General features: G+C 33.1%; 107 protein-coding genes, 2 tRNA genes, 5 pseudogenes, 1 CRISPR repeat array and 2 other annotated features (2 of these 117 running past the window's edge). Of the genes and pseudogenes, 104 read left to right on the top strand and 10 right to left on the bottom strand.

Translation table 11 applies throughout. The annotated features are described in order from the left end of the window. The 30 genes and pseudogenes from EB239_RS10690 to EB239_RS10550 form a co-directional block, all read left to right on the top strand. Positions 1-659: the 3' portion of an IS1182 family transposase gene (locus EB239_RS10690; RefSeq protein ID WP_129545141.1), read on the top strand. 835 nt of this gene lie to the left of the window's left edge; the window shows 659 of its 1494 coding nt (coding positions 836-1494); the start codon falls outside the window, past its left edge; the stop codon is at positions 657-659. Positions 660-713: 54 nt separating this feature from the next. Beyond that, positions 714-959: a YlmC/YmxH family sporulation protein gene (locus tag EB239_RS10685; RefSeq protein ID WP_003867938.1), complete on the top strand. Its 246-nt coding sequence runs from the start codon at positions 714-716 to the stop codon at positions 957-959. 67 nt (positions 960-1026) lie between these two features. Next, positions 1027-1503, top strand: coding sequence for a transcriptional regulator NrdR (gene nrdR / locus EB239_RS10680; protein WP_003867939.1), 477 nt, complete (start codon positions 1027-1029; stop codon positions 1501-1503). Positions 1504-1555: 52 nt separating this feature from the next. Beyond that, entirely contained in the window at positions 1556-2260 is a 705-nt protein-coding gene (locus EB239_RS10675; protein WP_003871120.1) for a winged helix-turn-helix domain-containing protein, read from the top strand. Then, on the top strand, positions 2260-3630 hold the full coding sequence (gene pnpS, locus EB239_RS10670; RefSeq protein WP_003871119.1) for a two-component system histidine kinase PnpS: 1371 nt from the start codon (positions 2260-2262) through the stop codon (positions 3628-3630). The genes EB239_RS10675 and pnpS overlap by 1 nt, the downstream gene beginning before the upstream one ends. Positions 3631-3710: 80 nt before the next feature. Then, a complete protein-coding gene (locus EB239_RS10665) occupies positions 3711-4583 on the top strand; it encodes a phosphate ABC transporter substrate-binding protein (protein ID WP_003871118.1) in 873 nt (290 codons plus the stop codon). A 195-nt stretch (positions 4584-4778) separates the two neighbouring features. Continuing rightward, entirely contained in the window at positions 4779-5678 is a 900-nt protein-coding gene (gene pstC / locus EB239_RS10660) for a phosphate ABC transporter permease subunit PstC (protein ID WP_003871117.1), read from the top strand. Further along, positions 5675-6562 carry a phosphate ABC transporter permease PstA gene (gene pstA, locus EB239_RS10655; RefSeq protein ID WP_003871116.1) on the top strand — a complete coding sequence of 296 codons (888 nt, stop codon included), beginning with the start codon at positions 5675-5677 and terminating at the stop codon, positions 6560-6562. Before pstC ends, pstA begins: the two co-directional genes overlap by 4 nt. Positions 6563-6603: 41 nt before the next feature. Further along, positions 6604-7353 carry a phosphate ABC transporter ATP-binding protein PstB gene (gene pstB / locus EB239_RS10650; protein WP_003871115.1) on the top strand — a complete coding sequence of 250 codons (750 nt, stop codon included), beginning with the start codon at positions 6604-6606 and terminating at the stop codon, positions 7351-7353. A gap of 13 nt (positions 7354-7366) precedes the next feature. After that, positions 7367-8020: a phosphate signaling complex protein PhoU gene (gene phoU / locus EB239_RS10645; protein ID WP_003871114.1), complete on the top strand. Its 654-nt coding sequence runs from the start codon at positions 7367-7369 to the stop codon at positions 8018-8020. A 101-nt stretch (positions 8021-8121) separates the two neighbouring features. Next, on the top strand, positions 8122-8826 hold the full coding sequence (locus EB239_RS10640) for a DUF1614 domain-containing protein (RefSeq protein WP_003871113.1): 705 nt from the start codon (positions 8122-8124) through the stop codon (positions 8824-8826). Then, on the top strand, positions 8804-9949 hold the full coding sequence (gene spoIIP / locus EB239_RS10635) for a stage II sporulation protein P (protein WP_003871112.1): 1146 nt from the start codon (positions 8804-8806) through the stop codon (positions 9947-9949). The genes EB239_RS10640 and spoIIP overlap by 23 nt, the downstream gene beginning before the upstream one ends. Beyond that, positions 9946-10851: a YIEGIA family protein gene (locus tag EB239_RS10630; RefSeq protein WP_003871111.1), complete on the top strand. Its 906-nt coding sequence runs from the start codon at positions 9946-9948 to the stop codon at positions 10849-10851. Before spoIIP ends, EB239_RS10630 begins: the two co-directional genes overlap by 4 nt. A 9-nt stretch (positions 10852-10860) precedes the next feature. After that, positions 10861-11064: a capping complex subunit for YIEGIA gene (locus EB239_RS10625; RefSeq protein ID WP_003871110.1), complete on the top strand. Its 204-nt coding sequence runs from the start codon at positions 10861-10863 to the stop codon at positions 11062-11064. Between the two features lie 9 nt (positions 11065-11073). After that, positions 11074-11505 carry a DUF3189 family protein gene (locus tag EB239_RS10620; protein WP_003871109.1) on the top strand — a complete coding sequence of 144 codons (432 nt, stop codon included), beginning with the start codon at positions 11074-11076 and terminating at the stop codon, positions 11503-11505. 12 nt (positions 11506-11517) lie between these two features. After that, positions 11518-11982: a DUF3189 family protein gene (locus tag EB239_RS10615; protein WP_003867953.1), complete on the top strand. Its 465-nt coding sequence runs from the start codon at positions 11518-11520 to the stop codon at positions 11980-11982. A gap of 58 nt (positions 11983-12040) precedes the next feature. Next, the gene (locus EB239_RS10610) at positions 12041-13357 is read left to right on the top strand and encodes a DUF512 domain-containing protein (RefSeq protein WP_003871108.1); all 1317 of its coding nucleotides are present in this window, start codon (positions 12041-12043) and stop codon (positions 13355-13357) included. Between the two features lie 5 nt (positions 13358-13362). Further along, complete coding sequence (gene der, locus EB239_RS10605) at positions 13363-14682, top strand: ribosome biogenesis GTPase Der (RefSeq protein ID WP_003871107.1); 1320 nt, start codon at positions 13363-13365, stop codon at positions 14680-14682. A gap of 19 nt (positions 14683-14701) precedes the next feature. Beyond that, on the top strand, positions 14702-15298 hold the full coding sequence (plsY, locus tag EB239_RS10600; protein ID WP_003867956.1) for a glycerol-3-phosphate 1-O-acyltransferase PlsY: 597 nt from the start codon (positions 14702-14704) through the stop codon (positions 15296-15298). A 15-nt stretch (positions 15299-15313) separates the two neighbouring features. After that, a complete protein-coding gene (locus EB239_RS10595; protein WP_003871106.1) occupies positions 15314-16306 on the top strand; it encodes an NAD(P)H-dependent glycerol-3-phosphate dehydrogenase in 993 nt (330 codons plus the stop codon). A gap of 121 nt (positions 16307-16427) precedes the next feature. Then, entirely contained in the window at positions 16428-17906 is a 1479-nt protein-coding gene (gene spoIVA / locus EB239_RS10590) for a stage IV sporulation protein A (protein ID WP_003871105.1), read from the top strand. A 54-nt stretch (positions 17907-17960) separates the two neighbouring features. Continuing rightward, a tRNA-Pro gene (locus EB239_RS10585) sits at positions 17961-18036 on the top strand. Between the two features lie 682 nt (positions 18037-18718). Continuing rightward, positions 18719-19087, top strand: coding sequence for a PAS domain-containing protein (locus tag EB239_RS10580; RefSeq protein WP_003871104.1), 369 nt, complete (start codon positions 18719-18721; stop codon positions 19085-19087). After that, positions 19069-19218: a diguanylate cyclase domain-containing protein gene (locus tag EB239_RS15280; protein WP_404815195.1), complete on the top strand. Its 150-nt coding sequence runs from the start codon at positions 19069-19071 to the stop codon at positions 19216-19218. The genes EB239_RS10580 and EB239_RS15280 overlap by 19 nt, the downstream gene beginning before the upstream one ends. A 74-nt stretch (positions 19219-19292) precedes the next feature. Further along, entirely contained in the window at positions 19293-20093 is an 801-nt protein-coding gene (locus tag EB239_RS10575) for a response regulator (protein WP_003870114.1), read from the top strand. Between the two features lie 262 nt (positions 20094-20355). Beyond that, on the top strand, positions 20356-21000 hold the full coding sequence (locus tag EB239_RS10570) for a lysophospholipid acyltransferase family protein (protein ID WP_003870115.1): 645 nt from the start codon (positions 20356-20358) through the stop codon (positions 20998-21000). Positions 21001-21029: 29 nt separating this feature from the next. Beyond that, a complete protein-coding gene (locus EB239_RS10565) occupies positions 21030-21410 on the top strand; it encodes a hypothetical protein (RefSeq protein ID WP_050984244.1) in 381 nt (126 codons plus the stop codon). After that, the gene (locus tag EB239_RS15275) at positions 21395-21592 is read left to right on the top strand and encodes an IS30 family transposase (RefSeq protein ID WP_129545179.1); all 198 of its coding nucleotides are present in this window, start codon (positions 21395-21397) and stop codon (positions 21590-21592) included. The genes EB239_RS10565 and EB239_RS15275 overlap by 16 nt, the downstream gene beginning before the upstream one ends. 399 nt (positions 21593-21991) lie before the next feature. After that, the gene (locus EB239_RS10555) at positions 21992-23881 is read left to right on the top strand and encodes an APC family permease (RefSeq protein WP_003870118.1); all 1890 of its coding nucleotides are present in this window, start codon (positions 21992-21994) and stop codon (positions 23879-23881) included. Positions 23882-24255: 374 nt separating this feature from the next. Next, positions 24256-25499: pseudogene (locus EB239_RS10550) on the top strand (IS110 family transposase). Positions 25500-25835: 336 nt separating this feature from the next. Here the strand turns inward: EB239_RS10550 and EB239_RS10545 are convergent. Continuing rightward, a complete protein-coding gene (locus EB239_RS10545) occupies positions 25836-27185 on the bottom strand; it encodes an SEC-C domain-containing protein (RefSeq protein WP_003870119.1) in 1350 nt (449 codons plus the stop codon). A gap of 214 nt (positions 27186-27399) precedes the next feature. Here EB239_RS10545 and EB239_RS10540 point away from each other — a divergent pair, with 214 nt between their 5' ends. From EB239_RS10540 to EB239_RS10520, 5 genes and pseudogenes are all read left to right on the top strand, one after another. Continuing rightward, entirely contained in the window at positions 27400-27840 is a 441-nt protein-coding gene (locus EB239_RS10540; protein ID WP_003867965.1) for a MarR family winged helix-turn-helix transcriptional regulator, read from the top strand. Between the two features lie 26 nt (positions 27841-27866). Continuing rightward, a complete protein-coding gene (locus tag EB239_RS10535) occupies positions 27867-28667 on the top strand; it encodes an ABC transporter ATP-binding protein (RefSeq protein WP_129545140.1) in 801 nt (266 codons plus the stop codon). Then, on the top strand, positions 28624-29466 hold the full coding sequence (locus tag EB239_RS10530; protein ID WP_003871566.1) for an ABC transporter permease: 843 nt from the start codon (positions 28624-28626) through the stop codon (positions 29464-29466). The genes EB239_RS10535 and EB239_RS10530 overlap by 44 nt, the downstream gene beginning before the upstream one ends. Before the next feature lie 18 nt (positions 29467-29484). After that, on the top strand, positions 29485-30924 hold the full coding sequence (locus EB239_RS10525; RefSeq protein WP_003871565.1) for an MFS transporter: 1440 nt from the start codon (positions 29485-29487) through the stop codon (positions 30922-30924). Between the two features lie 308 nt (positions 30925-31232). Beyond that, a pseudogene (locus EB239_RS10520) lies at positions 31233-31839 on the top strand (UPF0236 family transposase-like protein); the annotation flags it as partial. 117 nt (positions 31840-31956) lie between these two features. Here EB239_RS10520 and EB239_RS15270 read toward each other — a convergent pair. Further along, a complete protein-coding gene (locus tag EB239_RS15270) occupies positions 31957-32145 on the bottom strand; it encodes a transposase (RefSeq protein ID WP_404815215.1) in 189 nt (62 codons plus the stop codon). Between EB239_RS15270 and EB239_RS15030 the strand changes: the two genes are divergently transcribed. The 8 genes from EB239_RS15030 (at position 32137) to EB239_RS10475 (ending at position 42862) form a co-directional block, all read left to right on the top strand. Continuing rightward, entirely contained in the window at positions 32137-32370 is a 234-nt protein-coding gene (locus tag EB239_RS15030) for a hypothetical protein (RefSeq protein ID WP_042835426.1), read from the top strand. The genes EB239_RS15270 and EB239_RS15030 overlap by 9 nt on opposite strands. 487 nt (positions 32371-32857) lie before the next feature. Next, positions 32858-34108: a 2-hydroxyacyl-CoA dehydratase subunit D gene (locus tag EB239_RS10505; protein ID WP_042835425.1), complete on the top strand. Its 1251-nt coding sequence runs from the start codon at positions 32858-32860 to the stop codon at positions 34106-34108. A gap of 22 nt (positions 34109-34130) precedes the next feature. Further along, positions 34131-35753 carry an acyl-CoA dehydratase activase gene (locus EB239_RS10500; protein WP_003869640.1) on the top strand — a complete coding sequence of 541 codons (1623 nt, stop codon included), beginning with the start codon at positions 34131-34133 and terminating at the stop codon, positions 35751-35753. Positions 35754-35792: 39 nt separating this feature from the next. Continuing rightward, on the top strand, positions 35793-36926 hold the full coding sequence (locus EB239_RS10495; RefSeq protein ID WP_003869639.1) for a glycerate kinase: 1134 nt from the start codon (positions 35793-35795) through the stop codon (positions 36924-36926). A 20-nt stretch (positions 36927-36946) separates the two neighbouring features. Next, positions 36947-38290 (top strand): GntP family permease, encoded by a 1344-nt coding sequence (locus tag EB239_RS10490; protein WP_003869638.1) that lies wholly within the window; start codon positions 36947-36949, stop codon positions 38288-38290. A gap of 918 nt (positions 38291-39208) precedes the next feature. Beyond that, positions 39209-40078, top strand: a complete 870-nt coding sequence (locus tag EB239_RS10485) for an HD domain-containing protein (RefSeq protein WP_003869637.1) — start codon at positions 39209-39211, stop codon at positions 40076-40078. A gap of 415 nt (positions 40079-40493) precedes the next feature. Further along, on the top strand, positions 40494-41822 hold the full coding sequence (locus EB239_RS10480; RefSeq protein WP_003869636.1) for a transglutaminase domain-containing protein: 1329 nt from the start codon (positions 40494-40496) through the stop codon (positions 41820-41822). 5 nt (positions 41823-41827) lie between these two features. Beyond that, complete coding sequence (locus tag EB239_RS10475; RefSeq protein ID WP_003869635.1) at positions 41828-42862, top strand: L-Ala-D/L-Glu epimerase; 1035 nt, start codon at positions 41828-41830, stop codon at positions 42860-42862. A 527-nt stretch (positions 42863-43389) separates the two neighbouring features. On the opposite strand, the gene EB239_RS15265 is transcribed toward EB239_RS10475, so the two are convergent. Further along, positions 43390-43476: a transposase gene (locus EB239_RS15265; RefSeq protein WP_129545180.1), complete on the bottom strand. Its 87-nt coding sequence runs from the start codon at positions 43474-43476 to the stop codon at positions 43390-43392. 617 nt (positions 43477-44093) lie between these two features. Between EB239_RS15265 and EB239_RS10460 the strand changes: the two genes are divergently transcribed. The 25 genes from EB239_RS10460 (at position 44094) to bcp (ending at position 65841) form a co-directional block, all read left to right on the top strand. Next, positions 44094-44471, top strand: coding sequence for a RidA family protein (locus tag EB239_RS10460; protein WP_003869634.1), 378 nt, complete (start codon positions 44094-44096; stop codon positions 44469-44471). Between the two features lie 125 nt (positions 44472-44596). Continuing rightward, on the top strand, positions 44597-44764 hold the full coding sequence (locus EB239_RS10455) for a tryptophanase (protein ID WP_228378986.1): 168 nt from the start codon (positions 44597-44599) through the stop codon (positions 44762-44764). Positions 44765-44901: 137 nt separating this feature from the next. Beyond that, the gene (locus EB239_RS10450; RefSeq protein WP_003869633.1) at positions 44902-46098 is read left to right on the top strand and encodes an HlyD family efflux transporter periplasmic adaptor subunit; all 1197 of its coding nucleotides are present in this window, start codon (positions 44902-44904) and stop codon (positions 46096-46098) included. A 6-nt stretch (positions 46099-46104) separates the two neighbouring features. After that, a complete protein-coding gene (locus EB239_RS10445; protein ID WP_208638276.1) occupies positions 46105-46809 on the top strand; it encodes a YggS family pyridoxal phosphate-dependent enzyme in 705 nt (234 codons plus the stop codon). A gap of 3 nt (positions 46810-46812) precedes the next feature. Next, complete coding sequence (locus EB239_RS10440) at positions 46813-47226, top strand: cell division protein SepF (RefSeq protein ID WP_003869631.1); 414 nt, start codon at positions 46813-46815, stop codon at positions 47224-47226. 16 nt (positions 47227-47242) lie between these two features. After that, entirely contained in the window at positions 47243-47545 is a 303-nt protein-coding gene (locus EB239_RS10435) for a YggT family protein (protein ID WP_003869630.1), read from the top strand. Beyond that, entirely contained in the window at positions 47542-48288 is a 747-nt protein-coding gene (locus EB239_RS10430) for a YlmH family RNA-binding protein (RefSeq protein ID WP_003867668.1), read from the top strand. The genes EB239_RS10435 and EB239_RS10430 overlap by 4 nt, the downstream gene beginning before the upstream one ends. A gap of 28 nt (positions 48289-48316) precedes the next feature. Beyond that, on the top strand, positions 48317-48802 hold the full coding sequence (locus EB239_RS10425; protein WP_003869629.1) for a DivIVA domain-containing protein: 486 nt from the start codon (positions 48317-48319) through the stop codon (positions 48800-48802). Beyond that, on the top strand, positions 48792-49037 hold the full coding sequence (locus EB239_RS10420) for a TM1266 family iron-only hydrogenase system putative regulator (protein ID WP_003869628.1): 246 nt from the start codon (positions 48792-48794) through the stop codon (positions 49035-49037). The genes EB239_RS10425 and EB239_RS10420 overlap by 11 nt, the downstream gene beginning before the upstream one ends. A gap of 58 nt (positions 49038-49095) precedes the next feature. Further along, positions 49096-49314, top strand: a binding site (T-box leader). Positions 49315-49368: 54 nt separating this feature from the next. Next, positions 49369-52167, top strand: coding sequence for an isoleucine--tRNA ligase (gene ileS / locus EB239_RS10415; RefSeq protein WP_003869627.1), 2799 nt, complete (start codon positions 49369-49371; stop codon positions 52165-52167). 46 nt (positions 52168-52213) lie between these two features. After that, positions 52214-53512, top strand: coding sequence for an amidohydrolase (locus EB239_RS10410; RefSeq protein ID WP_003869626.1), 1299 nt, complete (start codon positions 52214-52216; stop codon positions 53510-53512). Between the two features lie 139 nt (positions 53513-53651). Further along, a complete protein-coding gene (locus EB239_RS10405; RefSeq protein WP_003869625.1) occupies positions 53652-54299 on the top strand; it encodes an L-fuculose-phosphate aldolase in 648 nt (215 codons plus the stop codon). Between the two features lie 17 nt (positions 54300-54316). Then, positions 54317-55354, top strand: a complete 1038-nt coding sequence (gene mtnA, locus EB239_RS10400) for an S-methyl-5-thioribose-1-phosphate isomerase (RefSeq protein ID WP_003869624.1) — start codon at positions 54317-54319, stop codon at positions 55352-55354. 65 nt (positions 55355-55419) lie between these two features. Then, positions 55420-56190, top strand: a complete 771-nt coding sequence (locus EB239_RS10395; RefSeq protein ID WP_003869623.1) for an S-methyl-5'-thioinosine phosphorylase — start codon at positions 55420-55422, stop codon at positions 56188-56190. 33 nt (positions 56191-56223) lie between these two features. After that, on the top strand, positions 56224-57414 hold the full coding sequence (locus EB239_RS10390; protein ID WP_003869622.1) for a trans-sulfuration enzyme family protein: 1191 nt from the start codon (positions 56224-56226) through the stop codon (positions 57412-57414). A gap of 20 nt (positions 57415-57434) precedes the next feature. Continuing rightward, positions 57435-57725: a thiamine-binding protein gene (locus EB239_RS10385; RefSeq protein WP_003869621.1), complete on the top strand. Its 291-nt coding sequence runs from the start codon at positions 57435-57437 to the stop codon at positions 57723-57725. A gap of 80 nt (positions 57726-57805) precedes the next feature. After that, positions 57806-58104: a binding site (T-box leader), on the top strand. Between the two features lie 37 nt (positions 58105-58141). Beyond that, positions 58142-59569 (top strand): anthranilate synthase component I, encoded by a 1428-nt coding sequence (trpE, locus tag EB239_RS10380; RefSeq protein ID WP_003869620.1) that lies wholly within the window; start codon positions 58142-58144, stop codon positions 59567-59569. Continuing rightward, entirely contained in the window at positions 59569-60156 is a 588-nt protein-coding gene (locus EB239_RS10375) for an anthranilate synthase component II (RefSeq protein ID WP_003869619.1), read from the top strand. Before trpE ends, EB239_RS10375 begins: the two co-directional genes overlap by 1 nt. Next, positions 60137-61153: an anthranilate phosphoribosyltransferase gene (trpD, locus tag EB239_RS10370; RefSeq protein ID WP_003869618.1), complete on the top strand. Its 1017-nt coding sequence runs from the start codon at positions 60137-60139 to the stop codon at positions 61151-61153. Before EB239_RS10375 ends, trpD begins: the two co-directional genes overlap by 20 nt. Beyond that, positions 61153-61935: an indole-3-glycerol phosphate synthase TrpC gene (gene trpC / locus EB239_RS10365; RefSeq protein ID WP_003869617.1), complete on the top strand. Its 783-nt coding sequence runs from the start codon at positions 61153-61155 to the stop codon at positions 61933-61935. The genes trpD and trpC overlap by 1 nt, the downstream gene beginning before the upstream one ends. Position 61936: 1 nt before the next feature. Then, a complete protein-coding gene (locus EB239_RS10360) occupies positions 61937-62548 on the top strand; it encodes a phosphoribosylanthranilate isomerase (protein ID WP_003869616.1) in 612 nt (203 codons plus the stop codon). Next, a complete protein-coding gene (gene trpB / locus EB239_RS10355; RefSeq protein ID WP_003869615.1) occupies positions 62545-63720 on the top strand; it encodes a tryptophan synthase subunit beta in 1176 nt (391 codons plus the stop codon). Before EB239_RS10360 ends, trpB begins: the two co-directional genes overlap by 4 nt. Next, the gene (gene trpA, locus EB239_RS10350; protein WP_003869614.1) at positions 63717-64505 is read left to right on the top strand and encodes a tryptophan synthase subunit alpha; all 789 of its coding nucleotides are present in this window, start codon (positions 63717-63719) and stop codon (positions 64503-64505) included. The genes trpB and trpA overlap by 4 nt, the downstream gene beginning before the upstream one ends. Positions 64506-64516: 11 nt before the next feature. Next, positions 64517-65299 carry a 3-deoxy-7-phosphoheptulonate synthase gene (aroF, locus tag EB239_RS10345; RefSeq protein ID WP_003869613.1) on the top strand — a complete coding sequence of 261 codons (783 nt, stop codon included), beginning with the start codon at positions 64517-64519 and terminating at the stop codon, positions 65297-65299. Between the two features lie 80 nt (positions 65300-65379). After that, the gene (gene bcp, locus EB239_RS10340; protein WP_003869612.1) at positions 65380-65841 is read left to right on the top strand and encodes a thioredoxin-dependent thiol peroxidase; all 462 of its coding nucleotides are present in this window, start codon (positions 65380-65382) and stop codon (positions 65839-65841) included. Between the two features lie 35 nt (positions 65842-65876). On the opposite strand, the gene EB239_RS10335 is transcribed toward bcp, so the two are convergent. Then, a complete protein-coding gene (locus tag EB239_RS10335) occupies positions 65877-67058 on the bottom strand; it encodes a trans-sulfuration enzyme family protein (protein ID WP_003869611.1) in 1182 nt (393 codons plus the stop codon). Positions 67059-67278: 220 nt separating this feature from the next. Here EB239_RS10335 and EB239_RS10330 point away from each other — a divergent pair, with 220 nt between their 5' ends. After that, positions 67279-67590, top strand: a complete 312-nt coding sequence (locus tag EB239_RS10330; protein WP_003869610.1) for a DUF5665 domain-containing protein — start codon at positions 67279-67281, stop codon at positions 67588-67590. A gap of 15 nt (positions 67591-67605) precedes the next feature. After that, the gene (locus EB239_RS10325; protein WP_003869609.1) at positions 67606-68226 is read left to right on the top strand and encodes a TraR/DksA C4-type zinc finger protein; all 621 of its coding nucleotides are present in this window, start codon (positions 67606-67608) and stop codon (positions 68224-68226) included. Between the two features lie 23 nt (positions 68227-68249). Here EB239_RS10325 and EB239_RS10320 read toward each other — a convergent pair whose 3' ends face one another. Next, positions 68250-68666, bottom strand: coding sequence for a secondary thiamine-phosphate synthase enzyme YjbQ (locus EB239_RS10320; protein ID WP_003869608.1), 417 nt, complete (start codon positions 68664-68666; stop codon positions 68250-68252). Positions 68667-68846: 180 nt separating this feature from the next. Between EB239_RS10320 and EB239_RS10315 the strand changes: the two are divergent. After that, positions 68847-69029: pseudogene (locus EB239_RS10315) on the top strand (PspC domain-containing protein); the annotation flags it as partial. A 134-nt stretch (positions 69030-69163) separates the two neighbouring features. Here EB239_RS10315 and EB239_RS10310 read toward each other — a convergent pair. Continuing rightward, a tRNA-Trp gene (locus EB239_RS10310) sits at positions 69164-69239 on the bottom strand. A 171-nt stretch (positions 69240-69410) separates the two neighbouring features. Here EB239_RS10310 and EB239_RS10305 point away from each other — a divergent pair. After that, positions 69411-70682, top strand: a complete 1272-nt coding sequence (locus tag EB239_RS10305; protein ID WP_003869606.1) for a stalk domain-containing protein — start codon at positions 69411-69413, stop codon at positions 70680-70682. Positions 70683-70726: 44 nt separating this feature from the next. On the opposite strand, the gene EB239_RS10300 is transcribed toward EB239_RS10305, so the two are convergent. Next, positions 70727-72001, bottom strand: a complete 1275-nt coding sequence (locus EB239_RS10300) for a serpin family protein (protein ID WP_003869605.1) — start codon at positions 71999-72001, stop codon at positions 70727-70729. A 318-nt stretch (positions 72002-72319) separates the two neighbouring features. Between EB239_RS10300 and EB239_RS10295 the strand changes: the two genes are divergently transcribed. From EB239_RS10295 to mscL, 3 genes are all read left to right on the top strand, one after another. Further along, the gene (locus tag EB239_RS10295) at positions 72320-72940 is read left to right on the top strand and encodes a nitroreductase family protein (RefSeq protein WP_003869604.1); all 621 of its coding nucleotides are present in this window, start codon (positions 72320-72322) and stop codon (positions 72938-72940) included. After that, the gene (locus tag EB239_RS10290) at positions 72940-73695 is read left to right on the top strand and encodes a sulfite exporter TauE/SafE family protein (RefSeq protein WP_003869603.1); all 756 of its coding nucleotides are present in this window, start codon (positions 72940-72942) and stop codon (positions 73693-73695) included. The genes EB239_RS10295 and EB239_RS10290 overlap by 1 nt, the downstream gene beginning before the upstream one ends. A 137-nt stretch (positions 73696-73832) precedes the next feature. Further along, positions 73833-74201 carry a large conductance mechanosensitive channel protein MscL gene (gene mscL, locus EB239_RS10285; protein ID WP_003869602.1) on the top strand — a complete coding sequence of 123 codons (369 nt, stop codon included), beginning with the start codon at positions 73833-73835 and terminating at the stop codon, positions 74199-74201. A 199-nt stretch (positions 74202-74400) separates the two neighbouring features. Beyond that, a CRISPR array of direct repeats spans positions 74401-77231; the repeat unit is 30 nt; unit sequence GTTTTTAGCCTACCTATAAGGAATTGAAAC. A 154-nt stretch (positions 77232-77385) separates the two neighbouring features. Here the strand turns inward: mscL and EB239_RS10280 are convergent. After that, entirely contained in the window at positions 77386-78606 is a 1221-nt protein-coding gene (locus EB239_RS10280) for an IS110 family RNA-guided transposase (RefSeq protein WP_003869601.1), read from the bottom strand. Positions 78607-79076: 470 nt separating this feature from the next. Between EB239_RS10280 and cmr1 the strand changes: the two genes are divergently transcribed. From cmr1 to EB239_RS10240, 9 genes are all read left to right on the top strand, one after another. Beyond that, positions 79077-80093, top strand: a complete 1017-nt coding sequence (cmr1, locus tag EB239_RS10275; RefSeq protein ID WP_003869600.1) for a type III-B CRISPR module RAMP protein Cmr1 — start codon at positions 79077-79079, stop codon at positions 80091-80093. Further along, positions 80086-81381, top strand: coding sequence for an RAMP superfamily CRISPR-associated protein (locus tag EB239_RS10270; RefSeq protein WP_003869599.1), 1296 nt, complete (start codon positions 80086-80088; stop codon positions 81379-81381). The genes cmr1 and EB239_RS10270 overlap by 8 nt, the downstream gene beginning before the upstream one ends. Next, positions 81369-82679, top strand: a complete 1311-nt coding sequence (locus EB239_RS15025) for a CRISPR-associated protein Csx11 (protein ID WP_003869598.1) — start codon at positions 81369-81371, stop codon at positions 82677-82679. Before EB239_RS10270 ends, EB239_RS15025 begins: the two co-directional genes overlap by 13 nt. Next, positions 82667-84610: a hypothetical protein gene (locus EB239_RS15020; RefSeq protein ID WP_003869597.1), complete on the top strand. Its 1944-nt coding sequence runs from the start codon at positions 82667-82669 to the stop codon at positions 84608-84610. The genes EB239_RS15025 and EB239_RS15020 overlap by 13 nt, the downstream gene beginning before the upstream one ends. 4 nt (positions 84611-84614) lie before the next feature. Next, positions 84615-85820, top strand: a complete 1206-nt coding sequence (locus EB239_RS10260; protein ID WP_003869596.1) for an RAMP superfamily CRISPR-associated protein — start codon at positions 84615-84617, stop codon at positions 85818-85820. Continuing rightward, positions 85817-86191, top strand: coding sequence for a hypothetical protein (locus EB239_RS10255; RefSeq protein ID WP_003869595.1), 375 nt, complete (start codon positions 85817-85819; stop codon positions 86189-86191). The genes EB239_RS10260 and EB239_RS10255 overlap by 4 nt, the downstream gene beginning before the upstream one ends. Before the next feature lie 2 nt (positions 86192-86193). Further along, positions 86194-87141 (top strand): RAMP superfamily CRISPR-associated protein, encoded by a 948-nt coding sequence (locus EB239_RS10250; RefSeq protein WP_003869594.1) that lies wholly within the window; start codon positions 86194-86196, stop codon positions 87139-87141. A gap of 162 nt (positions 87142-87303) precedes the next feature. Next, complete coding sequence (gene brxF, locus EB239_RS10245; protein WP_003869593.1) at positions 87304-87780, top strand: BREX-3 system P-loop-containing protein BrxF; 477 nt, start codon at positions 87304-87306, stop codon at positions 87778-87780. Between the two features lies 1 nt (position 87781). Then, the gene (locus EB239_RS10240) at positions 87782-91543 is read left to right on the top strand and encodes a DUF6079 family protein (RefSeq protein WP_003869592.1); all 3762 of its coding nucleotides are present in this window, start codon (positions 87782-87784) and stop codon (positions 91541-91543) included. Positions 91544-91664: 121 nt separating this feature from the next. Here EB239_RS10240 and EB239_RS10235 read toward each other — a convergent pair whose 3' ends face one another. Then, complete coding sequence (locus EB239_RS10235) at positions 91665-92942, bottom strand: transposase (protein ID WP_129545138.1); 1278 nt, start codon at positions 92940-92942, stop codon at positions 91665-91667. A 193-nt stretch (positions 92943-93135) separates the two neighbouring features. Between EB239_RS10235 and EB239_RS10230 the strand changes: the two genes are divergently transcribed. The 13 genes and pseudogenes from EB239_RS10230 (at position 93136) to EB239_RS10185 (ending at position 108149) form a co-directional block, all read left to right on the top strand. Continuing rightward, on the top strand, positions 93136-95697 hold the full coding sequence (locus EB239_RS10230) for a DNA methyltransferase (protein ID WP_003869590.1): 2562 nt from the start codon (positions 93136-93138) through the stop codon (positions 95695-95697). Between the two features lies 1 nt (position 95698). Then, positions 95699-98383 carry a DEAD/DEAH box helicase gene (locus EB239_RS10225; protein WP_003869589.1) on the top strand — a complete coding sequence of 895 codons (2685 nt, stop codon included), beginning with the start codon at positions 95699-95701 and terminating at the stop codon, positions 98381-98383. 6 nt (positions 98384-98389) lie between these two features. Next, entirely contained in the window at positions 98390-100312 is a 1923-nt protein-coding gene (pglZ, locus tag EB239_RS10220) for a BREX-3 system phosphatase PglZ (protein ID WP_003869588.1), read from the top strand. Positions 100313-100330: 18 nt separating this feature from the next. Next, entirely contained in the window at positions 100331-101038 is a 708-nt protein-coding gene (locus EB239_RS10215; protein WP_003869587.1) for a hypothetical protein, read from the top strand. A 259-nt stretch (positions 101039-101297) separates the two neighbouring features. Beyond that, positions 101298-101681 carry a hypothetical protein gene (locus tag EB239_RS15015; protein ID WP_003869585.1) on the top strand — a complete coding sequence of 128 codons (384 nt, stop codon included), beginning with the start codon at positions 101298-101300 and terminating at the stop codon, positions 101679-101681. 37 nt (positions 101682-101718) lie between these two features. Further along, positions 101719-102399, top strand: coding sequence for an McrB family protein (locus EB239_RS15010; RefSeq protein ID WP_003869584.1), 681 nt, complete (start codon positions 101719-101721; stop codon positions 102397-102399). Positions 102400-102410: 11 nt separating this feature from the next. Then, a complete protein-coding gene (locus tag EB239_RS15005) occupies positions 102411-102749 on the top strand; it encodes a hypothetical protein (RefSeq protein ID WP_003869583.1) in 339 nt (112 codons plus the stop codon). After that, positions 102715-103745: pseudogene (locus tag EB239_RS15000) on the top strand (DUF2357 domain-containing protein); the annotation flags it as partial. The gene EB239_RS15005 and the pseudogene EB239_RS15000, both read left to right, overlap by 35 nt. After that, positions 103743-105197, top strand: coding sequence for a nuclease domain-containing protein (locus EB239_RS10205; protein WP_404815214.1), 1455 nt, complete (start codon positions 103743-103745; stop codon positions 105195-105197). The pseudogene EB239_RS15000 and the gene EB239_RS10205, both read left to right, overlap by 3 nt. Positions 105198-105248: 51 nt before the next feature. Beyond that, positions 105249-105922, top strand: a pseudogene (locus tag EB239_RS10200) (M48 family metallopeptidase). Positions 105923-105966: 44 nt separating this feature from the next. Then, positions 105967-106524 carry a GNAT family N-acetyltransferase gene (locus EB239_RS10195; protein ID WP_003869578.1) on the top strand — a complete coding sequence of 186 codons (558 nt, stop codon included), beginning with the start codon at positions 105967-105969 and terminating at the stop codon, positions 106522-106524. Between the two features lie 268 nt (positions 106525-106792). Then, on the top strand, positions 106793-107227 hold the full coding sequence (lspA, locus tag EB239_RS10190) for a signal peptidase II (protein ID WP_003869577.1): 435 nt from the start codon (positions 106793-106795) through the stop codon (positions 107225-107227). A 4-nt stretch (positions 107228-107231) separates the two neighbouring features. Then, positions 107232-108149, top strand: a complete 918-nt coding sequence (locus EB239_RS10185; RefSeq protein ID WP_003869576.1) for an RluA family pseudouridine synthase — start codon at positions 107232-107234, stop codon at positions 108147-108149. 8 nt (positions 108150-108157) lie between these two features. Here the strand turns inward: EB239_RS10185 and EB239_RS10180 are convergent, their stop codons facing one another. Next, on the bottom strand, positions 108158-109153 hold the full coding sequence (locus EB239_RS10180; protein ID WP_003869575.1) for an AIR synthase family protein: 996 nt from the start codon (positions 109151-109153) through the stop codon (positions 108158-108160). A 216-nt stretch (positions 109154-109369) separates the two neighbouring features. Between EB239_RS10180 and pyrR the strand changes: the two genes are divergently transcribed. The 7 genes from pyrR to pyrE form a co-directional block, all read left to right on the top strand. Next, a complete protein-coding gene (pyrR, locus tag EB239_RS10175) occupies positions 109370-109906 on the top strand; it encodes a bifunctional pyr operon transcriptional regulator/uracil phosphoribosyltransferase PyrR (protein ID WP_003869574.1) in 537 nt (178 codons plus the stop codon). A 205-nt stretch (positions 109907-110111) separates the two neighbouring features. Beyond that, a complete protein-coding gene (locus tag EB239_RS10170; protein ID WP_003869573.1) occupies positions 110112-111026 on the top strand; it encodes an aspartate carbamoyltransferase catalytic subunit in 915 nt (304 codons plus the stop codon). Position 111027: 1 nt separating this feature from the next. Next, positions 111028-112323 (top strand): dihydroorotase, encoded by a 1296-nt coding sequence (locus EB239_RS10165; protein ID WP_003869572.1) that lies wholly within the window; start codon positions 111028-111030, stop codon positions 112321-112323. A gap of 59 nt (positions 112324-112382) precedes the next feature. Next, on the top strand, positions 112383-113306 hold the full coding sequence (gene pyrF / locus EB239_RS10160) for an orotidine-5'-phosphate decarboxylase (protein WP_003869571.1): 924 nt from the start codon (positions 112383-112385) through the stop codon (positions 113304-113306). Positions 113307-113314: 8 nt separating this feature from the next. Continuing rightward, positions 113315-114046, top strand: a complete 732-nt coding sequence (locus EB239_RS10155) for a dihydroorotate dehydrogenase electron transfer subunit (RefSeq protein WP_003869570.1) — start codon at positions 113315-113317, stop codon at positions 114044-114046. Next, on the top strand, positions 114043-114951 hold the full coding sequence (locus tag EB239_RS10150; RefSeq protein ID WP_003869569.1) for a dihydroorotate dehydrogenase: 909 nt from the start codon (positions 114043-114045) through the stop codon (positions 114949-114951). The genes EB239_RS10155 and EB239_RS10150 overlap by 4 nt, the downstream gene beginning before the upstream one ends. A 13-nt stretch (positions 114952-114964) precedes the next feature. Continuing rightward, positions 114965-115343: the 5' portion of an orotate phosphoribosyltransferase gene (gene pyrE / locus EB239_RS10145; RefSeq protein WP_042835423.1), read on the top strand. Its footprint extends 194 nt past the window's final position; only the first 379 of its 573 coding nucleotides appear in the window; it begins with the start codon at positions 114965-114967; the stop codon falls past the right edge of the window.

Here is a 115343-nt window from a genome sequence, read left to right as displayed (position 1 = left end):
CGTACATATTAAAGACAATATTTGATAGAGAAATAATACCAGCAGTGCCATACACAAGACCAAAAACAAAAGACGGTTTTATGAAGAAACATGAGTTTGTGTATGATGAATATTATGACTGTTACATATGCCCGCAGAATGAAATACTAACATATGTTACAACCAATAGAGAAGGATATAGAGAATACAAATCAAACCCAGAAAAATGTAAAAACTGTCCTTTAAGAGAAAAGTGTACCCAAAGTAAAGACTACACAAAGAGGATATTCAGGCACATATGGGAAGGATATGTAGAAGAAGCAGAACACCTAAGGCATACACCTTACTGTAAAGAAGTATATGAGAGAAGGAAAGAGACAATAGAGAGAGTGTTTGCAGATTTAAAGGAGAAGCATGGTTTGCGATGGACAACATTAAGAGGGAAAGAAAAATTGTCCATGCAAGCGATGCTTGTTTTTGCTGCCATGAATTTAAAGAAAATGGCCTTATGGTTATGGAGGAAGGGCAAAGGGCCCTTTGACATTTCAAAACTTTATCCATTATTTGGAGTTTTAAAGAAAATTTTATCCAGATATATACAGCCCCTGTTTTCGGTACTAAGAAAACAGGGGCTAAAATTTTACTTTGTCAACAAACTGCATCTAGCTTATCAGGAATGATAAGCTAGATTTTTTCATATAATTTTATGAAAAGGACAAAAGGGGGAAATGAGGATGATTAAAGCTTCAGAATTAAGAGATAAAGATGTTATAGATATAAATACAGGAGAAAAATTAGGGAATATAATTGACATTGAAGTAAACCTTGAAGAAGGAAGAGTAGAGGGAATTGTTATACCGAAAGAAACAAGTTTTTTTAGGTTTTTTAATAAAGATATAGAAATATACTTGCCGTGGGAATCTATAAAAAAGATTGGAACGGATGTAATATTAGTAGATTTCAAAGACAGAGAAGCTTAAGTTTGACTAATGAAAACAAGTTTATTATAATTTTATTAAACAATTAAGAATTGTTGGAGGTAATAAGATGAAATGCCCTTATTGTGGGTATCCAGATTCAAAAGTTATTGATTCTCGACCTACAGATGATAACACTTCTATAAGGAGAAGAAGGGAATGTTTAAAATGTGGAAAGAGATTTACTACTTATGAGAAAGTAGAACAATTGCCTATACTTGTAATAAAAAAAGACAATCGCCGAGAAGTCTATGACAGAGATAAAATATTAAAAGGCATGATAAAAGCTTGCGAAAAAAGGCCCGTGCCTATAAAGGTCTTAGAAGAAATTACAGATGAAATTGACAAAAGAATAATAAATTCAATGGAAAGGGAAATAACCTCCACCGAAATCGGAGAAATGGTAATGGAAAAACTTAAAAATGTAGATGAAGTAGCTTATGTCAGATTTGCTTCTGTTTATAGGCAGTTTAAAGACATAAATACTTTTATGGATGAACTTAAGAAACTTCTTAAAGAGAATGAGACAAAAAAAGAAAAGACATAATTTTATTTTTTGTTTCAAATGTGTACAAGCCATATTATCTGGAGGTGTCAAAATGGCCCATACGGTTTTGGTTATAGAAGATGAAATTCATATATTGGAACTTTTAAGATACAACTTGGAAGCAGCAGGATACAAAGTTATTACTTCGGAAAATGGAAAAGAAGGCTTGGATAAAGCACTTGAAGGAAAACCTGATTTGGTTATATTAGATTTGATGTTGCCAGATGTGGATGGACTGGAAATATGTAAAATTTTAAAAAAGAATGATGAAACGAAAAATATACCGATAATAATGTTAACAGCAAAAAGCGAAGAATTTGATAAAGTATTGGGATTGGAGTTGGGAGCAGATGATTATATAACAAAGCCTTTCAGCGTAAGAGAATTGTTAGCTCGAATTAAAGCCGTTCTTCGGCGAACCCAACAACCAGAAGAAGAAAAAGAAGGAATAATAAAATTTGGTGATATAGTTATAGATACTGGAAAGCATTTGGTTTATAAAAAAGGGAAAGTCTTAGAATTGACTTTAAAAGAGTTTGAGCTTTTAAAACTTTTGTCTCAAAATATGGGTAAAGTATTAACTAGAGACTATCTTTTAGACAAAGTATGGGGATATGAATATGCTGGAGAAACTCGAACTGTTGATGTCCATATCAGGCATTTAAGAAAAAAGATAGAAGACGATGATAAATCTCCTGTGTATATTGAAACTGTAAGAGGAATTGGATATAAGCTAAAAGATAAAGGTGAAGTGTGATGCTAAAGAAATCCTATTATAAATTGTTTTTTATAAACCTACTTGGAATTTTAATAGTCGCCATATTTTTTTTAGGCTATGTTCCAACGGCCAAATTTATTTTTACTATTTTATTAGGAATTTTTGTAACAGGTTTTTTAAGTTATAGATTTATACGAAATATAGTAGAGCCCATAAAAGAAATAACTGAAATTACAAAGGATATTGCAAATGGTATATACAGTCATGAACTTGAAAGCAATTCTATTGATGAAATAAAAGAACTTTCTCTTGCAGTAAATTCTATGTCTTATAAATTAAAAGAAACGATAGAGGAATTAAATGACAGAAATGCAAAATTAGAAGCCATTTTAAAAAGTATAGTAAATGGGGTTATCGCTTTTGATGATAATGAGAAAATATTACTTATAAATGATGCTGCGAGGAAAATTCTAAATATAAAAGAGAAAGATTTAATTGGAAGACATATCTTAGAAGTTGTAAGAAATAGTAAATTACATGACCTTTTTGAAGATGTTAAGAAAAATAAAAATTCTTCTTCCAGAAGTTTAGAACTAAATGTTTTCAACAAACACCTCAAAGTGTATACCAGTCCAATTCTTCATCCAATTTCCCATCAAAATTTAGGCTTTGTGTTAATAATAGATGATATTACAGAAATGAGAAGATTGGAAAAAATAAGAAGCGAATTTGTTGCAAATGTGTCCCATGAGCTAAGAACTCCTTTGACTTCTATTAGAGGCTTTATTGAAACTTTAAGAAATGGTGCTATTGACAATCCGCAGACAAGAGATAAATTTTTAGATATAATTGATTTTGAGTCTGAAAGACTTACAAGACTTATAAACGATATACTCACTCTTTCCGAAATAGAAAATGTTAAAGAAGGTTATCCGACAGAAGAAATAGAATTAGATAATGAGATAGAGGATATATTATATATAATGGACAAGGTCGCGAGAAATAAAAATATAACGTTGAAAAAAGATTTAAATTGTACTGATTTGGTGATAAATACTAATAAAGATAGATTTCATCAGATGATGATCAATTTAATAGATAACGGTATAAAATACACTCCAGAGGGAGGATTTGTAAAAGTATCTACCAGAGAAGAGGGGGATAAAATAATTATTGAAGTAGAAGACAACGGTATTGGTATTTCAAAAGAAAATATTCCTCGGCTTTTTGAGAGATTTTATCGAGTTGACAAAAGTCGCTCAAGAAAATTAGGTGGTACAGGATTGGGACTTGCTATAGTTAAACATATCGTGGAATCTATGAAAGGGGAAATTTTTGTAGAAAGTGAAGTGGGGAGAGGTACAAAATTTATTATAAAATTCAACAAAGCTGATTTAACAAAGACTTAACAATATCTTAATATTGACTTTACAATAGACTGTTACAATGTAGTTGTACAAAAAATTTAAGGAATTTTGGAGGTGCTTCAATGTTAAATAGTCGATTTGCGAAAGTTGCTATTGCAGTACTGTTAATTGCAAGTTTTTTTACTTTTGCTGCGTGTGGCTCAAAACAACCTCAAAGTGCAGATTCTGGTAACCTTTCAGGTAATATAACAATTGCTGGTTCTACAGCGTTACAGCCATTGGCTGAACAAGCTGCTAGAATGTTTATGGAAAAATATCCTAATGTAGCGATAACAGTGCAAGGCGGTGGCAGTGGTACAGGATTGACACAAGTAGTTCAAGGGGCAATTGATATTGGAAATTCTGATATTTTTGCTGAAGAAAAATTAGATGCCAACACAGCTAAATCTTTAGTAGATCATAAAGTTGCGGTTGCAGGTTTTGCTGTAGTTGTTAATAAAGATGTTACAGTTGATAATTTAACTCAACAACAATTAATAGACATTTTTACAGGGAAAATAACAAATTGGAAAGACGTTGGCGGACCAGATATGAAAATAGTTATTATTAATAGACCTGCAAGTTCAGGAACTCGTGCTACATTCAAGAAAGTGGTATTAAAGGGACAAGAAGAAGCTCAAGGTTTTGCTTTGACAGAGGATTCATCAGGTGCAGTTAAAAAAGCAGTTGCTGACACAAAAGGAGCTATAAGTTATCTTGCTTTATCCTACGTGGATGATACTGTTAAAGCTCTAAAATACGAGGGAGTAGAACCAACGGCCCAAAACATAATAGATGGCAAGTATCCTATTTGGTCATACGAGCATATGTATACAAAAGGAGAACCAACAGGAGCAGCCAAAGCTTTCTTAGATTTCATGATGTCAGATGAAGTGCAGAAAGGACCTCTTACTAAGTTAGGATTTATCCCTGTTACTGAAATGAAAACAAAATAAAGTAAAAAAGGGGAGCTGGTTTATTTTCCAGCTCCTTTTTAAGGCGAGAAATAATGGGAATTTGTAAAAAAACGAATAAATTTAACATAGATTTAACATAAATTTAACATAGATTTAATGAATGTTTTTTTTTAAGTTGTTATCATGAAATGAGTGTGATTATTGTCATTAGATTTTCTCAAACGGGGGATGGGTATGACAGTTGATAAAAAATATGAAAGCAAGCGAAAAGTGGCTGACATGTTTGGAAGAGTTATCGTTTTCATCTCTGCTTTATTGTTAATAATTATTACTGTTTCACTATTTTTATTTGTGACATCTAAAGGCCTTTCTACTTTCATAAAAGATGGCATCTCGATAAAAGAGTTTTTGTTTTCTACCACTTGGAATCCGGATAGAGAGGTACCTGCTGTCGGGTCTTTGCAATTTATAATAGGGTCTATTCTTGTTTCTGCTTTTGCAATTATGATAAGTGCACCTCTGGGAGTTTCCTCTGCAATTTTTATGGTAGAGATTGAAAAAAAATTAGGACAAAAAATATTGCAACCAGCTATTGAGATTTTTGTTGGTATTCCCTCTGTCGTATACGGATGGGTTGGTCTTACTGTATTAGTTCCTTTTATAAGTAAACATTTTGGAGGATTGGGCTTTAGTTTATTGGCAGGTATATTAGTCCTTACCATTATGACGCTTCCAACAATTACTAGTGTTAGTACCGATGCTATAAGGTCATTACCTGTGGAAATAAGAGAAGCCAGTTATGCTCTTGGGGCGACAAGATGGCAGACAATACGACATGTTGTCATTCCTGCTGCGAAATCTGGAATTTTAACAGCAATTATTTTGGGTTTGGCAAGGGCTTTTGGAGAAGCTTTGGCAGTTCAAATGGTTATAGGTAATCGTCCAGTTATTCCCAAATCTTTTTTAGAGCCTATGAGCACTATAACCTCTATTATTACAATGGACATGGCAAATACAGTAATGGGTTCTGTGTGGAATGATGCACTTTGGTCTTTAGCATTACTGCTTCTCATAATATCTTTTACTTTTATCATTATTATCAAATTAGTTGGCAGGAGGGGAATGTATAAATGAAATCCAAGCTGTATGACAAAATAGCGACTATATATTTCTATGCTGTTGCTGTGTTTTTAATCTTGTTTTTGGTTTCATTAATAAGTTATATATTATATCAAGGGAGAACTAAACTCAATATAGATTTTTTAACTTCCCCTCCAAAATTTATGGAAGCAGGAGGAGGCATAGGGCCACAGCTTTTTAATTCGTTAGAATTATTAATAATAACTTTGATAATTTCTGTTCCTATAGGCTTAGGTGCAGGAATCTATATGGCAGAGTATGCAAAGCCAGGTCTATTAACAGAACTTATAAGATTGTCAGTAGAAACTTTATCTTCAATGCCTTCTATTGTAGTAGGTCTTTTTGGACTTTTAGTGTTTGTAACTATGACTGGATGGGGTTATTCCCTCATTGCAGGAGCTCTTGCTCTTACGGTGTTAAATCTTCCTGTAATGACAAGAGTAAGTGAAGATTCAATTAGAAGTGTGCCTAATAGTTTGCGAGAGGCAAGTTACGCTTTAGGTTCCACAAAATGGCAAACAATTGTAAAAGTTGTAGTGCCTGCTGCAATGCCTGGAATTATAACCGGGATAATTTTAACTGCTGGAAGAATTTTTGGAGAAGCTGCTGCTTTATTGTATACTGCAGGTATGAGCAGCCCTGCCTTGAATTTTTCAAACTTAAATCCTTCAAGTCCTACCTCGCCTTTAAATATCTTTAGACCTGCAGAGACTTTATCTGTTTATATTTGGAAGGTAAATAGTGAGGGGTTAGCACCTGATGCAAGACAGATTGCAGACGGTGCAGCAGCAGTTTTATTGCTAATGGTATTGATTTTCAACATCCTTGCTAGATGGTTAGGAAGTACATTATATAAAAGAATGACAGGCGAAAAATAAAATGGTATAATATAGCTAATAGGAAGGGGAATGACTGACAAATGAAAAAAATAGAGGTCAGAGAGTTGGACTTATTTTATGGTGAGGTCCAGGCCCTTAAAAAAATAAATTTGGATGTAGAAGCAAATAGCGTTTTGGCACTTATAGGTCCGTCTGGTTGTGGGAAATCTACCTTTATTCGTACTTTAAACAGGATGAACGATCTTATAGAAGGGGTCAAAATAAATGGAACAGTTTTGCTAGATGGACAAGACTTATACAAAGAGGTAGATGTTATTGAACTTAGAAAAAAAGTAGGAATGGTTTTCCAAAAACCAAATCCTTTTCCTATGACTGTTTACGACAATGTAGCATATGGACCTAGAATCCATGGTATAAAAGACAAAAAAAAGTTAAATGAAATTGTTGAAAAAAGTTTAAAAGCTGCAGCTTTATGGGATGAAGTAAAAGATAGGCTTCATAAGTCGGCTCTTAGTTTATCTGGAGGTCAACAACAAAGGCTTTGCATTGCTAGGACATTGGCAGTAGAGCCAGAAGTAATTTTGATGGATGAGCCTACATCTGCGTTAGACCCTATTTCTACTATGAAAATAGAGGAATTAATTGAGGAACTTAAAAATAAATATACAATAATAATAGTAACTCACAATATGCAACAGGCAGGAAGAGTGTCTGATTATACTGCGTTTTTCCTAAATGGTGAATTAATTGAAAGTGGACCAACAGATCAAGTATTTTATAATCCTAAAGATAAAAGAACAGAAGATTACATTACTGGTAGATTCGGTTAAAGGAGGTGACACAGTGAATCGCACCCATTTTGAAAAAGAATTAGAGGAACTCCATTATGACGTATTGAAAATGGGTAGCCTTGTAGAAGAGGCCATAGCAAATGCCATTGCTTCTTTAGTAAACCATGATACAGAATTAGCTCAGAAAGTTATAGATGACGATGACAGGATAGACAAAATAGAAGTAGAAATTGATAATAAGTGTGCAAAAATCATGGTCACACAGCAGCCGATTGCAAGGGATTTGAGAATAGTTTTGACGGGCCTTAAAATTGTTACAGATTTAGAAAGAATGGCAGATCATGCAGTAGATATAGCAAAGACTACGTTGCGGATTGCTCATCAAAAGTATATAAAACCTTTAATCGATATTCCTAGAATGGCAGAAATTGTAAGAGAAATGGTCAAAATGTCTTTGGATTCCTACGTACGACAAGATTTAGAGCTGGCAAGAGCTATTGGCGAAAAAGACGATATAGTAGATGCTCTTTACAAACAGATTTTTAGAGAACTTTTGACATATATGATGGAAGACCCTAGAAACATTGACCAGGCAACTCAATTTTTGTTTGTTGCTCGTTATCTTGAAAGAATTGCTGACCATGCAACTAATATATGTGAATGGGTAATCTACCTAGATACCGGTGAACATATAGATTTAAATTGAAATGCAAAAAGCGCTCACTCGAAGAAGTGAGCGCTTTTTGCATATTTTTTTTACATTGTGTAAAACATATTTTTAAGAAAAAAAGTTAAGGAGTGATTTTGATGCCATTAAGTTATATTTTGCTTTCTATTACAGGATTGGTCATTTTGTTCGGATTTGCCCATAGAGTATTAGATAGAATGAAAATGACAGATACTTGGGCTTTTTTAGTGATAATTGGGATGATTATAGGGACTTTGATACCTAATATTCCTATAACCAAAACTGTGTCTATAAACATAGGTGGAGCTGCTATTCCTATAGCAGTATGTGTGTATCTTTTTTTGAGAGCAGAAAGTACCAGAGAAAGAGTAAATGCAGTTGTAGTATCAATTGTTACAGGAATAGCTGTTTTTATTGCAGGGCGAATACTTCCTGCAGAACCTGAAGCCATGATTATTGAGCCTAAGTATATTTATGGTATTGTTGGAGGTTTAATCGCGTATCTTTTTTCACGTTCGAGAAGAAGTGCTTTTATTGCAGGAGTGATGGGAATAATGCTGGCAAATGTGATGCAGGCAGTTTCAAACTACTTGACAGGGACAAGAGGAGCAGTACCCATAGGAGGAGCTGGATTTTTCGATTCGGTAGTTATATCTATGATAATTGCCGTGTTTTTGTCTGAAATAATTGGGGAAACAAGAGAAAAAATACAAGGAGGTACTTCTAAAAAGCATCTTGAACCCAGGGAGGGTATGGCTAGCAGCCTGATAGATACTAACAAAAAAGAAGAGGGTGATAAAAATGAACAAAAAGAAGATGAATAAAGTTACAATATTAATCTTATTGATTATTGTGTTTTTATCTTTTGCTTTTAGCAGTTATGCAGAGAAGCAGGCTGAATTACAACCTGATTATTACACAGTGTATGATGCAAAGACAAATAAAGTGCTTTTCAGGACTGCAATGGAGGTTTATAAAGGGGATAGATATTTATCAGGGGATAATAAATTGTATGAAGTGTTCAAAGTGGATAAAAATGAAAATATAGCTTATGCAAAGTATTTGCGAACAGAAAAACTTCCAGATGTTAACATAGAAGAAATTTCACAAGCAATGGCAGTAGCAGAAAATACTGGTGAAAAGAGAGTGGCGATATATTCTACCCACAGTGATGAATCATATCTTCCTTCAGATGGCGCTGCAAGTATCAATGGACATGGCGGGATATATAAAGTAGATGCCGCCTTACAAAAAGCTTTAGAGGCAAAAGGAGTCACAGTCAAAGTGGACAGGACTTTGTATTTACCACATGATGCTATGGCATACAGCCGGTCAAGAACTGGAGCAGTCAAACTTTTAAAGGATTTTAAACCGGACTTACTTTTGGATGTCCATAGAGATGCAGTCCCTTTCAAAGAATATATACGAAAAATTGCAGGGAAGAATGCTACAGGCGTAAGAATTGTCTTAGGACGGAACAACCCTAATTTAAAAGCAAATCAGCAATTAGCCTATAGGATAAAAGCTATTGCGGATAAGACATATCCAAACATGATCAAGGATGTATTTTTTGGACAAGGAGATTTCAATCAAGATTTGACTCCAAACTCTTTGTTGTTAGAATTTGGCACTTATTCTCACACAAGAGAAAGAGCAGAAGTTTCAGCTTCTTTAATAGCAGACATATTGACAAAAGCTTTATATGGTTCCGATGAACAAAAACAAGTAGGTACAGTTACAAAAACTCAAAAGCCGTTGCCAGGACAAAATAAAGCTGCAGGTACCGGAATATGGGTTTTGATTGGAGTTGTTGTAGTATCAGCAGTAGCTTTCATGTTTTTGAGTACTGGTGGGCGAGAGATGTATCACAAGTTTTCTAAAGCTACGCGCAAAGAATTTGCAAGTTATTTGGGTAAGTTTAGGAGAAAAAAAGGAGATGAGCCATGAGCATAAATCATGAATTGTATATCAATATTGTGGTTTGTGGAATTGCTTTGGGGACACTTGCCCGCTTTATATATTTAAGAGTGGACTATAGGCAGTATCCTACTTATCCTCAAGGTTATATGACTCATTTAACCTTAGGGATAATTTCAGCAGCTTTAGGAGCTTTTTCTGTGCCTGCATTAATTGAAAAACAGTACACTGCTGTCACCTTTTTAGCTTTGGCAGCACAACAATTTAAAGAAGTAAGAGAAATAGAGAGAGCCAGTTTAGAAAAAATGGAAGCAACAGAATTAGTTCCAAGAGGAGCAGCTTATATAGAAAATATAGCTAAAATTTTTGAAGCAAGAAACTATATTGCTATGGCAGTAGCTACTCTTACTTCTTTGGCAGTTTATCTTTCTAAAAGTGTTATAATAGGGACAATTGTGGGAGGACTAGCAATTTATTTGTCTCGTTATGTAATGAAAATTGCTTATATTAGAGATATTGCCGAAGTTCTTCCTTCAAAGATTGTTTTTAAAGGACCTTTATTGTGCGTTGAGGATGTGGTTTTAGCAGATATAGGTCTAAAAGAAGGAAGAGAAATAATAGAGAAATTTGGAATGGCTGTTATAATACGTCCGAAAGGATTGGATAGTTTAATTTCCATAAACAATTTGGGAATAAGACAGGCTATTCTCCATGAAGCTGCTAATCAATTGGGATTAAAAATGAATATTGATACTCCCGAATTAGCTCCTCTTACTATGAACAACAATGAAAATGGAGATATTATTGTAGTTATGGTAGCGATGAAGCCTGATATTGATGCTTTTGTGGAAATTATAAAGAATGTGCCAGCAATTGAAACTGTAAGAAAGTATCCTTCAAAGTCAAGGGGCGCGAGAAAAGCTGTTAATTGAGGTGATAGAATGGAAGTACATGTAACAGGATATATAATAGCAATAGTAGCTTTAAGAAAAGCAAAAGATAATGTCTTAAGTGGTACTGCACCCATCATTTATGTAGAAAATGAAGAAGAGCAGCAAAAGATTTCTATGTATTTGAGCAGAATTTTTAAGGCAGCCGTTCACGATCTTGAAAATGGAGTATTTATTTTAGTTAAACAATATTAGGTGGTATCTATGAAAGTAGTGTATTATAGCTATTATGGGTGCTATTCTTCTCCTATATGTGCATATCTTCATTTAAATGATAAATCCAAAATTGAAAAAGAGGAATTTTTTAAAATCCCTTTTTTGTTTCAAGTTGATTATGGACAAATGAGATTTATTGGGAAAGATAATAATCAAAATGAAGTGTTCATAATAGGAATGAAAAATTTTAGTGAAAATATCAAGAAAACTTTGTGTGATTTGATGGAAGTTTTTAAAATAAAAGAAGATATAATTTTTATAGATACTTCCCACTATGATGTAATTTTTTTTAAAGTGCTGATGAATCTAAGAGGTAAGAAAATACTAACACAAACTATAGACAATTTTTTGTATAATTACTATTTGATGAGACACAAGAATATAAAAAGATTTGTAGAGAGATATAAAAAAATACTATGAGGTGGTAGGTTTGTGATTATTGTATATATGTGTTATGGAAGTGCTCACTCTTCTGTTGTAGCTGCTTCTATACACATAGGACTTTTACCTATTGACAGAGTGCCTACTTATGAAGAAATTGTTTCTCTTCCTCATTATGATAAAACTTCCAACGATGAAATTGGCACTCTTTTTTATATGGGTAAGGATGAATTTGGAAACTATGTGTACATTGTCGGTGCGAGAAATGGGCGAGAAATAGTGACAAAAGCTATTTACAGTTTTTTGTCTTTATATGGAATTTCTGAAAAAGATATATTAGTCGTAGATGCACTTCCTACCATAGGACTTACTACAAAGATTGGAGGTATTACGTCAAGGCGCTTAGGAATTATCTTTTTAGGTAGGCCTATAACGGTATATGGCATATTGAAAAAATACAACAATTTCGTAAAATTAGTAACAGATATTAAAACAAAGTTGCAAATAAGGTCTTGACGTATTGATAGGATTAATTCATAATTGAAAAGAGAGGAGTTAATTTAGGAGGAAAAATATGCATAAAATAAATATAAAAGATGTAATAAAAGGAAGTATAGCATGGGATTTAGATATACAAAAAGGAGACAAACTCATTACATTAAACGGAAAAGAAATAATTGATATAATAGATTATCGATATGAAGTGTCAAATGAGTTTATACAATTAGAAATTGAAAAGGCTACAGGAGAAAGATATATTTTTGAAGTGGAAAAAGACTATGATGAGGATTTAGGGTTAGTCTTTGAAGAAGAAATAATTGACAGGCCAAAACATTGTAGAAATAAGTGTATTTTTTGCTTTATTGACCAGTTACCTAAAGGAGTCCGCAAATCTCTTTTATTTAAGGATGACGATTATAGGTTTTCCTTTTTACAAGGTAATTTTATTACTATGACTAATATGAGTGAAGAGGAAATTGCCAGGGTAATAAAATATAAGCTCTCTCCCTTATATGTTTCAATTCATGCCACTGATGATGATGTAAGAGTGAAAATGATAAATAACCCGAATGCAAAAGGTATAATGGATAAATTAAAAAAACTTGTTGAGAACGGAATTGAGGTACATGGTCAAATCGTATTATGTCCAGAAATAAATGATGGTAAAATTCTTGACAGAACTATCAAGGATTTGTCAAGTCTATATCCTGGTGTAAAATCAATAGCAGTTGTTCCAGTAGGACTTACAGACCACAGAGAGAAACTTTATAAACTTAGAACTTTTACTAAAGAGGAAGCTAAAAATGTGGTCGAACAAGTATTTTCATGGCAAAAGAAATTAAAGAAAGAATTAGGTTCTTCTTTTGTTTTTTTGTCAGATGAGTTTTATGTGATGGCAGGTGTTACTATACCTTCTTATTATCATTACGAGGGATTTCCTCAAATAGAAAATGGCGTAGGACTTATGGCATTGTTTAAACATCAATTTCAAAGGAGTCTAAAAAGATTAAAAGTGAAGAAAGGGAAAAATATAAACACCACCCCTTACATTATTGTTACAGGAATAGCTGCCTATAATTTTATGGAAGAAGTAGCGAAAGAATTAAGAAAAACAGGGTTTAATGTAAAAGTGGAGAAGATACACAATGAGTTTTTTGGTCACAATATCACAGTAGCTGGACTTGTGGTGGGGAAAGATATAATAAACCAATTAAAAGGTAAAATAAATGAGGAAGTTTTAGTTATTCCCGATGTCATGTTAAAGGAAAGTTCAAATGTTTTTCTTGATGATACTACTGTTGAAGAAATAGAAAGAGAACTGGGGACAAAAGTTATAGTTTCTGAAGTCGATGGGAGAAAATTTTTACAAAGGATACAGAGCGGAAGGTGATAGATATGGCAGGAGCAATTGTAAGTATTGTAGGTAGACCAAACGTGGGTAAATCTACTCTTTTTAATAAAATTATGGGAAAAAGAATTTCTATTGTGGAAGACAAACCAGGAGTTACAAGGGATAGAATATACGGCAATGCAGAATGGCTGGACAAAAAATTTATATTAGTAGACACAGGAGGATTAGACCCAAATGCTGAAGATATCCTCTTTTCAAAAGTCCGTTTACAAGTGGAAGCAGCAATTGATGCTTCCGACGTAATATTATTTTTAGTTGATGCAAAAGAAGGTTTAATGCCAGAAGATGAAGAAATAGCAAACATTTTAAGAAGAGCAAAAAAAGAAGTTATTTTGGTTTGCAACAAGGTGGACAGTTTTAAAGAAATGCCTCCTACTTATTATGACTTTTTTAGCCTTGGTTTAGGCAATCCCATTCCAATTTCAGCGTCAAATGGGTTGGGCATCGGAGAACTTTTAGACGAAGTAGTAAAAAAATTGCCACAGGAAGAGTTAGAATACACTGAAGAGACAATTAAAATTGCTGTTATTGGCAAACCTAATGTGGGGAAATCCTCACTAGTTAACAAAATATTAGGGGAAGAAAGGGTAATAGTCAGTAACATACCTGGCACTACACGGGATGCAATAGATACTCCTTTTTCAAAAGATGGGAAGAACTATGTTCTTATTGATACAGCAGGGATACGTAGAAAAAGTAGAATTAGCGAATCTATAGAAAGGTACAGCGTACTAAGAGCTTTAGCTGCAATTGAAAGGTCTGATATATGCCTTTTGATGATAGATGCTACAGAAGGTCCAACAGAACAGGACACTAAAATAGCAGGATATGCGTTTGAAAATGGAAAAGGAATCATCATAGTTGTTAATAAATGGGATGCAATAAAAAAAGATAATAATACTGTTAATGAGTATACTAAGATGGTAAGAGAAAAACTATCTTTTATATCTTTTGCTCCTATACTATTTATTTCAGCAAAAACAGGGCAAAGAGTACACAGAGTTTTAGAGACTGTAGATAAAGTATGGGAGGAATATAATAAAAGAATTACTACTGGTCTTTTAAATAATGTGCTAAATGAAGCTATGCTTATGTTTCCGCCACCTGCTGATAAGGGCAAACCATTAAAAGTATATTATACTTCACAAGTAGGAATTAAGCCGCCTTCTTTTATAGTATTTGTCAATGAACCTGAGCTGATGCATTTTTCCTATTTAAGATTTATTGAGAATACATTAAGACAAAATTTTGGCTTTGAAGGAGTACCTGTTGTGATTTCTACGAGAAAAAGAGGGGAAAATTAAAAGGGAAAGGGGGGAAAATATGTACGCTGTTTTGACGGCCATCATTGCTTATTTGATTGGTTGCATAAACAATGCATATATTTTAACAAAATATACGCGAAAAATAGACATTCGCAATTATGGGAGTGGAAATGCGGGGGCTACTAATGTTTTAAGAGTATTAGGGTATAAAGCTGCGGCTCCTGTTTTTGCATTGGATGTGTTAAAAGGAGTAATAGCCGTATTAATCGGTAAGTATTTAATGGGTAATACTGGTGCTATGATTGCAGGAATAGCAGTGGTATGCGGTCATAACTGGCCTGTGTTTTTAAAATTTAGAGGTGGAAAAGGAATTGCTACAAGCGTTGGAGTTGTAATGACTGTAAGTCCTCTTTTAGGGCTCATAGCCTTAGCAATTGGGGTTACAGTAATTGTTTTGACAAAATACGTATCTTTAGGGTCCATAACAGGGTCGGTTACTTTTGTGCTTTTAAATGCAATCTTTTGGAATTCAACACAAATATTCATATTTTCGCTTATTCTGGCATCTTTAGCAATTTTCCAACACCGTTCTAATATAAAACGTTTGCTGGCGGGAACAGAATCCAAGCTGGGACAAAAGACGGAAATAAAATGAGAAAGGAAAGTGGTCATGAAAATATCAGTATTAGGTGCGGGAAGTTGGGGAACAGCTATAGCGATACACTTAAACCGACTTGGGCATCAAATTACATTGTGGATGAGAGATAAAAATCAGTTTGAGGAAATTGTGTCTACTCGTCACAATAAAAAATATCTTGATGTTGATATTCCTCAAGAAATTTCCATTACTACTGATTTAAAAGAGGCAGTAACTAACTCTGAAATAGTAGTAATCGCAGTACCTTCTCATGCTGTGAGAGAGATATCGGAAAAATTAAAAGAGGTAGTTGATAAAAACTTTATTGTGGTAAATCTTGCAAAGGGAATAGAGACTTCCACTTTAAAAAGAATGTCTGAAGTCATAAAAGAATATCTTTCAAATGATGTAGTTGTTTTGTCAGGTCCTAGTCATGCTGAGGAAGTAGTCAGGCAAATTCCTACAGCCTGTGTTTTAGCCTCTTTGAATGTTAAAGCCTGTGAAATAGTGCAAGATGCCTTTATGGATGAAAACTTTAGGTTGTATATAAACAAGGACGTTGTGGGAGTGGAATTAGGAGGATCATTAAAGAATATTATAGCCTTGGGAGCTGGAATTTCAGACGGGCTTGGATTTGGCGATAATACCAAAGCTGCTCTTATGACAAGAGGTCTTGCGGAAATTACTCGTTTGGGTGTCGCGTTAGGTTCTGATCCATTGACGTTTTTAGGTTTGGCAGGTGTAGGAGACCTCATTGTCACTTGTACCAGCATGCTTTCACGAAATAGAAGAGCAGGGATACTTATAGGTAAAGGTAAAAGTTTAGAAGAAGCATTAAAAGAGATAGGAATGGTAGTAGAAGGAATTAATACTACAAAATCCGCCTACAGACTTTCTCAAATTCATAAAATAGAAATGCCAATAACTAAAGAAATTTATTCCATACTTTTTGAGGGTAAAAATCCCTATGAGGCTGTTTATAGCCTTATGACGAGAGATAAAAAACATGAATTGCACGGTATTTGATCTCCGGTTTTCCGGAGATTTTATTATATTTCAATATTTTTTACATATAAATGTACTGTTAAAGCATATATATATGAGTGAGAAGAAAAGGATATGGGGATATAAAAAGGAGGGAAATGGGTTGGAAAACTACGATATCTATAAAAATATTGCAGAAAGAACACAAGGGGATATCTACATAGGAGTAGTAGGCCCAGTGAGAACAGGTAAATCGACTTTTATTAAGCGATTTATGGACATATTAGTACTGCCATACATAGAAAATCTTCCCCAAAAAGAGAGAATAAAAGATGAATTGCCACAAAGTGCAGCAGGCAAAACCATAATGACTACTGAGCCTAAATTTGTTCCTGAAAAAGCGGTAGAGATAACAATTAATGAAAACACGAGGTTTAAAGTGAGATTAGTAGATTGTGTAGGATATATGGTCAAAGGTGCACTGGGATACATGGAAGGGGATAAGCCCCGTATGGTGTCTACTCCTTGGTATGATTATGAAATACCTTTTGAGGAAGCGGCAGAAATAGGAACAAAAAAAGTCATAAATGACCATTCTACAATAGGATTAGTGATGACCACTGATGGAAGCATAACCGACATACCGCGAGAAAATTATGTAGCAGCAGAAGAAAGGGTAGTAAAAGAATTAAAAGAATTGAATAAACCTTTTATAATAGTGCTAAATACAACTGATCCTCAAAGTCCCGAAACAATTAATTTAGCAAAAGAATTAGAGAAAAAATACGATGTACCTGTTGTTGTTTTAAATGTACTTAAAATGGAAATACCAGACATTCATGCAATTTTGGAAAAAGTCTTATTTGAATTTCCCATACGGGAGATTGCAATTGATTTGCCTAAATGGATAGATGCTCTTGATAAAAGTCATTGGCTTAAGCAAAATATAATGGAAACAGTAAAAGAAAACATAAAAGATTTGTTTAGATTAAGAGATATACCTAAGTTAGTTGGTGGTCTTAAAGCAAATGAAAACTTTTCTGAGGTGTTTATAAAGAAGATAACTCCAGGTGAAGGCTGTGCAAATGTTGAAATAAAAACCCAGGAAGGCTTATTCTTTAAGATATTAAGTGATGAAAGCGGACTTGAAATTCAGGGTAATAAAGAATTAATGACAATGATGAGAGAATTGGCTTATGCAAAAAGACAGTATGATAGAGTTAAAGATGCTTTTTTACAAGCTGAAAAAACAGGTGTAGGAGTGGTACCTGCAAGCCTTGATGACATGAAGTTTGAAAAACCCGAAATAGTAAGGCAAGGTGGGAGATTTGCGGTAAGGCTTAGAGCTTCTGCTCCTTCATATCACATATTTAGAACTGATATTACGGCAGAAGTATCGCCAGTTGTAGGAACAGAAAAGCAAAGTGAAGATTTTGTAAAATATTTGACAGAACAGTTTGAGAGCGATCCAGAAAAAATTTGGGAATCTAACATTTTTGGCAAAACCTTGAGTGACCTTGTAAAAGAGGGAATGCAAAACAAGATTGGCACCATTCCCGAAAACTTAAGTCATAAACTGAGAGATACATTAGAAAGAGTAGTGAATGACAGCGGAGGCGGAATAATCTTTATAATCATTTAACTATTGATTTTTTCTTTTATCTCGTTTATAATAAAAGCTGAACATAGTTTCTTTCTGGGTGTGGCGCAGCTGGTAGCGCGCCAGAATGGGGTTCTGGAGGCCGGGGGTTCAAGTCCCCCCACTCAGACCAGTGAAGATCAGTAACCGCAAGGCTTTGCGGTTTTCTTTTTTTTGGAAATACAATTAGAAATCGAAATTTGCAAACATTTTGCAAACATATTTTTTATTTTGTTTCTTTATCAAGAATTGGGGTGGGTATTTTCTGAATGCCTGCCCTTAGTTTTTAGATTGGAACGTAATACTATTATTAGCAATTTTATATATTGAATGCAAATAACTTTATTTTACTCTAATCTTATTTTAACCTCAATTCGACAAGTAGCAACTAGATTAAAAATTCAATTTCTATGAATGTAAAATATTGATACTTCATTATCAGATCTTCAACTATTGTATATTTGTTGGATAAAGATGTTCTTTTTGATTAACATAATTTATAAAACATCTAATCCATGCCTGATTTTTGGCTTTCATTTCATGCTCATAATCTTATTCTAAGCAAAAATGAAATTTTACCCCAAAAATTTGGACTTGGCTTAATGTAGCTATCTATAAGTTTTTTGACAGAAGAATATCATAGGGATAATATTATGACAGGAAAATTTTTATTGTGTTTTTAAGTAAAAAGAGTATAATAATATTTCGGAAATAGAAGTCTTGAGTGATTTTCAGAAAATATAGCAAAACGTTTTTATAAGTTACATTTGGCTATATTTGCTGAAATCTAGTTAATTGGAGGCATTAACTGATGAATGCTGTTTAAAGGAGAACAGAAGCAAATTATCTTTAACACAGTACACCGCAGGAAAGATGGTTCTCTTTATCCAGTAGAAGTTCACTTGGAACTTATAGAATTTGGGAAAGAAAAAGTATATGCAGCACTTGTGATTGATATAACGGAGCGTAGAACAATGGAAAAAGAACTGAAGGAAAGGAATGAGATTTTAAGCACTATAATGGAGTCTGCAGGAAATGCCATTATTATGATTGACGACAAAGGGAACGTAACTTTTTGGAACCCTGCAGCGGAGCGTATACTTGGATATTCAAGAGAAGAAATAATAGGAAAAGAATTACACGCACTTATGATTCAAGATGAAGGATGGAACTGCAAGGAATAGGGGATGTAACAGCAAGCTTTGGAGTAACTGAATACAGTGACACCGATACTATTGACACAGTTCTTATTCGGGTAGACAACATGCTTTATGAAGCAAAGGGTGAAGGAAGAAATTGTGTAAAGAGCGAATAAAAAAATGGAAATAAAATATAAAGTGGGAGGAGGATAAAAAGAGAGGCTTGTAATAGAGCCTCACTAAAAGAACTATGGAGGAAAGGGAAAATAAAAAGAATATTCTAGTAGTAGATGATTCTGTATTAATACGGCTTATGGCTAAAAATATATTAGAGGCAGAAGGATATGACGTTGAAACTGCAGCTACTGCTGAAGAAGCAATATTTAAAGTAAAAAATAGAGAGAAATTATTTGATTTAGTAATTGTAGACATTAATCTGCCGAATCAGAATGGTTTTGAATTTATACAGAAACTAAAATCGCAGGCGGAATACAAAAACATTCCGGTGATGATATTAAGTGGAGATGCTACACCAGTTTCAATTAAAGAGGCAGTAGAAGTTGGTGCAGTAGAATATCTCATTAAGCCCTTTAAAGCAGCTGAGCTTGTAAAACGTGTAGTAAAACTAATAGGATACATTAAAGAAGAAGATCACTATCCGGAACTTAAAGAGCTGCTAAAAAAAGAAATAAACCGGGCCAAGAGAAGCAATGTAAATCTTTCTTTAGTTCTGGCACAATGCGAAGGAAAAATCAGAGTAGAAATTTCAAAAATAGCAAAACAGGTAAAGAACAGACTTCGAGACATAGATACAGTATTTGAGATTGATAAAAATACTTTGGCTTTAGTTCTTCCTGTTACAGGAGCTAATGGCGCAGTGGTTGTAATAAAAAAAGTTAAAGGTAAACTGCCGGGTAAATGGTATTTTGGTATAAGTACATATCCCGATAACGGCAAAGATGAAGAGGAGCTAATTAATTTTGCAAAAGAAAGCTTAATGAAAGAAATATCGAATTTAAAACAAGAGACGGCAGAAAGAAAAGAAATATAGGAGTTATACAGACAGTAATTTTTTGGTATTATATTTTTAGACAAAAAAATAATAAAATTGCTATTGCAAAGGAAATGTAAAAAAAAGCTGCTAAATTAAATACTCTGAAGATAGGCGGGCCAAGGCTTTTCTTGACCTATTTTATTTACCCCTTTATTTACAAAACATTTTTATTGGGAAAATTTAAAAAGTATTATAATATAAAGTGAAATTCAAAAGATGGACTTATATAACAACACATAAGTTTATCGGGTGAAGATCTATGAAGATTATAGGAAAATTTTTTTACTTTTTAGGAAAGTGGATATTTTATTTTTTATTTAAAATATTTATCAAAATTGAAGTTGAAGGAAAGAAAAACCTTCCTGAAAAAGGGCCTCTTATAATCGCATCAAATCATAAAAGCATATTGGATCCATTAATACTAATGGTTATATTACCTTATTATATAACTTTTCTTGCTGCTTCATACCTATTTAAAATACCCTTTTTAAATATAATTTTAAAGCTTGTGGGTGTGCTTCCTGTAAAAGAAAAAAAGCAAGATTTAAGGACATTAAAACGAGCAATAGATTTGCTAAAAAACGGCAATATAGTCGGCGTTTTTCCGGAAGGCGGGGTGAGCGTAAATGGAAATGTTAAAGAATTTAAACCTGGTTTTGGTTTCCTTTCGGTTAAAACAAATGCACCTATCCTTCCTATAGCGATAATAGGGACGGAAAGAGTGCTTCCTCCAGGAAAATGGATTCCAAAAAGGGCAAAAGTTAAAATTTGCATTGGGGAACCCATATTTTTAGAAAAAGTAAATATAAAGGATAAAAAAGAAATTTACAGTTATTTAGTAAATTATACAAGGGCAATGATTTTAAAGTTCATATCAAAATTTAGCACTCCTGTAATAAATTAAAAGGTTGTAATATTTTCCAAAAATTGGGTATGAAGTATATAAGAAGAATAAAAAAATTGCGAAGCAAAGTTCAAAATAGCCAAAGTAGAAAAATTTCTAAGATTTATAGAGGAAAAAATATTAAAAGACAAATGGTCGCCAGATGCAGTAGTAGGTTATTTGCAATGGGAGAAAGTATACCACAGAGGCCAGAGGAAATAAACAGAAGAGAAGTTTTTAGGCATTGGAAGATAGACACTGTAATGGGGAAACGAACAAATGATAAAGTTTTATTAACAATAACGGAGCGCCTTACAAGGTATGAATATATGTTTGTGATAGATAAAAAGGACTGTTTATCAATTAAAAGGTATTTGATAGACTTAAAGAACAATATAAAGAGAACTTTCCAAAGATATTCAAGAGCATAACGGCAGATAATGGCTCAGAATTTGCAGAGCTAGATGAGATGCTAAAAGAATATGGCAGTAAAGCATACTTTACTCATCCATATTCTGCATTTGAGAGAGGCACAAATGAACGTCACAATGGATTAGTGAGGAGATTTATACCTAGAGGTTGCATAATAGCTGACTTACTGGAAGGACCGTAGAGCGAGTACAAGATTGGTGTAATAGACTTCTAAGAAGAATTTTAAGATATAAGACACCAGAAGAATTCTTTTTGCAAGAGATAGCTCAAGCTATTAACTAGAATAACAAATGGGAGCAAAAAATTTAAAACAGAAGTTATTGCAGATTTAGTTAATATGTAAAATTATGGAACTGTACTTCCCCTATAGGGGAAGTACATATAAGTATCATACATGGTTATGAAATAATAGCATTTAATGTAAATAAATGTTGCGTTTAATATTGCAATTTACACTACAAAATCTTGACACGGATGAACTACGTTAGTAATTGAATTTGTTGCAATAAGGTAATATAATAATATAGTTGACTGTAAAACCATTTAATACTTCAAATTATCGGCAAAGGAGAGGATTTCCTTGCTCGAAAAAATTAAAAGGGTTTTAATTGGACAACCATTGCCAAATGAAGTTGAAAAATCAGAAAAATACGGTGTTTTATGGGGTTTGCCGATTTTGTCAAGCGATGCTATATCATCCGTTGGATATGCAGGGCAAGAAATGCTATATGCATTACTTCCTGCTGTAGGAATTTTAGCGTTTGAAAAAATCCCTATTCTTTCACTAGCTATAATTGTATTACTTTTTATTCTTATGATTTCATACAGTCAAACCATCGATAACTATCCAAACGGTGGTGGAGCCTTTATTGTTGCCAAGGACAATCTTGGAGTTTTAGCAGGAATCATTGCTGGTGCTGCTTTATCAGTTGATTATATACTTACTGTTGCTGTTTCTATATCATCTGGTGTTGATCAAATTGTAACTGCTATCAGTGTGTTAAGACCATATAAATTGGAGATATGCTTGCTTTTAGTCTTATTATTGATGATAGGAAACTTAAGGGGAATAAGAGAATCTTCACGTATATTTGGTATTCCGGCTTATGCTTTTATGTTGGCGATAGTTTCACTAATAATCGCGGGATTTTTCAAGCTCAAAACTGGTTATATACCGCCTGAACCAAAAATAAATTATCCAATACACCCTGTTACAATGATTTTGCTTTTGAAAGCATTTGGAAGTGGATGTACTGCCTTAACAGGTGTTGAGGCAGTTGCTAATGCTGTTCCCAACTTTAAAGAGCCTGCTACAAAACATGCAAAAATGGTTCTTATGCTTTTATCTTTGATAATTTTTATATTATTTGGTGGGACATCTTTACTGGCGACTTACTATCGAGTAAATCCTGAAAAAGGTGCAATGCTTGTTTTAATGGCTCAAGAAGTTTTTGGCAAAACTTTTATGTATTATTTCGTTGCTGCAACAACATTTATAATTCTTATATTTGCTGCAAATACAGCTTTTGCAGGTTTTCCAATGCTTGTAGCTGTCATGGCAAAGGAAGAATTTGTTCCAAGACAACTAAGTATGAAAGGAGACAGATTGAGCTATTCAAATGGAATAATAATTCTTTCATTAATATCTGCTTTATTAATTGTCATTTTTAAAGGCAATGTTTCGGCCTTAATTGGTCTTTATGCTATTGGTGTATTTATATCATTTACATTGTCTCAAAGTGGCATGTTTGTAAGATGGCTCAAACATAAAGGTAATAGCTGGCACATAAAAGCTTTTATAAACGGGTTTGGAGCTCTTACTACCTTTGTTGTTGTCATTATAATTGCAATAACCAAATTCAAAGAAGGCGCTTGGATTGTTGTTCTTTTAATACCTGTACTTGTTCTTGCAATGGTAAAAGTAAAACTTCATTATATTGCTGTTGCTGACCAGCTCAGAATAACACCTGCTGATAAAGAATTGTTAGATATTGAACACAATATCTATAGAAATAGAGTAATTGTTCCAATAGAAAGTTTAAACAAAGCAAGTGTAAGAGCATTAAGGTTTGCAAGGACTATATCTGATAATGTAATTGCATTCAATGTTTCTATAAGCGAGGAGCAAGCAAAGAAATTGCAAGAAAGATATAAAATGTTAAATTGTTCTATTCCTTTAGTTATCAGATACTCACCTTACAGAAAAATCATCGAACCACTTTTAGAATATATAAAGTCAGAAGAGTATAACTATCAAAAGGGAGATATAATAACTGTAATTATACCAAAATTTACTGCACCAAAGTGGTGGCAAAAGCTATTGCACAATCATACATGGTTGTTTATTGAAAAAGAGCTGTTAAAAGAAAAGCACATTGTTGTGTCTGTTATGCCCCTTCAACTAAAAGATGATGAAATTGTTTTGAAGAATAAAAAGCAATCTTTGTGGAATGTGTTAGAGAAAGATTAGATTTTTGTGATTATCAAGTATTTACAGATTTTAATATAAGAAAAATTAATGTGTTATCTTGGAAAGAGCAATGCCAGGGCAGTGGTTAATTGCTCTTTTTTAATTAACCCTCCATGCTTAACAAAGCACAACCATAGATGAAAATAAATTTTCAAGTTGCAAGAAACTAGTTTTTTGGTAAACTAAAATTAACAGGGTCAAAGGTTGATTTAATGCTGATGGATTAATACCTCGTGAATTAACCTAACTTGATTACCTTTGAGCACAACCAATTGTCGCCCCATATTAAGGCAATATGGGAACAGCACGGGTGTTAAGTTTCTTATTTTTCTCAGGTAATCAACCCTGTAATAAATTTAACAGGAGTGAAGAAAATGCAGGATTTACTAGAAGTTTGCTGTGGACTAGATGTTCACAAAGAAACAATAGTGGCTTGTTTGCTTAAAGGTTCTGTCAATGATGAAAAGCCGGAAAAAACGATAAGAACATTTTCCACTTTATTAAAAGACCTTGAAGAATTAAAAACATGGCTTGAAACAGAAAACTGTCATCATGTTGCCATGGAGAGTACAGGGATATACTGGCAACCCGTATATAACGTACTCGAAAGTGCTTTTGATGGTAACATATCAATCATAGTAGCTAATGCAAAACATATGAAGAATGTACCCGGTAAAAAAACTGATATGAAAGATGCAGAATGGATTGCTACTTTATTAAGAGCTGGTCTTTTAAGTGGAAGCTTTATTCCTCCGCAAGAAATTCGAGAATTACGCAACCTTACGAGATATCGCAAAAGCATAATTGAAGAGATATCTTCTCAAAAAAATCGTATAGAGAAGCATTTACAAAGCTGTGGATTTAAGCTTTCAAATTTTTTGACAGATATATTTGGCGTATCAGGTAGAGCGATAATAGACCATATAGCAGAGCATGGAAGTATAACAGCTAAAGAAGTTGAAAATTATGTAAGAGGGAGAGCACGCAGTAAAATAGAAGACATAAAGCTATCAATTAATGGTAGAATGAATAAGCATCAAAGAGAATTTTTAAAGCTTTTACTCAATCATTTAGATGAAACGTATAAACATCTTTATGAGATAGAAGAGAGTATTAATGCTGAGATTGAAAAATACAAGAGACAGATTGAACAGCTAGATGGAATACCTGGCATAGATGTAACGGCAGCTGCTGCAATAATTGCTGAAATAGGTACAGATATGGATAAATTCAAGACTGCAGAGCACATTTGCTCATGGGCAGGATTAAGTCCCGGTAATAATGAAAGTGCGGGAAAAAAAAGTCCACTCGAGTAACAAAAGGAAACACTTATATAAAGAGGATACTGTGTGAAGTAGCATGGAGTATAACCCGCATAAGGGATTCATATCTTGCCACATGGTATTGGAAAGTAAAGCAGCGCCGTGGTACAAAAAAAGCGGTAGTAGCACTTGCCAGGAAAATATTAGTTATCATTTATACTATGCTTAAAAATAACACTGACTATGATGAAAGAATTTTCGATGAAGTGCGAAAGAAACAGGAAATAATTCGCGTTAAACGGATTATTAACGAAGCTCGCAAGTTGGGTTTAGAAGTAACAGTGTCCCAAATTTAAGTAGTATAATTAGATAACTTTACAAAAATTCCCAGCTGATGCTTTTAAAGCATTGGTTTAATATTTATTACCTTTTTTCTGGCTGGATGTTTAAGCCTATGCAGTTGTCAATGTTCAAAATTCTCCTTTTAGATAGTCTATTTTCGTGTTAACTTTTTAATTAAAAAGAAAAAGCTTAAAAGTTTTGCCACAGTCAGCCATTATCTCATCGAATAATAAAATTTAAAATGTTAACAAAAATAAGCTACCTTAAAACTTTAAAAAGCCTTTAAAGTAGCTTTATATTGATTCTTTTTGATTTATTTATAAATTCATAACATTTCTACACAACAAAAATCAAAAACCTTTTAATGCATTTACAATCGCATTCATATTATCATATATAATTGCTTTTTGTTCTTCAATTTTATTGTAAAGCTGTTTTAAGTATTGCACTTCTTCAAAATCCTTTGACTCTAAATAGGCTATATATTCATTAAAAAATTTTCTTGATAATAGCTGTTCTAGATTTTCTAAAATCATATTGCTATCATCTATTCTTTGAGGTAAAGTATTAACATAGTTAGATAGGGATATAACAAATCTTATCTTTATTAAACTAATCTGGAATGTTGTTGGTATAGTTAAAAATTCTAATATGTTTTGAAGCTTTTCTTTGAGGTCATTATCTTTTGTAGTTTTTTCTATTTTTACTATTTTGTCTAATATAGAAAAATACACTTTTTCTGCAACTATATCTTCATCAAAAATTTCATCTATCACTTCATCAAATATAGAATCAAAAAGTTCTTGTTGTTCTGTGTTTTTCTTTTTAAAGAATTCAGCAGCTTTTGTAAGGAACTTTAAATAAAATATATAAAATACATAAAATGGTATTTCAATTTCCATTTCAGGGTCTAAAATATAATTTAATTCATCTTCCATTTCCATAAGCATATTGGCACTTAAATATTCGGCAAATATAGGATATTTATAGAATATTTCCATCACTTTCTCCTTCACTAAGTCATGAGGTAATTTTTCTGCATCATTTATAACTTTTTCTAATTCATCTTCTCCATCCACAAGGTCAAATTCCGTTGCTTCTAAGATAGGTGTTGTAAATATCTTATAAGTTTTATCTATAACTGCTATTGAAAGCCAGATAAAGATATTTTTCATTTCTTCTTCGGTAAATTTTTCTGTACGTAGAGAATAGGCTAAATTCAATAAATAGTTTTCTAAAAAAGATGTATTAGATATTTCATCTAAAACTCTTTCCATTTCTTCCTCATTATCAAGATCTACATTCATTATAAAAGTAACCGGGATCCTTAAGTCTTTCAACCCTTCATTTTTTCTGAATATATTTACAATTTTTCTAAATAATTCTTCGGTTATTTCATCTTCATTTTCTTCATTAAGTTCTTCTAGTTGTTGTTTTCTTTCTCTCAATGATTCTATTAGTAATACTTTTAATTTTTCCACATTTACAGCTTCATTTTTACTATCCAGCTTAATTCCATACATTACACTTAATATTCGTATAAATTCATAATCATAAGGTAAAAATACGTCATCTTTTTCTATTTCTTTTAAGAGGGTTTTCTCAATTTTTTCTATGTTAGGAAGACAGCATTTTTTATATTTTTTTCCACTTCCACAAATGCATTCATCATTTCTATCAATATCAAAAATTTTACTCATTTAACGCCCTCCAAATTGATTTTTACTTTCTTTTTATAGATTACCACACTGTTTTCTTCTTGTCTATTATTTTTAAGGATACTTATCTCATTGTTCACGCATTTATTTATGTCTTTATCTATCATTTTTATAATAAAATGTTTACACCCTATTGACTTTGTAAAAATAATGTTATAATATAATTTGGAAACCAAAATATTAGGGAGGCAAATTGATGAAACTAGGGTATATAGACAATTTAGAAATGTTTTTACGAGAGATAAACCACATATTAAATTTATATACTCGAAGCTATCTCAACGAAAAAAATATAACAATGGCGAGGTTTTGGGTTATGAATAAGTTGTCGGCTGACAACCCAATAACCATGAAAGAATTGCAAAGAAGGTTGCTGCTGGCTCCTGGCACTCTGACAGGGCTTGTTGACAATCTTGTAAGTGATGGGCTCGTTGAAAGATGGCGAGATGAAACTGACAGAAGGCTTGTTTATCTTAAATTAACCCAAGCAGGTGATAAACTATTAAAAGAGATCTTACAATATCGTACATCAATACTCGCAAATATTTTGAAAAAAATTGATGGACTTGACGTAGAACGTCTAAACAGGGATTTGAGGTTAATTTGGAATCAATTGAAAGAATGTGAGACTTGCTAAATTTTAATTTGGAAGCAGGTGTTTATATGCCTTTTTCTGTTGAAGTTAAAAATCTAAGGAAGCTTTTTGGAAAGTATGAAGCAGTTGCAGGTATAAGTTTTACCATAAACGAAGGAGAAGTTTTTGGTTTATTGGGACCTAATGGAGCAGGAAAAACAACTACAATTCGTATGATAACTACGCTTTTGCCTCCGACATCAGGCGAAATCAAAATAGAGGGAATAAATGTTATAAAAAATGGAGGTTATATTCGAAATTTAATAGGATATGTACCGCAAGCCTTATCAGCCGATTCAACTTTAACAGGGTATGAAAATCTTCTAATTGTTGCAAAATTATTGCGCTTACCTAAAAAAGAGAGAGAAGAAAGGATTAATCATATTCTTGACATATTAAATTTAAGTGAAGCAGCAAACAGGATTGTCAAAGAGTACTCTGGTGGTATGGTTAGGAAACTGGAAATCGGCCAGGCATTAATACACAGGCCCAAATTATTAATACTTGATGAACCGACAGTTGGTCTTGATCCTGTAGCACGACGTAACGTTTGGGAAGTTCTTGAAGCACTTAAAAAAGAAACGGGACTTACAATTTTAATAACAACCCATTATATGGAAGAAGCAGAAGCCATGTGTGACAGGGTAGCTATTATGAATAAAGGCAGGATAGCTGCACTTGGAACCCCTGAAGAATTAAAGGTGATGACTGGAAATAAAGAAGCTACTTTAGAAGATGTTTTTACATTTTTTACAGGCAATCGACTGGAAAGCGGGGGAAACTTCAATGAATTGCGACAAGTCAGAAGGCGCATTCAGCGCTTTGACTAATGAAAGACGACACAGTTTTTCTATACTATCAAAATTTATAGCCTATATGGCTAATTCCTTTACTATTGCTGAGATGGAAATAAGAAAATTACGCCATGACCCCACTGAACTTTTTACTCGCGCAGTTCAACCAGCTTTATGGTTGTTGGTTTTTGGCCAGGCTTTTTCCAAAGTACGTGCTATTCCGACAGGAAATGTTAATTACCAGACATTTATGACTCCAGGGATTCTGGCACAGTCTATGATGTTTATATCAATTTTTTATGGACTTAGTATTATTTGGGACAAAGACCAGGGAATTCTTCAAAAATTAATTGCACTGCCAGTACCTCGCTTTGCATTTGTTACGGGAAAAGCTTTGGGAGCCGGTGTAAGGGCAATAAGTCAAGTAATGATTATACTGTTTCTTTCCTTGTTAATAGGGATAAAATTACATTGGAGCATTGTTAACATATTAATGAGTGTAATTACTATAATTTTTGGGGCTATTATCTTTTCTTCTTTATCCATGGCTATTGCTGCTATAGTCAAAACCAGAGAAAGATTTATGGGCATAGGACAGGTAATAACAATGCCTCTTTTCTTTGCCAGTAATGCAATTTATCCTATTGAGATTATGCCTCATTGGCTGCAAATAGTAGCACAAATAAATCCTCTGAGTTATATTGTAGAACTTTTAAGAGGATATTTATTAAATAGTCCTATACAAAATGCAGGCTTGGATTGGCTAATAATAATATTCATAACTGTTATTTTGCAATTGTGCGCTGCATTATTATATCCAAGAATCGTCACATGAAAGGAGATGCATATTGCTATGGAATACAAATGGATTGCGCTTTTATGCACTACAATAGGTGCTCTTTTTTCTGTTCTTAATGGGAGTATGCTTTTAATTGCTTTGCCAGATATTATGAAAGCTTTACATGCTGATATGACTATAATCATGTGGGTTGTCATGAGTTACATGCTTTCTATTACAATACTTGTACCGACAATAGGGAGAATTGCAGATATGATTGGAAGAAAGAAATTATATGTTACAGGTTTTGCGATATTTACTCTCAGTTCTTTACTATCTGGAATGTCAAATTCGGGTATTCAATTGCTTTTGTTTAGAATTATCCAATCTATTGGTGGCGCCTTAATGATGGCTAATAGCACAGTGATTGTAACAGACGCTTTTCCTAAAAACGAATTAGGGAAAGCTTTAGGTATAAACAGCATGGTTATAAGCATTGCAAATGTCATAGGACCTATTTTAGGAGGATTTTTGCTTAAATTTGGCTGGAGAAGCATCTTCTACATCAATGTGCCATTTGGGATTATTGGCACGCTGTGGGCAGCACTACAACTTAGGGAAGTAGAGGCTCTTCCTGAGCATCAAAAATTTGATTATGCTGGTACTTTAGTATTTACCGTTGCTATGATAATACTTTTAATTGCCCTGTCTTTTGGAGGATTTGCAGGATGGGGAAATCCACACATTATTACTCTCTTTGTTGTCGCAATAGCCTTGTTTGTTTTATTCGTTTATATTGAAAATACCGTAGACCAGCCAATGCTTGATTTGAATCTTTTTAAAACGAGAATATTAGCTTTTGCCTATACGAGTAATCTTCTAAACGGAATAGCAAGAGGAGCCGTTACTTTTCTTTTGATTTTTTATTTGCAGGGTATTAAGGCAATGGATCCGTTGACTGCAGGTATTTTATTGACGCCATTTGCTCTTGCAATGATGGTGGTTTCTCCAATTAGCGGTTGGTTATCTGATAGGTATGGGTCACGAGAGTTAAGCAGTATAGGGCTATTTATATCTGCAGTAGGACTTGTAGGTTTTATGGGAATAAATACTACAACGTCAATTACAAAGTTAATACTGTGGATGGCTATAATGGGTTTTGGCTCCGGACTATTTATATCTCCTAATACCAATGCTATAATGAGTAATGTTCCGGTTGACAAAAGAGGAATAGCGGCAGGAGTAAGGACAATGATGAACAATGCCGGAACAGTAATAAGTATAGCTTTGGCTATGGGAATAATTTCTTCAAGCATAGATCCACAAGCAATGCAAGCACTTTTTGTAGGAACCCAAGTTGGGGCAAAAGGGATAGCAGTTGCTCAATTTATTAAGGGCTTAAGGTCTACTTTTGGGGTATCTTTTGCAATAAGCTTGGTTGCAGCTTTTATATCCTATCTAAGAGGACCACAGCCCAAATGGGAATCAGAATATAGTGCTAATAAAAGAATGTAAGTAAGTTAAGATAATAAAAAACACCAGTAGCAGAAAGATGGATTGCAACGCAGAGAGAAAATATTGCTTTTGATAAAATCTAAGGAACCCTTTACAGCAGAAGGGTTCCTTAGATTTTATAGCATAACAACTTAAACAAAAAAAGTAGATAAATGTAATTTCTCAAATTAATTTATCCTAAGACTAAAAAGGCAGTGTAAAATTTAAGTAGGTGAAATGAAGCAGGAAAAAGGGGGATAGGTGTAGTTAAAAGACCTCACCCCCAAAAACGAAATAAAACAAAAATCAAAAGGAAGGTGAGGTCTGATATGTTAGATATTCGACACATAGTGGGCGCAATCCTTCTTTTTGCAAATGGATTAATAAAAATAATTAAAGAAAGTAAAGATTTTTATGAACTTGAAGAAGGAATCCACAACTTCATGCAGAAGGTATCCACTCAAATTTTTGCATGGGCTTTAGAAGAAATAGACACACAACTCATGAAGGAAAGAGAAAAGGGAGTATGGGAAGTAGTAGGATTTAGAGCGAAACAGGTTGTTAGTACCTTTGGAGAATTTATATACAGGAGGCGTCTATACAGAAACAAAAAGACAGGAGAGACAAAGCTTTTACTGAATGAATTATTAGGTTTAAGATCCCGCTCACAAATAACACCGAAGTTAAGAGAAATAGCTGTAAAATTAGATACAGAAATGCCTTTTAGGCGTGCAGCAGAAATATTAAGCTATCTTTTTCCTGGAATTAGTCCGATGACGATCTGGAAAGGAGTGCAGGAAGTAGGAAAAGATTTAAAACAAGTACAGTGAAGAAAAGAGGAAAGAAGTTTTTGAAGATGGGAAGTTACCGAAAGGAGAGAAGGTTACAAAGAAGCTATACATAGAAAGCGATGGTATAATAATAAGGCTACAAAGAGCAGAGAGACTTGTCAAGAATTTTGTGTCTGAGCATAGTAACGTAACTGGAAAAGCTGCATGATCTCGTAAATGTAAGCTTTTATCACTGGAACAGGCTTTTCCCATTTTGTTTGCTTCAAATGCTCTCTGCAAATAAACCATTGAGTTCCAAAATATCAGCTGATTGAAAATATCCACCAGATTTTATTCTCACTTTTTCAACCAAGCTATTAACACTTTCAACTGCACTTGTGGTATAAATGCGCTTTCGTGCCTCCTCCGGGTATCTTGTAAAAGCAAAGTAGTGGTCAGCTTTTTGAAGAATGGTATTTATAAACCGTGGATACTTGCTTACATAAGTGCAAGAAAAGATTACAAAGCTGAAGAAATAGATGAATGGCTAAAAGTTTCACTGCCGATTTTAGAAGGGCCATTTGCAGGAAGACCCTGGATAAAATATGTTTTTAAAAGAGATAACGCGAGCCAATGGTCTAGCGATAAGTGTTTGAAGCAGGAAGTTAATAACCAGTATTTTACATTTAAAGGCTAATAAAAGAAGCGAGATGTTTAGTGTTTGCTTCTGAAGTAATAATTTAACATAAATAGAACATATTTTATATTCAGTAAAGTGAATTACGTATTGGTGGTGAGGTAAGTTAGGCAAAAAATTTTTAAAAAAATTTACCTACGAAAACTTGACACGGACTCTCATAAAACGGGTTTGGCTAAACTTAAAAACTGTGATAATATTAAATTAAAGGATTTTGCATTCTTTTGCCAATGAATAGAATTAATTTAAAGGAGGCTAAAATGATGAACGAAATAAGTATTGCGCATCTTAGGCTTTGCTACTTTTATTCATGTAGATGAGAATGGAAGACCAGCGCCGCATAATGTTACCTTACCTGAGCCTGAAAATGAAGAAGAAAGAATGCTTAGGGAAAGGGCAAAACAAATTATCTAGGAGATGAGAAATAAATATCAACTGGATAAAAACCACTTCTGTGAGGAAGGTTAGTTTATGGGGTAGTGATAAAATGGATACAGTAAAGATTTATACCAATATTATAAAAGATAATATGGATAGACCGGAAAAAGTAAATAAGCTAATAAATTTTGGTCTTACCTCTGCTTACTATTATGTGAGCTTTTTCAAAGACAAAAGGATTCCCAAATCTCTTCATTACCTAAATAAATACTCTATAAAAAGCATAAAAGATTCTTTAGCAAATCCTCAAAATTCTGCTTGGGTAAACCTCTTTGCACCCTCTGAATTTTTGATTGCTATGGACATAAAACCCTTATTTATTGAAGCATATTCTTCTTTCATGTCAGGCTTCTTCATCGAAGATTATCTTGTTGATACTGCCGAATCGAGAGGCATGTCAAATACTTTATGCAGTTATCATAAAACTTTCATAGGAGCCAGTGAACTTAATATCCTCAAAAAACCTAAATTTATGATGACTACTTCCATGATATGCGATGCGAATATACCTACTTTCAAGTATCTTTCAAAAAAACACGGGGTTCCACTGTACATTATTGATATTCCCTACAAATATTCTAAAGACTCCGTAGTGTATGTAAAAAAACAGCTTTTAGAAGTGGCGGAAAAGCTTGAGGAAGTTTTTAATAGAAAGCTTGATATTGATAAATTGAGGGAAGTTGTAAAAACGGAAAATAAAACAAGAGTACTTATGAAAGAGTATTTAAATTATGCAGGGAAAAAAAGATTTATACCTACCATGACTTTTGAAATGTATATGCTTTTCACATCCCATGTATTCATTGGAAGCAAGGAAGTATTACATTTTTATGAGATGTTAGTGGAGGATATAAAAAGAGCTCCTGAAAGAAGTGGAAAAAGCATATTTTTTATACACCTTCTTCCTATATTTGAGAAAAATTTTAAAGATTACTTTAACTTCAGCGATAAATTTTACATTGCTGGTAGTGACTTAAATTATGATTTTCTTGATGAAATTGATGAAAACGACCCCTTCAAGGGAATCGCTGAAAAGCTTATCTTAAACTCTTTTAATGGTGAAATAAATAGGAAAGTTGCAAGAATCAAAGAACTGATAGAAAAAATAAAACCGGACGGCATTATACAGTTTTGTCATTTGGGCTGTAAACAGTCCATGGGTGGAACGTTTATAATTAAAAATCTTGCTTCAGAAGTGGGTATTCCATTTCTTTATTTAGATGGGGATTGTGTAGACAAAAGAAATAATCAAGAGGGGCAGAATAGGACGAGGCTCGAAGCTTTTCTTGAAATGCTTTAGCAATCTTTCTGGAGGTGAAAAATTGATAGGGTACATTTGCAAATACACGCCTGTAGAAATAATCGAAGCCTTTGGAGAAGAACCGGTAAGACTTGAGTCAGGATATAAATCTCATGAACATGCTGAGGCCCTGATTCACTCAAATATGTGCAGTTTTGCAAAAGGGGTTTTGGAAAATATAATTGAAAATAATATTGAAGAGGTTGTATTAACTGCCTGTTGTGATAGTATAAAAAGACTTTATGATGTATTAAAAGGTAAAGTAAAATTTATCTATCTTCTAGACCTGCCCAGAAAAAAAGATCCTCTCGTAATAGATCTTTTTTACAATGAAATAATTGAATTTATAGAAGCGTATCAGGCCTTTAAAAACAAGAATTTTGCTGAAGAGAATTTGCTAAAAATTCTAGAAAGCAAGTCTTTTAATAAAGAAAAGGAATCCACTGAAAGCATTGCTATATTAGGTGCGAGGCTTAAAGATGATGTTATAGAAAAAATCATAAATTCTTGTACAGCAAATATAATAAATTTTACCTGCACAGGTGAAGAAAGAGTATTCAATATTGAAGCAAAAGATAATTTATTAAAAAGCTATGCGGAATCGCTTCTCAATTTAACACCCTGTATGAGAATGGCAGAAGATCGAAGCAAGTTAATCAATAAAGAATTCAAGGGGATAATATACAACACCATAAAGTTCTGTGATTTTTATTCCTATGAGTATGCTGAACTCAAAAGCAAAGCAGACGTCCCACTTTTAAAAATTGAAACTGACTATAACGATTCAAATAGCGGCCAGATTTTAACAAGAATAGATGCCTTTTTGGAATCAACCGGTATAAAAAAGATGGAAAAACAGAGAGCCAAGAAGGGATATTTTGTAGGAGTGGATAGTGGCTCTACTTCTACAAATGTAGTCATAATCGACGAAAACAAAAACATAATATCATATTCTATTATTCCAACAGGTCCTAAAGCTCTAGAAAGTGCTTTTAAAGCTTTTGAAATTGCTTTAAACAGTGCAGGACTTCAAAAAAAGGATATTACATCAATAGTAGCAACAGGGTATGGAAGAGTAAGCATTCCCTTTGCAGATAGAATTGTAACTGAAATTACCTGTCACGGAAAGGGCGCGTTTTTTGTAGACAATGCTATTAGAACTGTTATAGATATAGGTGGACAGGATAGCAAAGTGATAAGGTTAGATGACAGCGGCAATGTCATTGATTTTGTAATGAATGACAAATGTTCAGCAGGGACAGGCCGGTTTCTTGAAGTAATGGCGAGAACGTTAGGGATTTCAATAGAAGAAATGGCAAAAGTCCATAAGGAAGTAAAAGAAAATATCACGATTACCAGTATGTGCACTGTATTTGCAGAATCGGAAGTAATATCTCTTATTGCCCAAAATAAGGACCAGAGGGATATAATACATGCCCTCAATAAAGCCGTTGCTTCAAAAGCAGTTTCCCTGGTCGACAGAATAGGAAGAAAAGGAAAATACATGATGACAGGGGGCGTTGCCAAAAATCAGGGAGTAGTTTATGCCATCGAAAGCAGGCTCGGTGAAAAACTTGTAATCCCATTTGAACCACAGATTATTGGAGCGCTTGGAGCAGCGCTAATTTCACTTGAAGGTAAATGAAGTTACTTTTTATGATAAAAATAAAATGGTGGTGATGTTATGAAAATTCTTATAGCTCCCGATAAGTTTAGAGGAAGTTTATCTGCATTTGAGGTTGCAGATAGCATAGAAAAAGGAATTTTAAAGGTTTTCCCAAAAGCCGTTATCGAGAAAGTCCCTATGGCAGATGGTGGCGAAGGAACTGTTGAATCATTAGTTGATGCAACTGGAGGGAAAATAATAAAAACAAATGTAAAAGATCCTTTATTTAGAGATATTGAAAGTTTTTATGGAATATTAGGTGATGGCAAAACAGCAGTTATAGAAATGGCTGCTGCCTCAGGACTTTATCTTTTGAAGGATTATGAGAGAAACCCCATGATTACAACAACGTATGGAACCGGTCAGCTTATAAAAGATGCTTTAGATAGAGGTTGCAGAAAATTCATTATAGCAATAGGTGGAAGTGCAACAAACGATGGTGGTGCTGGCATGGCATCAGCGTTAGGAGTTAAATTTTATGATAAAGATGGCATAGAAATAGGTCTTGGAGGTGGGGAACTTTCAAAAATTTACTCAATAGATACTTCAAACCTTGATGATAGACTAAAGGAATGTGAGTTTATCGTAGCCTGCGACGTAGCAAATCCTTTAATTGGAGAAAATGGCGCATCAAGAGTTTACGGTCCCCAAAAGGGTGCTACAAAGGAGATGGTAGAAGTTTTAGATAAAAACCTTGAACATTATGGTAAACTTTTAGAAAAGTATTTTAATAAAAAAATAATAGATGTTCCAGGCTCAGGAGCTGCAGGTGGCTTAGGCGCAGGACTTATGGCATTTTTAAATGCGCAGTTAAAAAGTGGTATAGAAATAATAACTGAAACATTAAAACTTGAAGAAAAAATAAAAGAAGCTGATATAGTAATTTCCGGTGAAGGGAAAATAGATTTTCAAACAGCATTTGGGAAAACAATTTCAGGAATAGCTAAATTGTGCAAAAAGCATAATAAACCGCTTATTGTAATAGCAGGAACGGTTGAAGATATAGAAAAACTTTATGAGATTGGAGTTAGCAGCGTTTTTTCAACTATGGAAAAGCCAATGTCCCTTGAAGATGCCGTAAAAAACGCACCAACATTGTTAGAAAAATCTGCTGAGAGAATTTTTAGGTTAATCAAAGCCATAAAGGCTTAAAAAATAAAGGAGGGGTTTTAATGTCAGGTCCATATTTAGTTTTTATTCTATTCTTGACTATACTTTTTATCGTAATTGCAACAGCAAAATTTAAACTTCATCCATTCTTAGCCCTTATTTTCGCATCATATTTTTTAGCTTTTGCAGCATTTATGCCATCCGATAAAATTGCAGGGATAATTACTCAAGGCTTTGGCAACACCCTCACAAGCATAGGAATAGTAATAATAGCTGGTGTTATCATAGGAACCATTCTTGAAAAATCAGGTGCTGCAATCAAAATGGCTGAGGCAATTATTAAGTTTGTAGGAGAAAAGCGACCTACAATAGCAATGAGTATCATAGGTTACATTGTCTCTATACCTGTTTTCTGTGATAGTGGATTTATAATTCTTTCTTCATTGAACAAAGCTTTAGCAAAGAAAACTAAAACATCTCTTGTTGCAATGTCTATAGCACTTTCAACAGGACTTTATGCAACACACGTTTTAGTTCCGCCGACTCCAGGTCCAATTGCGGCTGCTTCTAATCTTCAACTTAATAATCTTTTACTGGTTATCTTAATAGGACTTCTGGTAGCGATACCAGCAATGATAGCAGGTAATATATTTGCTAATAAAGTTGCTTCAAAATATCAAGCTAATATTGATGAAAGCATAAGCTATGAGGAAGTTTTAAAAAAGTACGGCAAACTTCCAGATGCTTGGAAATCATTTGCCCCAATTGTTGTTCCCATAATTTTAATGGCACTTGGCTCAATCGCAAAGTTCCCAGGTGAACCATTTGGAGAGGGCTTTTTTGATAAACTATTTGTATTTTTAGGAACACCTGTAAATGCACTTTTAATAGGTATGTTCTTTGCATTTTTGCTTTTACCAAATTTAAGTTCTGAAACATTAAATTCCTGGATTGTCGAAGCAATAAAGGATTCTGCAACAATATTAATTATAACTGGAGCAGGTGGTTCATTAGGTAATGTCATTAAAGAAATAGGAGTAGGTGATTATCTCGGACAAACTTTGTCGGGATTAAATCTTGGTATGTTTTTGCCATTCATTATTGCAGCAGCAATTAAAACTGCACAAGGTTCTTCGACCGTTTCCCTTATAACGACATCAGCATTAATGCTTCCGCTACTACCATCTTTAGGATTTACTTCAGATATTGCAAAGGCCCTTGTGGTTGCGGCAATAGGTGCAGGTGCTATGACCGTTAGCCATGCAAACGATAGTTATTTTTGGGTTGTTTCTCAGTTTGGTGGGATAGATGTTAAAACTGCATACAAGACTCAAACTGTTGCAACCCTAATAATGGGAATAGTAACAATAATCACAGTTTTCATTTTGTCGTTATTCTTAATTTAATATGTCACAATAAAGCACCCAAAATCTTTGGTGTTGAAGTTTTTATAGGTTTTTTGTCAAGAGTTGGGGTAGGTATTTTCTGAATGCCTGCCCTTACTTTTTAGATCAGAACATAATGTCATTATTAGCAACTTTATACATTAAATGTAAATAACTTCATTATACTCTAGCCCTCATTTGATACAGAGGCTATCCAGTATTTGCTTTTATATTGCCTTGCTACTCTTATTTACACATGTGGGTATATTTTTTTATTGCTATATTGCAAAACATTCTGATATGGTATAATAAAGGCGAATGTAAGAATAAGAAGCTTAATAATATCAAAAAAGCAAAAAAGTTTAGAAAGCGGGTATTATAAACAAAAATACAAGGTTAGATCTATATACATTGTATGAATTTAACAGATAAAAAGGTTGAGTCATCTACAATAAAAATTATCATACATACAAGCTAAAAACTAACCTAAGATGAATACTTGTCTGGTGATAGGGCTATGTGGACATAAATATTATTTCCTTTTTACTTTTTTTACTTTTTTATATAATTTTTTTGCACGAAAAGCACATTAAGCATTGAAAAGCATGTTTTTCAAATTATCAACGTGCTCAATAACTGTACATTTAGTGTATATAATGATAAAAATTATCATATACTTAATGAACATTTTTTGTGCGCTTGAAACACGCCTGGTTAAGCTTTTTTCGCTTTTTATGCTTTTAGTGCAATAAGTAAATAGGTTTTATCTGAGGGACCATATTTTTTGTATATTTTACAAACAATTTTGTTTTTGGGAGATAGTTTTTGCGAGATATGGAGGTAAGGGATTTCTCATATTACTGCCGGAAGCAGTAGGCACGAACAGGCTTGTTTTCTATAGAATCTGAACAAACAAAAAGATTAGAGGGGTGTAATTTGATGGAAAATATGACTATAGGCCGATATATTAATTTACCTGTAGTTTCACAGGATGCCGATTTAAGAGAAGTTGCAAGAGTAATGCTTGAAAGTAAAGAAGGTGTGGTTATCGTAGAAAAAGAAAACGGCGCAAAGGGCTACATTGACTATAACGTAGTACTAAAATGGTTTCTCATGGGAGATGAAGCAGCGGAATACAATATGATGCAAAAATTGAGAAGTAGTCAAAATGAAGTGGAAACGGCATTTTCGATCATGCTTCCTGACCAGCGTATAGAGGCACGGCTGAAATCTGTTCCAGAGTATATGGATGAGTACGACGAAAGTACAGGCATGGTGAAGATAACCGGTGTAATCAGAAATGGTGGTTTCAGGCACGTCGTAAACATGCTTAAATTAATTGCAGATGCTTTTAGACAAGGTCTGATGGAATTGCCGGGGATGGATAAGAATGCACTTGTAGAGGCAGCTATTCTGCATGATATTGGGAAAGTACAGCCGGAGTTGAAGATAGGAGATATAGTAAATCCGAAAGAAGTGTTTGAAAAGGGTTATTTTCATGCATTTCGAAGCGCTGATTTAAGCAAGGCGTTATATAATATAGACGATAAGGTGTATTATTTGATAAAGTATCATCATCATCTTGAAAACGAACTGCCGTCCGACTTCCCTGAGGTTCTATTGCCAATGTACAGATTTTTCAGATTAATTGATGGCCTTTCAGCTGGAATTACTCGCAGAGGTTCTAAAGTATTGATGAAGATAAACGGCACCAGAATTTATGTGAAGGAAGAAAGCAGTTTTCCCTCTTACAATCAGGAAATTGAAATGGACATTTACACTGGATTTTTCAATAGCAGGAAGTTGTAAAGTGTAGAAGAATGCTGATGAGAGAAGCTCTGCCATTTTTCCATGTTATAACGTCGTAAACCATCTTAAGGGAAGGGTCACGGGGGCAAGTAGAGATACCATTAGAGTCAATGCCAGGCTGAGGGGGGCTTTATATTCAGCAGCAGAATTAGCATTTTCAATATCAAAAGAATCATTATCATAAAAGCTGGTAGGCTTTAAACACCCAAGCCATTAGTAACAATATCAAGAGATAATTGTTTAGCTTTGTTTTTCATAGGATTTCCTCCGTTTCGTTTTTGTGTTTGTCATATATAGGAATTCTACAAAAGCGTGGGAATTCCTTTGAAAATATATAGCAGAACTCCTGAATTTATGAGGGTTTTGGGGTTCTGCAAAAACCGAAATGTTAAAATAAAAAAGGGGGAAAAAGAACGTGGAATTTATGAATGTTAAGCTTCCAGAGGAAATTGTTCGTGAAGAATATTTAGGAAATTTTGACCAAGCAAATCATCTCATTGAAAGATGGCTTGAAAGAAGACTTCCAAATGAGCTTAGAATGAGATTAATTTTTGAAAAGGAGCGAGTAAAAAGACTTTTAAAGAATTATCCTTATAATGAGGAGACAGCTATTAACAAAGCAAGAGAGCTTATAAATAATTTTACAAATGAAGAATTTTATACTTTACTTGATAAAGGATTTTTGGATTACATTATGGTTGATGGAAAAAGAATGTATGAGGAAAGATTTGTTCAGAATATTACTTATGCGATTCCGGATTACCAGAAAAGGATGAAAAAAGACAAAAGTAGAGAAGAGTCACGAAATCTTAATGACAATAGGTTACGAGAACTTCTGAATGGTGATAAGCCGAAAGAATATAAGGTTCGTGCTAAAATTTCTCTAAAAATTGTAGAAGACATCGAGGAAGAGAAAGTGAAAGTTTGGTTACCATTTCCAAAAGAAGAATTTCAGCAGAAAGATGTAAAACTTGTTTCAGCAAGTCATGAAAAGTATTTTTTAGCATCTTCCGATATCCCTCAAAGAACAATCTATTTTGAAGGTAAAAAAGAAAATGAATATTTTGTAGAATTCGAATATGTTATAAAAGAATGGGTAAACACAGTTGTTCCAGCAAATACCGAAGAAATAAATAATTATGACTTTTTATCAGAGGAGCCGCCTCATATAATTTTTACACCATATTTAAAGAAACTTGCTAAAGAAATAGTAGGAGATGAGAAAAACCCCTATCTAAAAGCAAAGAAGATATATGATTGGATAACCTTAAATGTTAACTACTCTTATGTACATCCTTATGCATTATATGAAAATATTCCTGAGTTTGTTGCATGTAATTTAAAAGGAGACTGTGGATTTCAGGCGCTCCTCTTTATAACCCTTTGCAGGATTGTAGGTATTCCTGCCAGATGGCAATCAGGCTGGTATATAACCCCATTCCTAGCGTCACCGCATGATTGGGCATTATTCTTTATACCACCTTATGGATGGCTTCCTGCCGACCTATCTTTTGGTGGGCGCTATAAAAACAATCAAGAATTAAGAGAATTCTATTTTGGTAATCTTGATGCATTTAGAATGGTGGCAAATTCTGATTTTATGAAAAACTTTGCACCTAAGAAAGTATTCTGGCGTAATGATCCTTATGATAATCAGGTTGGTGAAGCAGAAACAGAGTATAAAAATATTTATGATTTTAAATATGAGATTCAAGTATTAGATTTTAAAGAAATACGGAGGTAGAGAAAATGGGAAAAATAGTGGATATAAAATTTACACTTAAAAGGTACAATTTCTATAAACCATTTCATATCGTTGGGAGCATTTCATCAGAGGCAACAAACATTGAGGTAGAAGTAACCCTTGATAGTGGTGCAAAAGGGTATGGAGAAGCATCGCCTTCATTTAGAGTTAATGGAGAAAGAGTAGAAGCTTTATTACAATTTGAAAATTTTGTAAAGGAAACAATCACAGGAATAGACGTGAAAAACTATAGAAAAATTTTTGATATTACGGATAAGATGTTTGCAACTCCAAGTTTAAAGGCAGCTGTTCAATATGCAGTGCTTGATGCTTTTTCAGAAGAAATAGGAATTCCTGTTTATCAGATATTAGGTGGTGCAAAGGATAAAATTGAAACGGATAAAACAGTAGGAATAGATAGTTTTAAGAATCGTATAGAGGAAGCAAAATCTATATATAATAAGGGCTTTAGGGTTATAAAAATCAAGGTTGGTGAAAACTTAGCAGAAGATATTGAAGTTATGGAATCAATTTTTGAGGTAACAAAAGGAGCAAAATATATTGTTGATGCAAATATGGGATATACTCATAAGCAAGCAGTTGAATTTATTAAAAAGGTATATAATATGGGAATTGACGTATCAGTATTTGAACAACCTGTTCTAGCAAATGATATAGATGGCTTAAAATTTGTTAGGTTTAATTCTCCATTTCCTGTAGCAGCAGATGAAAGTGCACGTACTAAATGTGATGTACTTAGGCTTATAAAAGAAGAAGCAGTAGACTACATAAATATAAAACTTATGAAGTCGGGTATTTCAGATGCTTTAGCAATTGTTGAGATGGCTAAAGCTGCAAATTTACAGCTTATGATAGGTTGCATGTCGGAGTCAAGTGTTGGAATAAATCAAAGTGTGCATTTTGCACTTGGAACAGGTGCGTTTAATTTTCATGATTTAGATTCACACTTAATGATGAAAGAAGAAATATTCAGAGGAAAATTTGAACAAAAAATATCAGAAATAATACCAAAAGAATGAAAAAATCAAAGAGTTGAAAGTAGTACGTATAAATCAGTTAAAGTGGTACGGATTTTTTCATTTTCGCTATGTTTAAATCAAAAATCCGAATCAAAAGGCGCACCTCTGCTTATTTTCGCAGACGTGCACCTTTTGTATTTGGCAGTATATGTAGTGCAACTTTACGGCAAATAATGAGATATAGTGACATTTTCGCAATTGTGGCACAAGTTTCTGCTGACTTCTCTTACAGCTTCTCTGTTCTCTTTATCTCCTGAGTCTTTTTTGTTTGTATTTTTCATTATATTTTATTATATTTTCTTTGTTCCTTTGACATTTTGTAGACACTTTCTCTCTTTACACCATCAAAATTCTTTGTCAAGAGGTGGGGTAGGTGTTTTCTGAATGCCTGCCCTTGCTTTTTAGATCAGAACATAATGTAATTATTAGCAATTTTACATTAAATGTAAATAACTTCATTATACTCTAGACCTCATTTGATACAGAGGCTATCCAGTATTTGCTTTTATATTCCCTTGTTACCCTTTTTACACACAATAAGGTATCCTCTTTCTAAATCGTTCAAAATTCCTATATCCATATGCCTCCCTCTTTGATACTTTAACTTTTGTTATGACATTTTGATTATATCTTCAGCTTTTAAAAGTTTTGTGATATAATTGTTATGCACTTATTCTGGCCTTTTGAGTGTTTTTAGTATTTGAACAATTATAATATAACAGGTATTTAGAACAAGTGCTCTATTTTTTTAAATAGGGTGTTATTACCCACCATTATAGAATTTTTTAAAAAATGAAAAAAGGAGAGGCGGACTTCTCACCTCTCCTTTTTCAATGTATTTTTTGGGAAGTGCAGAGATGGGAAGTACGATTAAGGGAGAAAACCACTCCTTAATACCATACTTACCACCTCCTGCACATACTAAATTGTATTTCTACTTTAATTAATATTATAAAGGTCAAAGAAAGTCAAAATTAAATAATTAAGTTTATCCACAATTTTTTGCCCAAAACATAAAAAAACACAAGGTAAATGAGATTTTTCTCTTTTTATTTCAATATTACGTTATTTTTCACTGGGTTTAATATTAAAATTTTTGACAACAAAGGAGTGCAAAAAATTTTATAATCATTAAAAAAATATTGATAAGCCATAAATATTAATGATATAATATTCTATGTATTCAGATTTTACATATTGTATAACACTTTTACTGAAAGGATGAAAATAAATGAAAACCATAATAAACACCGATGCTGCGCCAAAGGCTATTGGACCATATTCGCAAGCTATCATGATAGACGGCTTTTTGTACACATCAGGGCAAATAGCAATTGATCCTGCTACAGGAGAACTTGTAGAAGGAGGTATTGAAGCGCAGACGGAAAGGGTTTTAGAGAATATAAAAGCGATTTTAAAAGCTGCCGGAATGGACCTTAACAATGTTATAAAGACAACTGTATTTGTCACTAACATGGGGGATTTTGCTAAAATTAACGAAATTTATGGAAGGTATTTTAAAGACAATCCACCTGCCCGTTCCTTAGTTGAAGTAAAAAGTCTTCCTAAGGGTGCGCTTATAGAAATAGAAGTTGTAGCACATAAATAAAATTTTCTTTTTTTTTAAAGAATTATTAAACGATTACAAGCTGGGGAAATAAAAATAGGAGGTATCAACAGTTAAGAAATTTTAAGTAAAACAGTATAATTGTAACTAGAGCGATAAATAAATTTGTGCGCCTTACAATTCCAAGGAGAGTTTACACTAACAGCCATATGGATGTTATAGCAGAGGCTGTAAAAAGAGTTTATGCAAGAAGAGATAAAATAAAAGGATATAGATTTACTTATGAGCCGCCAATATTGAGGCATTTTACTGCGAGATTAGAACCGGTAGAATAAAAAATAAGGGGATGGGCAATTCACCATCTCCTTATTTTGTCTATAAAAATATCGAAAACTGTGATAAAATGAATATATGCATAAATTTGTAGAAGGAAAATCGGCATTTATATAGAATATATTGATAGGTGAGAGATGTGAAAAGGTTAGCTAAAATTATAGTTATATTATTGGTGATAGTTTACATAAGTAAAGTAGGGATAACGACTTTTGCAAACAAAAATAAAACTACAGTAGTGACTTATGGAAGTATTTTAATAGCCTTTAATGCCCAAGGATATGTTATAAAAAATGAAATAATGATAAATGCTCCTTTTGATGGTAAAATAAAAAAACTTGTACCAAGTGGAGAAAAAGTTCCCAAAGGTACTCCTATTGTGCAAGTTTATTCTGCTGATTTCGATGAGGAAAAACTACATCAATTAGATGAGGTAAACAGAGAACTAAAAAATCAGGATACTAATATACCTTTTTATTCAGATGTTCAAAAATTAGACGACATAATAAAGAAAGAAGAGCAAAATTATCAAAATGCGATACAGCAAAATAGCCCTGGTGCAGATAAAATACAAAAAAGGATTGAAGACTTAAAAGCCAAAAAAGAAGAAATTTTAAGTAAAGGGCCAATAATGCTCCAAAGAATTGAAAACTTAAAAGAGCAAAAGGAGTATTTAGAAAAATATGTAGAAAAAAATGTGATTACTGTAAATTCACCAGAGTCAGGAATTGTAAGTTACTATTTCGATGGCAGTGAAAGTATTCTACATGAAAAAGATATGTTCAATTTAAATCCGACACAACTTGAAAATTTAAACTTTCAATCCAAAGAAATTAGTACAGAAGTAAAAGGAGATTACCCTTTTGTAAAAATAGTGGATAATTTGGAGTGGTATTTAGCGTTGGTTTTAAATGAAAAACAACAGGACTTATTAAAAGAAGATAGTAATGTGAAAATTTTGATTGATAATTATGGTGGTGAATTGCGGGGAAAAGTTATAAAAACCTATAAAGGTGACGATAAATTATATATAGGAATAATTGAGATGATAGATGAATATCCCAACTTTTATAAAACTTCTAAAATAAATGTAAAAGTTAAAGTTAAAGAGTACAATGGACTTAAAATACCTCTTTCTTCTATTGTACAAAAAGAAGGAAAAGAAGGAAAAGAAGGAGTTTTTGTAATAAAAAATGGCAAAGTTCCTACTTTTAAAGAAGTAGTAATAAAGGCTACAGATGGCAAATATGCGATTGTAGAAAGCGTTGATAAAACATCTGGATTAAAAGTGTATGACGAAATAGCGGTAAATGGAGAGGATTACTTGAGCAAATAAGGGGGGATAAATACGACTATATGTGAAAATATAAGAAAGATAAAAGAAAACATAAAAGAGCATGCATTAAAGGTAAATAGAAATCCGGAGGAAATATTAATTGTGGCAGCTACTAAAACTTTCGGTGTTGAAACTATAAAAGAGGCTATTGCTTGTGGAATAACTGACATAGGTGAGAATAAGGTTCAAGAGTTAAATGAAAAGTATCCTTATTTAAAAAATGAGGTAGAATTTCACTTTATAGGACATTTACAGACAAACAAAGTGAAATACATTATTGACAAAGTTAAGTTGATACATTCTTTAGATAGTATTAAATTGGCAGAAGAAATAGACAAAAGGGCTAAACAAAAGAGTCTCATAATAGATTGTTTGGTGGAAATCAATATTGGTGGAGAGGAAAATAAATACGGAATTCCTCCTGAAGAAATGCATAATTTTGTTAAAGAAATGGAAAAATATGATAATATAAGAATTAGAGGGCTTATGACAATAGCTCCTTACCTTCCACCGGAAGAGGTAAGGCCCTATTTTAGAAAGATGAAAGAATTATTTGAAGAGCTAAAAGAAATTAAGCAACATAATGTACAAGTAGAATTTTTGTCAATGGGCATGTCCAATGACTATTGGGTAGCAGTTGAAGAAGGGGCGAATATTGTTAGAATTGGCACTTCTATTTTTGGGCAAAGACAATATAATGTGGAGGGATAATTAATGTCTTCAAAAGTGATTGATAAATTAATGAGTTTCTTTGGTATCGATGAGCCAGAAGAAGAGAAAGAAGAAGTAGACTCTTTACAACCTGTCATACCTTACGATAGAAAGCCTAAAATTGTCAATATTCATACACAGACCCAAGTAAAAGTTTTGATTTTAAAGCCAGAAAAGTTTGAACAAGTGATGAATATATGCAATGAATTAAAAAATAAAAAACCGGTGATTGTAGATTTACAAAAGATGGACAAAAATGAAGCTCAAAGAGTAGTGGATTTTTTAAGCGGTGCAGCCTATGCTCTTAATGGAGAGATAAAGAAGATATCTGGCTATATATTTTTAGTTGCGCCTGAGAATTTTGACATTACAGGGGATATAAAAGATGAAGTAAATTCTTTATACAATCTAAATTGATAAGGAGGAAATGATTTTGCCTGTAAATTTTGCAATTTTAACAGCATTAGATTATTTTTTTGAAGTTATAAATTGGCTTATATTGATAAGGGTTATTTTATCTTTGCTAAGAATGGAGAATATGTCAAATCCACTTTCTCGTTTTGTGATCGTAACGACAGAACCAATACTTGAGCCTTTTAGGACATTACAATTTAGGTCTTCTATTGGAAGAAATTTAATGATAGATTTTTCGCCGGTTTTGGCGATTTTGGTGATTCAGTATTTAGTTCGTCCTTTAGCTTTTAAATTAGTATTATTACTGATGAGGTATATATGATGGACAAAGAATTTACTGTATCCCGATTTGAAGACATAATTAAAGGCGTTTTAAAATCTAAAAGAGTAAAATATACAGACTTTTTAAGCCTCTCTGAACAAAAAATTTTTGAAAAAACTATATTAAAGTATCGACAGCAAGATATAAACTATAATCTAGATGGAGGATATCCTTTAGCAGAAAGAAAGATAGCAATTATTTACCCCGATTTTTTACAGCCGGAAGATACCCCTATTTGCGCTGTAAGAATTGAAGGCAATTTTTCTAAGCTATCTCATAGAGATGTGTTGGGTTCACTTTTAGGGTTAGGGATAAAAAGACAAAAAATAGGCGATATAATTGTAAAAGAGGATAAATGTGACATATTGTTACATAAAGATGTGGAAAGTTATGTACTTATGAACCTTTTTAAAGTCGGGAAAGAGAAGGTAAGAGTTAATTCAATTGACTTGAAAGATGTGATAGAACCTGAAATAAAATATAAGGACATTTTTTCTACCGTAGCCTCACTACGGGTTGACAGTGTGGCAGCTGCAGGTTTTGGTATATCAAGGACGAAGGCTTCAGAACTTATAAAGTCCGGTCTTCTTCAAATAAATTGGGAGTATACAGAGGACCCTTCTTCAGAAGTAAAAGAGGGAGATGTAATTTCTTTACGTGGTTTTGGAAGAATTAGATTAGAAGAAGTGAGAGGTAATACAAAAAAAGGTCGCGTTTCTGTACATATTCTAAGGTTTATATAATGTTACAAAAGAAAAGGAGGTAAATATTATGCTGACGCCTATGGATATACATAATAAAGAATTTAGGCGGTCTTTTAGGGGTTATAATGAAGAGGAAGTGGACGAGTTTTTGGATAAAATTATGGAAGACTATGAGATGTTATACAAAGAAAATGCGGAGTTAAAAGATAGAATTAATATAATGAATGAAAAACTTCAAAGCTACATAAATATGGAGAACACTTTAAACAATACTTTGATTGTTGCTCAAAATACTGCAGAGGAATTGAAAAGAAATGCAGAAAAAGAAGCACAACTTATCATACAAAATGCACAACAAAATGCAGAAAAAATATTAGAGAAGGCAAATCAAGAAGTTGTAAGAATAAGAATGGAGTTAGAAAGATATCGCAAGCAATTAAATGTTTTTAAAGCGAAATTTAAATCTCTTTTAGAAGCCCAGTTGGAATCAATACTTTCAATAGATGAGAAAGAATTGATTCCAGATGAGGATGAGGAGAAGGATGCAGAATAGATTAGGGGTTGTTGGAATATTGGTTCAAAATAGAGAAAATGTGGCAGATAGGGTAAATCACATATTGAGTGAGTACGGCCACATTATTGTAGGGAGAATGGGTATACCTTATAAAGATAGGGGAGTATCGGTTATCGCTTTAATAGTTGATGGTACAACGGATGAAATAGGGGCTCTTACTGGTAAACTTGGAAGTCTTCCTGGTGTAAAAGTGAAATCTGCTCTGACTGCATGAGATATGCATACTATTGACGAAAAACTTGTGGTATTATATAATTGTGTAAAAAATATTGTTAAAAGCTATGATGAGGACGAGTAAGTAGAAGCGACTTCCAGAGAGTTGGCGGTAGGTGCGAGCCAATAAGTTCGTTTCTACTGAAAATCACCTCGGAGCTGCAGGCTGAACTACAGTAAGCTGTGCCGGGTTTCCCGTTATCTTAAATGAGAGATTAAGGCAAAGTTTTTCTTTGTCTTAATAAGTAGGGTGGTACCGCGAACTTCTCGTCCCTGACGAGAAGTTTTATTTTTAGTTTGAAAGATAATATTTGAAGAGGAGGTAATGTTCAGTGGATTACAACAAGACACTTAATTTGCCGAGGACAGATTTTCCTATGAAGGCTAATTTGCCAACACGAGAGCCAGAGATATTAAAAAGATGGGAAGAAATGGATATTTATCATAAAACATTGGAAAAAAATAAAGGCAAGGAAAAATATATTTTACACGATGGGCCGCCTTATGCTAATGGAGATATACACATTGGAACTGCTATGAATAAGGTATTAAAAGACATTATAGTGAAATACAAAACAATGAGGGGTTATGATGCTCCTTATGTGCCAGGATGGGATACACACGGTCTTCCTATTGAACAGCAAGCTATAAAAACTTTAGGTATAAAAAGGCATGAAGTAAGTCCTACAGAATTTAGAAAAGTGTGTAGGGATTTTGCTTTTTCTCAGATTGAAAAGCAAAAAGCTCAATTCAAAAGATTGGGAGTAAGGGGAGATTGGGATAATCCTTATCTTACCTTGAATCCGGAGTATGAAGCTAAACAGATAGAAGTATTTGGTGAAATGGCAAAGAAGGGGTATATCTATAAAGGTCTAAAGCCTGTATATTGGTGCCCCAGCTGTGAGACTGCTTTGGCAGAAGCAGAAATTGAATACTTTGATGAAACCTCTGATTCTATTTATGTAAAATTTAGAGTTAAAGATGATTTAGGGAAATTCAAGGGAATTGTTGAGAATCTTAATAATGTGTATTTTGTAATATGGACAACTACTACATGGACTATTCCGGCTAACCTTGCAATTGCTTTAAATCCAGAGTTTGATTATGCGCTTGCAAAGTTTGGAGACGAAGTATATATAATGGCAAAAGATATGTTAGATACTGTAAAGAAAGAAGCTAACCTTTCAGATTATGAAATAGTTGCTGTATTTAAAGGAAAAGATTTGGAGGGCATGAAGGCTACCCATCCTTTATATGACAGAGATTCTTTAATAATCTTGGGTGAGCATGTAACTTTAGAAGCTGGTACTGGATGTGTTCATACTGCTCCCGGCCATGGTGAAGAAGACTTTTTAGTTGGGCAAGAGTATGGTCTTGATGTTTTAAATCCAATAGATGATAAGGGATATTTTACAGATAAAGCGCCAGGATATGCTGGGCTGTATTATGAAGAGGCTAACAAGGTCATAAAGGAAGACTTGAAAAAAGCTAATGCATTAGTGGCAGAAACCCGTATTACCCACTCATATCCTCACTGTTGGAGATGTAAAAGTCCAATAATATTTAGGGCGACAGAACAGTGGTTTGCTTCTGTGGAAGGATTTAGAGAAGAGGCACTAAAAGCTATTAAAGAAGTTAATTGGTATCCTTCATGGGGCGAAGAGCGCATAACTAACATGGTAAGAGATAGACGAGACTGGTGTATTTCAAGGCAAAGGGTATGGGGTGTGCCAATTCCTATATTCTACTGTGAAAAGTGTGGGAAACCGCTTATAAATGATGATACAATAAATGCAGTTAAAGAGATCTTCAGGCAAAAGGGTTCAGATGCATGGTTTGAAATGTCAGCTGAAGAGATATTGCCAAAAGGGATTACTTGCGAATGCGGTTCTACAAAGTTTAGGAAAGAGACAGATATAATGGATGTGTGGTTTGATTCAGGCTCCAGCCATGCAGCTGTGTTGCAAACTCATCCTGACCTAAAGTGGCCTGCAGAGCTTTATTTAGAAGGTTCAGACCAACACAGAGGATGGTTCCAGTCTTCCCTTTTGACATCTGTGGCAACACGTGGAAAAGCACCTTATAGAAACGTATTGACCCACGGATTTGTTGTAGACGGTGAAGGAAGGAAAATGTCAAAATCTTTAGGGAATGGTATTGACCCAGCTGATGTAATTAAAGAATATGGAGCAGATATTTTGAGGCTTTGGACTGTTTCTGCTGATTTTACTTCAGATATGAGAATTTCACAAGAGATTTTAAAACAGATGACAGAAGCGTACAGAAAAATACGTAACACTAGTAAGTTCTTGTTAAGCAATCTTTATGACTTTGACCCTGATAAGGATATGCTCCCTTACGAAGAGCTTTTAGAGATAGATAAATGGGCTTTATATAGGCTTAACAGAGTAGTTGAAGAGCTTACAGAGGCTTTTGATAAATATGAGTATTACGATTTTCTTCATCTGGTTCATACCTTCTGTGTAGTAGATATGAGTAGCCTTTACCTGGACATTTTAAAAGACAGATTGTACACTTATCCTGCTACTTCTAAAGAGAGAAGAGCGGCTCAAACGACACTTTACATTATTTTAGACACTCTTGTAAGGTTGATAGCACCAGTGCTTACATTTACTTCAGAAGAAATATGGTCATATATGAAGCACGACAGTCAAAATAATTTTGAAAGTGTTCAGTTAGCTGATTGGCCTCAAGTCCAAGAAAAATACAATAATCCTTATATAATAGAAAAATGGGAAAAACTTTTTGACATAAGAAAATATATTTCTAAAGCTCTTGAAATAGCGAGAACCGACAAAAAGATAGGTCACTCTTTAGAGGCACAAGTGGATATATATCCATCTCAAGAGCTTTATGATTTCTTTAAAGGCTTTAATGACCTCGAATATATGTTCATAGTTTCAAAGGTGGTACTTCACCAACCAGAAGAACCTGTTCCTCAAAATGCTTATGAAAGTGAAGATTATAATTTGAAGATTGTGGTAACCCATGCACCGGGGGAAAAATGCGAACGCTGCTGGATGTACAGTGAAACAGTAGGAACTATAAAAGAGCATCCAACTATTTGTGCAAGATGTGCTTCTCACATTGAGCAGCAAACACAAGTTTAAAAAGGGGATTTTTCCCCTTTTTAAACATTATTTTAGGAGGGATATTATGAATCTGCTTATAAAAAATGTAGCTTTGCTATCTATGAAAGAAGAACAGCCACTTATGGAAAACACCAATATCTATATTGAAGGCGACACGATAACTTACATAGGAGAAATTAATCCGGATATAAAAGTTGACAGAGTCATAGATGGAACAAAAAAAATTGCAATGCCGGGTCTTATAAATGCTCATACTCATTTGGGAATGTCTTTATTTAGGAATTATGCAGATGATGTGCCGTTATTTGATTGGTTGAGTAAACATATCTGGCCCGTTGAATCTAAACTTTCAGCAGAAGACGTTTACTGGGGTTCTTTATTGAGTATGATAGAGATGATTTATTCTGGTACTACTACTTTTTGCGATATGTATTTTTTTATGGATGAAGTAGCTAAAGCAACAGAAGAAGTAGGGATAAGAGGAGTGTTGACAAGGGGTATTATAGAAGAAAGTGACGCTGAAATAAATAAGGAAAAGTTAAGAGATACGCGAAAACTTTATAATACCTGGCATAATAAAGCGGATGGAAGAATCAAAGTAATGGTGGGTCCTCATGCACCTTATACCTGTAGCCCCTCTTATTTAAAGGAAGTAGTAGAGTTAGCTAAAGAGTTAAATACAGGAATTCATATTCATGTATCAGAAACAAAAAAAGAAGTAGAAGAAAGTTTCCAAAAGCATGGAAAATCTCCTGTGAAACATTTAAAGGACATAGGAGTATTTGATGTTCCAACTATAGCAGCTCATTGTGTTCATGTAAGCGATGAAGACATTGAAATATTAAAGGAAATGAAGGTATCACCAGTTTACAATCCTACCAGTAATGCCAAATTAGCCAGTGGTTTTGCTCCTGTGGATCAAATGCTAAAAAAAGGAATAAACGTAGCTTTGGGAACAGATGGCCCAGCCAGTAACAATAACTTAAACATGTTTGAAGAGATTCATTTTGCTGCCACTATTAATAAGGCGTTAAATTACGATGCTCTTGCTGTACCGGCATTGGAAGCTCTAAAAATGGCGACAATCAATGGCGCTAAAGCTTTATTGTGGGATAAAGAGATAGGTTCCATCGAAGTAGGGAAAAAAGCGGATATAGTGATTATTGATATTGACAAGCCGCATTTTTATCCACATCACAATTTAATTTCTGCTTTAGCTTATACTGCTCAAGCATCAGATGTGGATACAGTGATAATAAATGGCAAAATAATAATGGAAAATAGAGAAATAAAAACTGTAGATGTGGAAAAAGTAATGTATAACGTAGAGAAAAGGGCGAAGGAGTTAATAGGGAAAGAATAACATGGAAAAGGTATTCTGCTAAGGCAGGATACCCAAATTTTTGTAAGTTGACACTTTATTTGCATTATTATATGATGGCTTTAGTAGAAATTGTAAAATCATTTACACTAGAGCACATATTAAAAATGGGGTGATAAAAGTGCTATTAAAATCAGAAAGAGAACAAATAGTAGAATATGGTAAAAAACTTATAAATTCTAATCTTACAAGAGGTACAGGAGGGAATTTAAGCATTTACAATAAGGAAAAAGGATTGATGGCTATAACTCCTTCAGGAATTGATTATTTTGAAATTAAGCCTGAGGATGTAGTAGTAATGGACTTAAATGGCAATGTAATAGAAGGTAATAGGACTCCTTCTTCAGAGTATGAGATGCACAGAATTTTTTACGCTAACAGACAAGACATAAACGCTATTATACACACTCATCCAGTATATTCTACAACTCTTTCCTGTCTACATTGGGACCTTCCACCAGTTCATTACCTTGTGGCTTTAGCAGGACCAAATGTCAGATGTGCTAAATATGCAACTTTTGGTACAAAAGAATTGGCAGAAAACGCTTTTGAGGCTATGAAGGATAGAAAAGCTGTGCTATTAGCCAATCACGGACTTTTGGTAGGAGCTGAAGATTTGCCTAATGCTTTTAATATAAGTATTCAAATTGAGTACGTGGCAGAATTATATTACAGGTCAAAATCTATAGGAGAACCAGTTATTCTTCCAGAAGATGAAATGAGGTTAATGTTAGAAAAGTTTAAAACTTATGGGCAGGTAAAAAAATAATAAAGAGGTGAAAAAAAGTGGGAGAGATTAAAACTATAGAGTTTAAAGATGGAGTTTTATATTTAATTGACCAAAGAAAATTGCCCAATAGTTATGAGATTTTTGAGTGCAGAACTTATAAAGACGTAAATTTTGCTATAAAAGACATGGTGGTAAGGGGGGCACCGGCAATTGGAGCTGCAGCAGCTTATGGGGTGGTATTGGCTGCAAAAGAATTTATTAATGAGGAAAAAGAAAGTTTCTTTAAAAAAATGGAGGAAGCTTTAGAAATTATCTCAAAATCAAGACCTACTGCTGTAAACCTTATGTGGGCAATAAATAGAATGAAAAAAGTTATTGAAAATAATAAAGAGCTAGAACTACAAGACCTATATGAGCTATTAAAAAAAGAGGCAGATAATATTTACTACGAAGATATAGAAACCAACAAAAAGATGGCTAAATTTGGGAATGAGATAATTAAAGAAAATGCAGTTATTTTGACCCATTGCAATACGGGAGCCCTTGCGACCGTAGGGTATGGAACTGCTTTAGGAGTTATTAGAGAAGCCCATTACAGTGGGAAAAATATTTTTGTATATGCTGATGAGACAAGGCCTAGGCTTCAAGGCGCAAAATTGACAGCATGGGAATTGGTACAAGAAGGAATTCCTGCAAAGTTAATTGCTGATAGTGTTGCTGCTACTTTGATAAGAGATGGGAAAATAGATGTGATATTAGTAGGAGCCGATAGAATTGCTTTAAATGGGGATACTGCCAATAAAATTGGAACTTTTATGCTCTCTGCTGTGGCAAAAATGTACCATGTTCCTTTTTATGTGGTAGCTCCTACCAGCACAATTGATTTTAACATTGAGACAGGAAAAGAGATAGTTATAGAGGAAAGGAGTCCTGAAGAGGTAACTCATATAAATGGCGTAAGAATTGCACCTGAAGGAATAGAAGTGTACAATCCAGCTTTTGATGTGACTCCTCATGAAAATATAACGGGAATAATTACAGAAAAAGGAATAATTAGACCTCCTTTCAGGGAAAACATATTAAAGCTAAAGTGAAGGATACCCGGATTAATTTTGATTATTTGCATATAAATACAAAAGACAGAGGAGGTACATTTTTAATGGAAAAGGCGATCATTGGTGGTACTGGATTTTACGAAATAGGACAAAAGGTGTCAAAAAAATTGGTAGAGACAAAATATGGAGAAGTGGAAATTGATATTGTGACTATTGAGGGGGAGGAAATTGGTTTTTTGCCCCGACATGGGAAAGGTCATGCAGTTCCACCTCATCTCGTAAATTATAGGGCAAATATTATGGCATTGAAACAAATGGGAGTAAAATATGTGTATGCAACAGCTGCAGTTGGTTCTTTTAATGAAAATTATGAGCCAGGGGATGTTGTAGTACTTAAAGATTTTTTAGATTTTACTAAATCGAGACCATTGACCTTTTTTGAAGGGGAAGATGGAGTGGTAAGACATGTAGATATGAGTGACCCTTATTGTAGTAATTTAAGGGCAAAATTTTATAATGCTGCTAAAAAAGAAGACTTATTGATAAAAGGAGATGCAGTTTATGTGTGCACTGAAGGTCCACGATTTGAAACTGCACAAGAGATAAGAATGTATAAAAATTTAGGTGCCGATGTAGTGGGGATGACTAATGTTCCAGAAGTAGTTTTAGCGAAAGAATTAGGAATGTGCTATGCTGCGGTGGGGATAGTTTCAAATTGGGCTACAGGAATGAAGGGCAGTATAACATTACATGAAATAAAAAATACCTTAGAATTGAGCAAAGAAAAAGTGATAAAAACATTTATAAGAGTTTTTTTAGAAGAAAAATTAGACCAAGAGCATTGTAATTGCAGTAAAGCAGTAATTGAATTATGATTAGATGTTATTAAATTACAGGAGGAAAATATCATGGGAGTACATAAAAACTATCGGTTTGATACAAAAGCAATTCATGGAAATGCGTTTAAGAAAAACCCTGAAAATGCTTTGAATCCTCCAATTTTTCAGACGACTACTTTTGTCTTTGATGACCTCGAACATGTTGAAAAGGTGATGTCTTTTCAATCTCAAGACTATGTTTATACAAGAGGTAATAATCCGACCTTAAGATTATTTGAAAACAGATTAGCGGAGTTGGAATATGGCAAAGGGGCAGTAGCTTTTTCTTCCGGGATGGCTGCTATTAGTTCAGTTTTATTTTCTCTTTTAAAACCCAAAGATACTGTAATAGTTCATAAGACTCTTTATGGTTCAACTTATAACGTAGTGACAAATATACTGCCTAAATATGGAGTAAATTATAAAATAGTGGACCTTACAGATATAAGCGAATTAGAAAAAAGTGTAGATGACTCCACAAAAGTTGTGTATTTTGAGACTCCTTCTAATCCAAATTTATCTATTATAGATATTGAAGAGGTTGCAAAGGTATGCCATAAAAAAGATATTAAAATTGTTGTTGATAATACTTTTGCTACCCCCTATTTTCAAAATCCTCTTCTATTGGGAGCTGATGTAGTTGTTCATAGTGCTACTAAATATATAGGAGGTCACGGTGACGCACTTGGAGGAGTTGCAGTTTCACAAGATGAAAAGTATATACATTATTTAAAATTTGATTATATGTGTGAATTTGGTGGGGTAATGAGTCCTTTCAATGCTTGGTTGATGTTGAGAGGCATAAAGACTTTAGGCTTAAGAATGAGGCAACATGAAAAAAATGCAATAGAGGTAGCAAATTTTTTAAATTCGCATCCTAAAGTAAAAAACGTTATGTATCCTGGTCTTAAAAGTTTTAAAGGCCATGAAATAGCGAAAAAACAAATGAGAGGATTCGGAGCTATCATAAGTTTTGAAATAGAGGGAGGAACCAAAAATTTAGAGAAGTTTATAAGTAATTTAAGATTGTGTCAGTTAGCGGTAAGCTTAGGAGATACAGAAACATTAGTGGAAGTACCTTCCCTTATGACTCACAGAGGGTATCCAAAAGAAAAGCTTGAGGAGTTCGGCTTCACAGAAAGTATGGTGAGAATATCAGTAGGCCTTGAGGACTACAATGATATAATAGAGGATTTGGATCAAGCTCTTAAACAAATTTGAAAAGGTTTTGAGGTGATAAAGTGCCAGTTGTCAATTTAAGCCTACAGGTATTGCCTGTAGTTTCTGAAGAAAAGGTGTATCCCATTGTAGATAAAGTCATAGAATATATAAAGAGCACAGGTGTAAAGTATGTTGTGGGACCAATGGAGACTACAATGGAAGGAGAGCTTGATACTCTTTTAGAGATAGTTAAAAAAGCGCAGGAAATTTGTATAAAAGAAGGAGCAAGTAGGGTCATATCTGTTGTAAAGATTGATTATAAACCTGAAGGAGTTACAATTGACGAGAAGATAAAAAAATATTATGTATAATTAACTTTGACTTGCATAAAAATATATTGACAAATAATTTAATGCGTTATAGAATTAAAATAACACAATATAAATATGTATGAAAACCAATGACCGGGAAGAGTAGATATCAGCGTTTAGTCAAAGCGAGCTCGGGCGGGTGGGAGCCGAGTACTGTAGCTGATATTGAATGGGCCCGCGAGGTGAGATGCGAACTTTTAAGTAGCAGTATCCGGTGGTCTACCGTTAAAAAGACAGGGTATCGAGGAATCTCCGTACCCGAAAGAGTGGTCCTGTGTTAAAAAGGTGGCACAAGCGAGCATTTCGCCCTTTTGGTGAAATGCTTTTTTTAGTAATACAGGACAAATTGGGTGGCACCGCGAGTCACTTCGCCCCAATGGGCGGGGTGACTTTTTTAATTTTCAGGAGGTGATAAAGTGGTAAACATTTCTAAAGAAGATTTTTGCGAACACAAAAAAAGAGGATATGTCTTCCCAGTCTATGCAGAAATAAACGGAGATGAATTGACGCCAATAAACATTTTTTATAGTCTTGAAGGCAAAAACAAATTTTTACTGGAAAGTGCAAATGGAGGTACTAACTGGGGGAGATATTCCTTTATAGGAAAAGACCCATATTTATCAATTTTAAGTTATGGCAAAAGAATAAAAATTATAGGCGAGAAAGAAGAAGCTAAGGAAGGGCTAGTACTTGAGGAAATAAGAAAAGTTATGAAAGCCAAATACAATTCTCTAGGACTTGATATTCCTTTTGTTGGAGGTGCTGTGGGTTATGTATCTTACGATACGATAAGGCTTTATGAAAGACTGCCGGATAAAAACCCTGATGAAATAAATATACCGGACGTATACTTTATGTTTTATAAAAGTTTTATTTGCTATGACCATTTTAAACACAGAATTTATACTGTTTATAACGTATATCCTGATGAAGATGTAGAGTATGAGGAAGTTTTACAAGAGATTAACGGTCTTTTGCAAGAGATAAAATCAACTAACATAGAATTTCATGACCTTTCACCTCAAGAGGGAAAAGAAGTCAATTACAACTTCACCAAAGAAGAGTTTTGCCAAATTGTTGAAAAAGCAAAAGAATACATCACAAAAGGTGATATATTTCAGGTGGTACTGTCACAAAGATTAAAAGCACGAGTTAATTCGCAGCCTTTTGAGGTTTACAGAAGATTGAGGTCAAAAAATCCATCTCCCTATCTATTCTATATCGACTTTGGTGATTTTCAGCTTCTTGGTTCTTCACCTGAAAGCCTTGTAAGTGTTTTTGGAGACAAAGTGACTACAAATCCCATTGCAGGCACAAGGCGAAGAGGAAAAGATGAAGAAGAAGATTTAAGACTTAAAGAGGAACTTTTAAAAGATGAAAAGGAAAGGGCAGAGCATGTGATGTTAGTTGACCTTGGAAGAAATGACATAGGAAAAGTTAGTGAATTTGGAAGTGTAAAAATAGAGCGTTTTATGGAAGTAGATTTTTACTCTCATGTAATGCACATTGTATCGACTGTTTCAGGAAAGCTAAAAAGAGGACTTACGGCTTTTGATGCTCTTATAGCGTGTCTTCCTGCAGGTACAGTTTCTGGGGCACCAAAAATAAGGGCGATGGAAATAATAGACGAACTTGAAAATGTGAGAAGGTCTTTTTACGCAGGAGCTGTTGGTTATTTTTCCTACAATGGCAATATGGACATGTGCATAGCAATAAGGACTATTCTCTTCAAGGAAGGTTATGCTTACCTTCAAGCGGGAGCAGGTATTGTATATGATTCAATTCCTGAGATGGAATATTACGAAACTTTAAATAAGGCAATGGCTCTTAAGGAGGTTCTTTGATGATTCTGATTATAGATAATTACGATTCCTTTACCTATAATCTTTATCAATATGTGGGAGAAATGAACAAAGAAATATTTGTAATAAGAAATGATGAAGTGTCTGTTAAAGACATTGAAAAACTGAATCCCGAAAAAATTATATTATCACCTGGACCGGGAAGGCCTGAAAATGCAGGCATATGCGTTGATGTCATTAAAAGTTTAGGGGACAAAATTCCAATATTAGGAATATGTCTTGGTCACCAAGCGATTGGATATGCATATGGTGCAAAAATTGTAAAAACAGATAAGATAATGCATGGCAAAACTTCTCTCGTATTTCACGAAGGTGAAAAAATATTTAAAGATATTAAAAATCCTATAGAGGCAATGAGATATCACTCTCTTGTTATTGACAGACAAACTCTTCCAAGAGATTTAGAAATTACAGCCTATACAGAGGAAGGAGTGATTATGGGAGTAAGGCATAAAATGTACCCTGTATATGGTTTACAGTTTCATCCAGAGTCTATCTTGACAGAGCAGGGTAAAGAAATTTTAAGAAATTTTTTGGAGGTGGGATACCATGTTACAAGAAGCTATTAAAAAAATTGTTTTAAAGGAAAGTCTTGAAGAAAAAGAAGCTTATGCTGTTATGAATGAAATTATGAGTGGCAATGCAACTCCTTCTTTAATAGGGGGCATATTAATAGGACTCCGATTAAAAGGTGAAAGTGTGGAAGAAATAACAGGTTTCGCGAAGGCAATGAGAGACAACGCAATAAAAGTAGAACTTGCCTCTGACTATGTGATAGATACTTGTGGTACAGGTGGCGATGGTGGGAAGACATTCAATATTTCAACGGCGGTTGCTATAATTGCTTCAGCTGCAGGAGTAAAAGTTGCAAAACACGGCAATAGAGCTGTTTCCAGTAGAAGTGGAAGTGCAGATGTTTTGATGGAATTGGGATTTGACATTGAGGCAGAACCACAAAAAACAAAAAAATTAATTGAAGAAAAAGGAATGGGATTTTTATTCGCACCTAAATACCACGTTGCAATGAAGCATGTAGCAGGGATAAGAAAAGAATTAGGCACAAGGACGGTGTTTAACGTCTTAGGACCATTAACAAATCCCGCATTTGTAAAAGGACAGGTATTAGGAGTTTATGATAAAGAATTGACTCATCCTCTTGCTGAAGTACTTTTAAGATTGGGAATTGAAAAGGCTATGGTGGTCCACGGCTTTGATGGCCTTGATGAAATAACTACTACTTCTCCTACTTTTGTCAGTGAAGTAAAAGAAGGCAAAGTCATTGATTATGTGATAGACCCAGGAGATTACGGTATCCCTTATGCAAAACTTGAAGATTTAGAAGGCAAAGACGCTAAAGAAAATGCTCAAATAATCTTAAACATCTTAAGAGGTGAAAAAGGGCCTAAAAGAGATATAGTCGTTTTAAACGCAGCAGCGGCCTTATATATAGGAAAAGTTGTGGAAGATTTAAAAGAAGGAATAAAAGTCGCAAATTATCTAATAGATACGGGTTTAGCTCTTGATAAGCTTACAGAGATTTTGGAGTACCAAAGGAGGCTTAGTTGATGGTATTAGATGAGATTGTGAGACACAAAAAAAAGGAGGTGGAAGAGAAAAAAAGAATAAAGCCAGTAGAGGAACTAATTAACGAAATTAAAGGAGGCTATTCTGGCAATTTCAAGAAAGCACTTCAAAAAGAGGGTATATCAATTATTGGAGAGATAAAAAAAGCCTCTCCATCTAAAGGAATTATAAAAGAAGACTTTGATGCAGTAAAAATTGCAAAAGTGTATGAGAAAGTTGATATTGACGCTATTTCCGTTTTGACAGAGAAGGAATTTTTTAAAGGGGATGACAATTACATTAGTGAAGTAAAAAAAGTCACTTCAAAACCTATTTTGAGAAAAGATTTTATTGTGGATGAATACCAAATATATGAATCAAAAATTTTAGGAGCCGACGCAGTACTTCTCATTGTTTCCGTATTAGGGGATAACTTAAATACTTTCTATAATTTATCTAAAAGTGTAGGTTTAGATGCGCTTGTGGAAGTTCACGATAGACAGCAGCTTGCAATAGCATTAGAAGCTGAATGTGACATAATAGGTATAAATAACAGAGACCTTAAGACTTTTAATGTAGATATAAACACAACAGAAAATTTGATTAAATATATACCTCAAAGTACAATAATTGTTTCCGAAAGTGGAATAAAAATACCTGAAGATGTAAGGTATTTAGCTTCTTTGGGAGTAGATGCCGTATTAATTGGCGAGACTTTTATGAAAATTATAGATGATATTGACAAAATCACTGATTTTGTAAGGGAGGCAAAAGGAGGAGGATAAATTGGTAAAAGTAAAAATTTGCGGACTGAGAAGAAAAGAGGATATTGAATATGCCAATGAGCTAAAACCTGATTATGTAGGATTTGTCTTTGCAAAAAGCAAAAGACAAGTAGAGGTAGAACAGGCTTTATACCTCATAAGCCTTCTTGATAAAGAGATTAAAACAGTGGGAGTTTTTGTAAATGAACCAGTGGAAAATGCATTAAAGATAGCTCAAACACTAAATCTCGATGTTTTACAGTTTCACGGTGATGAAACACAGGATTATATAGATAATTTTAAAAATTTCACAGTGTGGAAGGCAATACGCATAAAAGACAAAGAAGATTTGGAAAAAACAAAAGAATTTAGAGTAAATAGTTTTGTATTTGACACTTTGACAAAAAACGAATACGGTGGTACAGGAAAAACATTTAATTGGGAAGTTTTAAAAGGATTTGAATTGAATGTTCCAATAATTTTGGCAGGAGGGCTAAACGAAAACAATGTAGAGGAAGCTATAAGAATAGTAAATCCCTATGCTGTTGACGTCTCCAGTGGCGTTGAGACAGAAGGTTATAAAGATTTTAAAAAAATGAAATCATTTATTGAAAAAGTGAGGGGTATTCGATGAGTGGAAGATTTGGACGTTTTGGAGGTCAGTATGTGCCAGAGACTGTGATGAATGCGCTTATAGAATTAGAGAGGGAATTTGAAAAAGCTAAACAGGATAAAGATTTCATGGAAGAATATAGGTATTACTTGAGGGAATATTCAGGAAGACCTACACCTTTGTATTATGCTGAGAATCTTACTAAAAGGCTTGGCGGGGCGAAAATTTATCTAAAGAGGGAAGACCTAAACCACACAGGAGCCCATAAAATAAACAACGTATTGGGACAGATTTTATTGGCAAAACGGATGAATAAAAAGAGAGTTATAGCTGAGACAGGAGCAGGACAGCATGGAGTGGCAACTGCTACAGCTGCTGCAATGTTTGGAATGGAATGCGAAATATTCATGGGAGAAGAAGATATAAAAAGGCAATCTTTAAATGTCTTTAGAATGAAACTTTTAGGTGCAAAAGTAACACCAGTAAAATCAGGGACGGGAACCTTAAAAGATGCAGTAAATGAAGCAATAAGAGATTGGGTGACAAATGTAGATAATACTTTTTATGTGATGGGTTCTGTTGTTGGGCCTCATCCTTATCCTACTATGGTGAGAGATTTTCAAAGAGTAATAGGGGATGAGGCAAAAGAGCAAATACTTCAAAAAGAAGGAAGACTTCCTGATTATGTGATTGCTTGTGTCGGCGGAGGCAGTAATGCCATGGGAATTTTCTATCCCTTCATTGAAGATAAAGAGGTAAAATTGATAGGCGTGGAAGCTGCAGGTGAAGGAATTGAGACAGGGAAACATGCAGCTACAATGGCAAAAGGTTCTGTAGGAGTATTGCACGGCATGATGACTTATCTTTTACAGGATGAAGAGGGGAGAATAATGCCAGTATACTCTATATCTGCAGGACTGGATTACCCGGGGGTAGGTCCAGAACATGCCTTTTTAAAAGAAAGTAATAGAGCTCAATATGTATATGCGACAGACGAAGAAGCATTGGCGGCTTTTATGGACTTATCTCAAACAGAAGGGATAATACCAGCTTTGGAAAGCGCTCACGCTTTGGCATATGCTATGAAACTGGCTCCAAATTTAAGGAAAGACAATATTATCATTGTAAATTTGTCAGGCAGAGGAGATAAAGACGTAAATACAGTTGCGAAAGTATTGGGGGTGGAGTTATGAATAGGATTGACAAAAAGTTTGAAGCCTTAAAAGGAGAAGGGCGCAAAGCCTTAATAACCTTTATAACAGCAGGAGACCCGGATATAGAGACGACTTATGATATAGTCTTGGCTTTGGAAGAAGCAGGAGCGGATATAATAGAACTGGGAATACCTTATTCTGATCCATTAGCTGATGGACCTACAATACAGGCTTCTTCACAAAGAGCTTTAAATAAAGGTGTAAAAATTCCTGATATAATGAAAATAGTAGAAAAAATAAGGTTAAAAAGTGATATCCCTCTGGTTTACCTTGTCTACTATAACTCTATATTCAAATATGGCATACAAAAATTTTTAAAAGAGTCAAAAGATGTAGGGATAGATGGGCTTATCATTCCAGACTTGCCTATTGAAGAGAGAAAAGATATTTCTGAGGAAGCAGATAAATACGATATTTATTTAATACCTTTAGTTGCCCCAACATCAAAAGAGAGGATAAAATTAATTACTGAAAATGGCAAAGGATTTGTATATTGCGTTTCAATTACAGGTGTGACAGGTGCGAGGGAGGATATTGAAACTGACATTGAAGAATATATGAAGACAGTCTCTCAATACACCAATATGCCAAAGGCAATAGGGTTTGGCATATCTACTCCGGAGATGGCGAAAAAATTAAAAGATTTCAGTGATGGAATTATTGTAGGGAGTGCACTTGTAGAAAGAATTGCTAAAGGGTATAATAAATCTGAAATGTTACAGGAAGTTAAAAGTTTTGTATCCAGCTTAAAAGAAGTTTTATGAAGGTGATGAAAATGAACCTTAAAATAATTGGCGACAAAAATAACAAAATATCAATAAAAATTGGGAATATAACTATGGGTAAAGACAAACTTATAATAGCAGGACCCTGCGCTGTTGAGAATGAAGAAATGCTTGTAAAAACAGCAGAAATAGTTAAAAGCTGGGGCGCAAATGCTTTAAGAGGAGGAGCTTATAAGCCCCGCACCTCTCCTTATTCTTTTCAAGGTTTAGGTATTGATGGACTTAAAATGCTAAGAAATGTAGGCGATATGTTTAATTTGCCTGTTGTAACTGAAGTTTTGGATGTGAGGGATGTTGAAATTGTTGAAAGATATGCTGATGTTTTTCAAATAGGTTCAAGAAATATGCAGAATTTTTCACTTCTCAAAGAGGTAGGAAAAACCAAAAAGCCTGTTTTGTTAAAGCGGGGATTTTCAGCCACATATGAGGAGTGGCTTTATGCAGCGGAATATATTGCTATTGAAGGAAACGCCAACATCATCATGTGTGAAAGAGGTATAAGGACTTTTGAAACTTATACGCGAAATACTTTAGATATAGCTGCTATTCCAGTAATTCATGAACTTTCAAACTTGCCTATTATCGCAGATGTAAGCCATGGTACAGGGAAAAGAAGCTTAATCATACCGATGGCAAAAGCTGCAATAGCTGCTGGTGCAGACGGAATAATGGTAGAAATCCACCCTGAGCCCGATAAAGCTTTATCTGATGGAGAACAGTCCCTTGATTTTTCCCAATTTGAAGAACTGATGAGAGAGATAAAAAGCTATTGAATTTTTTAAAGAGAATAGATATAATTTAGATAAAGAATAATAATTATCTAAAGAAAATAATTTTAGAAAGTAGGGATAGCATGGTAGAGCTAAGTAAAAAGGCTCCTGACTTTACTTTAAATACCCATGATGGAAAACAAGTTTCCCTTTCAGATTTTTTAGGTAAAAAGGTTGTTTTATACTTTTATCCAAAAGATAACACTCCAGGTTGTACAAAAGAAGCTGTTTCTTTTAGAGATAACATAAAGTCAATAGAAGAGAAAAATGCTGTCGTAATAGGTATAAGTTTAGATGATGAAACTTCTCATAAGAAGTTTATTGAAAAATTCAATCTTCCTTTTATTCTTCTAAGTGACAAAGATGCGAAAGTGTCTACAGAATATGGGGTATACAAAGAGAAAAACATGTATGGCAAAAAGAAAATGGGAATAGAAAGGTCAACTTTTATCATTGACTCTGAAGGAATTGTTAGGAAAATATTTAGAAGGGTAAAAGTAGATGGACACGTTGAAGAGGTATTAAAGGCGCTAGATGAAATATAAAAAAGTTTAGGGAAAGCCCTAAACTTCTTTTTTTATTATACTTTGTCAAGAGCTTGTTTGAAGTCATTTATAATATCTTCTATTTCCTCTATTCCAACAGAAACTCTTATAAGCCCTTCTGAAATTCCTAACGCGTTTAATTCTTCCTTGCTGAGAGACCTATGGGAAGTGGATTTTGGATGAGTTATCATGGTTTGTACTCCTGCCAGTGAAGGAGCAAATTTCACCAGTTTCAGCTCTTGCATAAACTTATCTACTTCAGGTTCTCCACCTTCTATTTCAAAACTTAACATACCTCCAAACTCATCTTTAAACAACTTCTTTGAAACGCTGTAGTCAGGATGAGAAGGAAGTCCGGGATAATACACTTTTTTGACTTTTGGATGGCTTTCTAAGAATTTAGCCAGTTCCATTGCGTTTTTACAGTGTTCTCTCATTCTTAAGAATAGAGTTTTTGCTCCTCTTAAAACCAGCCAAGCGTCAAATGGACTCATTGAACCACCGAAGTTTTGTGTGATTCTTTTTGTGCGGGATATAAATTCTTTATTACCTGCTATAAGTCCGGCGATGACATCGCTGTGGCCGTTGATGTATTTTGTTGCACTGTGTATTACAGCATAGGCTCCTAATTCAATTGGTTTTATCAAATAAGGGGTTGTAAAAGTATTGTCAACAATCAATTTTATATTGTGCTTTTTTGCGATATTTGCAACTTCCACAACGTCAAAAACTCTTATTAGAGGATTTGTCATGATTTCCATGTATATCACTTTAGTGTTTGGTTTTATAGCTTTTTCAACAGCTTCTAAATCGGAGAAATCCACTAAAGTTACATCAATATTAAGTCTTTTAAATTCTGCATTAAAAAGACTGTTTGTACCACCGTATATATCTTTTGCGGCGATTATATGGTCTCCTGAATTTACTTCTGCCAACAAAGCTGAAGAAATTGCCGCCATTCCTGATGAACAAGACTGTCCTGCTTCCGCACCTTCTAAACTGGCAATTAATTCTTCCACTGCTGTTTGATTAGGATTTCCAAGTCTTGTGTACATATACCTTGAAGGATTACCACCAAGATAATCGTAAACTTCTTCCAACGTATCAAAAGTGAAAACAGAAGTTTGATAGATAGGAAGAGTTTTTGGCATTGGAGGAATTTCTTTATCTATGTAGTTTCCAGTATGTACTACTTTTGTTTTAAAACTTAAATCCATTTTATCAACTCCTACAATTTGTACTTTAAATTAATGATAATATGTGCAAAATTAAAAGTCAATAACACTTCACTTGAATTATATTTTGAGATAAACTATTATTAAATACAAGATTGATTGCATATTTTTTCTAATGAATAAATAAACGTTTATAAAGGCTTTATTTTACAGTAATAAAGAAAACTATACTGGAAAAATTAAATGTAAGGAGGAAAAAGTCTTGAATAAAGACGAATATAAAAACAATAATAATATTATGTTAACTGCAATAAAAAAGCAGTTGGACCAAATGTCAGAGATGATGGAGAAGATGAAAATTGCTGATTACGTCGAGCTTATGCAAAGCCCTTATAGGCTTTTGTGGTTAAACTTTATAGGCGGGGTAGCAAGAGGTTTTGGAATAGCAGTAGGTTTTACAATACTTGGTGCGATAGTTCTTTATATACTTCAAAAATTGGTGATGTTAAATTTACCTCTAATTGGCAGTATTATAGCGGATATAGTTAAGATTGTAAATCAAAAGTTATATTAAATAGGAGTTGGTATGATGGATAGTGAAAAGCTGGAACACTTTAGACAATTACTATTAAAAGAAAAGGGAAAGGTCTTAAGCACAATTAATCAAATGAATTACAATGATGGCATTGGCGGAATTGCACAGAGAGAGTATTATCAAGAACTTTCTCTTTTGGATAATCATCCGGCAGATTTTGCTTCTGAAGTTTATGAAGTAGAGAAAAATTATGCTCTCAAAGACAACGAAAAACATATTTTAAGGCAAATAGAAGATGCTTTTAAGAGGATGGAAATGGGTACTTACGGCATATGTACTCACTGCCATAAGCCAATTGAAGAAGAACGATTAGAAGCCCTTCCTTATACTGCTCTTTGTGCAGAATGCGCTAAAAATAATGATTTGAAATTAAAAGATTTAAGGAATTCAAGGCCGAATGAAGAGAGAATGATAAAATACCCCTTTGGATGGGGGTATAAGGATTTAAAAGAAGAAATTCAATTTGATGCAGAGGATTCTTATCAAGAGGTTGCACGATTTAATAAGACAAAAAGCAGTTTGGACAATTATGATGATGACTATGATGATGAAAATGCTGGTTATGTAGAGGAAACTGACAAGATAAGTAATGAAGATTATAAAAGGACTTTGTAAATCTCCGGGAAACTGGAGATTTTTTATTCACCTATAATTTTGACCAATACTCTCTTTTTCCTTTTTCCGTCAAATTCACCGTAAAAGATTTGTTCCCATGGACCAAAATCTAATTTTCCATCTGTTATAGCTACTACAACTTCTCGACCCATTATTGTACGCTTTAAATGAGCGTCTGCATTATCTTCATAAGTATTATGATAATATTGGTCATAGGGTTTTTCGGGGGCTAATTTTTCCAAGAAATTTTCAAAGTCTTTATGTAAGCCTGGTTCATCGTCATTTATAAAAACACTTGAGGTAATGTGCATTGCATTACATAAAAGAAGCCCTTCCTTGATTCCGCTTTCCCTAACGCATTCCTCTATAAGAGGTGTAATGTTTATAAATTCTCTTCTCTTTTTTGTTTCAAACCACAACTCTTTTCTATAGCTTTTCACGATGATACCTCCCACATTGGTTATTTTTAATTATATTTTATCACAAATAAATTGTTTGCAAGAGTAATAATACTCTGGTATATTAATTTTAAGAGGAAGAGGTGTTGTAAAAAGACCACAAAAAATTGGTATTTGAAGGTCATATTAGAGAAGAAAATAAAAAATTAAGGAGTGTGTATAATGTCAAAAAAACTTTATCGCTCAAGAACACAAAGAATGATAGGAGGCGTATGTGGAGGAATAGCAGAGTATTTTAATGTAGACCCAACAATTATAAGACTCATTTGGGCATTTCTAATAATATTTTGGGGAACTGGACTTTTAGTTTATTTAATTGCATGGATAATTATACCAGAAGAACCGTAAAATTAACGTTAAGATAAGTTTATTAGTTTTAAATTTCTGAATGGTAGCGATTTAGGAATAATAAAACCCCTCCCAACAACTTCGGATTTTTTGAGAGGGTTCGTTTGCTGGAAACATTAACTTTTCAATAATGGCAGGGGAGACAGGAATCGAACCCGCAGCCCACGGTTTTGGAGACCGTTGCTCTACCAATTGAGCTACTCCCCTGCGCGCTTTTTATTATAACATACGAAACAAACCCTCGTCAATATTTATATCCTTTTTTGTTGAATTATTTATAAAAAAGTTTTCTGAGATTTAGTATAATTATTAAAGAGATAGAGAAATATTGTTGTATAGTTTAATATTAGTCTCTAGAAAGTTCAGAGGTGATATATAATGCTTAAAAAGATATCTTTAATACTATTAGTTTTTGTAGCCTTTTCTATATTAATTCCTATTTCAGCACAAGCGGCAAATATAACAATTACAATTAATGGCCAAAATGTAGTTTTTGAACAAAAGCCTGTTATAAAAAACGACACAACTTTAGTCCCTATGCGGGCATTTTTTGAAGCATTAGGTGCTAAGGTAAACTGGGAAGAGAAAACTAAAACGGTTACAGCCTTTCGTGGCGAAACGACTGTACAACTTATAATTGGCCACAAAATTGCAAAAGTTAATGGAAAAAGTTATGAGCTTATTGTAGCACCACAAATTATAAACGGTTATACCTATGTGCCTTTAAGATTTGTTGGTGAAACCCTTGGAGATGAAGTAATATACGATAATGGGCACATAATAATCAATTCTTCCAACCAAAGAACAAGGGTAAGTTCAATAACTGCACCAAAAAACACAGTTAGCGAAACTAATACTTTTTCATCTTCTAATATAACCAGTGAAAAAGATTTGTATCTTTTAATTAAAAATGCTCTTGAAAACAATGAAGATGAAATAACTTTTACACTTAGCAATTCTTTCTGCAATTCTGTAGGAAATAGCTGTACAATTAATGATATCTTAAAGAGTATATCGGATATTGTAGATCTGGTATTGGCACATCATCCTGAAATTGGCTATGCTAATAAGTGGACTATTTCTGCAAATGGTTTTAACAACGTCATAAGTAAAGTAAGTATAAAATTTGAATATATATATCCTAAAGATAAATTGGAAAAAATGAAAGATGAAATAAATATTAAAGCTAAAGAAATTATTGACCAAATAATAAAACCGGATATGTCTGATATAGATAAAGTCAAAGCAATCCACGACTATATTGTAAAAAATACTAAATATGATTATGAAAATTTGATAAATAACACTATACCACCAGAATCTTATACTGCTTATGGAGTTTTGATAAAAGGAGTAGGGGTGTGCCAAGGATATACTGCTGCTTTTAATTTACTTGCTCAACTAGCTAGGATTGATAGCCTTGGAGTAGCTGGTACAGGTTTTAATTATAGTGGGTCTATGCCTCATGCTTGGAATATGATAAGAATTGACGGCAAAATCAGTTACGTAGATGTTACATGGGATGACCCTGTTCCAGATCAAGGGGATAATGTAAGATATGATTATTTCAATGTAACAGAGGAGCAGTTAGCAAAAGACCATAGCTGGGATAAAGAAAAATTTTTGGAAAAATATTTTGATTATAAATGAGAGGGGTTAAGCGATTGCTTAAACCCTCATTAATATTAATTATTTCAATTTTTTATACTCATCACTGTGCCAATGAAAATAGGTAAGTTTGTTTTATTGTCAATAATTGCATATACAAAAGGTCTATCTAATTTTACTATTTTAGGATTTACTGGCATTCCTGTGGACGTCATATCGACTGATGTTACAGCTCCTGCCTTTGTTCCTTTTTCATCAACAGATATAAAGGTTTTGTGAAGGACTTCTGATATAAAAATATTACCGACGTAAGAAGTTCCTAGTTTAGTAAAGTTTGCCTTTTCTGGTGAAAAAGCGTCCTTCATTCCGAGGGATTCTAAGGTACTATTAAGGTTGATTTCATAGTCATACTTAAATTTTGGAAGAGATGCATGTACCAAAGTTGTTTTCGCATTTTTGATTAAATTTATAAACTTTTCTCCCGTGAGTGTTTTAATATATTCACCAATTGTCATATTTTCGTTGGGAATAATAGCCGCAAAACTGTAATGTTTTTTTGCGTAGGGTTTGATAAAACCAATTGCATTTTTATCTTCAATATAAAAATTTTCCTCTGACCTCATGAATTCAGCTTTCTGTTTATTTCCGTTTATATCAGTAAATATATCTTTATATATATTGTGCTTTTCATATACTGTTTCCCATTCTGCATCAAAAGCTACAGCATTTATCAGGTACATAACGTCTTCCGGATCAATTTTGTTTAATATTTTGTCAATCATTCCATTTGTTTTCGATTTTACCCAGTTGTTTATGTTACTTACTGTACTGCTGTCAAAAGCAGCTTTAAAAATATCGGCTTTATAGTAATCTGCAATTATCTGAAGAAAATCTTTAAAGGGCATAAAATCATTTTCTTTGAGCCATATTGAATTGGCGATAGTTAATTTTGATTTTTCTTCATTGGAAAGTTTTTTCATATACGTGTACAGGTATTTGTTTAAATCTTCAATGGAAATGTCTTTTCCCAGTGTTTTTTCCATTTGTGAAAGAGTTTCTTTATCTGCTCCGTTTGCTGTCATAGCTAATGCCAGCATTACTGAAAGTGGGGAAATTAAAGAATTTTTCTTATGATCAATCAATTTTTTAAAAATCTCAATTGAAAAATCAGCTGTATTATTTATAAATTTTTCATCTATGTTTTTTTCACTTACTGGATTTGCTTTTATTCCTTCCATCAAATTTGCAGCTTGAACTTTTGAGGTAGGAAAAGAACATCCTGTTATATTCATTAACATTGCAATGAATATTGTGATGCTGAGTATTGCTGTAAAAAGTTTTTTAAGTTTTAAAATTTCCATGATAAATATCACCCTCTCCTGTGTTCTTCTACTAAGTTAGACGAATTACATCATTAAATGTTCCATAAAATAATTTGGATAAAATAAACTGCCTAGAAAGCTTATAACAGGCTTTCTAGGCAGAAGAGTTTTACTTTTGCTATTTTGGCAGCTTACATATGAGGAGATGATTTTAAAGTTTTTTCTCTTTTCGAGGGATTATTTTTTGTTTTTAGAAGGAATTTTATAATTTTTGAAGAATATAAACATTAGAAATTAATTATTATTTGATAAATATTTTATTAAAAATTTAAATTCGTTTTAAGGAGATGAACAAATATGAAAGAATGTAAAAAACTTATAACAGAGAGAAGAGCCATTACCTTTTTTGATTCAGCAAAAGAAATATCAGATGACCTTATAAAAGAGATTCTTGAAACTGCATCTTTAGCTCCTTCAGCTTATAACCTTCAACCGTGGAAAGTGATTGTGGTAAAAAGCAAAGAGAAGAAAAAGATTCTCAAAGAAATAGCTTTTAATCAGCAAAAAGTAGAAGATGCTTCTGCTGTAATTGTAATAATAGCAAATCCTAAAGCGGCATTAGAAAATATAGATAAAGTTTTAGACAGCTCTATTGAGCTTGGGTATATGAAAAAAGAGAGAAAAGAGGCGGCAAAAGAAAGAATTTTGTCAGTTTGGCAGGATGAAGAACAGGCTAAAAGAAAAGCCATAAGAGACTCAGCTCTGTTTGCGATGAACGTAATGATTGCTGCAAGAGTGTATGGCCTTGAAACTCATCCTATGGACGGCTTTGATGAGGATAGGCTAAAAGAATTTTTAAATATTGATAAGTATATGTATGTACCGATGATAATAGCAATTGGATATAAGGATCCTGAAAAAGATTTACTGCCAAGAGCCTATAGATTTAAATTTGACGAATTTGGAGAGATAATCTGATGAGTAATTACATAGTAGTTTTAGTGGCTTCTATTTTAGCAGGAGCCACTAATGCTATAGCAGGAGGGGGAACTTTAATAACCTTTCCTGCTCTTGTATGGGTTGGAGTAAATCCTCTATCTGCTAACATAACAAATACAGTTGCTCTGTGGACTGGTTCTGTCACAGGTGCATGGGGATTTAAAGAAAGACTGTATCAGACGAAAGAGCTTTTAAGGTTTTTAACATTGCCCTCTTTACTTGGAGGTATTTTAGGAGCATATCTTCTTATGATAACTCCTTACAAGGTTTTTAATTTTGTCGTACCTTTTTTGGTTTTATTTGCGACCATAATTTTAGCATTAAATGACAGAATAAATAAATTTAATCTAAAGGAAGGAGAAGATATAAAGAAAAAATCACTAGTATTTGTTTTTATACTTCAATTTCTTACTTCTCTTTATGGAGGATATTTTGCAGCAGGTATTGGCATTTTAATGCTGGCAACGTTGGGAATAGCAGGTATTACTGACATACACACAGCAAATGGTATAAAAAATGTTCTTTCACTTTTTATAAATATCACCTCCGGTTTAGTTTTACTTTTTAGTGGAAAAGTAGTATGGCCTTTTGCTATTATTCTCATGATAGGATTTGCTTTAGGAGGATATTTGGGAGCAAAAGTATCACAAAGGTTTGACAATAAGAAAGTAAAGAATTTTGTAGTTTTATGGGGAATTGCATTGGCAATAGCGTTTTGGGTTAGAGGAGTGTAGGAAAGTAGATAGTTATTGAACTGAAGGGAGATAACTTTGTGGTGTATTATTTTGCCAATTTTTTGACTTAACAACTAACATTTTAGTGATAAATTATAAAGTGTGGACAATCAATCACTTGTTGAAAGGAGAAAAATATGTTAAAAGGGTTTAAAGAATTCATTATGCGTGGAAATGTTTTGGATTTAGCAGTAGCTGTAATAATAGGTGCAGCTTTTAACAAAGTAGTAAATTCATTAGTTGTGGATGTTTTAACTCCACTGATTGGAGCAATATTTGGAGCTCCTGATTTTTCTGCCCTTAAATTAGGACCAATAGCCATAGGTAATTTCCTTAATGCTGTTGTTAACTTTATTATCGTATCTGCAGCCATATATTTTTTCATAGTAGCTCCTATGAATGCTATTAGACAGCGAAAAGCAAAAGAAAAAGAACAAACACCACCTGAACCATCAGAGGAAGTAAAACTTTTAAGAGAAATATTAGAGGTATTAAAGGAAAAGTAAGGTAAGAATATTGATTAATATAAATTTGTCGTCGACCTAAGATAGTGCAAAAAATGTCGTGGATCGACGACAAATTATTTTTTCAATTTTAGAAAATAGTTGATTTTGTCAAACAATATGGTATAATAAAGTAGAAATACTTGACAGGAATTAAAAAGTCGTAAGGCGTATAATGTGCTATTTATGCATGTTAGAATGAGTTTTTAGCCTACCTATAAGGAATTGAAACTAGCCTTCATACAACTCTTGTCCACAAAATTCGCAGTTTTTAGCCTACCTATAAGGAATTGAAACCCTTTGTCAATACTTTTATCATTATTTTTTTTAAAGTTTTTAGCCTACCTATAAGGAATTGAAACTTTTGAAGCAGGTAAGCCCGTTAATTTTATATACGGTTTTTAGCCTACCTATAAGGAATTGAAACAAAGAATGTTTTATCTCAAAAAATATTGGTGCCATTTGTTTTTAGCCTACCTATAAGGAATTGAAACACCACCTTTCATAAAAACAAACTCAGCAGCTTCTCTGTTTTTAGCCTACCTATAAGGAATTGAAACCTGGATGGAACTATTCCATTTCATGAGGTTATGTATGGTTTTTAGCCTACCTATAAGGAATTGAAACATTTGCTTTTCTGTGACCCTTTCTACAATTTTACTGGTTTTTAGCCTACCTATAAGGAATTGAAACTATTACTCGTCGGTGCTTGTGTTGGGTCTATTGTTCTGCTTCGTTTTTAGCCTACCTATAAGGAATTGAAACGTCACCGGCATTATCTAAGCACTTGAAGAAGCGAAGTTTTTAGCCTACCTATAAGGAATTGAAACCTGCTGCCTCGATAAGTATATTTATTTCATCATCTGGTTTTTAGCCTACCTATAAGGAATTGAAACTGACAACTGCATAATCTCCGGAATCTACATCGCTTGTTTTTAGCCTACCTATAAGGAATTGAAACCGCAGAAAGAGAAGGAATAAGAGGGCTTACTATTCCGTTTTTAGCCTACCTATAAGGAATTGAAACTAGAAAGAGCAGAGGGCTAATGCCCTCTCTCTAAAGTTTTTAGCCTACCTATAAGGAATTGAAACTCGGCTGGCTTAATGTCTTGTATCCTTGTCTTACCTCTGTTTTTAGCCTACCTATAAGGAATTGAAACAGAACTTGTCCACATCCAGCCAGTCATATTTCATCTGTTTTTAGCCTACCTATAAGGAATTGAAACTTGGATGGTCTATAGAAACGAACTGCCTCATGCAAGGGTTTTTAGCCTACCTATAAGGAATTGAAACAAGATATTTTTTTATCAACTGTCGTTCTTATTTCTTGTTTTTAGCCTACCTATAAGGAATTGAAACTAAAAACAGGCTTAGTAATTTTTCTTTTGTAGCCAAGTTTTTAGCCTACCTATAAGGAATTGAAACTAATATAATCAGAAGCTACATTATGAAGCAAAACAAAAGTTTTTAGCCTACCTATAAGGAATTGAAACATCTTTCCAATTCCACTTACCTCCTTTGCCTCTATGTTTTTAGCCTACCTATAAGGAATTGAAACTTGCCCACGCCTCATAATCAGAAACTGCACCAACGCCGTTTTTAGCCTACCTATAAGGAATTGAAACCCGAAAGGTCTACGGTATAGCCGCTAACACTAAAGCGGTTTTTAGCCTACCTATAAGGAATTGAAACACTCCCCAAAGTCTACGCTGCCATCCGGCTCAATGACGTTTTTAGCCTACCTATAAGGAATTGAAACAAGAAATCACGCTGAAAGTTTATACCTATCTTTTCAAGAGTTTTTAGCCTACCTATAAGGAATTGAAACAATACACCGGATAGGACCAGTTGCCTTGCTTCCAAGGTTTTTAGCCTACCTATAAGGAATTGAAACAGGTGCGCGTGCGGCCAGTTTATGCTTCCGACTACATCGGTTTTTAGCCTACCTATAAGGAATTGAAACGGGGCCTGGTCAGCGCTCTTTGCAAACGCCAGGGCGTTTTTAGCCTACCTATAAGGAATTGAAACCGTTTCTTCACCTCCTTGGTGGTTTCAGGCGGCTTAGGTTTTTAGCCTACCTATAAGGAATTGAAACATAAGGAACTTATCAGGCACCTGGGAGATGGCGTACCAGTTTTTAGCCTACCTATAAGGAATTGAAACCGCCCGGGCTTACACCTTCCGCCAGCACTACGCCAGGGTTTTTAGCCTACCTATAAGGAATTGAAACTCGCCCAGGTGGTCCGGGAAGTGGGGCTTTGCACAAGTTTTTAGCCTACCTATAAGGAATTGAAACGAACTAAGGTTTGCGAAGGAACTGGATAAAGCCGAGTTTTTAGCCTACCTATAAGGAATTGAAACTTCAGTTGGTCTGCCGGCATGGTGGTTTCGTAAATATTGTTTTTAGCCTACCTATAAGGAATTGAAACACGAAAACCGCACCCTTGGTGGTTTGGTGGATGGCGGGTTTTTAGCCTACCTATAAGGAATTGAAACCGGTTGATGCGGCCACCCAGGTAACTACAGAGCTGGAGTTTTTAGCCTACCTATAAGGAATTGAAACAGGTGCGCGTGCGGCCAGTTTATGCTTCCGACTACAGTTTTTAGCCTACCTATAAGGAATTGAAACATGCCCCAGAAAAAGGCTTTGTCGGCCGTTATCGCTTGTTTTTAGCCTACCTATAAGGAATTGAAACCGCCGGACATAGATTTTATTATCGTTGGCAAAGTCAAAGTTTTTAGCCTACCTATAAGGAATTGAAACCTTTGTATATTGACGCAGTAGTTGTGCAAGATATTGCAGGTTTTTAGCCTACCTATAAGGAATTGAAACAGATATCTCTTTTCTTCTTCTGTAAGTTCAAGCTCAGTTTTTAGCCTACCTATAAGGAATTGAAACCCAAAAGAGACCTGTTACAATATGAAGACTTCATTAAAGTTTTTAGCCTACCTATAAGGAATTGAAACAAATTTCTTGTAACTTGTCTGCATATTCTTTTGCTTGTTTTTAGCCTACCTATAAGGAATTGAAACGTAAATAACACTTCATGTAATTCAACTGTCGTGTCATCGGTTTTTAGCCTACCTATCCTGAAAATAGTGTCTCTCAAAAAGGCAACAAAAAACTAAACCCATACCGATGTAAAAATATGGGATAAATAAATGGTTAATAAAGTTAAATTAAAAGTTAAGACACTGCAGATTCGACCGTGACCTTAAGGCCTAAAGACTCTAGCTTTTTTAAAGATTGACGAATAATCATATTACGCTTTTTCTCTTCATAATAAGTAGGACCTAATTCAATATATGGTTGCTTTTGCTTGAGAATATGATAAACTATAATTAAAATGCTATGTGCCACTGCAACTGCTGCACGGTTTGCTCCTCTTCGAGCAGCGATGCGGTGGTACTGACTTGAAAGATAAGTACCTTTTGCCCTTGAGGCAGCTCTGGCAGCTTCAATAAGAGAGCTTCGCAATTTTTGGTTACCTTTTCGAGTTCTTGCAGACTTTTGTTTACCAGCACTTTCATTATGACCTGGACACAACCCTGCCCAAGAACACAAATGGGCAGCAGAGGGGAACTGTTCCATATTCGTGCCGATTTCGGCTATTATTTGTTCTGCAGTTCTTCTTCCGACTCCAGGGATTGTATCCAGCAGTGCCAGGTCTTTTTCAAAAGGGAGCATTCGATTTTTAATTTCTTCGTCTAATTTTGCTATTTCTTCATCAAGGTAATCAATATGTCTAAGCTGTATTTCCAGAAGCATCCTTTGGTGATGATTGATCAAGCCTTTTAAAGCGCGTTTTAGTTCATCCATTTTATTTTTTAGCTTGCCTTGAGAAAGCTCAGCCAGGGTTTCGGGATTTTCTTCACCATTTATAATAGCCTCAAGTATAGAACGACTGGATGCCCCGTTGATATCAGAGACTACCGAAGACAGTTTGATATTAGCTCCTTCTAAAACCTTTTGTATGCGATTAAGTTCTCTTGATTTTTCTTCAATGAGGCTTTTTCTATAGCGGACAAGTTCGCGAAGCTCTCTTTGTTCACGATCTGGGACAAAGCTGCCTTGCAAAAGGCCATGTTGCAAAAGACTTGCTATCCACTCAGCATCTTTTACATCAGTTTTTCTGCCGGGAACATTTTTAATATGCTTAGCATTGACGAGTAGAATTTTAATATTCTCAAGCTCCAGGAGGTTGTAGATAGGTTTCCAGTAAGAACCGGTACTTTCCATAGCAACAACATTACAACCTTTGCTTTTAATAAATTCTTTTAATCCAATAAGGTCATCGGTCATGGTTGAAAAGGTGCGGATTTCTTTACCTTCCGGTGTTATTATACAAGCTACGACGCTCTTTTTATGGACATCTAATCCGCAAACGTGAGAATAAACTAAATCCATGAAAGAACCAACTCCTTTTTTAGTATTTGTACGATAGCGACTGTAAAATTGAAGAGCTGGTGCAACAACCATAAGGGGTTATTCTATCCTGCGTGCTTCCCGTAAAGGGGATGGTATTTTCATCCTCTGATGGTGCCGTAGCTACGGCATAGAGGTCTATAAGGAATTAATGTTTTACAAGGGAAATATAATTAAAAGGATTATACAACTTAAATATAATAATTTTAAAAAATCAGATATGTTTTTTGAGAAAAATGTCGCTGATTAATCCAGAGATGTACCTCTGACAATCAGCGACATTTTTGTTTTTTAAAATACAATTTTTTAGCAGGATTTAAAAAAGTTATGTAGAATATTGTTATATGAGAAAATTTTGGGCAGTGTTTTTTATGGAGGTTAGGACTATCATGTTTTAATGATTTTTTTTCTTGACTTATATGATTAAAATCTATTACAAAGGGGTTTTCCATATGAATAAGAAGGAAGTTACTGTTCATTTAGAAACAATAACTCCATTATGGACAGGAGATGCTTGGCAGGAAAATAGTAAGGTTAGACCTTCTTCTTTAATGGGAAGTTTAAGGTTTTGGTTTTCAGTATATTGGAAAGCTGTTAAAAATGGAAATAATGAGAAATTAAATAACAATAATGTAGTTGCAGATAATTTAGGAGAACTTGAAAATCCTAAAGAAGAACGTACATTGAAGCAAATTTTCTTAAAACGTTTGTTGAGAGAAGGAGATAATAAAAGTTTTGATAATATATTAGATGAATCACTTGAAGATTTAGGGTTATCTGTACCCTCTCGTCTATTTGGATGTACAGGATGGAAAAGCAGGGTAGATATAGAAATAAGCTCTTTTATAAAACAAGAATTAAATTTTAAAGAAATAGATTTTAATTTTCCCTTTAAAGAGAATGGCATTAACACCGAACATTGGATTAAAAGTGTACTTTTTCAAAGAAAAGATTCCAAAATTGTTTTACATAAAGATGTAAAATTATTGCTTAAGACAACAGAATATTGGTGGGATAATTATTTATCAGGTTTTTTTAATTTTTATAAAGATAAAATAATTTTTGTTGGTGGGAAACTTTCTTTTGGATTTGGATTGGTAAATATTAGAGTTGAAGGAGAACAAAACGATAAAGAAGCTAATATAAAGGGCATTAAATACAATGATATAATGCGAATACATAAAATTGAAAAAATCAAATATGACAATCGGAAAAAAGTGTTAGGATATAATTTTAAATATTTTTTGAGAAGAGAAGAAGAAATGCGTTACAGAAAAAGAAACTTTGGGGAGCAAGGCGCTGCTTCAAGTATTTATGTTTCAAATTTGATAGAGAATGATGATTATCATGTATATTTAATAAATTTCAATAATCCATTTGATAACAAAAAAGTACCGGATAAAATATTCAACAAGTATCAAAAATTATTATTTAATCATCTAAAAAGTAGAGGTGATAGGAATGGCTAAGTATGATGCTTTAATAGAAATAAATATTGATGAAGTGAAAAGTTTAAGTCATTATGTATCATATTGTAAGTTTTATTTTAAGCCCAAAAGTGAAGAAAAAATAGAAAATTACCTGTTTAAAAATAAAGAAAACAATGAGTTGAAAGAGACGGATAAAGTTAATATCGATAAATTAAAAAAAGATTTTCCATTTATTTCATCTAGTAAAGCCTTTAAAAAGGATGATTTTTTTAAATTTTTAAAGAAAAATAAATCTAATGAGACAACAAAAGATTTTCTGGTAACTTGGTTAAAAGAAGAAATTATGAAAGAAAATAAAAATTTTGTTTTTGATAATGACCAGCAATTGAAAAATGTCAATTTTATATCAGGGATTTTAACTTTGAATATAGCTAATGATTATGTAAGAAAACTTCCGCCGTACTCATTTATAATTCAGGCAAGTTTCAAGCTAAAACAGCCATACTTCTCAAAAGATGATGATGAATTTTATATTATTTCAAATCCTATATTAAAAGAAAAAGTTTTTAAAGTACCTATGATAAGAGGAAGTGGATGGAAGGGTGCTTTAGCTTCAGCTTTTAAAGAATTAATAAATGAAAAATCTAATCATAATGAAAGAGTAGAAGTCGTTGACAGCTATTTGAGGATATTTGGAGCAGGTTCAGACAGTATAAAAGCAATAGAGGATTATTTGAAATGGAAAAGTAGTGATTTAAAAAATTTTAAAGAAAAACTTTTGGAGTTTATATTATTTGAACTTGGTTTGACAGTGGATAAAAATCTTTTAGAAAAAATAAACGAACAGAATTCTTATGAAGGACTTCATAAATTTCTTGAAGAACAAATTTCTCATAAACTTCAAAAAGATAATAAAAACCTACCAATAGAACTTCGTACACATAAAGGAAGAGCTATATTTTATCCTACATATTTTGACAAACTTTCTTTAGAAGTAATAAATCCCCATGATAGAAGAAAAAGAGCTGGAACACAACCTATTTATTATGAAGTGGTTCCAGAAGGTACAGAAGGATTTTTGCAGATTATATACATTCCTTTTGATGGTATATTAAAAGAAAATGAAGTATTAAAAAGCGAAGCGGAAAAAGATTTAGAAAATCTTTTATTAGCAATTGAAAAAGTATCACAGATTGGAATAGGAGCAAAAACAAAACTTGGATGGGGAACATTTGAAGTATGTGAAGATAAGTATTATTTTACCAATAAAGATTTAAATTTAAGTGAAGATCTAAAAGGGAAAAGGTGGTTAAAATGGCAGGATTAAATTTAGAAAATTTAGAGAAGTATAGGGATGAGATTTTAAAAGCTGAGATAGCTTCCTTGATGTCTTTATGGGATAAAGTAAATCCAAACCAACAAAATAAAGCAAATATTAATTTAAATAAAAAATCTTTATCTGATTGGGAAAATGATATTAAGGACAAAAAAATAAAAATTTTAGAAGAAGAAATAGATTTGTGGGATAATTTTTTAAATAATTGGCGTAACAAATGGAGAAGTCAAAAAAACAATAAATATTTATTGCAAGTGTTATATGGGATTGGAGAAAGCCTAAACTCTGGGATAGATAAGGGATCGCCAAAAGATGATATTAAGGTTGAACCTCAAGATAGTAGATGGTTATCAAATCCTTTTGGGAGTTTTAAAAATAGAATTATTTATTTATCAGAAACAGAAGATTCTATGAATTATAAGATTTGTGACTTAAAAAACTCTATAACCGATATCATTGGTTCTAATAACCTAGATTGGGAAAAATTTAAATCAATTAGAGAAAAATTTAAAAATTTTTTTGCTGGTTTATTGAGTGATGATAGATTTCCAATAAACGATGTATCATTGTGGGAACAAGCTTATATGGCAACCACAATGTTTAAAGCTTCTCTTTCTGAATATATTTTAAAAAATAATAATATTCAAAGTTTGCCTAAACGAATGGATGTCCGATGGCGTATTCTTGGTATACAATATGACAAACTTAGGCTTGCAGAAAAAGGTTATAAGCCTCAACAAATACAATGGTATAGAGAAGTATCGAATGAAATTGATGATGAAATTAAAAAACTTTTAGAATATAAATATCCTATAGGAAATGAAGTTTATCGCGATGAAACTGGAGTTTATTTTTTAGTTGGTGAAGATTTAGGAGAAGATTTAGATGAAAGTAGTTTAGCGGAACTAAAGGATGATTTAAGAGAAATAGAAGATGAAATTATAAATATTTTTAAAGAAAAATCTTTTGATGAATTTTATCCTGCTATTTTTCTTACTAAAGCGTCTCGTGGTTTAATGAACTTGTCTTATCTTCTTGAAAAGGCTAAAGAAAATTTCTTAAAAGCAGATTGGAGTAAAAAAGAAGTTAGCATAGATATTGAAAAATCAGAAAGTGAAAAAGCAATTGGTATATGTCAGGTTTGTGGACAAAGATTAGTGTTTAGATCAGACAGAAGGGATGAAAACAAAAATATTTGTGTGATATTTGTTATGAAAAGAAAACACAAGGCAGGATTTATGAATGGCTTAAAGATACGAAAAAAGAAACAATTTGGATGGATGAGTTAAAAGATGAAAATGATAGGGTTGCATTAGTAACAATGAAGTTTGAACTACATGATTGGTTAAATGGAGATATGTTGAATAGCTTGTTGGTGAGAGAAGAGGATTATATTGATAAACTTAAATTAGCAATAAACACATTAAATGTAATAAAGACATTGTACATTGAAAATGCTTTCCTATTAGATAAATATAAAGATAAAAATGGTAATTTAAATGATCAATTTTTATTAAAAATTGAGAATATCGTTTTTCCTGTTAGCGATTCAACTTTACTTAGAAAATACAAAGGTTTAGAATTAAAAATGAAAAATTTTGGTTTAAAATTAGTTGACAGAAAAAATAACGAACAACCATTAAAAACTTTATTAAATAATGAGCCTTTCAAAAATTTTATAAAGATTTTCGATTTTAAACTTTTTAATCTTTTAGCAAGAGATGCATATGATGGTTGTAAAAACAATGATGAATCTTTTGATGATTTCATAAGGCAAATATTTTTCGGTTCAATAATAGGTACACATTGGGAAGAGTGGATAAAAAAGAACGGTTTGAATTCAAAGATTGACTGGGATAAAGAAATTATAAAGTGGAACCACCTTACCTACGATGATATAGAATTTCTTTCTACACTTATCCTTCAATTCCTCATCCGTAAGAATCCTTCTCCAGCTAGGTTGAGAAGAATATGGGAGAGCACAAAGGAATTTTTTGAGGATATAAAAGCAAATATATGCGCTTATGCATGTATTCCAATAGAGAGGAGAAGGAGGTATTATTGGAAAGATGTAAAAATCGAGGGTAAAGATGAAAATATTCAAGACGGTGAGTATTATGATGGAGAAGCAGTTTTTTGGGCTAATAAAGGAAAGGTTTATTTGATATCTTATGTAAAAGATTTGACAAGGTATAAAGAATTTAATTTAAAAAGATATAAGGATAAAAAAGATATGGCAATAAAACTCAATTTAAATGATAGTAAATCTGAGTATTACGAGCCATATATTTCAATTATTGACCCTACGCCAATTAGCTGGCAGTTTATTATACCTGCTGAGTATGTGCCTAATTTGATTGAAAATGTTATTAAAAAATACAATGAGAACTTTAAATTTGTATATGGCAAATTACCACTCCATATAGGAATAGTAGTGCAGGATTATAAAAAGCCGCTATATGTAGGGGTAAAAGCTTTAAGAAAGATTAGGAGGGATATAGAGAATACAGAAGAATTAATATTAGAAGAAAAAGCATGCAAAATCAAAAATGTATTAAAATGTCAAAAGATTGAGGAATCATTAAACAATACTCAAAATTATTATTCTTTATATTGGGGTAGTCATAAAAAAGGATACGAGTTTTATTTAAAACCTGATAATAAAAACAAGAAATGGATATTAAATATTGATAAATTAGAGGATGATGAAGAAATCAATATAATGCCTAATACATTTGATTTTGAATTTTTAGATACAAATACAAGAAGGAACGATATTTATTATGATAAAAACAATAAATGGAAAAGGAAAATAGCACTTAAAAACTCACGACCTTATGATTTGGATACCTGGGAAAAGTTTAAAAAATTTAAAGAGTTATTTGGTAAAGAAAATAAAAGTGGAGTTACAAGGAGTACAAAACTTCAAAAATTAATTTCTGTAATTTATGACAAATGGGAAAGCATAGCCAATTACAAATCAGATATGAATAATGATGTTGAAGGAATCAAGGTTTTTCTTGCTTCAAGCTTTATTAATATTCTTGAACTTAAGAAAGATGAAGAGCTTGCAAAGGGGATAAAAAAGTTATTCGACATTGAGGTATCTCAAGGGAATGATAAGTTATATGAGGCATTAAAAGAAAAAATGACCACAGAGAATTTACAACTTTTCTTGGACATGTTCGAATTTTGGCATACAACTTTAAAGGAGGTTTGAAAAAATGAGTGACAATTTTGTAAAAGAGTTTAAGGCTTATGGAATGGCAACAGACCCAATTCATATTGGGACAGGCGGTTATACCATAGGAAGAGTTGACAATACAATTGTAAGAGATCCAATAACAAAACTTCCTAAAATTCCTGGTTCAAGTCTAGCAGGAACTTGGAGATATTATGCGACATTAGAACTTTTGTCTAATATAAAAGATAAACAGCCTAAATTTGATGATATTAAAAATATAAACAAAAAAACTATGTTAGAAAAAATAGAGGAATGGATTAGTATTAACAGCTCAAAGTGGAATTTACCAGATACAGATTGGAAATCTTTTAAGGGCAATGTTGTGGCAAAAATAACTTGTGCAGGACAGGACGATACTCCTCAAGCGGAGATATCGAATGCTCCGTATGCTACGGATGATAAAGGGAAAACTGGTCATTGCGGACATTGTATTATCTGTAAAGGATTTGGATTTTCAAAGAAAGATTTAAGCTGGCAGGGTATGATTCATTTTAGTGATTTAAATATTTTGTTTTTTCCCGTTTTTACACGCTTTGGTACCAAGTGGATAACGACAAAAGAGGCATTAAAAAGTACTAGGCTATATGATGAAAAAACAAAAACTGATGAGAAGTCGGAAAAGAAAGAAGTTTGTATTGCCTTAGAAGAAATGAAAGAAGGTAAAGTGGATGGGCATATAAATCTTGGATGGATATATCTACCTTACAAAGTAGAAAGTCTCTCAATTAAATTGAATGAAATAGAAATTGGGAATTTTAAGTTTACTGCTGACAAAATTATTATTGTACCTGAAAGCTTATTCTCTCAAATTGTTAATTCTAATCTTGAAGTAAGAACATCTGTCTCAATAGATCCAATAACAGGAGCAGCAAAAGAAGGTGCACTTTTTACTTCTGAGGCAATACCAAGAGGGACTATATTTTATGGAGATATTAGAATATTTGATAAGACAGCTTTTGAAGGAATAGAATCAAAGTTGAATCCGCTGCCTGATATAAATAAATTAAAAGATGCTTTATGTAGTTCCAAACATTTCTTTGAAACATTGGGCATTGGCGGTATGACAACAAGAGGGTTTGGAAGAATTGTATTAGAAATAAGAGATGAGGATAAAAATTGTGAAAAAGCTATTCCAAACCAACTAAATACCGGAAAGACTGACCCTAATGGGGGTGAACAAAAATGAATGAAAATAATCTTGAGTATACATTAAATAAATTGGGTTTCGATATGGTAAACAGTTCTCAAAAAGATAAAGAAATTTTAAGGTTCATAGATAAAGCGTTAGGAGTTTTATCTAATGACGGTGTGTATGCTTATTATGTTTTTTGTTTAAGCAAAGATAAAAAAGATGATAAGAAATACAGCGACATATTTATTAAAAAGCCAATAGAAACTTTAAAGCCTTTTTTACAATCTAAATATAGTGCAATTAATAAAGCTGAAGATTTTTTTCAGGAATTGTCTAAAGATATTTACAAATTGTTATTTTACAAAGAATCATTAGAGAAAGCTCTGATCTATGCCCGATACCATGCAAAGGCAATGGGGGAATAAAAATGATATGGTTCAAACTAATTTTTAAACAAAATCAGCCAATACATATAGGCTCTGTTGAGTGGGCAGTAATTAATGAAACTGAAATTTTTATTCCTGGCTGGACAATGTGGGGAGCTTTAACAAATCAATTTTTAAAGACAATCGGGTTTAGAAAAATTGAGAGTGCTAAAAAATTCTTTGAAAAAATTACTAATTTTTATCCTGTTATAGGAAATGAAGAAGAGGTAAATTTTAATCCTTTGTTTCCAGGATATAATAAAGGCGATTTTTACCTTGGGGATTACCCTGAGGGAAAATTTAAATTTGAATTTGTTGATACTCTTGTTTCAACAGCTATAGAACCACTATTAAGAAGTGCAAAAGATGAAAGTTTGCATGAATTTGAATATATACTTCCAAAATCAAAATTAGATTTAGATAATAGAAGTAAACAACTTTATTGGGTAGGTTTAATTGGGTTTGAAGAAGAAGTTATTAAAGATATAAACTCTTTAATAACAAATGGAAATAATGACCAAGATATAAAAGAAAATGATAAAAATGATGAAAGTAAAAAGAATGAGGACAAAGATTATAATGATTTTTTGTTAGATGTTTTTTCTAAAGTTTATATTGGTGGAGATATTAAATATGGTTTTGGAAAATTAGAATTATTAAACTTGAGTATTGATGTAACAGAAGAAGAACTTAGTGAATGGAACATTACTGGAAATGGAACAGCAAGTATAAAACCTAATTTTCCATTAAGACAATTTTTCAAATTTTCTAATGAAATAAAATTTGAAGGGGAACTCAAACTTCTTTCAGAATTTGATTTTACACAGAATATACCAAGAGTTCAAGAAGCAGGTTATTTTATAAATGTAGGTAGTAAAGTTTCAGACTTTAATGGAATTGATTTAAGTAAATATCATTTGACTAAAGGTAAATTTGAAAAAATAAAATAATAAAAAAACAGGCACTGTACATAAATTCATGCCTGTTTTTATTTAACAAATGAGTATTTAAAACCGGTATATCATTGAACTCTCTTATATTTTTATCCACGTGCAGGAATTTGTAAACTTTTATCGAAATAAATATATAGGTCCAAAGGGGGAGAAGGTGATATGTCAATTTATAAAGATATACAGGATGCTTTTATTTTGCTACCGTATAAATATTACAAGTTAATTTTATTAGTAGGACCAATTGGGAGCGGAAAAACGCAAATTCTCAAGAAAATTTCTTCTGATTATAACTATGATTACATAAACTTAAATTTGAAGCTGTCAGAAAAATTAATTAATATACCTTTTGAAGAGCGTTGCTACTATGTAGATGATTTTATGGAAGAAATTTTGTCTCAAAGTAAAACAGATGTTACAATATTAGATAACATAGAGATTTTATTTGCTCCCCATTTGAAAATAGACCCTTTAAAAATGCTTAAGAACATGAGCAAATATAAAAAAATAATTACATCCTGGGGAGGCTCTTATATAAATGGTATATTGACATACGCTGAACCTGGTTATCCAGAATATAGGAGATACAAAAAAGATGACTTGGATATAATTGTAATAAATATTGAGGGAGGAAGATAGGATGAAATATGGAGATCTTATTCAGTATGAACCGATTGAAACTGTTATAAAACTTAAGGATGCAGACAAGATCGATGAGGCGAAAAGACTTGTCAAATCCTTTGTAGTATCAGAAGGGATGGCAGATAGTATTATTAATATTTGTATACCCCAATTGCAGTTTGATGAAACAATTGACAATAAGGGTATATTTATAGTTGGCAATTATGGTACTGGTAAATCCCATTTAATGTCTGTAATTTCAGCAGTAGCAGAAAATAAGGAAATGCTAGATTATGTTTCTCATGAAGAGTTAAAAAAAGAGATGGGAAAGATTGCAGGAAAATTTAAAGTTTTAAGATTTGACATTGGGGCTGTAAATACACCCTTAAGAAATATAATTACGAAAGAGATAGAAAAGGACCTTGCCAGATACGGGATAGAGTTTTATTTTCCACCAATTGATGAAGTTACAAATAACAAAGATGCTTTTATGGAAATGATGAGTAAATTTGAAGACAAATTTCCGGACAAAGGCTATCTCATAGTGGTTGATGAATTATTAGATTTTCTAAAAGCAAGGAAAGAACAGGAATTGATTCGCGATTTAACTTTTTTAAGAGAAATAGGAGAAATAACAAAGTCTACCAGATTGAGATTTATGACGGGAGTACAGGAGACCCTGTTTGATAATCCGGCATTTAATGCTGTTGCACAAACTGTATTAAAGATGAAGGACAGATTTGAACAGTTAATAATTAAAAGGGAAGATATTTCCTACGTAGTATCTCAAAGATTATTAAAAAAGAATGACAGACAAAAAGCATGGATAAGGAGCCATTTAGAGAAATTCAGTCCGTTGTATAAAAGTATTTCCAGCAGAATCGAAGAATTTGTGGAATTATATCCTATACATCCTATGTTTATAGAAGTATTTGAAAAAATGTTTATTGTAGAGAAAAGAGAAGTTTTAAAAACAATATCACATTTGATGAGAGAACTGTTAGACAAAGATGTACCTGAAGATGAGCCTGGAATTATTTCTTATGATTCTTATTGGAAGTTTTTAAGAGACAATCCTTCATTAAGGGCAGAGCCAGATATAAAGAGAGTAGTTGATAAAAGCGTTGCCGTAGAAGATTTAATTGAACATTCCTTTACAAGACCTCAATATAAAGATGCTGCATTAAGAATTGTACATGCATTAAGTGTTCATAGGTTTACTACAGGAGATATACATACATCTGTTGGTATAACAGTTGAAAATATTAAAGATGATTTGTGTTTATATATAAAAATGCCAGAGATAGAAGAGGACTTTTTAATAACGACTATAGAAACAATAATGAAGGAAATAATGAAAACATTGAGCTGGCAATATATTTCATACAATCCAGACAATCAGCAGTATTATCTTGACATGGTAAGAGAAGGCATAAATTATGATGCCAAAATTCAGGAGAAAGCAGAAATATTGTCAGAAGATATTTTTAACAGGCATTATTTTGAATTGCTTATAAAAGTCCTTGATTGGAATGCTCCTGAAAAAGTGCCAAACATGAGAATATGGGAGTATAGTCTTACTTGGAATGAGAAAAATGTTAAAAGATATGGCTATCTTTTTATGGGATATCCTGATGAAAGGAGTACAGCTCAGCCTCCAAGAGATTTTTATATTTACTTTTTACCTCCTTTTGTTGGAGTTAACTATAATAAAAAATATATATTAAATGGAAAAGAAGATGAAGTATTTTTTGAATTTGTTAATACGGATGAAGAAATAATAGAGAAAATAAAAAAATATGCCGCTACAATGGAGTTAAGTGAATTATCCTCCAGTGACCAGAAAAAAATTTATGAAGATAAAGCTAATGGTTTTCAAAAGGATATTACTAAATGGATAAGAGATAATGTGTCAAAATGTTTTAATGTTTCTTATAAAGGAGAAACACAAAGTATAATCTATTGGCTTAAAGGAAAAACAGCTAATTATGATACTATTAAAAGTTATATTGATGAGGCGGCTTCTTCTTGCTTATCATTGTATTTCAGTGAAAAATACAGTGAATATCCTACATTTTACACAAAAATCACAGAGGCAAATTTAAACGAAGTTTTTAAAAGTGCAATGAATTATTTAGCTGGCAAGAAGACAGAAACAGGCAAGAAAGTATTGCAGTCTTTTGATTTAATTTTAGGGGATGATATTGTACCCGGAAATTCAAAATATGCTAATTATTTTTTAAATGAATTATATAAACTTCCACCAGGGAAAGTTTTAAATAGAGAAGATATTATAGAGAATGTAAACGGTGAGGATATTGATAAAAGATTCAAATTAGAAGTGCAGTGGGTGGTTCTTTTGCTCAGTGCCCTTGTGTACAGCGGAGATATAATCTTGAGGATAAAAAATAAAGTTTATGATGCTACTACAATAGAGGCACTTGCTAATATGAACGTTGGAGAGCTTATAGATTTTGACAGTTTTGAGAGGCCCAGAGATATACCTGTCAGAGAATTAAAAACTCTATTTACTTTGTTAGGCTTGCCATCAGGGTTAGTAACAGCAAGTCTTAGCAAACCAGAAGAAGCTATAAGACAAATGGTGGCAAAGAGTGAAGAACTGGCTAAAAAAGTTGTAACTGTTAATCAATTTGTTGTTTCAAATAAAACTATATGGGGTAAGCCTGTATTTGATGAATTTGAAATAAGAGATTATAAAGATTTGCTCAATAATTTTAGAGATTTTCTTGACAGTTTAAAAGCCTTTAATACCCCTGGAAAATTAAGAAACTTTAAGTATACTGAAGAAGAGCTAAAAGAAAAATTCAAGACATTGGAGACAGTAAAGAAAATAGAAAAAATAATTGATTTTAAAAATGAAGTAGAAGAACTTGTCAAATACTTGTCCTCTGCCGAACAGCAATTACCCGAAGAAATTGAATTAAAGCAAAATATAAATGAAATGAAAAATGAAGTAGAAAGATTTATAAAACAAATTGATACTAAAGAAAGTGAAGATATAAAAAGGCTGACGAGAGAATTAGAAGAATTGAAAATAGAGTATATTGATTTGTACCTTGAGTATCATAAGAAACACAGGCTTGATTATAATGGAGATGAGCGTAAAAAGAAAATAATGGCAAGTGATCTGTTTAATAATCTTAAGAAGCTTAAAGATGTAGGAATATTTCCTGTTAACAAATTTAGCGAAATTGAGGATATATTGGCCTCTTTAAAAACCTGTTATAGTTTAACAGAAAAAAACATGGAAATTGAGACACAATGTCCTAATTGTGGATACAGTATAAAAAGTGGCGAAGTTCCTGTGTTTGGAAAATTGGATGAAATTGAAGACAAAATAGAAAATTTGTATATGGAATGGACTAAAATTTTATTAGATAATATTGAAGATCCAATGATTCAAGAAAGAATGGAAATTTTGAATAAAGACCAACAAAAAGTTATACGTGACTTTTTGAATAAAAAAGAATTGCCGGAGAAAGTGGATAATCTGTTTGTATCAGCAGTAAAAGACTTAATTGCTGGTCTTGAAAAAGTAGAGATTGAAATAAATAAGTTTATTTCTGCGATAACCTATGATGGACCTGTAACAGTAGATGAGTTTAAAAAGAGATTTTTAGAAAATGTCGATTTTCTTATAAAAGGCAAAGATAAGGACAAAGTAAGAATTATTATAATAGGGATGTGCAAAATTAATAAAAATAATCACGACAAAAAACCAAAATATGTATTACATACAATATATAGTAATCAACACTGACAATCAAACATAAAGGAAGTGGTAAGGGAAAAGAAAAGACAAAAAGAGGAGCTAAAAAAGGGCATAAATATCCTGTAGAAGTCAAATGTTAAAAAATGGCATGAAATAGATTCAATAAAAATTAGGCCGATTGCATCAAAGCAACAAGAGATCTAAACTCATCATATTTGCCCAATTTAATAGCTACAATAGCGACAGTAAGCAAAGTAATATGGCCAAAAGTATTAAGGTTGCTGACAGAATTAATATTTCTAACATAAGCCTTTTCAAAATCCAGAGCTTTAAAGCGGGAATTATATCTTTCTGATTCAATTCTCAATTTGTAGACGGCCTTAAAATATAGGGAGTCTCTATTAATAGAGGACCTATAATCAGAAGATATAATAGCATACTTAGTACAGCCTCTATGCTTTTTGCCATTAAAATATTTAGGATGCTTTATAGGGCAGGCAGAATCATCCTTAGAATTACAGAACTTGCAAACAAATTTTTGCTTAATAAAACCATCAAAATACTGCTTGCCATCTTTAAGCATTTTAATACCCGCTTCACAGACCATATAACCATCATCAGTCAGAGGGAGATTTTTAGAATTACGCTTGTTAAGAGGAATAAAGCAATGACCGTGGAGAATATTTCTAACATAATTATAAAGTTTCTTAACATCATAGCCTTTATCAGCAATAAAATTAACATACTTAAGGTTAAACCACTTATTAGTCTTCTCAAGCAAAGATAAAGCGACTTCAAAATCAGGGGCATCAGCGGGGGTAGTAGTTTCAGCGATGGGTAAACCAGAGATAGCATCAACAATAATGTGATTTTTATAGCCCCAATAAAACTTATAGCGTTTATTAGAAGAATCATTAGAAGCAGAATAAACGCCTAATTTACAATCCTTATCTGACTTAGGCTGATTATCTTTAGAGAATTTATTTTTAGAAAAAGACTTAGGGTTATTTAACTTAGTGTTAGCTTTAATAGGGGTAGAGTCCATGGAAATAAACTCACCGGAGATAATACCCATATTTTTGAGGATATTGACCTGATTTTGAAAAATAGAGGTCAAATAATCATGAGAGAAGTCATTAATAAAACGGCGAAAAGTCCAATAAGAAGGAAGAGGTTTAGAAATGTCGAAGCCACAAAGATGAGCAATGATAAGATTATTGCGGAGATAATCTAAAAGATCAGAAATTGTGCCGAATCTTTCAGCTTTCATGACAATAAAAGCTCTAAAAAGTGCATGATGAGAATAACCATTACGGCCAGGACTAGAGGAAGGGAATTCAGGTATTAAAGACAGGTCAAGATTTTCAAACATAGAAGAATAGAAATCAATTTTAGACTGAGAGGTAAAGAGTTCAGGTATATTTAAAAGCAATTGAAGCTGATACATGTAGAATTTCATCCTTCTTAAAAAATTTTTTATAGTGTATATATAATAATTCGACAAATGGGAGGGGAAATCCTACATAAAAGATAAAAAATTCAAGAGTGATAGGAAAAAAGTATGTCTGTAGAATGGCTTAAATGAAGGCTTCTGAATTTTGCACAAGTCTATTATTATAAAATAAACGGGGGAATGACTGGTGAAATTAACAAAAGAAATGCTTGATAAAGTAAGAGATATAGAGGGATTTCCTATTGGTAAAGATGAAGATATAATAGAACTTTCTGATCCGCCTTATTATACTGCATGTCCAAATCCTTTTATAAATGAATTCATTGAAAAATACGGGAAACCTTATGTTGAAGAAAAGGATGATTACAATTGTGAACCCTATACGGCAGATGTATCTGAAGGGAAAAATGATCCTATATACAATGCCCATTCGTATCACACAAAGGTGCCTCACAAAGCGATTATGAGATATATACTACATTATACAAAGCCAGGAGATATAGTATTTGATGGGTTTTGTGGAACTGGCATGACGGGGGTTGCGGCACAGATGTGCGGCAACCCTGACCCGGAGTTTAAACTTAAAGTGGAAAAGGAGTTTGAAAAAGAGGGTAAAAAAGTAGAGTGGGGAGCAAGAAGAGCCATTCTTGGAGATTTATCTCCTGCTGCTACTTTTATAGCTTACAATTACAATACCCCTGTTGATGTGGAGGAGTTTAAAAAAGAGGCAGAGAGGATACTTAAGGAAGTAGAAAAAGAATGTGGGTGGATGTATGAAACCATACATACTCTTGATGGCGTTCCGCAATATGACATAACAGGAAATGTTATAAAAGGTAAAATAAATTATACTGTATGCTCTGATGTGTTTATATGTCCCAGCTGCAGCAATGAAATAGTTTTTTGGGATGCTGCTGTAGACAAAGATGATGGAAAAGTTCTGGATGAATTTAAATGTCCTCACTGTGGTGCAAAATTAACCAAAACAAGTCTTGAGAGGGCGTGGAGGACTGTTTATGATAAGGCTATTGGTGAAACAATAAAACAGGCAAAACAAGTACCTGTTCTTATTAACTATACAGTAGGTAAGCAAAGGTATAAAAAAAAGCCTGACAAATTTGATTTGGAACTTATACAGAAAATTGAAGAGATGGATATACCCTATTTGTATCCAACAGATGCCATTCCTAAAGGCGACAAAACTGGAGAACCTATAAGAATTGGCATAACACATGTACATCATTTTTATACTAAGAGGAATTTGTATGTATTGAGTGCTTTATATGAGAGGATAAATAATATAGTAAATTTAAATAGAAGAAATTTTTATTGGTTAATAAGTGCTGTTACTGAGGGGGGGTCAAGATTAAATAGGGAGAGACCTAAGGGATTACCAAGCAAATTATCCGGTACATTATATGTAAGTTCAATGATACATGAAGTTAATATTATTGATTTTATAGATAGGAAAATTGCAAAAAGAATTTTAATTAATAAGGATGCAGGGATAAATTTAGGAAAAGTGAAAATTACTACCCAGTCATGTAATAACTTTGATAATATAAATTCTAATTCTATAGATTACATTTTCACAGACCCTCCTTTTGGAGATAACCTTATGTACAGTGAGCTTAATTTTCTATGGGAGGCATGGCTTAGAGTATTTACAAATAATAAAACAGAAGCTGTTATAAACAAGATACAGAAAAAGGGACTTCATGAGTATCAGGAGCTTATGGAGAAGGCTTTTTCAGAGATGTACAGGATATTAAAGCCAGGAAGATGGATGACTGTAGTGTTTCACAATTCTAAAAATGCTGTGTGGAATGCAATACAGGAGGCGATCTTAAAAGCTGGTTTTGTAATAGCAAATGTACGAACCTTAGATAAAAAACAAGGAAGTTTTAACCAGGTAACTACAACTAATGCTGTAAAACAAGACCTTATAATATCAGCTTACAAGCCTAAAGAAGGGTTTATAAAAAGGTTTTTGAAAGAAGCTGGAACGGAAGAGGGAGTATGGGATTTTATAAGACAGCATCTAGAAAAACTGCCTGTTGTTATAGAGACAAATGGAAAACTTGATATAATACCAGAAAGACAGGAATATTTACTTTATGATAGTATGATTGCATTTCACATACAAAAGGGTGCTACTATTCCAATGAGTGCTGCTGAGTTTTATGAGGGATTGAAGAAGAGGTTTATAGAGAGGGATGGAATGTACTTTTTACCGGATCAGGCGGCTATTTATGATACAAAAAGGCTCAAATTAGAACTTAATGAGCAGCTTGCTTTTGTAATACAAGATGAAAAGACAGCAATACAGTGGCTGAAATTTAAGCTTTTAAATAAACCTATGACATATCAGGAAATACAGCCTATGTTTTTAGAGGAGTTAAAGCAGCTAAGATATGAAAAACTGCCAGAGCTTTTGGATTTACTACAGGAAAACTTTTTGCAAGATGAGGCAGGCAGATGGTATGTGCCAGATGCAAATAAGCAGGCAGACCTTGAAAAACTGAGGGAAAAAAGATTACTTAAAGAATTTGAGGAATATAAAAATGTTCCAGGACGACTTAAAGTTTTTAGGACAGAAGCCATAAGAGCTGGTTTCAAAAATTGCTGGAAAAACAAAGATTATGAAACGATTGTAAAAATAGGCGAAAAACTGCCTGAAAATGTGCTACAAGAAGACCAAACTTTGCTCATGTATTATGATAATGCAGTGACAAGGTTAGGTGGTTGATTTGTTCAAAGTTGGAGATTGGGTTTTTGATATTGATAAAAAAAGAGCAATGAAAATAATTGATGTATTTGAGTTGTGGGGGTATGTTTCTTACAGCATATATGATCCGATTGAAAAGGTGACCTATACTGTGTCAGATAAAAGACTTGTAAGTACAGAGAAGAAAAATGAGTTTGACTTAAATTATTTCAAATATGTAATTATAGCTTCGCGCATTTCAAATGAACTGGCTCAGGGTTTTTTGTCTTCGATAAGCGGCAGTATTATACCACTGCCGCATCAAATATATGCGCTAAACAGGGCACTGTCAAAGAGTACAGTAAGATATCTTCTGGCAGATGAAGTTGGTTTGGGAAAAACAATTGAGGCAGGACTTATCATAAAAGAGCTTAAAGCAAGAGGGCTTGTGAAAAGAATTTTGATTATAAGTCCTAAAGGGCTTATAACTCAATGGCATGATGAGTTAGAATTAAAGTTTAATGAAGATTTTAAAATTATACTTCCTCAGGATTTTGAAGTTTTGAAGAGAATTTATGGAGAGGGGAATATATGGGATAAGTTTCCACAAGTTATAACTTCATTGGATTCAGTAAAACCTGTTGAAAAGAGACAGGGGTGGACGAAGGAGCGCATTAAAGAATTTAATAAAGAAAGAATGGAAAACCTCGTTATGGCTGGATGGGATATAATCGTTGTAGATGAAGCTCACCGCTTGGCAGGTTCGAGCAGTGATGTAGCAAGGCACAAACTTGGAATTGAGTTGTCGAAAGCGAGTCCTTATCTTTTATTATTGACAGCAACACCTCATCAAGGGAAAACAGATTCATTTTTGAGGCTTATGAGACTTATTGATAAAGAGGCATTTCCTAATGAGAAAGCTATTGTAAGAGAGCAAGTTGCTCCATATATTATTCGTACGGAAAAAAGAGAAGCTGTTGATAGAGATGGTAATCCACTTTTTAAGAAAAGGATAACTAAGACAGTTAATATATCATGGAACATGAAGCATAGCCTACAAAGGGAACTTTATGAGAAAGTTACGAAGTATGTAGCTGAAGGATATAACAGAGCTAAAAAGGAAAAAAGATATTATATTGGGTTTTTGATGGTTCTTATGCAAAGGTTAGTTACAAGCAGTACCCATGCTATAAAAGTTAATTTGGAAAATAGGCTTGAGTTTTTAAAAAATGAGGTCGTAGGAATAGAATCTATTGAAGAAGATATGTTTTTTGAATATGACGCACAAAAGGTATTAGATGAATTGTTAAAAATAAAATCTATTGATATAAAAAAAGAAATAGATGAGTTAGAGGAACTTTTAAGATTGGCGAAGCAAGCTGAAAGTCAATATATTGATGCAAAAGCAGAGGTTCTTATAGATTTTATTGATCAGCTTTCAATGGAGTATAAAAATAGTCAAAAATTTATTGTTTTTACAGAATTTTTAGCTACACAGCAATATTTGAAGGATTTTCTTGAAAGTAAAGGATATAAAGTAGCTATATTAAATGGTTCTATGTCTATGGAAGAAAGAGATGCTTCATTGAAAGAGTTTAAAAATTACAAAGATGTTTTGATTTCGACTGATGCTGGTGGAGAGGGTTTAAATCTACAATTTTGCAATATTGTTATAAATTATGACTTGCCATGGAATCCGATGAAAATAGAACAGAGGATAGGTAGAGTTGATAGAATAGGGCAGGAACGAGATGTATTGGTTTTAAATTTTATGTTAGAGGATACGATTGAATTTAGAGTGAGGGAAGTTCTGGAAGAAAAATTAAGAATGATTTATGAGCAGTTTGGTGTTGATAAGATGGGTGATATACTTGATTCTGTACAGTCAGAGATGGATTTTACGGAGCTTTATATGAGAAGCATTGAGATGCCTGAAGGTATAGAGTATAACGTAAGTATTATGGAAGATAAAATAAAGGAAAAGACAGAGCAAATAAATAGGATAAAAGGATTGTTGAGAGAAGAGAAGGAACTTGATTTAAATATAGTAAGTAAAATTAGTGGGTTACCGATTAATGAGTGGATTAGGGATATGTATATAAATAAAATGGCTGCTGAAGGGGTAGAAATTTCTATTGATATGTTGGATGAGAATTTGATTTCGTTGAATAATGAAGAAATTAAAAATATGATAAAAAATTTGCCTGTATATATAAAAAGTAGCAAGATACCGATTTTATATTTAAAAGATGTTTCAAATGAAGAGGGATATTGGTCTTTATGGGAAATTAGCATTAATGGAGATTCTGAGAAGTTTAAACATGTATTCCCCGTTTTTTTAAACAAGGATAAAAAAGTGAGAATTGCTTCTGCAAATCTGATATGGGATATTTTTTTGAAGAATGAAAAAGAAGTAATTTTTAAGGGGTATAAATCAATTGATGAGGAAATGTATGATTTTATACATGATACTGCAAAGAATATGGCTTATGATTATTTTGAGAAAATAAAGAATAATTATTTTGAGAATTTAGTTAAGGAAAAAGAGCGATATGAATACGCTTTTAAGTTAAGAAAAGAAGCTATTTTAAGGATAGGACTTGAGGCTGTAAGGCGTCGGAGACTTGTGGAATTAGAAAATGAGGAAAGAAGATGGAAAGAAGAAATTGAAAAGTCTATGGATATATTGCCTATGTTAAAGCCTTTGTACATTGTGTATTTGGAGTGAGTCTATATGATTAAGGATTATATCAGAGATAAATTATCTTTAGAAGGTTCTAATCTTATATTGTTAGAGGATAAAGATGACATTTTAAATGAAGAAAGCATTATAGAGATGCTGCATAAGGATGAATATGAGGTATATAATTATCAGGAACCGGATAGTTTTAGGTTTTATTATGAATTGAACTATAGAAAATTTTATGATTCTTTTGTAGAACCCAATAAGAAATTTATACTTAAGTGTAAAGAAATAAATGAAATTCCTTATGATATACAGACAGTTTTTCATCATGTGTCCATATCATTGAAAGAAATTTTCCCAAAACTTGATTATGCTGTTTTAAAAGAATTGGGTACGGACTTTTTGGGGAAAATTTATGAGGCATATCAGTTATACGATGGAAATGTGTTGGGGGAAAATGGGACAAAAGATTATGTGATGAAGGCTGTTTTTGGAATTATTCCAGAGCACATAAATAATTTAAATGAGCTTGTAAAGGCATTTTTACGACTGTATTACAAAAATATTGAGCTACCTAAGGTGCTTTCTGATTATTTGGAGTATAAATTAAGGCAGAAAGAGAATTTAAAAGATGTACCTTTAAATGAAATTTTATCAGGAAAGGATAGATTTTTTAGATTTGTAAGGGTACAATGGAAGAATTATATCAATGATTTAATAGAAGGGACGCATAATGCCAAAATTGATTTTAGTGACTATGATATTAGGGCATATCTTGATAATATTTTTTATGAAAAATATATTGAACCTATAGAAGTGGAAAATATTGAAAGGCTTCCCAAATGGACATATGTTGGAATTTTGTATGATGAGAATGAAAGGTATTTGAAAGAATATAGAAAAATGATAGAAAAAATAAAGGAGTTGTTGAGTTTTAGTAAGTCGTATAAGGATTGGATGAATTTGTCTTCTTTATGGGCAGAGGTTTTGAACATTTTTTATAGTAAAAAACTTGCTTTAAATGAGAATGAATTTAATGAGATAAGTAAGTTGATTGAAAACAGTTTTATGGAATGGGTTGTTTTGAATTATAGCAATCTTACTTCAATTTCTTATGTAAATGGACCTGTAATGGTTCATCAAATTCCATGGTATTTGAATTATATTATGAAAAAACAAAAATATGATAGGGTAGCACTTTTAGTTTTCGATGGTATGTCGGTAGATAATTGGTATTTGATAAAAAGATATTTGAATAAAAATGCTCTGTGGAATATTGAAGAGAAAAAGTCTTTTGCATGGATCCCAACTTTGACATCCATTTCAAGGCAGGCAATTTTCTCTGGTGATATACCTTTATATTTTAAAGATACGATTTTTTCTACAAATTACGAAGAAAAACGATGGAAAAGGTTTTGGATGAATCAAGGATATAAAGGTGATGATGTTTTTTACATAAGAAATGTTATGGAGTTCAATAAAAGAGAAATAAATGATATAATAAATAACCGTAATGCGAAGATAGTAGGTATTGTTGTCAATATTATAGATGAACTAATACATAGTGCGATTTTATCAGTTGAAGGATTATATCAAAACATACAGTTATGGCTTGAAAAGAGTAGGGTGGAGGATTTTTTAAAAAAATTGATTTCTAAAGGATATGAGATTTTTATAGCTTCAGATCACGGAAATATTGCATCAATAGGCAAAGGGAAATTAAATGAAGGGCTTCTTGTTGAAAAAGCTGGAGAAAGGGTAAGGATATATGAGAGTGGAATAGATTATGGGAGAAGTTTATATGATGATAAATCTTTTAAATGGATTGGTTTTGGTCTTCCTAAGGAATACAATTTTATAATATGTAAAGAAAATAATGCTTTTGGTGCTCAAGGAGAACAGATGATAAGTCACGGTGGTATTTCAATTGAAGAAGTTATAGTTCCATTTGTGCACATAAGTCATATTTAAGGAGAGGGAGAAAATAGGATGAAAAAAGTAGGTTTTGCTAGAAGAATAAAACTTGAATGGCTTGATAAAGTTGTAGAATTTTATAAAAATGAGCAGGAGGTTTCTAAGATAAAAAAAGGGTTAGATGATTTTCTAATTAGTGAAGTTAAAAGTAAGGAAAATAGAAGAAAAAGTATAGATATTTTAATAAGCAGTTGGGTAGATGTTCCTGAGGAATTTAAATATGTGAGAGACAAAGCAGTGGTATTATTTGATAAGGTGTCTGAAGGAGAAAAAAAGTTTATTCATTGGTTTATGCTTATATCAGCTTTTCCTTTATTTAGTGATATTAGCACTGTTATAGGTAAGTTATTGAGTATTCAAGAAGAGTTTAAGTTAGATACTGTAAGACAGAGAATATTTGAAATATGGGGAGAAAGAAGTACAGTTAAATTTAGTACGGATAAAATAATCTCTTCAATGGTAGAATGGGGAGTTTTATCAAAAGCACAAAAACCAGGTATATATAAGAAAGCTAACACGATTGAAATAAAGAATAAAGAATTGAAACTTTTATTTTTGGAAGTATATCTTAAGTCAAATAAGAAGTCATTCATAAGTTACGCTGAAATTGATAAATTGTATGTAATATTTCCATTTGAATTGTCTTTTGAGTTAGGGGATTTTTATGATTCACCGGTTTTAAATGTGAATAAAATGGGGGATAATACGGTAATTGTTATTTAGGATAGGAAGGGATGAATATGAGCGATATACACATTGTATTGAAATATAACGATATAGAGTTGATACAATTAAAGAACATGAGGATGTTATTAAAGAAAAAGGTAAAGTTATATGGGGTATAATAAAACCTAGTGATGGTAGTCCTGGAATAGATAGAGGAAAAATTAAACTTATAAATGAACAAATAAAAAAAGGTATTGAAACTAAAGCCTTTTTTTATACACAAGGTCGAATAACGGCTGTAGGACTAATTACAAAAATGATAGATAGAGAAGAAATGAAAAACAGTATTTATCTTGATTTGATTCCGGAATATTATAGAAAAGATATAAATAGATGTGTTGCTGGTGTTGAATTAAGTTCAATGATTAAATTGGAAGATGATACTTTTGAAAGAGCTAACCTTTATCGCTTTGGTACAGAGTTTGGTAGTGTAAGCTATGCTAATCGTGTAAATCCAATGTATGTTTCAGAAAGGACTCCTCGATCATATTTTTTTAAAAATTATGAGAAAAATATAGTTAATTTGGAAGTAATAAATAAAGAAGTAGCTTATGATAAAGTAAATACTAATGAAATAGTGTATAACGTCAAAGATGAACTTGATTACATAAAAAAGTTACATAAAAAATCATGGGTTTAGCTACAATGATAAGTTAATAGAAAATTTTTATTTATCCTTGAAGTCAAAGCCATTTTTAATTCTTGCTGGTATTTCAGGTACAGGGAAAAGCAAACTTGCAAGACTTTTTGCGGAGGCTATCGGTTGCAATACCAAGAATGGACGATTTATGTTGGTACCTGTAAGACCCGACTGGTCAGATTCTACGGAATTATTAGGTTACAAAGATATGCATAATAAATTTCATCCTGGTGTTTTAACAAATTTTATAAAAAAGGCTATAAACGATATAAATAGACCTTACTTTTTTGTATTGGATGAAATGAACCTTGCACGTGTAGAGTATTATTTCAGCGATATTCTTTCAATTATAGAGTCACGAAAAAAGGATGGCGATAGAATTGTTACAGATCCCCTTTTGAACAAAGAACTGTTAGATGAAAATTCTTTCCATGAATATGGCAATTTGTACATACCTGAAAATTTATATTTCATTGGCACTGTTAATATGGATGAGACTACGTTTCCCTTTAGCAAAAAAGTGCTTGATAGAGCAAATGTTATTGAGTTTTCTGATGTAAACCTCGATTATTTTGTTGGAGATATCGAAGAAATTACTGAAAAAGTATTAAACAATAGTTTTTTGAAGAATGAATTTTTAACATTAAATGATTGTCTTGATTATAGGGAAATTATTGATGATGTGATTTTGGTTTTAAAAAAATTAATGATGTTCTAAGAGAAGGAAATTTGCATTTTGGTTATAGGGTGAGAGATGAAATAAGTTTTTATATGATATACAATGAGTTAAATGGTTTAATGGATTTTGATGAAGCGATGGATTTAGAAATATTGCAAAAGATTTTGCCCAGGATACACGGAAGCAGTATCAGTATAAAGAAAATACTTGTCGAATTATTTAAAATATGTTCTGGCAATTATGAAGCCAAGTATGATTATGAGGATATGGATGTTAGTGATAAGATGCTTAAAGATATGGATAATTGTGTATATCCAGGGTCAGCAGAAAAAATTATTTATATGGTAAGGAGATATGAAGAAGATGGATTTACGTCATACTGGCTCTGATGTTGACCTGCTTTATATATCTACTCCGAAATTTGATTTTTCAATAAAAGGCAATCCCTATCATCCTAATGTTGGAGCTTTAAATATCAATGAAAACGTAAGGGCAAAAATATATATCTCGTGTACAGAATATACTGCTAAAATTTATTCGCCAATAGAGGATAAGTTGGTGTCATATACGGGGGATAGTTATCCTCTTTTTTATGAACAGCAAAATTATGAAATTGTGATTGAGAAAAAAACTGATGATGAGGTGTCATTTTGGCATGAGAATATAAATATTAGGAACAAAGTACGTTTTGTAGGTGCTTCCAAAAGAGTATTATCAGGTATTATTAATTTTAAAAATGATATTGGATATTCAGAGCTTATTATGCTAGTGAATAATCGAGAATATCTAAAGGTAACTATTGAGGTTTTTCCTTCTAAAATTGACTATCAAAAGGATTATTATGCTCTTTTACAAGATATTAACAATGAATTATACAACCTTATATTTGATTTTTATAAAAGGACATACTTTTATAGCATGACTAAAAACAATGTAGGAAACAGCCTCACTGAATTTTTTGCGATTATAAATCAAGTGTTTGATAAGTTAAATAAATCGATCATGATTGTGCTAAATATGCCCCATCATGTATTAAAAAAGATAGGGAAATACTCAAATATTATACTGCAAAAAGGGTTGACAGAGAGGGAATAAAATGGATTAACAAGCATCCTCAATATGTGAAGAACATCGATGGAAAAATAATAGTTGAGAAAGTTTGCTCTGTAAAGAGTTCTGTTACCTATGATACCTATGAAAACAGATTGGTAAAATACATTATAAAATCTATAATAAAAAAGCTTAATTTAGTTAAGAAAAATTATGAAAAAGAATCAAGTATTGTTGATGAAAATATTAAAAAAAGCATTGAAGCAATGATATATAAGCTTGGAAGGCATTTAAATTACAGTTTTTTGAAAGATGTTGGAGATATATATACTATGAATTCACTTTCCCTTGTGCTTAATATGGCGCCAGGATACAAGGATGTTTATAAATATTATATTATGCTTTTAAAGGGACTTATGATAAGGGAATACATTTTTAAAATATCTATGAAAGATTTGGCTATATTATATGAATATTGGTGTTTTATCAAACTTAATTCAATATTGAGAGAAAAATATAATCTTGTAAAGCAAGGTATTATTAAATTTAATAATCGAGGACTTACTGTTACTTTGACAAAAGGCGAGGAGACTCGTGTTGAATATCAAAATCCAAAAAATGGGGAGATATATTCCCTAGTGTACAATAAGAAATTTAAATATGATAATATCCCAACTACACCTCAAATGCCTGATAGTATATTATCGTTGAGTAAAGTTGGATCAAATACTATATTTAAATATGTACTTGATGCAAAATACAAAATAAATCCTGCAGTTGTTGATACAGATTATTATAATAAATATCGTTCTCCAGGTCCGGAAGAAGAGGATATAAACACTATGCATAGATACCGTGATGCCATTGTGTATGAAAATAAAAATAATAAAAATTTTGAGAGAATGGTTTTCGGGGCTTTTGTATTGTTTCCATATTCTGACGAAGAAAAATATAAAGAACATCATTTTTATAAAAGTATTGAAAAAGTTAATGTGGGAGGACTGCCATTTTTACCTGGTTCTACTAAGCTTGTTGAGAAATTCATAGATGACCTTATAAATAATTCTTTTGAGTCAGCTTTTGAAGATTCAGTTTTTCAAGGTGGTACATATGAATACATTGATCAAGTAAAGTTTGATGATAAAGAAGTACTTGTTGCTCCGTTGTCAAGTAAAGAGCAGCTTGATATAAATCTCAAATATAATTTTTATCATATACCTTATAAAAATATTAAGTCTAGCGGTATGAAGTTTAAATATGTTGCGATATACCAGTCAATCAAAAAATTTGATAAAGAAGCTGGGATACACTATTATGGGAGGATAAAAGGTTTTGAAATAGTAAAAAGGAAAGATATAAAAGAAATACCAAAGGATTCTGATGAGTTATATGTAAAATTTGAAATAGAAGAATGGAAAAAGCTTGAAAGACCTATTACTTGTGGTCCTTTTGGAGTTACAAATCGTATATATACTAATTTGTTTCTTCTTAAGAATGCAAAAAACGTATCAGAACTTTGTATAAAAACAAAAGAAGACTATAGACTTTATTTGGAACTTAAGAGGTTGTATGAGCATCAAGAAGAATTTTTAAAAGTCAATATTAATAGTAAAGTGATTGACGAAAATACAAAAATAACAGGCTTTAAAATAGGGAATTTAACGATATTTATAAATGAGGGTTATTATAATATCTATAAAGATGATATTTTACGAGATAAAATACCTATAGAAGAATTTTCAAAAAGACCTAATGCAATTATAAAGAGGATAAGAAATAAGATGTAGTATATTTAAAAAAGAATTAAGTATCTTATCACCATTATAGGAAGTGATATTATGGTAGACATAAAGATTGAGAAAATAATACGTTCAAAAAGGAAAACAATAGCCCTCCAGATTACAGATAATGCTACTCTTATAGTGAAAGCACCTTTTGGCATAGATGAAAAGACAATTTTTGATGTGATACAAAAGCATTCAAAGTGGATTGAGAAGAAAAAAAAGAGATAGAGGCAAGGGATCCTAAAGCTTTAAAAAAGGAATTTGTGAATGGGGAAGGGTTTTTATATCTTGGTAAGTATTATAAGCTGTATATAGTAGATAATCAGGAGGTTCCTCTTAAGCTTGAAGATGGTTTTTATCTTTCAAGGGATTTTTTAAATAAAGCAAAAGAGGTTTTTATTGATTGGTATAAAAAAGAAGCTTTTAAGAAGATATCTGAAAGAGTCAAGTGGTATGCACAAAAGAGTAATTTAAAATACAATAAGATAAATATTACGTCTGCACAAAAAAGGTGGGGTTCTTGTTCTTCAAATGGAAACTTAAATTTTTCATGGAGACTTATAATGGCTCCTATTTCTGTAATAGACTATGTTGTTGTGCATGAGCTTGCACACTTGGAAGAAAGAAATCATGGAAAGAATTTCTGGATAAAAGTAAAGATGTTAATGCCAGATTATAAAAAGCAGGAAGATTGGCTTAAGAAGAATGGTTATTTGTTGAATTTGTAAGTGAAAATTAATTGTATATATTTTAAAGGCAGGAAGTGAAAAATATGGCAAAATTTTACCAACCCATTCTTGAGACTCCAAGGCTTATATTAAAGAAAATAAGTTTAGAAGATGCGGAAGACATGTTTGAATACGCAAGGGATCCAGAAGTTACAAAATATGTATCATGGGAATATCATAAAAGTATTGAGGATTCTGTAAAGTTTATTAATCTTTTGTTGTCAAAATATGCAAATAGTGAGCCTTCAGACTGGGGATTATATTTAAAAGAAAATGGCAAATTAATTGGAACATGTGGATATGTATTTATTGATGAAAAGAATATGACAGGAGAAATAGGGTATGTGCTTGGCAAAAAATACTGGAATAAAGGATTTATGACAGAGGCAGTTAAAAAAGTAATAGAGTTTGGTTTTGAAAAGTTGAATCTTAATAGAATACAGGCAAGGTGCAAGGTGGAAAATATACCTTCTGAGAGAGTAATGCAAAAAGTTGGTATGAAGTTTGAAGGGATATTGAGAGAAACAGTTTTTATAAAAGGGAGATTTTGGGATATGAAGATGTATTCTATTTTGAAAAGAGAGTATGAATTAAATAATTAGATTATAGACTAGAAAATTAATCAGTTTTTTTAGCCATCTAAGGCAATAAGCGCCTTATATTGGATGGCTTGTTTTGCATAAAATTTAGAATATTCTTTGTGTCTAAAGGAAATATTTAATTTTAATTATTCATTACAGACATAGATTAATATTTTGCAGAAGGTTTAATTATAAATTAAGCTATAGTTTAATTTGTAATTTTCCTGTATAATATATTCGTACAGCAATATGGTTACAAAAACAAATGAATACATAGGAGGAATTGGCATTGGCGATAGTTATTGTAGCTTTTGTGGTTTTCCTTGACCAAGTGACAAAATATCTCGCAGTGAAATATCTTATGCCTATAGGGAGTTATCCTGTTATAAAGAATTTTTTTCATCTTACTTATGTAGAAAATAAAGGTGCGGCATTTGGTATGCTTCAGAATAAGACTCTTTTTTTTATAGTTATAACAGTAACTGTAGGGGCTGTGCTAATTTATTCTATGATTAAACTGCCAGGGAATAGTGTGTATAATTATACACTTGCTATGATTTTAGGTGGTGCTATTGGAAATCTCATTGACAGAGTGAGATTAGGGTATGTTGTAGATTTTATTAATTTTAAATTTTTCCCTGCGGTTTTTAATGTTGCAGATTCTTTTATTGTTATAGGTGCAATTATATTAGGATATTTGATGATTTTTAAAGGTAAGGCGTGATAAGATGAACATAGTAGATAAGATAGTTTTGCAAGGAGAAAAAGAGGATGAGGGAAAGAGAATAGACGTTTTTCTTGCGGCAGAGTTAGATTACACAAGGTCTTATATTAAAAAATTGATTGTGGATGGGCTTGTTTTTGTAAATGGTAAAACGGTAAAGCCCAGTTATAAGGTAAAAGAGAATGATGAGGTTGTTGTAAATATCCCAGAGGCGGAGAAAATTGATGTACTGCCAGAAAATATACCTTTGGATATTCTTTATGAAGACGATGATATAATTGTGATAAATAAGCCACAGGGAATGGTAGTGCATCCGGCGCCGGGTAATTACAGCGGTACACTTGTTAATGCACTTCTTTACCACTGTAAAAATTTATCGGGAATTAACGGCATTTTAAGGCCGGGTATAGTTCACAGGCTTGATAAAGATACTTCTGGTGTGATGGTTGTTGCCAAAAATGATAAAGCTCACATAAGCCTTTCTAATCAAATAAAAGAGAGAAGTGTTTTTAAAAAATATGTTGCTATTGTAGAAGGAGTTATAAAACATGAAGAGGGGAAAATTGAGGCCCTTATAGGAAGGCACCCTGTTGACAGAAAAAAGATGGCTGTAATAGAGGATGGAAGATATGCTCTTACATTGTACAAAGTTTTGGAGCGTTTTAAAGAAAATACGTTGATAGAGGCGGTTATAAAGACAGGTAGGACTCATCAGATAAGAGTGCATATGGCTTATATTGGTCATCCTGTTGTAGGGGACCCAGTATATGGTTTTAAAAAGCAAAAGTTTAAGTTGGAAGGGCAGGCATTACATTCACGTGTTTTAGGATTTATGCATCCTACAAAAGGAGTTTACATGGAGTTTGAAGCTCCTCTTCCTGAGTATTTTGTAAGGTTGATTGAGATTTTAAGAAATAGATAAAGATAGGATTAAGTGCGAATCCTATCTTTATTTACAAGGTATATTTCGTCTCTTTCAGGGGGAATTATCTCTTCTTTTCCTTTTGATGTTATTAAATATTTCCCTTCTTTTATAATTTTACCTATTATTGTAGCTTGTATTCCTTTTTCAGATAGAGATTTGATTATTTTATCTCCATCACTGGCAGTAATTATCATTGAACCGCTGGATATGAGCTTTAAAGGGTTTATGCCAAAAAAACGGCAAATTTCTTTTGTTTCATGGCGTACTGGCAATTTTTCCTCATATATTTCAATGCCAAGGCCAGAGGCTTCTGCAATTTCATAGGCTGCTCCCAATATTCCGCCTTCTGTTATGTCATGCATTGCATTTGCACCATTTTGTGCTGCAGTAAGTCCTTCTTCTATGACACTTATTTCGTTTATAAAACTTTGTGCTTTTAAGATAAAATCTTTATCGTAGCCCTTTAGCAGCAAATCTTCATAGTCAGTTGCTAAAATTGCTGTGCCTTCAAGGCCTAAAGCTTTTGTAACTATGACATCATCGTCTATTTTTGCGCCTTTTGTGGTTATGTACTCACCTTTTTTAGCCATGCCAATTGCTGTTGTGCTTATAATAGGCTTGTTTACTGTAGAGGTTATTTCTGTGTGGCCTCCTAAAACTTCTATGTTGAGCTTTTTTGCTGCTTTATCTATTTCTTCCATTAAATTATGGAGTACAGATTCATCACTGCATTCGGGCAGTAGTATAGTTGATAATATTCCAATTGGCTTTGCGCCACAAGAAGCTAAATCATTACAGGATATTATGACAGATAAAAAGCCGCTTAATTTCTCTGATGCTGTTATGGGGTCTGTTGAAAGGACCGCCACGTATTCGCCGAAATCGATTATGCTACTGTCTTCTCCAAGCTGAGAGTGGACTAAAACTTCTTTTCTTTTAGCGCCAAGATAAGGGAAAACACTTCTTTTTAGTATTTCTACAGGTACTTTTCCTACTTCCATTTTGTCACATCCTTCTTTTAATATTGGTGTCAATACTAACATCTTAGCACAATTTTTATTTTTTTTAAATATTCCCTATAGACAAGTTGAAAAGAATGTGATAATATATAGAAAACGAAGTCCTTTAAGCAGTCCTGTGAGGCTGGCAAGGTTACCATAATGTAGCATAAAAAACTTCTTGTCAGTGCAAGAAGTTTTTTTGTGGAGGTTGTGAAGTTGAAGATAAAAGCAGAGATAATGGATGAAAAAGCCATAGACAGAGCCTTGATAAGAATAGCCCATGAGATTGTGGAAAGGAATAAAGGCATTGAAGATGTGGTTTTGGTAGGCATTAAGACAAGAGGAGTGCCTTTAGCAGAAAGAATAGCGAAGTATATATCGCGAATTGAAGGGAAAAAGCCTCCAGTAGGGTCATTGGATATCACCCTATACCGTGATGACCTTACCACAGACCTTGAACAGCCTGTAGTCAAGAAAAAAGATATAGGTGTGGATGTGGTAGGTAAAATAGTGGTGTTAGTGGACGACGTGATATACACAGGAAGGACTACAAGGGCTGCTATGGATGCAATTATCGATTTAGGGAGGCCTAAGGCAATACAGCTGGCAGAATTAATAGACAGAGGGCACAGGGAATTGCCGATAAAGCCAGATTATGTAGGTAAAAATGTTCCAACATCAAAAAATGAAATAGTAAATGTGATGTTGGAGGAAGTAGACAAAGTCAACAGAGTGGTAATAACTGAAAAGTAGCACCTTTAATTTAGCCCAGCGAGGCTAAAAAGGGAGAATGATAGATATTCTCCCGGAGTATTAAACTCTAAAAAGGGAGGATTTTTTATGCCAAAATTTGAAACCCTAATTTTAACAGAAAAGAATATTTTATACAAAAAGAGTAGTACCATTTCACATTGTTGTGATGTGGTTACTACTCTTTTTTTAAAAGGAGGAAGGTAATGTGAATAGAAAAGATCTGTTAGGTATTAAGGATTTATCGAAAGAAGAAATACTGGAAGTTTTAGACACTGCAAAGGAGATGAAAAAAATTCTAAATGGAGAAAAATATTCACAGATACTAAAGGGAAAGACAATTGTGACGATTTTTTTCGAACCTAGCACGAGGACAAGACTATCTTTTGAGATGGCAGCAAAGTATTTAGGCGCTCATTACGGCAATATAGAAGTGGCAACCAGCAGTGTTGCTAAAGGGGAGTCTTTAATAGACACCATAAGGACTGTTGAGATGATGAAGGCGGATGTGATAATAACAAGGCACAACATGAGTGGAGCGCCGCATCTTATGGCAAAATACACAGATGCCTCTATCATAAACGCAGGAGATGGTATAAATGAACATCCCACCCAAGCCTTGTTGGACATGATGACAATCAGAGAAAAGAAAAAAAGCTTTGAAGGATTAAAAGTGGCGATAATAGGAGACATTATGCACAGTAGAGTTGCACGGTCAAATATATGGGGACTTAAAAAGATGGGGGCGGAAGTGAGAGTTGCAGGCCCTTCCACCTTGATGCCACCCCAAATAGAAAAGATGGGAGTTAAAGCTTACTACAATGTAGAAGAAGCTATAAAGGATGCGGATGTAGTGATGGGACTAAGAATTCAATTGGAAAGGCAAAAAAGTGGACTATTCCCATCAATTGACGAATACAGAGAATATTTTGGGATAAATAAAGAGAGAATGAAACTTGCAAAAGCTGATGCGATATTGATGCATCCAGGACCTATAAACAGAAATGTTGAAGTTACTTCAGAAGCAGCAAATGCTGAGTATTCTGTCATAGAAGAACAGGTAACGAATGGTGTCGCTGTCAGGATGGCACTTTTAAAAATACTTTGTGAAAGGAGAAATTAAAATGAGGATGATTATAAAAAACGGTACTGTAATAGATGGGTTTGGAAGTGAAGTTAAAGCGGATATATTAATAAACTATGGAATAATAAAGGCGATAGATAAAAATATAGAAATTTCTGACGCAGTAGTAATTGATGCGACAGGTAAATATGTACTCCCAGGTTTTGTGGATATACACACCCATTTAAGGCAGCCGGGATTTGAAGAGAAAGAGACTATTAAAACAGGGACAGAGGCTGCAGCAGCAGGAGGTTACACTACTGTTGCCTGCATGCCAAATACAAATCCTCCTATAGACAATGAAATAGTAGTAGAATATGTAAAAAGCATTGCGCAAAGAGAAGGAGTTGTAAAAGTACTGCCTATAGGAGCTATGACAAAGGGAATGAAAGGTGAAGAGATAACCGAGATGGCAAAACTTAAAAAAGCAGGGGCTGTTGCCTTATCTGATGACGGTTTTCCAATAATGAGTGCAGGGCTTATGAAGAGGATAATGACATATGGAAAAATGTATGACTTACTCATGATAACTCACTGTGAAGACAAAACATTAAGTGGCGAAGGTGTAATGAATAGCGGAGTAATTTCCACAATGATAGGATTAAAAGGCATACCAAGAGAAGCAGAAGAAGTCATGCTTGCAAGAAATATTATACTTGCAAAGTCAATTGGTGTAAGGCTTCACATCGCACATATCTCAACAAAGGGAAGTGTCGAACTTATAAGAGAAGCGAAAGAAAAGGGAGTGAAAATAACTGCTGAAGTGACTCCTCACAATCTTACCTTGACAGATGAAGCAGTCTACAATTACGATACAAACACAAAAGCTTATCCACCCTTAAGGACAAGAGAGGATATAGAAGCATTAATAGAAGGATTGAAAGATGGCACAATAGATGCAATTTCGACAGACCATGCCCCTCACACTAAGGATGACAAAAAAGTACCTTACGACATGGCTGCTTTTGGAATATCAGGCTTAGAAACAGCCTTTTCGGTAATAAATACTTTCCTTGTACAAAAAGGTAAAATAAACATGAAAGATTTGGTCAAATACATGAGCATAAATCCTGCAAATATACTGGGTATATCCAGTGGAATAAAGGTTGGCAAGACAGCGGATATTGTAATTGTAGACCCTTATGAAGAGTATGTAGTTGACAAAGATAAATTTAAATCAAAAGGGAAAAACACACCTTTCCATGGTATGAAGCTAAAAGGAGTTGTGGAATACACAATAGTTGAAGGTCAAATAAAATATGCAAGGGATAGAAAAATTGAAAAAATTGAGGTATAATTAATAAAGGAATATTTATGCGATAAAATGAATAAATTTTCAATAAGAGGATGGTGTAGATGTTTATTGATAAATTAATTGAGAGTATAAAAGCTAAGAAAAGCCCTGTTGTAGTGGGGCTTGACCCCAGAATTGAAAAAACTCCACAATTTATAAAAGACGTTGCTTTTAAGAGAAAAGGAGAAAATATTGAAGGCATATCTGAAGCTTTATACCTTTTTAACAAAGGTATAATAGATGCAGTCTACGATGTTGTGCCTGCGGTCAAAATCCAAGTTGCTTTTTATGAAGCTTATGGGATAGAAGGATTTAAAGCTTTTTTCAAAACTGCTGAATACGCTAAAAATTTAGGGCTTATGGTAATAGCGGATGTTAAAAGAGGAGATATACAAGAGGTGGCAAAAATGTATTCAAAAGCATATATGCAAAACCAGTTGTTTGATGCGATTACTGTAAATCCTTACATGGGTGAAGATACTATAATCCCTTACGTAGAAGATGCGATCAAATACAATAAGGGTATATTTGCACTTGTCAAAACTTCAAATAAAGGTTCTAAAGATATACAGGATATAAAAACTGCAACAGGAGAATACGTCTATCAACGAGTTGCTAAAATAATAAATAAAATTTCAAAGTCAGCAGTTGGGAAATATGGCTATAGTTCTATAGGTGCAGTAGTAGGTGCAACTTATCCAGAGGAGGCAAAAGTGCTAAGAAAGGAAATGCCAAATTGTTTCTTTCTAGTGCCAGGCTATGGGGCACAAGGAGGGACTGTTGAAGATATAATGGATTGTTTTGATGAGAATGGACTTGGCGCGATAATAAATTCTTCCCGGAGCGTTATCTATGCATATCAAAGTCCTTACTGGAAAGATGTATATTCTGAATATGAGTATGCACAAGCGGCGAGAGCAGAAGTAATTCTTATGACAGGTATGATTAACAATGGGCTTGTTAAAAGAAAATACATCGCTTGTTGAGGTGAAAGATGAAGACCAAGATATTGTCTAATGAAAAGATAGCCAGTGGCATTTATAAATTGGTATATGAGTGGAAGGGGGGAATACCTTCTCCAGGCCAATTTGTAATGGTAGACTGCAAAGGCAAGACTTTTCTAAAAAGGCCTATAAGCGTATGCTCTGTTGATGACAAATCAATGACAATTGTATATCAGGTTAAAGGGGAAGGTACTAAAAATTTATCCGAAATGAAAAAAGGAGATACAATTGAAGTAACAGGTCCTCACGGACATGGTTTTGAACTATATGAGGACAAAAATGTGTTAATAGTAGGAGGGGGAATAGGCATTCCTCCCCTTCTATACCTTGCTAAAAAAATCAAAGCAAAAAATTTGTATATTGCGTTGGGATTTAAAAGTGAAATTTTTCTTGTGGAGGAGTTTAAAAATTTAGGAGAAGTTATTGTCACGACAGAGGACGGAAGTTTTGGGAAAAAAGGAATGGTGACACAAGGAATTGAAGATATAATTGATAAGATTGACATAATATATGGCTGTGGACCAAAACCTATGCTAAAGATATTACAAGATATTTCTCTTAAAAATAACATTCCTTGTCAAATATCTGTAGAAGAAAGGATGGCTTGTGGCATAGGAGCTTGTCTTGTATGCGCTTGCAAAGTGAAAAAAGATGGTGGTTTTGAGTACAAAAGAGTGTGCAAAGATGGTCCCGTCTTTTGGGCAGAGGAGGTGGAGTTTTGAATTTACAAGTTGAAGTTGGGGGACTTAAGTTAAAAAATCCGGTGATGACAGCTTCAGGTACTTTTGGGTTTGGAAGAGAGTACGGAGAATATATTGATTTAAATAAATTAGGAGCGATAGTTGTAAAAGGACTTACAATAAAACCTAAAGAAGGTAATCCACCTCCACGAGTTTATGAAACTCCTTGTGGAATGCTAAACAGTGTAGGGCTTCAAAATCCGGGTGTAGATGCTTTCATTGAGAAAGAGCTGCCTTTTTTAAGAGATTATGATGTTGCTGTAATAGCGAATATTGCAGGAGAAACCATTGAGGAATTTGCTTACATGGCAAAGAAGCTTGATATAGATGGTGTTGATGGAATTGAAATAAATGTCTCCTGTCCAAATGTGAAAAAAGGTGGTATGGCTTTTGGAATAAATCCTGAGGATATATTTAATATAACAAAAGAAGTAAAAAAAGTTACACAAAAAACTGTTATTGTAAAATTAACACCAAATGTGACGGATATTGGGGTTTGTGCTAAAGCAGCAGAAGATGGAGGAGCAGATGCTGTATCTTTAATTAATACAATTGCAGGAATGGCTATAAATATTGATACAAGAACCCCTGTTTTTAAGAACGTGATTGCGGGTTTGTCTGGACCTGCTATAAAGCCTATTGCCCTTAGGATGGTGTATGAGGCAGCGAGAGCCGTGAAAATTCCTGTTATAGGTATGGGCGGTATAAGTTCATTTAAAGATGCATTAGAGTTTATGATTGCGGGGGCGAAGGCAGTGGCAATTGGCACTTGTAATTTTGTAAATCCTTATTGTACAGTAGAGGTTATTGAGGGAATAAAACAGTACATGGTTTTAAACAATATAGAGGACATAAATGAGATTATAGGTTCTTTAAAGGTTGATTAAAGGGGATGAGAAAATGGAAAAAGAAGAAGTCTTAGAGATTTTTAGAAAGCTAGGAGTAATTAACAAAGGACATTTTTTATTGACATCTGGAAAACACAGCAATACCTATTTGCAGTGTGCGAAAATATTTCAATATCCTAAATACAGCGAAATTTTTAGTAAAGAATTGGCATTAAAATTTAAAGGCCACGAAATAGATGTTGTAATAGGGCCTGCAATTGGAGGAATTATATTGGCCTATGAAGTTGCTCGTCAAGTTGGAGCAAAAGCTCTTTTTGCAGAAAGAGAAGAAGGAGTGATGAAGCTAAGAAGAGGGTTTGAAATCAAAGAAGGAGAAAATGTGCTTGTAGTAGAAGATGTAGTGACAACAGGTGGCTCCGTAAAAGAAGTTA

It is taken from the genome of Thermoanaerobacter ethanolicus JW 200 (assembly GCF_003722315.1).
GTDB lineage: Bacteria > Bacillota > Thermoanaerobacteria > Thermoanaerobacterales > Thermoanaerobacteraceae > Thermoanaerobacter > Thermoanaerobacter ethanolicus.
Note: the sequence above shows the minus strand (reverse complement) of the source record. Positions and strands in the feature narration are given on the sequence as shown.

Coding starts and splice junctions, on each gene's coding strand:
- pglZ (WP_003869588.1), top strand. CDS start 98,390: ATGATTAAGGATTATATCAGAGATAAATTATCTTTAGAAGGTTCTAAT.
- EB239_RS10410 (WP_003869626.1), top strand. CDS start 52,214: ATGAATCTGCTTATAAAAAATGTAGCTTTGCTATCTATGAAAGAAGAA.
- EB239_RS10165 (WP_003869572.1), top strand. CDS start 111,028: ATGAGGATGATTATAAAAAACGGTACTGTAATAGATGGGTTTGGAAGT.
- EB239_RS10375 (WP_003869619.1), top strand. CDS start 59,569: ATGATTCTGATTATAGATAATTACGATTCCTTTACCTATAATCTTTAT.
- EB239_RS10545 (WP_003870119.1), bottom strand. CDS start 27,185: ATGAGTAAAATTTTTGATATTGATAGAAATGATGAATGCATTTGTGGA.
- EB239_RS10580 (WP_003871104.1), top strand. CDS start 18,719: ATGCTGTTTAAAGGAGAACAGAAGCAAATTATCTTTAACACAGTACAC.
- EB239_RS10460 (WP_003869634.1), top strand. CDS start 44,094: ATGAAAACCATAATAAACACCGATGCTGCGCCAAAGGCTATTGGACCA.
- pstA (WP_003871116.1), top strand. CDS start 5,675: ATGAAATCCAAGCTGTATGACAAAATAGCGACTATATATTTCTATGCT.
- EB239_RS10575 (WP_003870114.1), top strand. CDS start 19,293: ATGGAGGAAAGGGAAAATAAAAAGAATATTCTAGTAGTAGATGATTCT.
- EB239_RS10180 (WP_003869575.1), bottom strand. CDS start 109,153: ATGGAAGTAGGAAAAGTACCTGTAGAAATACTAAAAAGAAGTGTTTTC.
- EB239_RS10390 (WP_003869622.1), top strand. CDS start 56,224: ATGGGAGTACATAAAAACTATCGGTTTGATACAAAAGCAATTCATGGA.
- EB239_RS10255 (WP_003869595.1), top strand. CDS start 85,817: ATGAATGAAAATAATCTTGAGTATACATTAAATAAATTGGGTTTCGAT.
- EB239_RS10395 (WP_003869623.1), top strand. CDS start 55,420: ATGGAAAAGGCGATCATTGGTGGTACTGGATTTTACGAAATAGGACAA.
- EB239_RS10260 (WP_003869596.1), top strand. CDS start 84,615: ATGAGTGACAATTTTGTAAAAGAGTTTAAGGCTTATGGAATGGCAACA.
- EB239_RS10270 (WP_003869599.1), top strand. CDS start 80,086: ATGGCTAAGTATGATGCTTTAATAGAAATAAATATTGATGAAGTGAAA.
- EB239_RS10155 (WP_003869570.1), top strand. CDS start 113,315: ATGAAGACCAAGATATTGTCTAATGAAAAGATAGCCAGTGGCATTTAT.
- EB239_RS10495 (WP_003869639.1), top strand. CDS start 35,793: ATGAAAATTCTTATAGCTCCCGATAAGTTTAGAGGAAGTTTATCTGCA.
- EB239_RS10595 (WP_003871106.1), top strand. CDS start 15,314: ATGAAAATATCAGTATTAGGTGCGGGAAGTTGGGGAACAGCTATAGCG.
- EB239_RS10280 (WP_003869601.1), bottom strand. CDS start 78,606: ATGGATTTAGTTTATTCTCACGTTTGCGGATTAGATGTCCATAAAAAG.
- trpB (WP_003869615.1), top strand. CDS start 62,545: ATGAGTGGAAGATTTGGACGTTTTGGAGGTCAGTATGTGCCAGAGACT.
- trpD (WP_003869618.1), top strand. CDS start 60,137: ATGTTACAAGAAGCTATTAAAAAAATTGTTTTAAAGGAAAGTCTTGAA.
- der (WP_003871107.1), top strand. CDS start 13,363: ATGGCAGGAGCAATTGTAAGTATTGTAGGTAGACCAAACGTGGGTAAA.
- EB239_RS15280 (WP_404815195.1), top strand. CDS start 19,069: ATGGAACTGCAAGGAATAGGGGATGTAACAGCAAGCTTTGGAGTAACT.
- EB239_RS10235 (WP_129545138.1), bottom strand. CDS start 92,942: ATGTATCAGCTTCAATTGCTTTTAAATATACCTGAACTCTTTACCTCT.
- EB239_RS10535 (WP_129545140.1), top strand. CDS start 27,867: ATGCCTTTTTCTGTTGAAGTTAAAAATCTAAGGAAGCTTTTTGGAAAG.
- EB239_RS10565 (WP_050984244.1), top strand. CDS start 21,030: ATGAAGTATATAAGAAGAATAAAAAAATTGCGAAGCAAAGTTCAAAAT.
- EB239_RS10250 (WP_003869594.1), top strand. CDS start 86,194: ATGATATGGTTCAAACTAATTTTTAAACAAAATCAGCCAATACATATA.
- EB239_RS10570 (WP_003870115.1), top strand. CDS start 20,356: ATGAAGATTATAGGAAAATTTTTTTACTTTTTAGGAAAGTGGATATTT.
- brxF (WP_003869593.1), top strand. CDS start 87,304: ATGTCAATTTATAAAGATATACAGGATGCTTTTATTTTGCTACCGTAT.
- EB239_RS10185 (WP_003869576.1), top strand. CDS start 107,232: ATGAACATAGTAGATAAGATAGTTTTGCAAGGAGAAAAAGAGGATGAG.
- pstC (WP_003871117.1), top strand. CDS start 4,779: ATGACAGTTGATAAAAAATATGAAAGCAAGCGAAAAGTGGCTGACATG.
- EB239_RS10290 (WP_003869603.1), top strand. CDS start 72,940: ATGAGTAATTACATAGTAGTTTTAGTGGCTTCTATTTTAGCAGGAGCC.
- plsY (WP_003867956.1), top strand. CDS start 14,702: ATGTACGCTGTTTTGACGGCCATCATTGCTTATTTGATTGGTTGCATA.
- EB239_RS10640 (WP_003871113.1), top strand. CDS start 8,122: ATGCCATTAAGTTATATTTTGCTTTCTATTACAGGATTGGTCATTTTG.
- EB239_RS10305 (WP_003869606.1), top strand. CDS start 69,411: ATGCTTAAAAAGATATCTTTAATACTATTAGTTTTTGTAGCCTTTTCT.
- EB239_RS10425 (WP_003869629.1), top strand. CDS start 48,317: ATGCTGACGCCTATGGATATACATAATAAAGAATTTAGGCGGTCTTTT.
- EB239_RS10240 (WP_003869592.1), top strand. CDS start 87,782: ATGAAATATGGAGATCTTATTCAGTATGAACCGATTGAAACTGTTATA.
- EB239_RS15025 (WP_003869598.1), top strand. CDS start 81,369: ATGGCAGGATTAAATTTAGAAAATTTAGAGAAGTATAGGGATGAGATT.
- spoIIP (WP_003871112.1), top strand. CDS start 8,804: ATGAACAAAAAGAAGATGAATAAAGTTACAATATTAATCTTATTGATT.
- EB239_RS10195 (WP_003869578.1), top strand. CDS start 105,967: ATGGCAAAATTTTACCAACCCATTCTTGAGACTCCAAGGCTTATATTA.
- aroF (WP_003869613.1), top strand. CDS start 64,517: ATGAACCTTAAAATAATTGGCGACAAAAATAACAAAATATCAATAAAA.
- EB239_RS10625 (WP_003871110.1), top strand. CDS start 10,861: ATGGAAGTACATGTAACAGGATATATAATAGCAATAGTAGCTTTAAGA.
- EB239_RS15015 (WP_003869585.1), top strand. CDS start 101,298: ATGATAGATAGAGAAGAAATGAAAAACAGTATTTATCTTGATTTGATT.
- cmr1 (WP_003869600.1), top strand. CDS start 79,077: ATGAATAAGAAGGAAGTTACTGTTCATTTAGAAACAATAACTCCATTA.
- EB239_RS10675 (WP_003871120.1), top strand. CDS start 1,556: ATGGCCCATACGGTTTTGGTTATAGAAGATGAAATTCATATATTGGAA.
- EB239_RS10475 (WP_003869635.1), top strand. CDS start 41,828: ATGGGAAAAATAGTGGATATAAAATTTACACTTAAAAGGTACAATTTC.
- mscL (WP_003869602.1), top strand. CDS start 73,833: ATGTTAAAAGGGTTTAAAGAATTCATTATGCGTGGAAATGTTTTGGAT.
- pnpS (WP_003871119.1), top strand. CDS start 2,260: ATGCTAAAGAAATCCTATTATAAATTGTTTTTTATAAACCTACTTGGA.
- EB239_RS10610 (WP_003871108.1), top strand. CDS start 12,041: ATGCATAAAATAAATATAAAAGATGTAATAAAAGGAAGTATAGCATGG.
- EB239_RS10295 (WP_003869604.1), top strand. CDS start 72,320: ATGAAAGAATGTAAAAAACTTATAACAGAGAGAAGAGCCATTACCTTT.
- EB239_RS10530 (WP_003871566.1), top strand. CDS start 28,624: ATGAATTGCGACAAGTCAGAAGGCGCATTCAGCGCTTTGACTAATGAA.
- pyrF (WP_003869571.1), top strand. CDS start 112,383: ATGTTTATTGATAAATTAATTGAGAGTATAAAAGCTAAGAAAAGCCCT.
- trpC (WP_003869617.1), top strand. CDS start 61,153: ATGGTATTAGATGAGATTGTGAGACACAAAAAAAAGGAGGTGGAAGAG.
- pstB (WP_003871115.1), top strand. CDS start 6,604: ATGAAAAAAATAGAGGTCAGAGAGTTGGACTTATTTTATGGTGAGGTC.
- EB239_RS10300 (WP_003869605.1), bottom strand. CDS start 72,001: ATGGAAATTTTAAAACTTAAAAAACTTTTTACAGCAATACTCAGCATC.
- EB239_RS10205 (WP_404815214.1), top strand. CDS start 103,743: ATGAATTCACTTTCCCTTGTGCTTAATATGGCGCCAGGATACAAGGAT.
- EB239_RS10215 (WP_003869587.1), top strand. CDS start 100,331: ATGAAAAAAGTAGGTTTTGCTAGAAGAATAAAACTTGAATGGCTTGAT.
- EB239_RS10420 (WP_003869628.1), top strand. CDS start 48,792: ATGCAGAATAGATTAGGGGTTGTTGGAATATTGGTTCAAAATAGAGAA.
- bcp (WP_003869612.1), top strand. CDS start 65,380: ATGGTAGAGCTAAGTAAAAAGGCTCCTGACTTTACTTTAAATACCCAT.
- EB239_RS10485 (WP_003869637.1), top strand. CDS start 39,209: ATGGAAAATATGACTATAGGCCGATATATTAATTTACCTGTAGTTTCA.
- EB239_RS10620 (WP_003871109.1), top strand. CDS start 11,074: ATGAAAGTAGTGTATTATAGCTATTATGGGTGCTATTCTTCTCCTATA.
- EB239_RS10440 (WP_003869631.1), top strand. CDS start 46,813: ATGTCTTCAAAAGTGATTGATAAATTAATGAGTTTCTTTGGTATCGAT.
- EB239_RS10430 (WP_003867668.1), top strand. CDS start 47,542: ATGATGGACAAAGAATTTACTGTATCCCGATTTGAAGACATAATTAAA.
- EB239_RS10665 (WP_003871118.1), top strand. CDS start 3,711: ATGTTAAATAGTCGATTTGCGAAAGTTGCTATTGCAGTACTGTTAATT.
- EB239_RS10525 (WP_003871565.1), top strand. CDS start 29,485: ATGGAATACAAATGGATTGCGCTTTTATGCACTACAATAGGTGCTCTT.
- EB239_RS10335 (WP_003869611.1), bottom strand. CDS start 67,058: ATGGATTTAAGTTTTAAAACAAAAGTAGTACATACTGGAAACTACATA.
- EB239_RS15020 (WP_003869597.1), top strand. CDS start 82,667: ATGGATGAGTTAAAAGATGAAAATGATAGGGTTGCATTAGTAACAATG.
- EB239_RS10505 (WP_042835425.1), top strand. CDS start 32,858: ATGGATACAGTAAAGATTTATACCAATATTATAAAAGATAATATGGAT.
- trpA (WP_003869614.1), top strand. CDS start 63,717: ATGAATAGGATTGACAAAAAGTTTGAAGCCTTAAAAGGAGAAGGGCGC.
- nrdR (WP_003867939.1), top strand. CDS start 1,027: ATGAAATGCCCTTATTGTGGGTATCCAGATTCAAAAGTTATTGATTCT.
- EB239_RS10630 (WP_003871111.1), top strand. CDS start 9,946: ATGAGCATAAATCATGAATTGTATATCAATATTGTGGTTTGTGGAATT.
- EB239_RS10325 (WP_003869609.1), top strand. CDS start 67,606: ATGGATAGTGAAAAGCTGGAACACTTTAGACAATTACTATTAAAAGAA.
- EB239_RS10490 (WP_003869638.1), top strand. CDS start 36,947: ATGTCAGGTCCATATTTAGTTTTTATTCTATTCTTGACTATACTTTTT.
- EB239_RS10685 (WP_003867938.1), top strand. CDS start 714: ATGATTAAAGCTTCAGAATTAAGAGATAAAGATGTTATAGATATAAAT.
- EB239_RS10540 (WP_003867965.1), top strand. CDS start 27,400: ATGAAACTAGGGTATATAGACAATTTAGAAATGTTTTTACGAGAGATA.